Raw genomic sequence first — 113402 nt, 5'->3', positions numbered from 1 at the left:
CCAGAGACGTCACAGATAATCTGGGCGGACAAGGCTTGTTCGGCGTGGAGTTGTTTGTATCGGGCGATCAGGTTTGGTTTTCCGAGGTAAGCCCTCGTCCCCATGACACTGGGCTGGTGACGCTCGTTTCCCAACTGCAAAGTGAATTTGAGCTCCATGCGCGGGCCTTGCTGGGCTTGCCAGTCGATACGTCACTGCGCGCGCCTGCGGCCAGCAGTGTGATTTATGGCGGCGTCGAGGCCAAAGCGGTGCGCTATGAAGGGATAGCCGAGGCGTTGGCGGAGCCCGGAACCGATCTGCGCTTGTTTGGTAAACCCGAGTCCTTCGTGAAGCGGCGCATGGGAGTGGGTCTGGCAACGGACGTCAATATAGACGCCGCCCGCGCCAAGGCAAGACGCGTTTCTGGCGCGGTGCGTGTGAAAGCGGCTTAAACTAGCCGATTGAGTATTCGGACTATCCCCCATGCGGAGCGCTATCCAATGATCATGCCCATCATTCCCACCTATCAGGATCCGCTGGAAATCGTGCGGGGGTTGATCAGGACGATTCCGGATTGGCCCAAACCAGGTGTCATGTTTCGGGATATCACGCCTCTCCTGCAAGATCCAAGAGCTTTCCGGGCACTGATCGACATCTTTGTTTACCGTCACATGCGTCAGCGCATCGATTTAGTGGTCGGCATTGATGCGCGCGGATTCATTTTCGGCAGTGCATTGGCTTATGCCTTGGGTGTTGGGTTTGTGCCTGTTCGCAAAGAGGGAAAACTACCCCATAAAACCGTGGCCCAATCCTATAGCCTCGAGTATGGGGATGCTACGGTCGAGGTGCATCAGGATGCCGTCAAACCCGGTCAGCGCGTGTTGTTAGTCGATGACTTGGTGGCGACAGGCGGCACGATGATTGCGGCAATCAAATTGTTACAACTGCTTGGCGGCAATGTTGTTGAGGCCGCCGCGATTGTGGATTTGCCGGCGTTAGGTGGATCTGGCCGAATTGCCCAGACAGACACACCTTTTTTTAGTGTCTGTCAGTTTGACGGCGACTAACTAAAGAAATAATTTGTAAGCCGGATTGTCTGATTCGTTCCAGTATGGATAACCAACCTCTTCGAGGAAGGATTTAAAGGCCTTTTTGCTACCAGGCGGGACCTGAATCCCGATGAGGATTTGCCCATAGTCCGCACCTTGGTTGCGGTAGTGAAACAGGCTGATGTTCCAGTCTGGTTTCATCGAGTTCAAAAAGCGCATCAGCGCGCCCGGACGCTCGGGAAACTCGAAGCGATACAGCAACTCGTTGTCCGCAAGATTGGAGCGCCCACCCACCATATGTCGCAAGTGGGTTTTTGCCATCTCGTCGTGGGTCAGGTCGAGCGTGTCAAAGCCATGTTTTCGAAAGTTACTTGCGATTCGGTTGGGTTCGTTCAGGCTCGAGACTTGAATGCCGACAAACACGTAGGCCGAGGTGGAGTCAGAAATACGATAGTTGAATTCAGTCACGTTGCGATTACCGACTAGTTCGCAAAAGGCCCTGAAACTTCCTCTTTGTTCAGGTAGCGTGACTGCAAAAATGGCTTCGCGCGCTTCGCCCACCTCGGCGCGCTCGGCGACAAAGCGCAGGCGGTCGAAATTCATATTAGCGCCGCAGGCAATCGCCACAAGCGTCTTGCCTTTAAGTTTATGTTCGCTGGCGTATTGCTTGGCACCCGCAAGGGCCAGGGCGCCGGCAGGTTCGAGCACGCTGCGCGTGTCTTGAAAGACATCTTTGATGGCGGCACAGATGGCGTCCGTATCAACAAGGACATAGTCGTCGACAAGCTCCCTGGTCAAACGAAAGGTCTCGACCCCCACCTGTTTGACAGCCGTACCGTCAGAAAACAAGCCGACGTCTGTCAGGGTCACGCGTCGGCCTGCCTTGACGCTACGAACCATGGCATCGGAATCTATGGTTTGGACACCGATGACTTTGATCTCAGGACGGATTTGTTTGACAAAGGCAGCGATGCCGCTGATGAGGCCTCCACCGCCGATCGCCACAAAAATGGCCTCGATCGGTTCGGCGTGTTGGCGCAGGATTTCCATGCCGATCGTGCCTTGGCCGGCAATCACGTCTGGATCGTCGAAAGGATGCACAAAGGTCAATTGCTGTTTTTTTTCAAGAGCCAGAGCGTGACCATAGGCATCGGTAAAGCTGTCGCCATGCAGCACGACTTCGGCGCCTAGTGCGCGCACGGCATCGATTTTCACTCCTGGCGTGGTGGTGGGCATCACGATCACGGCTTTACAACCCAGTTTTTTAGCCGACAGCGCCACGCCTTGGGCGTGGTTGCCAGCCGAGGCGGCAATCACGCCGCGCGCAAGCGCAGCCTTGGGCAGGTGCGCCATTTTGTTATAGGCGCCACGCAGCTTGAAGCTGAAGACGGATTGTGTGTCCTCACGCTTGAGCAAAACAGTATTGCCAAGGCGTTGTGAAAGCTGAGGGGCGACCTCCAAGGGCGTTTCGACTGCAACGTCATACACTTTGGAGGTAAGAATCCGTCTGAGATAATCCGTGGTCATGATGTTCCTGATTTAACTGCGTCCTGATCCGCCATTATCCCATGCGGGCTATTGCAGGGAAGCAGGCTATGCAGGGCCAGCCTGGGCCCGTTTCGAGGGAGTGTATTCTGGACGCATTCATACAAGATTTGTTGACATGGCTCGCTTCGCCGGGTGTGGGATTGCCCGCTGTTTTCCTCATGAGCCTGTTGGCTGCGACAATCTTGCCTATCGGTTCAGAGCCTGTTTTGCTTGGCTATCTGGCGGCGGTACCTGAGATGTTTTGGTGGGCGATTGGCGTCGCCACACTAGGAAATACTTTAGGTGGGGTTGTGAGTTACGCAATGGGAGCGGGTGTGCACGGGTTGTTTGGCCGGTGGCGCGCGCAGCGGCGCGCCAGTCAAGCCCCGTCTCTTTCTGGTACCCCGGCTCAGGTTGCCCTCACACCGGAGCGGGCCCGCGCCGAGAAGTGGGTGCACCGGTTTGGCGCGCCCGCACTGTTGTTAGCCTGGCTGCCTATTGTTGGAGATCCACTTTGTGTGGTGGCTGGCTGGTTGCGTTTGCCTTTCTGGCAATGTGTGCTTTACATGGCGATCGGCAAGTGCGGGCGTTACTTGACCTTCGCCTGGGCGCTCGGTTGGGTGATTGCCCCTACTTAAGGCATGGGTGACCTCTTGATTGAAAGGTTATTGGTTGCGCTGCGAGCCGATGACTTAAAATGTACCTTTAAGGGCAACTAGACGAATCCGGACCCATGAACGCCCCGTTTCCAAGCCATCTTTTGAATGCAGAGCCTTTTCAGGACGCGCAGTCGCGCCTACGCGAAATTCCCTATAACTACACCTCCTTTTCAGATCGGGAAGTCGTCTGTCGCTTGCTCGGTGATGATGCCTGGGCTTTGCTCTCGGACTTGCGAGGCGAACGCAAGACGGGACGTTCCGCGCGCATGCTCTACGAGGTGCTGGGAGATATCTGGGTCGTTCGACGCAATCCCTATCTGCAGGATGATTTGCTGGACAATCCCAAGCGACGCAAACTCCTCATCGAGGCGCTCGAACATCGTCTGACTGAAATTGACCGTCGCCGAATGAACGATGATGCGGATCGAGACGAAAAAGTCGCAAGTCTGCTGGAGCGCGCCCGCTCGGCCGTGCACGCTTTTGAGGATGAGTTCGACCGAACGTCCCGCTTGCGTCGCCAAGTCCAAAAAGTGCTGGGCAAGATTACTGCCAAGGACAACATCAAGTTCGATGGTCTGTCGCGTGTTTCGCACGTCACCGATGCGACGGACTGGCGCGTCGAATATCCTTTCGTGGTGCTGACCCCCGATGATGAGCAGGAAATTGCCGCATTGGTTCGAGGTTGTATTGAACTGGGTCTGACCATCGTGCCGCGTGGCGGCGGCACCGGTTACACGGGCGGTGCGATTCCCCTGACATGGCGCTCTGCTGTGATCAATACTGAAAAGCTCGACACCTTGGGTTCAGTTGAAATGGGAGCCTTGCCAGGCGTCGCCGCACAGGTTGCGACTGTACGCGCCGGTGCCGGCGTGGTGACAAAGCGTGTGTCGGAGGCGGCCGAAGCCGCTGGATTTGTCTTTGCTGTGGATCCGACCTCTGCGGATGCATCATGTGTGGGCGGTAACGTCGCAATGAATGCAGGCGGAAAAAAAGCCGTCTTGTGGGGGACTGCGCTCGACAATCTGGCCTGGTGGCGGATGGTCGATCCCAATGGCAATTGGCTCGATGTCACGCGTCTTGAGCACAACCTCGGCAAAATTCACGAGGCAGGGCGAGTCCGCTTCGAGCTCAAGTGGTCTGACGGCCGTGCGCCGGCGGGCGAGAAAGTCTTGCGCACGGAAATTCTTGAAATCGATGGCGCGCGTTTTCGTAAAGTCGGTTTGGGCAAGGACGTCACGGACAAGTTTTTGTCTGGTTTGCCAGGCGTTCAAAAGGAAGGCTGTGATGGCTTGATAACGGCCGCCCGCTGGGTGCTGCATCGCATGCCTAGTCACACGCGCACGGTTTGTCTGGAGTTTTTTGGCCAGGCACGCGATGCGATTCCATCGATTGTCGAAATTAAAAATTATCTCGATGTGCAGGGCCGCGCGCGTGGCGCTCTGCTAGCGGGTCTTGAGCATTTGGATGAGCGCTATTTGCGTGCCGTCGGCTACGCTACCAAAAGTAAGCGTGGCGTATTACCCAAGATGGTGTTGATTGGCGATATTGTGGGCGACGACGAAGCGGCTGTCGCCTCGGCCACGAGCGAAGTCGTTCGCCTGGCCAACACACGCCACGGCGAAGGCTTTATTGCGGTGAGCGCCGAGTCGCGCAAAAAGTTCTGGCTGGATCGTTCGCGCACAGCCGCGATTGCTCGTCATACCAATGCGTTCAAAATCAACGAAGACGTTGTGATCCCGCTCGAGCGCATGGGTGAGTACACCGATCATATCGAGCGTATCAATATCGAGTTATCCACACACAACAAGCTCAAGTTGCTTGACGCCCTGCAAGCCGCGCTTGAAGGCGAATTGCCCATTGCGAAACTCGATCGCGGCAGCGAGGAAGGTGCCTTGCTCGAAGAGTCGCTTGATGAGCGTCGTCGTCGGGCCATTGAGAGTTTGGAGCGTGTGCGCGCGCGCTGGCAGTGGGTGCTTGGGCACCTCGATTTGTCGCTTGCAGAGGCTTTGCCAGGCTTGTCTGTCCATGGCCTAGGTGCTCTCGAGCCTGTTTTGAAAGAGCGTGCGCGCCAGCAGGCAGACGCGCGCCTGTTCGATGTGGTGCAAGACCGTACGCTGCGTATTTCCTGGAAAGATGAGGTGCGCTGCGATTTGGCTGGTATCTTTGGCGGCACGGACTTTGCGCCGGTCATGGCTGAGATGCAGGCTATTCACGACCGCTTGCTGAAAAGTCGCGTCTTCGTCGCCTTGCATATGCATGCTGGCGATGGGAATGTGCATACGAACATACCGGTCAATTCCGACGATTACGAGATGTTGCGCGAGGCCAATGAGGCCGTCGTGCGCATCATGCAGATTGCTCGCGACCTCAATGGCGTGATTTCCGGCGAGCATGGTATTGGCTTGACGAAGTATGAGTTTTTAACCGAGGCCGAGCTTGCACCGTTTCAGGATTACAAGCGACGCATCGATCCAAACGACCATTTCAATGCGGGCAAACTCATGCCGGGCGCGGATCTGCGCAACGCCTGGACACCGAGCTTTGGGCTGATGGGGCACGAGTCCCTGATCATGCAGCAAAGCGAAATCGGTGCGATCAGCAACTCGATCAAGGATTGTCTGCGTTGTGGCAAGTGCAAGCCGGTATGTGCGACGCATGTGCCACGCGCAAACTTGTTGTATTCGCCACGCAATAAGATTTTGGCGACTTCTCTTCTCATCGAGGCTTTTCTTTACGAAGAGCAAACGCGCAGGGGCATAAGCCTGAAGCATTGGGAGGAATTCGAGGACGTGGCGGATCATTGCACGGTCTGTCATAAGTGTTACAACCCGTGTCCCGTGGATATTGATTTTGGCGACGTGTCCATGAATATGCGTGCGTTGTTACGAAGCATGGGTCGCAAGTCCTTTAATCCCGGCACCTCGGCTGCCATGTTCTTTTTGAACGCAAAGGATCCGGCAACGATCAATGCCACCCGCGCAGCAATGGTGGGCATAGGTTACAAAATGCAGCGCATGGCGAGCGACCTGCTTTCCAAGTTCGCGCGCAAGCAGACAGCCAAACCTCCGGCAACGGTTGGCAAGGCACCCTTGCGCGAGCAGGTCGTGCACTTTATCAACAAGAAAATGCCAGGCGGTTTGCCCAAGCAGACCGCTCGCAAACTGTTGGATATTGAAGATGCGGATTACGTGCCGATCATTCGTCCGCCACAAGTGCCGGCGGATACCGAGGCTGTGTTTTATTTCCCCGGTTGTGGCTCGGAGCGTTTGTTTTCCCAGGTTGGCTTAGCGACCCAGGCGATGCTCTGGCATGCGGGTGTGCAAACCGTGTTGCCGCCGGGTTACCTGTGCTGCGGTTATCCGCAGCGTGGCAACGGCATGAATGACAAGGCTGAGAAGATCATCACGGATAACCGCGTGTTGTTCCATCGCGTGGCCAACACACTGAACTACCTTGATATCAAGACCGTAGTGGTGAGCTGCGGGACATGTTATGACCAGTTGGCTGGGTACGAGTTTGAAAAGATTTTTCCGGGTTGCCGTTTGATTGATATCCACGAGTATCTGCTCGAAAAGGATATCAAGCTCGAAGGCATACAAGGCACGCGTTACATGTATCACGACCCATGCCATACGCCCATGAAGTTACAAGATCCAATGAAAACTGTGCGCTCACTGGTGGGCGATACGGCTATCAAAACGGATCGCTGTTGCGGCGAATCGGGCACGTTGGCCGTGACCCGTCCGGACATCTCGACTCAAATCCGGTTCCGCAAGGAAGAGGAGCTTGCCAAGAATGACGCGAGCTTGCGTCAGGATGGTTTCGAGGGCGACATTAAAGTCTTGACCTCCTGCCCTTCGTGTTTGCAGGGCTTGTCACGCTTCGAAGCAGACACGGGCGCCAAGGCTGACTACATCGTTGTCGAAATGGCCAAGCACATTCTGGGCGAGAACTGGCTGGAGGACTACGTCAAGAAAGCCAATGATGGTGGCATTGAACGCGTCCTCGTTTGATGAGGACGCCGCTGGCTTGCTTTTTAAATGTTAAACGCCGACTGCAATGCCTTCGGCCTGCAGTGCTTCACGGATGGCCTTGGCAAAGGTGACTGCGCCAGGCTGATCGCCGTGTATACAGAGCGTGTCCGCACGCACTTTAACAATAGTGCCGTCGTTAGCCGTCAGCGTGCTGGTCTTGACCATTTGCAACACCTGTTTGATGGATTGCTTCACATCGGTGATCATTGCATTGGGCTGATTGCGCGGACTAAGTGTCCCGTCAGGGGAGTAGTTGCGATCACCAAAGACCTCGCTGGCCACACGCAACCCGATTGATTCGGCGATGGGGATCATTTGGCTGCCAGCCAAGGCAAAAAATACCAGATCCTTGTCAACATCATAGGTTGCTTGAGCAAGCGCGCGCGTGAGGCCTTCATTTTTGACAGCCATGTTGTAGAGTTGGCCGTGCGCTTTAACGTGACGAAGACGTGTGCCTTGCGAGGCTGCGACGCCAGCGAGCGCGCCGATTTGGACGACCATCATGTCGTAGGCTTCCTGGTCCGTAATCGCCATGTTGCGACGGCCAAAACCTTGTAAGTCAGGCAGACCCGGGTGCGCACCAATCGAGACGCCGTGCTTGATGGCAGCCGCGACGGTTTTACGCATGGTGGCAGGATCACCACCGTGAAAACCGCAGGCGATATTGGCCGACGAAACATAAGGCAGGATCTCTTCATCGTTCCCCATTTTCCATGCGCCAAAGCTTTCACCCATGTCGCAATTCAAATCAATACGCAATGCCATGATTGTGGTCCTTAGTAATTAAGCAATAAAGTTCGTACGGGTGCGAGTGTTTGCACCAGATTGCGCATTGCACGGGTCCTGGCAGTGTCCAGTGCCTGTGCAGCCTCAAGCGTCACCAATTCAAATTGCACGACATCGCCTGGCCCCATTTGTGCAAGCAAAGGCAAATCAACAGACGCCACATAGGCGATCTTTGGGTAGCCACCCGTTGTCTGCCTATCAGCCATCAAGACGATGGGTTGACCGCCAGCGGGCACTTGTATTGTGCCAAAAGTTGTGGCTTCAGAGATCATTTGCCTGGGCTCGGTCATGAGAATATTTGGACCCTGGAGCCGATATCCCATGCGCTCGGAGTCCGGACTGATGCGAAATGGCTGGGTTAATAGTGCTTCGCGGCTGTCGGGTGTGAACTCTTCCCATTGCACACTCTTGATTAAACGTATGCGTGCGCGCGTCGAGTCTGCAATCGCTCCAGGCAGATAGAGCTTGATATCCCAAAGAGCTTTGGCCAATGCATCAAGTCCGCGTCCGTCTTGCCCGATTTCTTTTAAAGGACGCTTCAATGGGATTTCATCTCCGCGCTTGAGCGCACGGCCATGCCAGCCACCGAAGTGACTTCTCAGATAGGTGCTTTGACTACCCAGGACCTCCGGGATCTCGAAGCCGCCGTGCACCGCCAGATAGGCGCGTGTGCCGTGTCGCCGCGTCCCAAAGCGCAGTTCGTCTTTTGGGCGCACGATCAAGGGGCGATTCATGGCGACTGCTTTGCCATTGATACTGGGACTCAGATCTGCGCCACAGATAGCGATGCAACAGGCTTGCGTGAACAGCAAGGACGGACCTGTCAAGGTGATCTCAAGTGTGGCGGTGTCGTCGAGATTACCGACAAGCGTGTTGGCAAGTTGATGGGCGCGTTGATCCATTGCTCCGACAACAGAGACGCCGAGTGGCTGGTGACCGATACGGCCTTGATCTTGAAAGCTCGAGAGCATGCCGGGTTTAAGGACGCGCATGATCATGCCTCCTGCCCGGCAAGCTCAGAGGCCAGTCGGTCATATTCTTGCTCCGAGATCGGGGTGAAGCGGATTTGATCGCCTGGCAGCAGCAAAGAAGGTTGCACGCGTGTGAGATCAAATAATTTCAGCGGTGTTGCCCCAAGGATATGCCATCCACCCGGCAAGAGCGTCGGATAAATGGTCGACTGACGATTGGCGATGGCAACGGAGCCGGCCGGCACAGCGGTGCGAGGGACGTCGCGGCGGGGTAAAGCGAATAATGGATCATGCACGCCGATGTATGGGTGTCCTGGCGAGAAGCCAAGTCCAAACACCATGGCACCGGGGCGGGTGTGCAGGTCGATGACTTCTTGTTCGGAGATGCCGATTTTTTGAGCCACGTCCTTTAAATCGGGTCCGTGTTTGCCACCGTAGCAAACGGGGATCTCGACTTGGCGTGCAGAGGTTGTGGCTTGAACGAGTTCTTGGCTGAGTAGGTCTTTGACTTGTTCACAGAGTGTTGAAAAGTCTGTGCCACCTAAATCGACCCCGGGCTGATAGAACAGCGCTACGGCGGTGTAGGATGGGACGATATCGGTGACCCCCTGGAGGCGGGCTTGTTCGAGGGTGGCCGCGGCTGACAGGCATAGTTTGCCAGTCTCCAGGCTAATGGAGTCGCCAAAGTCGATACTCAGGCAGCGATCGCCTTGTGGTCTTAACGTGAATCTTATCGGGGACATGCGCAGGGATGTGTTCGAATGCTGTATGAAGCCTTGCGGCAAAGAATTTGCAGTTTATGCCTTTTCTCTGGAAATGGCTGCCGAGAGATTAAACTGAGTATCGGTTTGATTTGAGTAATTAATTATGTCCCAAGAAAAGACGCACTTTGGTTTCCAGACAGTCGAGGAATCGGAAAAAGCCGGCAAGGTTGCCCAGGTTTTTCACTCGGTCGCGTCCCGTTACGATGTGATGAATGATCTCATGTCCGCGGGCTTGCACCGCGTGTGGAAATCTTTCACGATCGGTCGGGCCGCAGTCCGTCCCGGAATGAAAGTGCTGGATATCGCTGGCGGAACAGGCGATCTCGCGCGGGCCTTCGCTAAAAAAGCCGGGCCGCAGGGTGAGGTCTGGTTAACGGATATCAATGATTCCATGTTAAGAGTGGGTCGGGATCGCTTGCTCGACGATGGGGTCGTTCTTCCTTGCGCAGTGTGCGATGCCGAGCATTTACCTTTTCCGGATCATTATTTTGATCGGGTGACCGTGGCATTTGGTTTGCGTAATATGACGCACAAGGATCGCGCCCTGGCGGAAATGACGCGTGTATTAAAGCCTGGCGGCAAGCTGCTTGTTCTGGAGTTTTCGCGTATCGCCAAGCCTCTCGCCCCCGCTTACGACTGGTACTCATTTAATGTCTTGCCTTGGCTCGGCAGCAAAGTCGCGGGTGATGCCGACAGCTATCGTTATTTGGCAGAGTCTATTCGGATGCACCCCGACCAAGAAACGCTTAAAGGCATGCTTGAGCAGGCTGGGTTGTCTCGCGTGCAGTATTTCAATTTGTCGGCGGGACTAACGGCCTTGCATGAAGGCATCAAGATGGGTTGAGTGAAGAGGGGCTGAATGCGTAAATTGAACTTCTTGATGAACAGTCAGTCAATGTTTTGACCAATTTGTTCAGCTTTTAGTAAGATTCAGGTATTATTCAGTTTAAATTCAGTCCGTGTTCATTTTCGTTTTGTTTTTTGACTAACAGGCGTCATCCGCCCAGGAGCATTCAATGTCTCGTCCTCTAATTCGTTTTTTTGCTGCAGCCCTTGTTGCAGTGAGTGGACTTGCCCTCACTGCTGTGACGTTCGATGCTGAGGCTGCCCGAGTGGGCAAAGGCAGCAACGCCGGACGTCAATCCACCAATGTCACGAGCCAAAAGGCTGCCCAGCCTGCTGCGACCAGCAACACCACACAGCGTAGCGCTGCCGCGGCACCCGCTGCGGGCGCTGCGGGTACTGCTGCCGCTTCAGGTGCGTCACGCTGGCTTGGCCCCTTGGCAGGTATCGCTGCCGGCTTGGGTATTGCCGCGTTGTTGTCGCATTTAGGTTTGGGTGGCGCTCTCGCTGACTTCCTCGTTCTGGCTCTGATCGCTGGCGTGGTGGTATTTGGCGTGATGTTCATCCTGCGCAGAATGCGTGGCCCTCAGCCTGCTGCACAGGGCGCGGGAATGGGTACGCGTGCGGACGGGATGTCAGGTAATAACAACGATATGTTCCGCCAGAGCAATGAACCTGTTGCGCAGGCACCTGTTTCTCTGCCAGCTTCGGCCACAGGTTCGATGTCGGCTGCAGGGTTTGGCTCGGATGCGCCCGCTCCTGATCAAAACTGGTTTATCCCAGCCGATTTCGATACGCAACGTTTTCTTTCCGAAGCCAAAAAGCAGTTTGTTTCCATTCAAAAAGTCTGGGACAGCGGCAATATCGCTGAAATGCGCAATTTCCTGACCGATGACCTGATGAAAGAGTTGCAGGCCCAGCTCAACGATCGCGTTGAAGAGAACCACACCGAAGTGGTCTTGCTCAATGCGGAGTTGCTTGGTATTGAAAAAGTCAGCGATGGTCACTTGGCGAGCGTGCGTTTCTCTGGCATGTTGAGAGAGCAAGCGGGTGCTGAGGCGTTCCGTTTCGAAGAAGTTTGGAACCTGTTCAAGCCAGAGCAAGGCGGTTGGTTGCTTGCTGGCATTCAACAAGTGCCAGTCAGTCAAGCGAGCTGATCCCCTCGTTGTATCAGGTGATTCAGTTAAAACGCCCGCCTTTGCGGGCGTTTTACTTGGGCTCAGGCGTGACACCCGCTAAAATGGCAGATTAGGTCAAGAATCCTGATCCTCGAGGCAAAAAGTCTCCTAGTGGTGCCTTGACTCGTCTTACTAAGGTGATTCGTATTTCCACCACTCTTTTCGGTTTTTCACCCGTGCATCCGGTTCAGGTGATGGCACTGGCGCTTAATAGGCTCACTCGTCAGCAGGCATGGGCGGCGCAGCGCTTGGCCCAGCATGCCGGAAAGACTGTGCGTATCGTGGTGACGGGCTTGGAGTTGAACTGGCGCATCGATCATGAAGGTCAACTGACGCACGCGACGGACGATACGACACCGGATGTCACCCTCGAGATTCTTGTTGAAAAGTTCAACCCCCTCTCTTTGTTGGACCGATCTCGGCGTGTTGATATGGCACAATACGTTCATGTCTCTGGCCAGGCGGCTCTGGCGCAATTAATGTCCGATTTGGCGCGTGATTTACGTCCTGACCCTGAGGATGCCCTTTCACAGTGGATAGGCGATATTCCCGCACGTCGCGCGGTGCTTGGCGCAAAACAGGCTTTCTCCGCTTTTCAATCGCTTGGCGCAAGCTTTACCCAGAATATCGCGGAATATTTATCTGAAGAGACGGATGCACTGGCTGCCAAGCCTGCGGTGATGACCCTGGAAAGCTCTCAGTCTCAGTTGCTTGCGGCGTTGGATCATCTTGAGCGTCGGCAAACCCATTTGCAGCACAGACTCCAGAAGCTTGAGCGTTCAATGGGAGAACGGACGTGATGTCTGTGCCGCGTTTGACGCGAATAATTGTTGTGGCGCTTCGTTACCGGCTGGATGAGCTGGTTTTGTCGGGAATCAGTCACCCCATTGCTGTCCGTTTGTTATGGCTCGTGAGACTGGGCTCTCGCCCAAAGATGCCGCGGGGGCTCAGACTTCGCCTGGCGCTTGAGTCGTTGGGGCCGATTTTCGTCAAGTTTGGCCAAGTGCTCTCGACCCGACGCGATTTGATCCCAGCGGATATTGCGGACGAGCTCACGCTTCTACAGGACCGTGTCGCACCTTTTCCGTCTGAGCAAGCGGCGGCGATGATTGAGGCTGCGTTGGGCGCACCCACTTCCAAGTTGTTTGCTCAGTTTGAAAAAGACCCGGTGGCCTCTGCCTCGATTGCGCAGGTTCACTTTGCGGTGCTTCACGATGGCCGGCATGTTGCCGTCAAAGTGTTGAGGCCGGGCATGCTGGAGGTGATCGATAAAGATCTGTCGCTGATGCGCGTGCTCGCAGGACTGATCGAACGACTCGCCCCAGATGGGCGCCGCCTCAAGCCACGCGAGGTCGTCGCAGAGTTTGACAAGCATTTGCATGACGAGCTGGACTTGCTGCGCGAAGCCTCCAACTGCAGCCAGTTACGCAGGAACTTCTCGAATGACGGTCCGAGACCCAATCTATTGTGGGTTCCGGAGGTCATGTGGGACTATTGCGCCACCAATGTTTTCACCATGGAACGCATGTATGGCGTGCCAGTCAGTCAGATTGATCGCTTGCGCGCACTGGGCGTGGATATTCCAAAGCTGGCGCAAGCTGGCGTTGAGATCTTTTTTACGCAAGTGTTCGATGACGGGTTTTTTCACGCGGACATGCATCCCGGCAATATTTATGTCTCCGATCGGCCTGAGACCCTCGGGCGTTACATCGCGCTTGATTTTGGCATCGTAGGTTCATTGTCTGAGTTCGATAAAAATTATCTTGCCCAGAATTTTCTTGCTTTCTTTCAGCGTGATTACCGTAGGGTGGCTCGCTTGCATATCGAGTCGGGTTGGGTGCCGCCCACTACGCGGGAAGAAGAGTTGGAGGGTGCTGTGCGCGCAGTCTGCGAGCCTTATTTTGACCGTCCATTGGCAGAAATTTCCTTAGGACAAGTGCTGTTGCGACTGTTTCAGACCTCGAGGCGTTTCAATGTCGAAATTCAGCCGCAACTGGTCTTGTTGCAAAAGACCCTCTTGAATGTCGAGGGACTCGGTCGACAACTTGATCCCCAGTTAGACTTATGGAAAACAGCTAAACCTTATTTAGAGCGCTGGATGCATGAGCGAGTCGGGTTTAAAGGCATCAAAAAGAAAGTGACCCAGGAAGCTGCGCAATGGTCACAATGGTTGCCTGAGTTTCCGAGATTGTTGTATGCGCAGCTCAACCGTCCGGATACCACTTCGGAGCTATTGGCGGAGTTGCGCCGTTCTCGCAAAGCACGGGAGCAAAGCAACCGAGTGCTGGTTGCGTTAACGGGTGTAGCAGCCCTGGCATTGGGTGTGGCGCTATGGGCGCTCATTCGATGAGTTTGTTAGTTAAACCTTTAGCGGTAGCCCCACTTCAAAATGGATACGGGTCTGCGCTGAATTTTTAAGGCAGTGAATCATGCTTTACACAGAATTATTCAAGTCCATGGAGTCGGTGCGCTGGAATATGGCCACAGATATTCCCTGGCATGATTTCGACCGCAGCAAGCTCACAGATGAGCAGGCGCAAACGATCAAGATGAATGCCATCACGGAATGGGCTGCGTTGCCTGCTACGGAAATGTTTTTGCGCGATAACCGCGACGATAGCGACTTTTCCGCCTTCATGTCCGTCTGGTTTTTCGAGGAGCAAAAGCATTCGCTTGTCTTGATCGAATATCTGCGTAGATTTGCTCCGGATCTTGTGCCGACTGAAGAGGAACTTCATCGGGTGCGTTTTGAGTTTGACCCCGCACCGCCTCTCGAGACACTGATGTTGCATTTTTGCGGCGAAGTACGTTTGAACCACTGGTATCGACGTGCCTCTGACTGGCATACAGAACCTGTCATCAAGGCGATTTACAACGTGATCGCCCAGGACGAGGCACGCCATGCCGGTGCATACTTACGCTACATGAAGCGTGCGCTCACGCAACGCGGCGGAGATATCGCCGCACAGGCACGCATTGCCTTTTCAAAGATTGGCGTACTGATGGCCTCGGCACATCGTACCCCCCAAGCTTTGCATCCAACTAATCTGCATGTCAACAAAGACATGTTCCCCAACGACACGGTGCAGTCCAAGCTGCCTGAACCTGGTTGGCTCGAGCGCTGGCTTGATAATCAGATTCACTTTGATAAAGATTGGGAAGGCAAGGTGAGCACCCGGATCTTGCACAATATGTCGTTGTTAATGGATAGCTCGTTCAAAACGGTCCAAGACTTGAATCGATATCGCAAAGAGTTGCTGCGTGCCGTCCCGCTAGCGGTGCCAGGCATTGCGCCCTCTGCTGTGTAACGTCAGGACTGTAGCGAGATGGCTGCGCGATTTGAGAGCAAGATCCTGTCCGCCGAGGTGTGTGCGCAACGCATTGCTTCCGGCGCGTGGGCGCGTCCAGTGGTGTTTACCAATGGTGTGTTCGATATTTTGCATCGTGGACATGTGACCTATCTGGATCAGGCGGCTCAACTGGGTGGAACCTTGGTTGTCGCGATCAACACTGACGCTTCGGCGCGCAGATTGGGCAAGGGCCCTGATCGGCCGCTGAATAATGCCGAGGACCGTGCCGCCTTGCTCGCTTCGCTCGCGTGCGTGACGGCAGTGACGTTTTTTGAGGAAGACACCCCAAGCGAGCTGATTGGCTTGTTACGACCTGACATCATCGTCAAGGGCGGGGATTACGACATGCGTACTTTGCCAGAGACCAGACTCGTTGAGTCCTGGGGCGGGAAAGCGGTGGCGATTCCCTTTGAGTTTGCGCGCTCAACGACTGCGCTTGTCACCAAGATCAGACAAAGCTAAGCCCGCGCCAACAGCGTGTTGGCGCGGACATGTTTAAAACTTGAACTTGGAGGGGCAGAAGCCGCTCAAAGGTTTGATGACGGTTTCGAATAAAGGCGTTGTTTCAAAACTCGCAGCAGTCGTGCGCGTGATGCGATAAGCGGTCATGGCAGGTGCTTGGCCGACGACCACTACCATGCGTCCACCCTCGCAGAGCTGGTATTTGAGTGCGTCCGGGATCGAGGGAAGAGCGCCCGTGACTAAAATCGCATCGTATTCGGTGGTCCCCCAACCATTGCTTGCGTCGCCCGTTTCAACAGTCACGTTGTGAACGCCAGCTTGCTGGAGATTGAGCTGGGCAAACGCTGTTAGCCGGGGATCGATTTCAATCGACATGACGCCGCGCGCCAAGTGCGCGAGCAGGGCTGCCTGATAACCTGAACCTGTGCCAACCTCAAGAACGCAGTCATCTTCTTTGAGCTGAAGGAGCTGGGCGAACTTGGCCTCGAGCTTGGGGGCAAGCATCGTCTGATGCGTTTCCCCGGCAGAGATTGTCAGGGGAATTTCGAGGTCAGAAAAAGCAAGTGAGCGATAGGTCGACGGAACAAAGAGCTCGCGTCTGACGCTAAACAGCGCCTCAAGCACCTTGCTATCAGAAACATCCCAGGGACGAATCTGTTGTTCGATCATGTTAAAGCGAGCGCGTTCGATATCAGGCAAAGTATTAGCTTTCATAAAATCAACGGGGCGACAAGTCAGCCGCTCAACAATGTCACATGGCGGAAAACCCTTATTGTAAGGGTTTTCCTGACCAGAGTAGATGAAAATGGTGCACAGGGCCGTGACCTTGCCCAACCTGCAGGGCCTCGGCGTGCAAAATCGCTTGTACCAAGTAATTTTTTGCCATCTTGGTCGCCTCGGGCACACTGGTCGTCTGTGGCAAGAGTGCGGCGATGGCGGAGGACAGTGTGCAGCCTGTGCCATGCGTGTTGCGTGTCGGGATCCGATGGCCGGGAAGCTCGATCATCTGGTCGCCATCGTGCAGGATGTCGATGGTGTCATTGCCCGGCAGATGACCGCCTTTGACGAGCACCCAGCGGTGACCGCCATGCGTCATCAGGTTGCGCAGGCGTTCGGCCACACGACGCATCTCGCGTACGGTCTCGACGTTGCGCATTTCCAGTAGCACGCCCGCCTCGGGGAGGTTCGGGGTGATGATCGTTGCCAGGGGCAGCAATTGTTCCCTCAACGCACCAACTGCTTTTTGCTCAAGTAGCAAGTCTCCGCTTTTGGCTACCATGACTGGATCGAGCACGACATGTTCAGGTTTGAAATGCCCCAGTCGATCCGCCACAACCTCGATGACACCCGTTTGTCCGAGCATACCGATTTTGACGGCATGAATGTTGACGTCGGCAAAAAGCGTGTCAATCTGTGCACGGACAAAAGCCGGATTGACAGGTGAAATGTCAGTCACGGCTTGCGTATTTTGGGCCGTCAGTGCGGCCACAACAGCGCAGGCATAGGCGCCGAGGGCGCTCATGGCTTTGACGTCAGCGAGGATGCCTGCGCCCCCTGAGGGATCCATGCCGGCGATGGTCAAGGTGTTGGGTATCGGGCGTGTCGTGGCAGCTTGGTTCATATGCCGCTCTTGGGTGTGATCAGACCTGTGGTTGGTGAGCTGGGAGCGGCTTGATAGGTCTTGCGGGGAACGCGGCCCGCGAGAAAGGCTTCCCGACCAGCTTCGACGCCTTTTTTCATGGCGCTGGCCATCAGTACGGGTTGTTGCGCACCCGCGATCGCAGTGTTCATCAGGACGCCGTCGCAGCCAAGTTCCATGGCGATGGTTGCGTCGGAAGCGGTTCCAACGCCTGCATCGACCAGAACAGGGACACGGGCCTGATCAATGATCAGGCGCAAGTTCCAAGGGTTGAGAATACCCATACCCGAGCCGATTAGCGAGGCGAGCGGCATGACGGCCACACATCCGATGTCCTCGAGCATGCGGCACTGAACCGGATCATCGGTGCAATAGACCATCACGTCAAAACCGTCCGCAACGAGCGTCTTGGCTGCAGCCAGTGTCTCGGGCATATTGGGAAAGAGGGTCTGGGGGTCACCGAGGACCTCGAGTTTGACCAGTCGGTGTCCATCGAGTAGCTCGCGTGCCAGACGTAACGTACGGACGGCATCCTCGGCGCTGTAACAACCGGCGGTATTGGGGAGAAGCGTGAACTGACCGGGAGGCAAATACTCGAGCAAGCTGGGCGCATTGGCATGCTGGCCGATATTGGTGCGACGGATTGCCACCGTGATGATTTCAGCGCCGCTGGCATCGATTGCCTGGCGTGTCTGTTCGAAATCCTGGTATTTGCCGGTGCCGACGAGTAGTCGAGATTGATAGGCCTTGCCTGCGATTATCAGCGGGTCGTGGGGGGAGTTCTTCATAAGCCTTCTCGGTTGAGTGACATCACCCGCTATTTTCGGGCTTGTTGGATCATGCTGCAAATCGCTTCGGCTGCCTCGATCAATCGCGGGCCGGGACGATAGAGTACATCCGAATCCATCACAAAGACCTGCTTGGCTTGCGCGGCGGGCAAATTCAATCGTAGCCAGTACTTTTGCGTTTCCTGATCGGGTGTCGGTTGAGCCGATGCACCGACACGTCCGAGCAGAATCAGGTCTGGACGCTGGGCCAACACCCCTTCCGCACTGATTTTAGGCGCGATCGCATTGGCACCGGCAAAGACATTCGTGCCCCCGCAAGCCTCGATGATTTGTGAAAGCAGATGCGTGCGATTGAGCGAAAATTCCGGCGGCTCGCCAACTTGTAAGAATACACGCACACGAGGTTGTGATTGAGTATGTTGCTTCAGGCGCTCGAGTGATTGTCTGAGCGAGGCCGCGCGTGGTTGGGCGACCTCGGATGTCCCCAAAAGCGTACCGAGTTTTTCGATTGTGTCTGGAATGTCCGATAGCACCACAGGTGCGCTTAAAAATGTAGGAATGTTCAGGCTGGCAAGATTTGCGAACTGTGAAACTTGCCAGCCAATGATTAAATCAGGTCGCCAGCGTAACAAACGTTCCGGCTCCGGTATCAAACCATCACCGATCCGAGGAAGGTCGCGGGCGGCTTTAGGAAAGTCGCTGGCTTGGACGGTGGCTGCGATTTGGGAGCCACCACCTGCGGCAAACACAAGTTCCGTCGCGTGTGGAGAGAGTGTAATGATGCGTCGGGGCGGGTCTGTCAGGCGAAGAATTTGACCGCGATCATCGGAGATCTCTGCCGCGTTCTTCTGTGAAAAATTTGTTGAATGTTCACCCATCATGGCGCTTGCGCTGGCAAACCACACGAGCATCCCTGCGCAGGCCATGATGGGTTTTTTCAACATAAAAAATCGGCCCTACATTTTGAGTGCAAGGTTGACAAAAACATTCGAGCCAGGAGTCGCGTAACCTTGGACGAGTGTGTATTGCTTGGCAAATACGTTGTTCCACCGCACTTGGATTTCGGCATGATCGGTGACGGGATAACTCGCCACCAAGTTAAACAGACTGTATCCGCCCAACATCTCGCTGGTCAACGCATCGCGGCGCTGGCTGGTGATGAATAGCTCACCGCCTAGCCGGGCACGTCCCAAGGTCTGATCGACAACCATTTTGTATATGCGTTGCGCCCGCTGTGGCAAAAGCTCTCCTGTACTGGCATTGCGGGGGTTGGACCAGTCAAAGCTACCTTTGATTAGGGTGTTTCGTCCAAGCTTTTGTGAACCGGTGAGTGTGATGCCTGTGATGAGTGCGCGATCGATATTCATCGGCGTGTAGGGTGAGAACACATCCGTGGGGATGGTCGGCACGTTCAGGATCAGATTATCAATATCATTGCGATAAAGCGTCAGACCAAGCTGGGTTTTGTCTGTGGTGTATTGAAGGCTGGCTTCAATGTTTTGGGAGCGCTCAGGCTTGAGTGTGGGATTACCCAGAAAAAAGGGCGTCACTGGCCAATATAACTCGTTGAAATTAGGCGCTCTAAAACCAGTGTTGGCGCCAATGCTTGCTTTCCATTGCGGGGTCAGTGCGAGCCCATAGGTCAGGCTCCCCGTTGTGACGTTACCAAACTGAGAGTTGTCATCATTACGCACGCTTGCTTGCACGGACTGCGGGCCCCAAGACCCACGATAAATAGCCAGCAAGGAGTTTGTAAAGCGGGAGGTTTGCTGGTAGTTCACCACACCGGGGGAGATGTTATCAACCAGTGCTCCATCGACATTTTGCTCAAGCCTTTCATACGCAAGGCTGACGATTTGGGTCGGTGAAAAAGTCAGGTCGTTTTGCCAGACATATTGGTTCTGGTTTGTTTTGAAGTGCTGTTTGCCATCGGGTGTGTTGAAAAAATTCTGCGAAGCGTCAACATTAATGGTCTTGTAGGTATCGGTTGTGAAACCTGCGCGTAGCGTGCTGGTCCAAAAAGAGGAAATCACGTTTCGGCTGGTAAAAATGTTGTTACTAAGCGTCTGAATACCCCGGTCACCAAAGTATGGGGCCCCTGCGTCGTAACTGCCATTCACCTTGGACTGATAGGTTTGAAATGACAAGGTTTGGCCGGGTTGCCAGGTGTAGCCTAGAGAGCCGCCGAGGTTGCTGCGGTAATAAGAGTCGCCGTCCGGGTTTTGGTTGTAGTTTGAGGGGGTGGTGGCGTTAAAACCAGCGCTCTGGCCGTAACCTCCAAACAAACTGTAACTCCAGCCATCCTTGGCGCCCGAGAAACCCGCATCATATTGCGTGGTGGAATAGGTTCCGACCCCGGCGTTTGCGTAGGCAGAGAAGGGGCGTTCAGTGTCGCTACGCGTGATGATGTTCACGACGCCTCCAATCGCATCTGCACCATACAGGCTGCTGCTGGTCCCGCGAACGATTTCAATGCGTTCAACGCTATTGAGCGGAATGGCATTAAGCGGAGGCAAGCCGTTGGTCGCATTATTGACCCGCACACCATCGATCAGCACCAGAGACTGGTTGCTGTTAGTCCCGCGAATATTGATTGTGCTGACCGTTTGCGGGCCTCCCAGATTCACGGCTTCGATACTGTGCTCTCGAACGAGGGCGTCGGACAGCGTCCCGTTCGGCAGGGTATCAAGCGTTTCCCGTGAAATGACACTGTTGTCACCGAGGGCTTTGGACAGTTGTTCAGGCGTGCGGGCAGGCGTCACGACAATCGTGGCAAGTTGCGGAACTGGGGTGCTTGAATTGCTTGTGTTGGCCTGTGGCGAGGAAGCGCTTGATAGAGCGGGTGTTTGCACCGGCTGAGCCTGGGTGCGGGTAAAAGGGAGTACGGTCAGGGCGATACCGGTTGCAAAAGCAGTGGATATTGCAACGGATATAGGCGAGCGACCGGGATGAGCCCGGTTGAGAGTGTGATGCATGTGAGACCTCGTAGTGATGTGCGTCCCCGCACATCCTGAACGTTCAAAAGGATTGGCTAAAAGCAACAATCCCACTCAAACTGGCCGGTATCGGGCTGGCGTCGGGCGGGCTTCATTGTTGAAGGACCAGACGTTGACCGTTGCGGGGGCAGCACAGGCACGAGGATCCGCATGGATCACCCTCCCTGTTTCCCGTTTAACTTTCCCAATGCAAGGTTATGCTTGTGACAAGACCTTTTCTGCATCGAAAGCACCAATTCTGGTATCACTGTATCACAGGGTCTCTTTTGTTAAACTGACAAGTTGTTTGCTGCGCCTTGTGCAAAGGCTTTTGCTTATCGGCCGAGCCCCTTTGGCAATCGAGTCCGCGATCCATGGACTTCACGTTTTATCTGACTCATCATGACTTATCCAAAATTGCCTTATCCCATCGAGCGCTACACCAGAGGCGCGGCATTTGCCCGTCTGTTGGGAGAGCGCATCATGATTCTCGATGGTGCGATGGGGACAATGATTCAGACCTACAAATTGTCCGAGGCGGATTTTCGTGGTGCGCGTTTTGCCGAGCATGGCAAAGACGTGAAAGGCAACAATGAGTTGTTGTCACTTGTACGTCCAGACATCATTCAGGCGATTCATGAAGCGTATTTTGAGGCAGGCGCTGATGTCGTGGAGACCAACACTTTTGGCGCGACCTCGATCGCCCAGGGTGACTACGACTTGCCCGAGCTTGCCTACGAGTTGAATCTGGAGTCCGCGCGACTGGCGCGTGCCGCATGCGACAAGTTCAGCACGCCCGAGCGTCCGCGTTTTGTCGCAGGCGCCCTGGGTCCCCAGCCTAAGACCGCTTCTATCTCTCCGGATGTGAACGATCCCGGTGCCCGCAATGTGACCTTCGAAGAATTGCGTGTCGCCTATACCGAGCAGCTCAACGGTTTGCTCGATGGTGGGGTGGATCTAATTTTGATCGAAACCATTTTTGATACGCTGAACGCCAAGGCCGCGATTTTCGCGGTGGAAGAGGTTTTCGAGGCCCGTGGTGAAAGATTGCCTGTCATGGTGTCCGGAACGGTGACAGATGCCTCGGGTCGTATCTTGTCGGGGCAAACGGTCGAAGGCTTTTGGAATTCGGTGCGTCACGCCCGTCCAATCACAATCGGTCTGAACTGCGCGCTGGGTGCCGCCTTAATGCGCCCCTACATCGCTGAGTTGTCCAAGATTTGCGACACCTACGTGTGCGTATATCCGAACGCCGGCCTGCCCAATCCGATGAGTGAGACGGGGTTTGACGAGACGCCTGCCGACACCTCCGCATTGCTTGAGGAGTTTGCCCGTTCGGGATTGGTGAACGTCGCGGGTGGGTGTTGCGGCACGACACCCGAGCATATCAAGGCGATCGCGGACAAGGTCAGCAGCCTGCCGATTCGCGTCGTCCCAGAGATTGCTGTCAAGACGCGTCTGTCGGGACTCGAGGCGCTGAATATCGACGGTGAAACCTTGTTTGTGAACGTGGGTGAGCGCACCAACGTCACGGGCAGCAAAATGTTCGCGCGTCTGATCCGCGAGGAAAAGTATGATGAGGCTGTCGCTGTTGCGCGTCAGCAGGTCGAGAACGGCGCACAGATTATCGATATCAACATGGACGAAGCCATGTTGGATTCGGCAGCCTGTATGCACCGGTTTTTGAATTTGATCGCCTCCGAGCCCGATATCGCTCGCGTGCCGATCATGATCGATAGCTCCAAGTGGTCCGTGATCGAGACGGGACTGAAGTGCGTGCAGGGCAAGTCTATCGTCAACTCGATTTCTCTCAAAGAGGGCGAAGAACCTTTCCTGAAGCAAGCGCATCTGTGCCGTCGTTATGGCGCCGCTGCGGTCGTGATGGCCTTTGATGAAAAAGGTCAGGCCGATACGCTCGAGCGCCGCAAGGAAATTTGCACGCGCGCCTACAACCTGCTGGTCAACGAGGTGGGTTTCCCGCCGGAAGACATCATTTTTGATCCCAATGTCTTTGCGATCGCGACCGGAATTGAGGAACATAACCATTATGCAGTCGACTTTATCGAGTCGACTAAATGGATTCGCTCCGCCCTGCCTCACGCTCGGATTTCTGGTGGCATTTCCAACGTGAGCTTCTCCTTCCGTGGCAATGAGCCCATGCGTGAAGCGATCCATACAGTCTTCCTTTATTACGCCATCCGCGAAGGCTTGACCATGGGTATCGTCAATGCCGGTCAGCTAGGCGTCTATGCAGAGCTTTCGCCCATGTTGCGCGATCTCGTCGAGGATGTGGTGCTGGATCGCCAGACACCCGTCGGGCTCACGGAGGCGGACGATACACGCACGCCTACTGAACGCCTGGTGTCATTCGCCGACTCGGTCAAGGGTAGTGGGGCCAAGCGCGAGGAAGACCTGAGCTGGCGCGAACAGTCAGTTGAAAAACGTCTGGCTCATGCCATGGTCCATGGAATCACGCAGTTCATCATCGAGGATACCGAGGAAATTCGCCAGCAGATCGCTGATCGTGGCGGGCGTCCGATCGAGGTTATTGAGGGCCCATTGATGGACGGGATGAACATCGTTGGAGATTTGTTCGGCGAGGGCAAGATGTTTTTGCCTCAGGTTGTGAAATCCGCTCGCGTGATGAAGCAGGCCGTCGGACATCTCGTACCGTTCATCGAAGAGGAAAAAAAGCTCATTGCTGCCGCGGGTGGCGATGTTCGCGCCAAAGGCAAGATTCTGATTGCGACCGTCAAAGGCGATGTGCACGACATCGGTAAAAACATTGTCACCGTGGTGCTGCAATGTAATAACTTCGAAGTCATCAATATGGGCGTGATGGTTCCCGCAGCTGAAATACTGGGGCGCGCCAAAGCGGAAAATGTCGATATCGTTGGTTTGTCCGGCCTAATCACGCCAAGCCTCGAAGAAATGGCGTATGTCGCCAGTGAAATGCAGCGCGACGAGTATTTCCGCAGCCGCAAGATTCCTCTGATGATTGGTGGGGCGACGACGAGCCGCGTCCATACCGCAGTCAAGATTGCGCCGCACTATGAAGGTCCGGTGATCTATGTGCCGGACGCTAGCCGCTCGGTGGGTGTGGCACAAAATCTAGTCTCTGAAACCGCCAACACTTATCTTCAAGAGCTGGCGGTCGAATACGAGGACGTCCGTCGCCGTCACGCAAATCGTCAGACAGCACCTCTCATGTCTATTGTTGACGCACGTGCGGCCAAACCGAAATTTGACTGGTCTGCCTATCAACCCCCTCGCCCTAAATTCATTGGTCGTCGCACCTTTAAAAACTTCGATCTCTCCGAGCTCGCCCGCTTCATCGACTGGACGCCTTTCTTTCAAACGTGGAGTTTGTTTGGCCAGTACCCGGCGATTCTTGATGACAAGGTCGTTGGTGAACAGGCGCGCAAGGTTCATGCGGATGGACTTGCGATGGTCAAGCGCATCATTGATGGTCGGTGGTTGACGGCAAATGGTGTGGTGGCTTTTTATCCCGCCAATACGGTCAATGATGACGATATCGAGGTGTATCAGGACGAGACGCGCGAAAAAGTATTGTTCACCTGGCGAGGATTGCGCCAACAAGGCATCAAGCGCGAAGGCGTCGAAAACAAATGCCTGGCGGACTTTATCGCACCAAAATCTTCGGGCGTGATGGACTACATCGGTATGTTTGCGGTCACAGCGGGTATTGGTATCGATAAAAAGGAAAAAGAGTTTGAACAAGCGAGTGACGATTACTCATCAATCATGTTGAAGTCTTTGGCGGACAGGTTGGCAGAGGCCTTTGCCGAAGCTTTGCATGCCCGCGTGCGGACAGATTTGTGGGGCTATGTGCCCGACGAGTCGCTGACCAATGAGCAGATGATCAAAGAGGCTTACGTGGGGATTCGACCCGCACCGGGATACCCCGCTTGCCCAGAACATGTTGTCAAGCGAGAAATGTTCGAGGTGCTTGATGGCGCGGATATCGGGATGATGTTGACCGATAGTTATGCCATGCATCCCGCTGCGAGCGTTTCAGGTTTTTACTTTAGTCATCCGCAGTCACAATATTTTAGCGTCGGACCGATTGGCGAGGATCAGGTGGAGGATTACGTCAAGCGTTCAGGTCGAAGTGCTGCGGACGTCAAACGAACCCTAGCGCCAAATCTTGGCTAGTCATCCGATGCTGGCGCATCATTTCGTGTACGACTCGATCGCCAGCGTAGCGAATACGCCCGAGATCAGCAAGGCAGTCGTGATGTTGATACCAAACACGCCGGGACGGGACTCTACATAACGGTAGAGTAACGCTCCCCCAGCGATCGATACGCTCAACGCAACGAAGATGCCGATGGCATTGATGATGAGCCCGCTTGGAAACAATACGCTCCAGATCGCATTGACGCCGATACACAAGCCATAGTGGATTAAGAAAATAGAATAGGAACGCTCGCCCAGCCAGTGCAGACTAGCTGACTGGGGCCATCGTTCCAGCCAGCCGCGCGTGCTGGCAATCGTCAAGATGAGTGCGCTCAATGTCGCCGTCGCGACGGACTTGCGAAACTCGATCCCCAGTGCCACCAGGCCAAGCAGGGCGATGAGGGCGACAAACCAGCCTTTTGCGGGAGTGCGCGCCGCCCAGTAGGCGAGCATGCCGAGCCCGTAATACCCAAAGAAATATGGCGCTGCGATTTCATATTGCGCGTATCGATTGAGATGCCACAAAGACCAGGCGGTGAGCGCGACAATCACGATGGGAAGCAGCATGTGCCAACGCGTGGGCAGCATGTGAATCAAGGCGATCAGTACTGTGACCAGGGCAAAGAGCTGAAAATCCACAGCCACATACCAAACACCTGCGGACAAAGCCTCAAGACCAATCAAGTCATAGAGAAGAAACAGATGGGCGATCAGTTGCGCGATGGTCGGCGCGCCCGATAAAGACTCGTGTTGAAACCAGGGTCTTACCAGCGCGGTGATGAGGGCAGCGAGGGTGACTGCGAATAAAAAGGGGGTGATTAAACGCTTGTAGCGTTTCCAGACGAGGGGACCCGGTATAACAGGCGTAGTTAAGCCATTAGGCGCGAATTGCGAGGCGACAAAATACCCTGCGATCACGAAAAATAGTTGAACAGCCAAACGACCATACACGACGACCGCATCGATGAGTTGCGGGTAAACAGCGCCGATGACTTCCGACATCGGGCCGTATACCGCGAGGTGATGGACGACGATGACTAAGCAGGCGATGCCTTTGACTGCATCGATAAAGGGAAGCTTGCTAGCCATATGCACGCGTGTGCAGAGATTGGCGGGGATGGACGATGATTTGCACAATCAGGTCTTGTGATAAATCTCAGCCCCTTTCTTGACAAACTCAACCGCTTTTTCCTGCATACCTGCCTTGAGTGCGGCATCGTTTTCGACACCTAACTTTTGCGCATAGTCACGCACATCCTGAGTGATTTTCATGCTGCAGAAATGCGGGCCGCACATCGAACAGAAGTGTGCCACTTTCATGGAGTCCTTGGGCAAGGTCTCGTCATGAAAGTCTTTAGCTGTATCGGGATCCAAGCCGAGATTGAACTGATCTTCCCAGCGGAACTCGAAACGTGCTTTGGATAGTGCATTGTCACGAATCGCCGCGCCAGGATGGCCTTTGGCAAGATCCGCGGCGTGGGCGGCGATCTTATAGGTGATGATGCCGTCTTTGACGTCTTTCTTGTTGGGCAGGCCGAGATGCTCTTTAGGCGTGACATAGCAGAGCATCGCGGTGCCGTACCAGCCGATCAGGGCCGCACCAATCCCGGAAGTGATGTGGTCGTAGCCGGGGGCGATATCAGTCGTCAGCGGTCCGAGCGTGTAGAAGGGCGCTTCATCGCAATGCTTGAGCTGCATCTCCATGTTTTCTTTGATGAGCTGCATGGGAACATGCCCGGGACCTTCAATCATGACCTGAACATCATGCTTCCAGGCGACTTTGGTAAGTTCGCCGAGTGTTTTGAGCTCAGCAAATTGTGCTTCGTCATTGGCATCGAAGCCCGAGCCGGGACGCAGGCCATCGCCAAGCGAGAAGCTGACATCGTAGGCCTTCATGATTTCGCAGATTTCTTCGAAACGTTCGTACAGGAAGCTTTCCTTGTGGTGAGCCAGACACCACTTCGCCATGATTGAGCCGCCGCGCGAGACGATGCCCGTCATGCGGTCCGCGGTCATGGGAATAAAGGGCAGACGAACGCCGGCATGAATGGTGAAGTAGTCCACACCTTGTTCGGCTTGTTCGATGAGCGTATCGCGGAAAATCTCCCAAGTCAGGTCTTCGGCTTTACCGTCGACTTTTTCCAGCGCCTGGTAAATAGGCACCGTACCGATTGGCACGGGTGAGTTGCGGACAATCCATTCGCGAGTTTCGTGGATGTGCTTGCCAGTGGATAAATCCATCACGGTGTCCCCGCCCCAACGGATCGACCAAGTCATTTTTTCAACTTCTTCGGCAATCCCCGAACTGACAGCCGAGTTGCCGATATTCGCGTTGATTTTGACCAGGAAATTACGGCCAATCGCCATGGGTTCGACTTCAGGGTGATTGATGTTGGCGGGGATAATCGCGCGTCCGCGGGCAATTTCATCGCGAACGAACTCAGGGGTAATCAAATGAGGAATAGAGGCGCCAAAGGATTCGCCTGCATGTTGTCGCAACATGCGTTTAACCATTTTTTCGCCCTCTGGTCCCGTGGCGCGCAGACTTTCAATGTATTGTTCGCGCCGCAAGTTTTCGCGAATCGCGACAAACTCCATCTCCGGTGTGATGATGCCGCGACGCGCATAGTGCATTTGAGAAACGTTGGCACCCGCCTTGGCGCGTCGGGGGTGACGGCGCAAATCAAAGCGCATGGCAGTGAGTTTGGGATCCGCCAGACGCTCTTGACCGTAAGTGCTGCTTGGACCGCTGAGTAACTCAGTGTCACCGCGCTCTTCGATCCACGCGCGACGCAGTTCAGGTAAACCGCGGCGGATGTCGATCTTGACATCGGGGTCTGTGTAGGGACCGCTTGTGTCATAAACCGTCAAGGGTGGATTTTTTTCGCCACCAAAGGAAGTCGCGGTATCTTCTTGTTCGATTTCGCGAAAGGGTACGCGAATGTCAGGTCTCGAACCGATCTCGTAGACTTTGCGCGATTTTGGCAGGGGGGCGACAGCAGCGGCATCCACTTCGGCGGTCGCTGCAAGGAATTTAGGATTGGCGTTCATGAAAAAGCTCCAAAAATCGATTGGAGCCGAATCGGGATGGATCCCGGAGCAACCCAGGATGCGCTCCCAGCATCGGCATTATCCGTACTGGTACGAAGGGACTCTCTCAACCTGGCGAATTGCCAAGTACCCCCGCATTCAAGTGCCAAGTATAGGACAGGAAAGGGTGGTTTGGCAGGGGTGCCCCCAACACGCTCAAAGAATGATGAGGTTGTCTCGATGGACGAGCTCGGATTCGGTCATAGAGCCAAGGATGTCGGCGATTTTGCTGGAGGGTTGGCCCATGATGCGTCGGGCATCGGAGGACGAGTAATTGATCAGTCCGCGAGCGCACTCTTTGCCGTCGAGATCCAGGCAAGCCACAACATCCCCGGGTTCAAAGTCACCTTCGATGCGACGTACTCCGACGGGGAGCAGGCTTTTGCCTTCGACCAGAAGTGCTTGGACAGCCCCGGCATCGAGAGAGAGTTTGCCACGCAATCTCAAATGATCGGCCATCCACTGTTTACGTGCGGACAATACGGGTAGTTCGGCACGCAATTCTGAACCGATGCACTCGCCGTTCGCCAGGCGGATCATCACGTTTTCTTCGCGACCGGAGGCGATCACGGTGTGCGCGCCGCTGCGAGCCGCGCGTTTGGCCGCCAAAATCTTGGTGAGCATGCCGCCTTTGCCTATGCCGCTACCCGAACCACCAGCCATGGCTTCAAGCGCCAGGTCGCCGGCTTTACCGTGGGAAACAAAGCGCGCATTCGGATTTTTTCTGGGGTCTGCTTCGTAGAGGCCGCGTTGATCGGTCAGGATGATCAGCGCATCGGCTTCGATCAGGTTGGTGACCAGTGCACCAAGCGTGTCGTTGTCACCCACGGCGATTTCATCGGTCGCAACCGTATCATTTTCGTTCACGATGGGCACCACACCGAGTCGCAAAAGCGCGAAAAGCGTGGAGCGGGCATTCAGGTAGCGCTGGCGATCCGCGAGATCCTCATGTGTCAGGAGAATTTGCGCGGTGCGCAGACTGTGTTTGGAAAAAGCGACTTCGTAGGCTTGTGCCAGCCCCATTTGGCCGACCGCGGCCGCGGCCTGAAGCTCATGCATGGAGGTCGGTCGTTTCGCCCAGCCCAAGCGCGCCATCCCCTCGGCGATCGCACCACTTGAGACCAGTACAACCTGTTTGTCTTGGGCGCGCAGGGCGGCGATTTGGCTCGCCCAGTGCGCAACGGCCTGCCGGTCCAGACCTTGTCCGTCGTTGGTGACTAGCGAGGAGCCGACTTTCGCGACGATGCGCGAAGCGGAAGCGATCACGGAGATGGGCGAAGCAGTGGCAGTCATGGGAATCGAAACGGTTTAGGCGTCGTTAGTCTTTTGTTGGTGGGGTGTCTGCCGCGCTGCGTGTCTCGTCAAAGCGAGGGTCTTCGGCGACATAGGTACCATCGGCTTTATCTTCGGCAAGATTATCTACTTGACGGTAGGCATCGATCGCGTTTTGCAGATCCCAGATCAGCTGTTGGGTACCGTCGCCTGAAAGTGCTGAGATCGCGTAAACAGGCCCAGTCCAGCCATACTCCTTGCAGAAGCGTTTTTTGACATCTTCGGGATGGGGGACAACATCGAGCTTGTTCAGAACGAGCCAGCGAGGCTTGTTATAGAGGGTTTCGTCGTAGAGACGAAGTTCTTCGACGATTGCGCGCGCTTCACCAACCGCGCGCGCCACTGAATCCTCATCGGGGTCGTGAGAGGAGACATCAACGATATGTAGCAAAATGCGCGTGCGGGTCAGATGGCGCAGAAACAAGTGACCGAGTCCAGCGCCTTCGGATGCGCCCTCGATGAGACCAGGGATATCCGCCACAACAAAGCTGCGTGACTCAGAGGTCCGCACAACGCCAAGATTGGGATGCAATGTCGTGAAGGGGTAATCGGCAATCTTTGGACGGGCATTCGAAATCCGGCTGATGAGGGTGGACTTACCTGCATTAGGCATCCCCAAAAGACCGACATCAGCCAATACTTTGAGCTCCATGCGTAATCTGCGCTGCTCGCCGTCTTTGCCAGGCGTCCATTGCTTGGGTGCCCGGTTGACGCTGGATTTGAAGTGCACGTTACCTAGACCACCTTCGCCACCAGCAGCCAAAATAACCTGTTGGTCGTGGCGGTTCATGTCAAAGAGTTCTTCACCGGTGTCTGCGTCATAAATGATCGTTCCAACCGGGACCCGCAACGTGATGTTAGGTGCAGCGGCACCATACATGTCCGATCCGCGACCATTTTCGCCATTGCGCGCGACATGCTTGCGCGCATAACGAAAGTCAATCAGTGTATTGATGTTGCGATCGGCGATAGCAAATACGCTGCCGCCTCGTCCGCCATCACCACCATCAGGCCCACCCTTGGGGATGAATTTTTCACGGCGAAAGCTGTGTGCGCCGTTGCCGCCTTTGCCGGCAATGACTTCGATAGTGGCTTCGTCGACGAATTTCATGAGTGAATGGTACCGTGAAAATAAAAAGCCCTGCCGCTTGCGACAGGGCTTTTTGGGATAACAGGCAAATTACTCAGCCGAGATGATTGAAACTGTCGACTTGTTGAGCTTGCCGCGAACAGAGAACTTAACGTGTCCGTCGGTCAATGCGTAGAGCGTATGGTCTTTGCCAATGCCCACGTTTGTACCGGGGTGGAACGTTGTACCGCGCTGACGCACGATAATCGAACCGGCCGGGATCAGCTCGCCGCCGTAGGCTTTAACGCCTAGACGTTTCGATTCTGAGTCGCGACCGTTGCGGGTAGAGCCCCCGCCTTTTTTCTGTGCCATTTTTTACTCCTGGTGCTTTCCGTGATTCCGTTTATATGGTGAGCTGAGCGCGACAATTAAGCCGTGATCTCACCAATCAGAATCTCGGTGTAGTTTTGACGGTGGCCTTGACGCTTCTGATAGTGCTTGCGACGACGCATCTTGAAGATCTTGACCTTATCGTGGCGTCCTTGCGCAAGAACCGTTGCTTTAACCACTGCGCCTGCCACAAGCGGGGTGCCAATTTTCAATTGGTCGCCTTCGCCTACGGATAACACCTGGTCTAGCGTAATTTCTTGCCCAATGTTTGCCGGTATCTGTTCTATTTTAAGTTTTTCACCAGAAGCAATGCGATACTGCTTGCCACCAGTTTTTACGACCGCGTACATGGGTTAACCTCTTGTTTTAGTGCAAATGGGATCTCGGCTAAGATGCCGAGCCAGACATATTAGCGCCTAACCACTTGAAAGTCAAAAGAAAGTCTCTTGGATAAGCTTGCAAACCTCTTAGCCCCTGTGGCAAAAGACATGGAAATAGTTGATGCCGTGATCCGGTCCCGGCTCAATTCCGATGTCGTCTTGATCCGAACGATCGGCGAATACATCATCAGCGCTGGTGGAAAACGCATGCGTCCCGTCCTCCTGTTGCTTGTGGCCCAAGCGCTTGGTTACAGGGGGAGTCATCATCATTTAATGGCTGCGGCGGTGGAGTTTATCCACACCGCAACCCTGTTGCACGACGATGTCGTCGATGAGTCAGATCTCAGGCGCGGCCGCGGAACGGCTAACGCCGTGTTTGGCAATGCAGCCAGCGTTCTTGTCGGGGACTATCTGTATTCCAGGGCATTCGAGATGATGGTGGACGTTGACAGCATGCGGATTATGCAGATCATGTCCGGGGCCACCACCGTGATTGCCGAAGGAGAGGTCTTACAGCTGCTCAATGTCCACGATCCGGACGTCTCCGAGGCCCGTTATTTGCAGGTTGTGCGTTTTAAAACCGCCAAACTTTTCGAGGCAGCGGCTGAGGCCGGCGCAGTGCTGGCGGGTGCCTCTGCGGACCAGCAGGCGGCTGCGGCAGCCTATGGCCGGCATATTGGCACCGCCTTCCAGCTGGTGGATGACGTCCTGGACTATAACGGTGATGTGGATGCCTTGGGTAAGAATGTTGGCGATGATTTGCGCGAGGGCAAGCCGACTTTGCCCCTGATACGGGTACTGGAAGTCGGTACGCCCGTTCAAAAACAGCTTGTTCGGGAAGCAATTGAAAAAGGCGAGGCCGACTTTGATGCTGTGGCTCGCGCGATTCACGAGACAGGCGCGCTAGAGCATGCGAGCCGTTGCGCAGTCGCTGAAGCTGCACTGGCGCGTCAAGCCATTGAACGTTTGCCAAGTTCGCCCGCCCGGCAAGCGCTGATCGATTTCTGTGCCTTTGCGATTGAGCGCGACCGTTAAGTACTAGTCGACCAATCTATCATTCGGGTTAACACTAGTGCTTTGGTGCTTGTGCGAGTGAGGGACACAGCGTTTAATGACTGAAAGACTGACAAAAGAACTTAAAACTAAAAAAGAAGTTTGAAACGTCGGCTGGGATGATGCGCAGCGTTTATCGACTTTAAGGAGTTGAGGATGTCTATTCATTCTTCAAGAAGAAAGTTTTTCTCTACGGCAGCAGTTGGTTCGGCTGCGGTGTTGGGGGTGCCAGTCGTTGCAAAGGCGCAAAACGCACCTATTACCTTGCGTTTCCAAAGTACCTGGCCCGCTAAAGACATCTTTCATGAGTTTGCGCTTGATTACGCAAAAAAAGTCAACGATATGGCCGAAGGGCAACTCAAGATTGAGGTGCTCCCTGCAGGTGCGGTCGTTCCCGCTTTTAATTTGCTGGATGCGGTCTCTGCAGGCACATTGGACGGCGGTCATGGCGTTGTAGCCTACTGGTACGGAAAAAACACTGCCGTTGCGCTCTGGGGTTCGGGTCCGTCATTCGGTATGGATGCCAACATGTTGCTGTCTTGGCACGAATATGGCGGTGGCAAAGAGTTGCTTGTCGAAATCCAGAAAGCAATGGGTGTCAATGTAGTGTCCCTCATGTATGGTCCGATGCCGACGCAGCCATTTGGCTGGTTCAAAAAGCCGATTTCCAAGGTCGAGGACGTCAAAGGCGTCAAGTTCAGAACAGTTGGTCTGGCAATCGACATGTACACGGCCATGGGTGCGGCGGTCAATGCCTTGCCAGGCGGAGAGATTGTTCCAGCCTTGGATCGGGGCTTGCTGGATGGCGCTGAATTCAACAACGCATCCTCGGATTTGATTCTTGGTTTTCCTGATGTGTCCAAGGTTTGCATGCTTCAGAGCTTCCACCAGAGTGCTGAGCAGTTTGAAATCTTGTTTAACAAGGCGAAGTACGATTCATTGCCTAAGCACCTCAAGAGCGTGCTGGCCGTGGCGTCCCAGGCAGCGAGTGCGGATATGTCCTGGAAGGCGATTGATCGTTATTCCAAGGATTATGAAGTCTTGCAAAAGGACAAGGGGGTGAAGTTCTACAAGACCCCGGATGCGATTTTGCAAAGACAGCTGCAAATTTGGGACCAAATGATCGCCAAGCGTTCGGCTGAAAATCCATTGTTCAAAAAAGTCCTGGATTCTCAAAAAGCTTTTGCCGAGCGTGCGGGTAAGTGGTCAGGCGACACCAACGTGAACTTCCGTATGGCATATAACCATTTCTTCGCTCAGAAGAAGCAAGGCTAGGTCGCGGTTGGTTGACAGGCAAGCAGGGTGGTATTCATTTGGATGCCACCCTTTTCATTGGTTCGAGGACTTGCCACGTATCGGGATTGATTGATGAATAAATGGCTTTGGCGTGTAGACCAGCTCTCCACCTTCGTAGGCAAAACGTTTGCTTGGCTGATTGTGATCTTAACTTTGCACGTTTCGTGGGAGGTTGTGGCCAGATATCTTTTTAATCAACCAAGCTCCTGGGCCTTTGATCTTCAAATCATGTACTACGGGACCATGTTCATGATGGCGGGTGCTTATACCCTTGCAAAAAATGGTCATGTGCGTGGAGACATCTTGTACGGCTACTTGCCGCCTAGGGGGCAGGCTGGGATTGACCTTGTGTTGTACATACTTTTCTTTGTGCCCGGCGTGGTGGCTTTGGTATGGGCAGGCTGGACGTTTGCGGAAACCTCAATTTCCATTAATGAGCACTCTTCGCTCATGGCGAACGGACCACCAATTTATCCCTTCAAGTCGGTGATTCCTGTGGCGGGATTTTTTTTGTTGATTCAGGGTTTCGCTGAGATTGCCCGGTGTGTGCTGTGCTTGCGTGACGGTCAATGGCCTGAGCGCGAGAGCGATGTGCAGGAAGTGGATGTTGAAAAGCTCAAAGAACTTGTCCACGTAAAAGACGAGGATATTCGCTCTCTTGATCAATATGTCGTGAGCAAGGAGCACGTCAAATGAAGCTTCCCAAGGCCATCTGGTTTGGATTCAGTTGTATCGCAATCGTCGTCATGCTGATTGTTTTTTTAACCCCTTGGGGGGCGCTGCAGACCGGTCATGTAGGCTTGATTATGCTGGCACTGATCGTGGTGGCCATCATGCTTGGATTTCCGACCGCTTTCACGCTGATGGGCATGGGGGTGATTTTTACCTTTCTGGCCTACATCATTCAGTCGCCTGATATGTCTGGTAAAGCGCTTAATCAGACCTTGACGTTGATGGTCCAGCGAACCTACGCGACGATGACCAATGATGCGCTGATTTCGATCCCTCTTTTTGTATTCATGGGTTACTTGGTTGAGCGTGCAAACCTGATTGAAAAGCTTTTCAAGGCGCTACACCTCGCACTCGCGCGTTTGCCCGGTTCACTGGCGATTGCAACCTTGATTACTTGTGCAATCTTCGCCACAGCGACAGGTATCGTTGGGGCTGTTGTCACGTTAATGGGACTGTTGGCGATGCCCGCCATGTTAAAGGCGGGTTATAGCGTCCGTTTAACTGCGGGTGTGATCACAGCAGGAGGTTGTTTAGGTATTTTGATTCCGCCGTCTGTGATGCTGATCGTGTACGGTGCAACGACTGGGACCTCGGTCGTCAAACTCTATGCAGGCGCTTTATTGCCAGGAATCGGATTGGCGGTTTTATATGCTGCCTATGTGATGCTGGTTGCAAAGATTTGGCCGGATATGGCGCCGGCACTTCCAGAAAAAGACCGTCAGATTCCCTTGCCTCCGGGCTCAGAGGCGATTAAATCCCAAGGCTACATGCTTGCGGCGACGGGTTTGCTGGCAAATTTTTTCAAGACACCAAAGGGGCAACCGGTATCGCGACAATACATGAATCGCAACGCGTTGGCGGTCATGTTGCCGCTATTGGTTGCTTTGTTTTTGTCGCTGGTGATTTATCGCGTTGCGACTGAACCCAAGGTGGAGTATGAAGTACCTGCCGAATTGCAGTTGTCCAGTAATCAATCCGGCTCGGGCTCCGGACTGGCAGAGCCCCCTTCCGGTTTGGCAGAGCCGCCCTCATCTGATGCGCCAGTATCGTCTTCTGCTACTTCGTCCAATTTATCGACGCTTCCGGAGTCGTCACCCAGCGAAGGTGCGGAGGCGCAGCGCTTGCCCGCTCCGAATGGTTTCTGGATTTATCTCGGCATCGCAGCCTTGATCATGCTGGTGTTTTACGTCACGCTGACTTGGGCGCGTCTCGAAGTCTTCAAAATGCTGATGGGATCTTTCTTTCCGTTATCCGTTTTGATCGGTGCGGTTCTGGGTTCAATCGGTTTTGGACTCGCCACGCCCAGTGAGGCAGCAGCTATGGGAGCACTAGGGGGCGCGTTGCTCGCCCTGGCTTACGGGCGGCTGAACATGGAGGTGCTAAAGGAATCCACTTTCCTGACAGCGAAGACGAGTGCCATGGTGTGTTGGTTGTTCGTGGGTTCGTCTATTTTTTCAGCAGCGTTTGCGTTACTGGGCGGTCAGAAAATCATCGAGGACTGGGTATTGTCACTGGGGTTGACATCTTTGGAGTTCATGCTGCTTGCGCAGATATTGATTTTTATTTTGGGATGGCCACTTGAGTGGACAGAGATCATTGTGATTTTCATGCCCATCTTTGTGCCTTTGCTGGCTCAGTTCAACATTGATCCTTTGTTTTTTGGTCTTTTAGTCGCCCTGAATCTGCAGACCGCATTTTTGTCTCCTCCAGTCGCAATGGCGGCGTTCTATTTGAAGGGTGTTTCGCCGCCCCATGTGAGCTTGAACCAGATCTTTCTGGGCATGTTGCCCTTTATGGGAATTCAAATCGTTGCGATCGTGTTGCTTTATACATTTCCCGCTATCGGACTCTGGTTACCTGAGGTTCTATACAAATAAATATGTCACAGCTCATTGAGGTAATTTACGGCGCACGTGTCGCCGTGATCTGGTTGAATCGTCCGGAAGTACATCACGCACTAAATGAAGAGATGGTCCGGGAGTTGACGCAAGCGCTCCTGGAGGCGAATCAGAACGAAAAGGTGAGCGCGATCGTTCTGGCGTCACGAGGCGACTCATTTTGTTCTGGCACTGACTTGTCATGGTATCAGCGCTGCTGGAAGCAGGGGGGGAGTCCGGCCGATGCACCCGAGGCGTTGCTCACTAAAATGCTCAAGGCGATTGATGCGTCTTCCGTGCCTGTTATCGCCCGTGTCAACGGGCATTGTATTGGTTCGGGTATCGGGTTGGTGGCGGCTGCCGACATTGTTGTTGCCAGCCATGATGCAGAGTTCACTCAGTCAGAAACGAGTTTGGGTCTGACGCCCAGACTCGTCGCACCGTATCTCAGCCGAGCGATCGGTGTGCGCACCGCCGGCAGATGGTTGATGACGGGCGAAACGTTCAGCGCGGCAGAGGCGTGGCGCCTGGGGCTCGTGCATGAAATTTGCGAGGCCTCCGAGCTTGATGCGCGTATCAACAGTATCCTGGGTCATTTAATCACCGCGGAGCCGGGCGCGGTCCAGTCCACGCGAAAGATTGTGCAAGCTTTGCACGCAGGTAGCGAATTGGGGATCGAAGCGCTCAAGGAATGTACGGAGCCTTCAGTAAACACTGAAGGCGCGCTTGCTCAAGAAGGTGTCGCGGCTTTTCTTGAAAAACGCTGGCCTTCATGGGCACCAGAGGAACTGAGGTCTTAGTTCAGACAGTGTGCGTCTAGAGCCTCAAAATACGTATGCCTCCCAGGAGCACGACCAACCCGATGATTATCCCGATGATCCAGTCCGGATATGGGCTGGAGAGCCATGCCACTAGAAATCCCGCGATAATGACACCCAGACTCGTGATGACATCGTTGGCAGAAAAAATATAGCTGGCTCGCATGTGTACACCGTCATTACGATGTTTGGAAACCAGATATAGACAAACGATGTTAACGACCAGTGCCAGGAATGAAAAGCCTATCATCGAGTCGGCTTCGGGCATCACATCACTCGATATTTGATAAGCGACGCGACCAAAGATTCCTGCTGCCAGCGCGATCTGAATCAAGCCCGCGAGTTTGGCTGCCTTGAGTTTGTAGGCGGCTGCTTTGCCAACGACGAAAAGAGAGACGCCATAGACCGCCGCGTCAGAAAACATGTCGATCCCGTCGGCAATCAGACCTGCAGAATGAGCCAACCAGCCGGCTGTGACCTCTATAAAGAACATCGCGCCATTGAGCGTCAATAGCCAAATCAGCACGCGTGTTTGTGAGGCTTCGTCCGCAGGGCTTTCAGCACTGACGGGGACTTGTTCGCTGGAGCTCATCACCGCACCGAGCCCCAAAGGCTGTAATTTGCTCAGAATATCCTCAGGACGGATACGATGACGAACGGTGAGTTTTTTTTGATTCAGATCGAAAAAAAGCGCATTGATTTCCAGGGAGGCAAGGGCCATGCGAATGAGCTGCTCCTCCGATGGACAGTCCATACCAGGAATATGAAAAACAGTGGAACTTTCTGTGGACGCGTCGGTCGGAATCATAGTTTATTCTCGTCAAAAGTTTGCCAACCCATCATATTCCTAATGTCAGTGCGTCTAAATACCTTTAAATAAACACTTGCCTTGAAAATTTTTGACCAGATTCGCTCTAAATTGTTCATGATTGGTCGTAAACTAAGTGTTAACGATAGTCTGCAAGTCTTGCGGAAATCGTTTTGATCTGATTGGAACCCTCCAAGGAGTCGATGATGAAGAAGTCCATCACACTGGCGATTGCTGCCGCCGCACTGACTGTTTCGGCGTTCGCGCCTGCACACGCAGGGCCAAACAAGTACCGCCATGGACACTATCATGGCTATAAGCAAAATAACTTTAATGCTTGGAATGCGGCGGCATTAGGTGCCGCAGTGGGCGTCGTGATCGGTGTCGGTAGTCAATACAACCGATACGCCCCGCCACCCGTTTATCCTCAGGTCGTGAACGTTTACCCTCCAGCAGTCGTGCCGCCGTATGGGCAGTTTTATTCGCTTCCGGTGCCTTGCCGTATCGCACAGGTGCCTGTTTATGATCAGTATGGTCGACTGGTTCAATATCAACAGACCTGTGTGAACTAAAACAATATAAAGCTATAAAAAACAGGAAGAGGCAATGCAAGCAGCTTGGTATGAGAAAAATGGCGAGGCACGGGATGTTTTATTTGTAGGCGAATTGCCTACCCCCGAGGCGGGGCCCGGTGAGGTGCGCGTCAAGATCCACTCTTCTGGCGTGAACCCCTCAGACGTCAAGTCGCGTCGCAATCGGCCGATCAACGATCCGCGTATCGTGCCCCATAGCGATGCGGGTGGTGTGATCGATCAGGTCGGACCCGGTGTTTCAAAAGATCGTGTTGGTGAGCGAGTCTGGCTTTGGAATGCGCAGTATCAGCGACCTTTCGGCACAGCCGCTCAGTATGTTGCCCTGCCCCAGGCCCAAGCGGTTGTTCTGCCTGACCATGTCGATTTTGATGGCGCTGCCTGCATGGGTATTCCCGGCCTGACAGCTTTTGAGGCTGTCAGACGCTGTGGAGATATAGCCGGTAAAACGGTTCTAGTGATCGGCGCAGCCTCAGCGGTTGGTCATTACGCCGCTCAAATGGCTGTCTTAAAAGGTGCCCGCGTAATTGGCACGGTCAGTTCCGAGGCCAAGGCGGCCCATGCGCGTGCAGCAGGCGTCAAAGAAACAATCAACTATAAAACCGAAGCAGTAGCCCAACGCGTCAAAGAGCTTACCGGTGGTCGTGGTGCCGATGCGATTATCGACATGGATTTTTCCACGACAACGGATTTGGTGCGTGATGGTGCACTCGCTCCACACGGGACCGTGGCGTGTTTTGGCTCGAATCGCGTCGAACCGCCGCTGATTCCTTTTCGACTTTGTTTGACGACAAGTTTAAGTCTGCAGTTTTTCTTGATTTACGACCTGACTCCCGCAGAGCGTGAAGTCGCGCTCAAAGGATTAAGCGAAATCCTGGCTTCTGGCAAACTCAAGCATGCGATCGGTGCGCGTTTCGCTCTGTCGGACATTGTTGCCGCACATGAGGCTGTTGAGCAGGGCAAGGTGTTGGGCAACGTCGTCATTGATTTATTGAGTGTTTAATTCAACGTTTAAAACACCAGTCAGCCACCGTCTCAGCGGCCAGGGCGTTGCACGAGAAATCGACTATCCAGTTTGTCGAATTGACCACAGCCAATCTGCGTCAGGATCATATCGATTTCTTTGTGCATGATGGCTAAAACCTGGTCTGCGCCTTCTTGTCCCAGCGCCGAAACAGCATAGAGTGTCGGACGGCCAAAGAAGCAGCTTTTAGCGCCCAGGCATTTCGCAATCACTACATCCGAGCCGCGTCGAACGCCACTATCAACCATCAAGCTTACCTGCTCACCGACTGCCGCTTTTATCTCGGCAAGCATGGTGAGAGGTGAGGGTGCGGAGTCTAGTTGCCGTGCGCCGTGATTCGAGACAATGATACCTTGCGCTCCGATCGCGACGGCTTGTGCCGCATCTTCCGGGTGGAGCAGTCCTTTAATCACCAAAGGCCCCGACCATTGCTGCCTGATTGAGGCAACAGTATCCCAGTCTGTCATTGCCGCGGGAGTCAGTGTCCCGTACATGTCCGCAACTTCATCGGCAGATGCGCCGGGTTTGGCATAAGGCTGCCAGTTGCTCATCATCGGCATGCCGCCCGCTTTCAAATACTCAATCACCCATCCCGGTTTGGTCAACGCATCCAGCATGATGGCAGGCGTCATTCTGAATGGGCGTGTAAAACCATTGCGACGATTGCGCTCACGGTTGGAGTTCACCGGTACATCAACCGTGATGACGAGTACGCCAACGTTGGCATCGCGAGCCCTTTTAACGAGATCGTGGTTGATGCGAGGATCGCTCGTAGCGTACATTTGAAACCATACATTGTCAGGGGCGATTTTTGCCGCGTCTTCGATGCTGAGATTGCTGGCGCTTGAAAGTAGAAAAGGCACATTCGCTTTTTTTGCGGCTGCTGCAAGCATCGCGTCCGCACCGGTTCGAAACAAGCCAGCCATTCCGGTAGGAGAGATGCCGATCGGGCTGGCATATTTTCGACCAAAGAGTTCGACTGATTGATCTCGATTTGTGATGTCGATTAAGTATCGGGGAAGAAGTTGATACTGAGAAAATGCTTCGCGGTTGCGAAGCATGCCGCGCTCGTCGTCGGCACCGCCGTCGATAAAATCGAATGCAATTTTAGGGAGTCTGCGTTGGGCAAGTGCTCTGTAATCGTGGAGATTGATCGGCTTTGGCATGGGAGTTCCGTTGATTTGCGAGGCGATGGAGCTTGCTGAGATTGCGGACGTAGCAAAATTTACTACAGACCTCCTGCTTTGAGGTGATGATTGATGGACGCACGATAATTGCTGCAAAGCAACAAGGTCTTGGGCTGGACTTTTGTAGTACAAATAGATCGCGCTTGCTTAGACACTCTTTAATCGGATGCTTTTATGAAAATTACCGCCTCTGCTGCCAGTCCTTATGTTCGCAAAGTTATGGCTTGTGCCATTGCGCGTGGAATCGACAACCAACTTGAAAAGTGGACGATTGCCACGACCGATCCGGTTCTGTCGAATTCGAATCCGCTTGGCAAAGTCCCCACGCTCATTACCGATGAGGGCGTTGCGCTGTTTGATAGTCCAGTGATTTGCGAGTTTCTTGACAGTATTGGAACCGCTCAACCGTTATTTCCCGCTGCAGGTCCCGCGCGCTGGACAGCCTTGCGACTCCAGGCAATTGGCGATGGTATTTTGGATGCAAGTCAGCCACGTCGCCGTGAGTTGGCTTTGCCACAAGACGAGGGACGTGTCGGGTATATCGATTTGCAACGAGGCAAAGTTGCGCGTGCGGTAGATGTCCTGGAAAAAGAAGCCGCCACGCTCGGACCACTCAAGACAATTGGCGATATCGCTGTCGCGTGCGCGTTGGGTTATTTGGATTTCCGCTTTGCGCACGAACCATGGCGCCCTGGCCACCCAAAGCTGGCAGCTTGGTATGCGAGCATTGAAAGCTTGCCACCCATCGCCAAAACTGTGCCGACTGCTTAATGTTTCAGGGTCGCAATGCGACACCCATGACGTTTAAGCTCGCTCATCTCACGCTTGAGAGAAATCGACGCACTGTCCTGCGTGATGTGTCCCTGACTCTCGATGCGGGTGAAATCGTTGGTGTGCTGGGACCCAATGGTGCGGGAAAGTCGACATTGATGGCTGCGATGGCTGGAGAGCTCGCTTACAAAACCGGCGAGTTGGTATTGGGTTCGACGCGTCTCGAGCGACTGACTGAATTAGAGCAAGCGCAGCGACGTGCCGTCGTGACGCAACAGCCCAGTCTGAGCTTTGATTTGTGTGTGGACGAAGTCGTCAGGATGGGTACTTATCCATATCCTGACGCAAGACCGGAGCAGAGTGATGAGTGGGTCCGTCGTGCGCTCACGCTGACAGAGTTGTTGCCGTTGGAAAAAAAGCTCTATACAGCGCTATCTGGCGGAGAGCAGCAACGGGTGCAGCTCGCCCGAGCTCTTGCTCAGGGCTTGGCGATTAGGCAGCATCGCGATGCGGCATATTTGCTATTGGACGAGCCTTTGGCCAGCCTTGATCCCAAACATCAACTACAGTTTATGCAGGTCTTGACTCAGCTTGTTCAAAGCGAGCAATGGGGCGCATTGATTGTGATGCACGATCTCAATGTGGCGGCGCGTTTTTGTGACAAACTTGTTTTGATGCGTGAAGGGCAAGTGATTGCAACCGGCCTGCCCGGTCACGTCCTTACACAAGCGTCACTTAAGCACGCCTTCGGCGTCGATTGGTCTGTCATTGCGCACCCTGAGGATGCAAATCGCTTGCTGGTGCTGTCATAACCGTATTATTGTGATCGAGGCCTGAAAACTGACTTGATACGGCGTGATAGCAAAACAAACAAGAATATGGTGAAGAGGGGCATATGAAGATCGCAATTGTGGGCTCGGGATTGGTAGGGCAGGCTTGGGCTATTGTCTTTGCGCGCGGTGGACACAACGTAAAAATGTGGGATGGAGATCCAAGCGCTGTGGGACGCGCTTGCGCGCTGATAGAAAAACAAGTCGCAGACTTGCAGGCTGCGTGCCTTATTGACGATCCTGTCGCCTTGTTATCGCGCATCAGCGGATGTGTGACGCTCGAAGAGGTGATGGCCGGCGCCGACTATGTGCAAGAAAGTTTGCCAGAGCGCCTTGAGATGAAAAAGGAAATCTTTGCGAAGATGGATGCCTTGGCTCCGCCTTCGACAATACTTGCGAGTTCGACCTCAAGTATCCCTGCGTCGGCTTTTACAGAGTCACTGCCCGGTCGCGCGCGCTGTCTGATTGCCCATCCAGTCAATCCGCCGTATCTTGTGCCTGTCGTTGAAATATGCGGCGCGCCCTGGACAGATTCACAGGTAGTGCAACGCACTTGGGATGTGATGCAAGGTGTTGGGCAAAAGCCAGTCAAGATTCATCGTGAGCTTAAGGGTTTTGTGCTGAATCGTTTACAAGGCGCCTTGTTGCGCGAAGCTTTCAGATTGGTCGAGCAAGGCTACGTTGATGCCGAAGGACTGGATGTGACTGTCAGAGAGGGGCTGGGCTTACGGTGGTCTTTTATGGGACCCTTTGAAACCATTGATCTGAATGCTCCTGAGGGTTTGGCAGATTACGCCAGGCGTTTCAATGAAATGTATCAAGCCATTGCCATGGAACAGACATCGACAGAGCCTTGGTCTGAAGCTGTGATTGAAAAGCTTGAAGCTCAACGGCGCGCGCAGTTACCAAAAGATCAATTGCTTGAGAGAAGGTTGTGGCGCGACCGCAGGCTGATGGACTTGGCTGCTCACAAAAAGTTATCTGAGTAAACACTGAGTCCAATCATCAACACGACCAATCAGATTGATCAAAAATTTAAAGGCGGAATCAGAATGGCCAAAGCACGAAAAGTCATCATCACTTGCGCGGCGACAGGCGCGATTCACACCCCGAGCATGTCTAAGCATCTCCCCGTCACCGCGGAAGAAATCGCCAAGTCCGCGATCGATGCAGCGCGTGCAGGTGCGGCGATTTTGCACTTGCATGCGCGTGACCCCAAGGACGGCAAACCCACGCAGGATCCTGAGTTTTTCCGGCCCTTTTTAAAAGAAATCAAAGCCGCGACCAATGCCGTGATTAACATCACGACCGGGGGAAGCCCCCACATGACAGTTGAAGAACGCATGCGGCCTGCAATGACGTTCCAGCCCGAGGTCGCGTCACTCAATATGGGTTCGATGAATTTCGGGTTGTTTCCCATGCTGGATCGTTTTAAAGAATTCAAGCACGAGTGGGAGCGGCAACATCTTGAAAACAGTCGAGACCTTGTCTTTAAAAACACCTATAAAGACATTGAAACAATTTTGCGACGTGGTTCAGAAAACGGTACCCGATTTGAGTTTGAGTGTTACGACATCAGCCATTTGTACAACCTCTCGCATTTCGCAGAAAAAGGCTTGGTGAAAGGACCGATCTTTATCCAGTCTGTCTTTGGTATTCTTGGCGGGATTGGTCCACATCCCGAGGATTTGATGCATATGCGTCGTACGGCAGACCGTCTGTTTGGTGACCAGTATCAATGGTCGATCCTGGGGGCGGGACGTAATCAGATCCCGCTTGCCACGATGGGTGCCGCGATGGGCTCGCATGTGCGCGTCGGGCTCGAGGATTCTCTGTGGATCGGTCCAGGCAAGATGGCGGCTTCCAACGCTGAGCAAGTGACACGCATGCGTACCGTTCTCGAAGCATTGAACTGTGAGGTCGCAACCCCGGATGAGGCGCGAGAAATTTTGGGCCTTAAGGGCGGCAATAACGTTAACTTTTAATGGAAACAGACTGAATATGAAACTCGTTGATGCATTTGCTGATTACAGCCGCTTTGTCAAAATTCGTCGAGATATCCATGCTCACCCTGAGCTAGGTTTCGACGAACATCGGACCTCTGAAATTGTTGCAACGCTGCTAAAAGAGTGGGGTATCGAAGTGCACCGCGGGATCGCAGGCACGGGTGTGGTGGGTGTGCTCAAAGTCGGCGAGGGTGGTCGCACGCTGAGCTTGCGTGCCGATCTTGATGCCCTGCCTTTGCAGGAGATTAATGAGTTCGAACACAAGTCCACTCATGATGGAAAGATGCACGCTTGTGGTCACGATGGTCACACCACGATGCTGCTTGCGGCGGCATGGCACTTGTCTCAGACGCGCAACTTCAAAGGTACGGTGAATTTTGTGTTTCAGCCTGCCGAGGAAATGGGTAAAGCGGGCGCCAAGAAAATGATCGAAGACGGTTTGTTCGAACGCTTCCCTTGTGAGGCGGTGTTTGGTCTGCACAACTTTTCTATCGGCAACGTGGGCGGCTTTGCGTTGAATAATGGTCCATTTATGGCGTCGAGTAATACTTTCAAAGTGACGATGAAGGGGCAGGGTACGCATGCGTCTTTGCCCCACACGGGTACGGACCCTGTTGCACCCGCCCTGGAGTTTGCCCAGGCGCTTCAAGGCTTGGTCGCCAAGGTGATTCCAAGCACGGAGCGTGCTTTATTGGCTGTGACGCAACTTGAAGGTTCGGTCGCTCCCAACGTCATCCCGGATGTTGCAGCCGTAGGGGGCACGATCCGTACTTTCTCTGTTTCAGCGCTGGATCGACTGGAGGAGCGTTTGCGCACACTCGCAAATCAGATCGCTTTGGCGCATGAGTGCGAAGCGGAAATTTTCTTTAGACGGGCTTCGCCGCCAGTCGTCAATCATGCAAAAGAAGCGCAATTTGCGGCACAGGTCATGAGAGAGATCGTCGGTCCGGAAATGGTCAATGATCAGTTTCCGGGTGTGATGGCGGCAGAAGATTTCGCGCATATGTTGATGGCTAAGCCCGGATGTTACGCATTTATAGGTAACGGGGATGGTCATCACCGTCTGGAAGGGCATGGCGAAGGAGCTTGTGTGGTCCATAACACCTCGTATGACTTTAACGATGCCATTATTCCGGTCGGTGCGAGCTACTTTGTGCGCCTGACCGAGCGCTGGATGGCCGATACGGCCAAATAAGTTGACAAGGGGTGCGCTCAAGGCAGGTTTGACCCCGCGCACACCCTATGTCTCGCTGTTAGGTAAAAACTATCTAAAAGTTAGATAAATTTAATTTCCTTGATAGCCATCAGAGGCTTAAACTAGCACAAGAGTTGAGATTGAGTCGTTTTTCTTCGGCTCGAGTGATCAAAACTCCACTTCTTCTTCTCATCTACATTTGTCAGGAGGCTATATGGCCCAGCTAAAAGGTTCAAAGACCGAACAGTGCCTGAAGGACGCATTCGCAGGCGAATCACAGGCTAACCGCCGCTACTTGTACTTCGCAAACAAGGCTGACATCGAAGGCCAAAACGACGTTGCTGCGTTGTTCCGTTCAACCGCCGAAGGCGAGACCGGCCACGCACACGGCCACCTCGAGTTCCTCGAGGCAGCTGGTGATCCAGCAACAGGTTTGCCAATCGGTTCCAGCCGTGACAACCTGAAAGCTGCTGTTCATGGCGAAACACACGAGTACACCGATATGTATCCCGGCATGGCCAAGATCGCTCGCGACGAAGGCTTTGACGAGATCGCCGACTGGTTCGAGACTTTGGCAAAAGCCGAGCGCTCACATGCCAATCGCTATCAGAAAGCTCTGGATGCCTTAGTTGACTAAGCATCTTTGAGATGTCCGGAGGGTGGGCGTCAGTATGACGCCGCCCCTTCGAACAGTTAGATCTGTGGCCGGCTTTGCTGGTCACATTTGTTTTCGTTGCACCCTCTTACAGGGTGACAAAATTAAGGATCCGCTATGTCAAACCGCGAAGGTAGTCTCGAGGCACCCACCCGTCATCCGTTGGATTGGACCAACCCCGACTTTTATGACGAGGAAAAACTGCACACAGAGATGGAGCGTGTGTTTGATATGTGCCACGGCTGTCGTCGGTGCTTGAGCCTCTGTGGTTCGTTCCCGACACTGTTTGACCTTGTCGATGCGACCGATGACGGCGAAGTGCATGGTGTTGACAAGAAAGATTACGACAAGGTCGTAGATGAATGTTTCCTTTGTGATGTGTGCTATGTCACAAAGTGTCCTTATGTGCCACCACATCCCTGGAATCTTGACTTCCCTCACTTGATGCTGCGCGCTAAAGCCGTCAAGTTCAAGAAAGGCGATGTCAAAATGCGCGACAAGCTGTTGGCCTCGACTGACAAGTTGGGTATGTTTGCCGGTATCCCAATCGTGACGGAGTCTGTCAACGCATTGAATCGCACAGGGATTATGCGCTCAGCTATGGAGTCCACACTCGGCGTAGATAAAAAAGCCTGGATACCTGAGTACGCGCCTAAGACCTTTCCTCAACTGGCGACGGCTTCGACCGCTTGGCCTGTGAAAGATGGCGCCAAGACTCCAGGCAAGGTTGCAATTTATGCAACGTGCTACATAAATTACAACGAGCCAGGTATTGGACAGGATCTGATTAAGATTCTTGAGCATAACCAGATTCCTTATGAGCTGGTTGATAAAGAGGCTTGCTGTGGCATGCCCAAGCTCGAGCTTGGTGATCTTGAGTCTGTTGCTGCAAACAAAGACAAAAATATTCCCAAGCTCGCGAAACTCGCGCGCGAGGGCTATGCGATTGTCACACCGATTCCCTCCTGCACTCTTATGTTTAAACAAGAGCTTCCTTTGATGTTCCCTGAGGAAGAGGATGTTCAACTGGTCAAAGAGGCGATGTGGGATCCGTTTGAGTACTTCATTGAGCGAAACAGAGACGGTTTGCTTAAGACGGACTTTAAACAAGAACTCGGTCATGTGAGCTATCACATCCCTTGCCACTCACGGGTGCAAAACGTTGGCAAAAAGACGGCAGAGACATTGAAGCTCGTTCCAGGTACGGAGGTCAATGTGGTTGAGCGTTGCTCCGGACATTCCGGAACCTGGGGCGTCAAGAAAGAGTTTCATGCCCAGGCGATGAAGATCGGGAAACCTGTTTTTAAAGCAATGGCGAACAACACGCCCGATTACATCAGCTCGGATTGCCAGCTTGCTGGCCATCACATCGAGCAAGGTATGGAAGAAAACGGCTTGGCGAAAGCTGAGATGGCTCACCCTCTCACCTTGATCGCTAAAGCATACGGTCTGTAAAGGAAATGGAAATGAGCAAAATTACGCGTGAAAGTTTGATGACCCTTGAGGCCTATCATAAAGCCCGTCCGGAAATGCGTAAGCAGGCGATCGAAGAGCGCCGCAAGCGTAGCGTTCGATTGGGCGAACACCTGAATCTGTTGTTTGAAAGCGAGTTATTGATGCGCTATCAGATCCAGGAAATGTTGCGCGTCGAGAAGATTTTCGACGAAGAGGGCATTCAGGACGAGTTGGGTGCATACAATCCGCTTGTGCCAGATGGTTCGAATTTCAAAGCAACCATGATGTTGGAATACCCTAACGAAGCGGAGCGTCGTCTGGCCTTGGCGAAGTTATTGGGCATCGAACACAAGATGTTTATTCAGGTTGAAGGGCAGCCTCGCGTGTATGCGATTGCAAACGAAGATTTGGACCGTACAACCGCGGACAAAACATCTTCAGTTCACTTCATGCGTTTTGAACTGACACCAGAAATGAAAAAGTCGCTCAAGGCTGGTGCGCAAATGATGGTGGGTTGCGATCATAAAGAGTATCCCATGCATGTCGAGACCTTGCCCGATGATACGCTTGCCTCATTGGTGAATGATTTGACTTGATGCGCGCATAGTATTTCGCGAGCAGTATTGTTTTTGGCCCGAGCAGCAATGTTCGGGCCAGTTTTTTTACTGTGCTGGCGATCAGCGAGAGTGAAATTTCACCAGATGGACGCATAATTTGATGTTCGACGCGTAAGCTTTTAAAAAGACTTTTGCTCCGACTGAGCCTCGCGGGTATTATGGCTTTAAGGACAACAACAAGCACAAGGGACATCATGTTCAGGTTAGATGGCAAGATTGCACTCGTCACTGGTTGCGGCACACTGGGCGAGGGTTGGGGTAATGGCAAGGCGATCGCAGTGGCACTGGCCCGACAAGGCGCCAGCATTTTCGGATCGGATCTCAATCTTGAAGCTGCGCGCGAAACCCAACGGATCATCAACGAGGAGGGCGGGCAAGCGCATGTCATGGTGGCAGACGCAACACAAGCCGATGACGTGAAAAAACTCGTGGATGCCTGTCTTGCACAATACGGACGAATAGATATTTTGGTCAACAACGTTGGACGTTCTGAGCCGGGCGATCCTGTTTCAATGAGTGAAGAGACCTGGGACGATCAAATGGATGTCAATGTCAAAGGAGCCTTTCTTGCTTGCAAGTATGTGCTTCCTACCATGGCGGCTCAGGGTGGCGGATCCATCATCAGCATCTCTTCTGTTGCGGCACACCGTTACATCGGTAAACCACAAGTTGGCTATGCCGCCGGCAAAGCAGCACTCGAGCAATTGATGAAGACAACCGGTGTGATTTATGCCGATCGTGGCGTGCGTCTCAATAGCGTCGCGCCGGGGCTCATGTTCACGCCACTGGTCAAGCGTCTGGCTGACAAATATGCAAAAGGTGATTTCGAGGCATTTGTCGCGCATCGTCACAAGCAAGTTCCAGCAGGCTACATGGGCGAGTCGTGGGATGTCGCGCACGCAGTCGTCTTTTTAGCCAGTGATGAGGCGCGCTACATCACCGGACAGACTATTGTCGTGGACGGGGGCATTATCTCAGCTACACGTTGAACGCATTCCACCTATCTGAACAGGAAGTTAAATGATGAAAGCAGTCGTCGTGACAAAGAGTGGTTTTGAAATCGCTGAGGTTGACAAGCCTACTGTTGGCCCCGAACAAGTATTGGTTAAAGTCAGAGCATGCGGACTGAATCGCGCCGACCTGGGTGTGTTGGCTGGGGGCGCACACGGAAATGTCGGTGGAGTCGGTGCGATCCCTGGTATCGAATGGTCTGGAGAAGTTGCAGAAGTGGGTGCGCGAGTGCGCGGCTTTAAGCCAGGCGACCGTGTCATGTGTTCTGGGACCTCTGGATATGCCGAGTATGCTGTGGCCGATTGGGGTCGCGTGATAGATATTCCAAATGCTTCAATGTCCTTTGCCCAAGCCGTCACATTGCCCATCGCAATCAAGACGATGCACAATGCCATCGTCACGGTCGGTGAGTTGCGTAAAGGTGAGTCCGTGCTGGTACAGGGCGCTTCTTCAGGCGTTGGACTCATGGCCATGCAAATCGCAAAAGTCATGGGTGCCAAGACAGTCATCGGTACGTCCACCACAGCTGAGCGACGCGCACAATTGACAAACTACGGTGCTGATTTTGCAGTTGATAATAGTGACCCGCAATGGCCCCAGCGCGTCATCGAAGCCAATGGTGGAAAGGGCGTTGACTTGGTCATCGATCAACTTTCCGGACCTTTCGCGACACAAAATCTCGAAGCGTGCGCAATATTGGGTCGCATTGTGAACGTTGGTCGCATGGCCGGACGTTTTGCCGAGTTTGATTTTGATTTGCACGCGCTCAAGCGGATCAAATACACAGGTGTGACGTTCAGAACAAGAAGCGTGGAGGAAGTGCGCAGCATCACTTCGCTCGCCCTCGGTGATTTGGGCGCTTTTATAGAGTCCGGAAAGCTGTCTCTTCCAATCGACAGTACCTACGCGTTTGCAGACATCGCACAGGCTTTCGAACGCATGCGCACAAACAAACATTTTGGAAAAATTGTTGCGACGTTAGACTGATGCCATGAGAATTCAAACACTCGAACAATTACGAACGCTTTATGCCGCGCCCAAAGAGCGTGCTGTTAAAAAGCAACTCGCGGCACTGGATAGGCATTGCAAGCACTACATCAGCCTGTCTCCTTTTGTCGTCTTGTCGAGTGTGGGCGCCGATGAGGTGTTGGATGCTTCGCCGCGGGGCGGCGCACCCGGTTTCGTCAAGGTTCTTGATGCGAAGACCTTACTGATACCGGATTCGCCCGGCAATAATCGACTCGATACCTTGGAAAATATTATCCATACTGGTCGTCTTGGTTTGTTGTTTTTCATCCCTGGTGTAGATGAAACGCTGCGCGTGAACGGCACGGCAGCACTGAGTATCGATCCCGAGGAGATTGGCGTGTGTACGACAGAGGTTCGTGCGCCCAAGCTTGTTATCCGCGTCGGTGTCGAGCAAGCGTATCTGCACTGCGCCAAAGCGTTTATGCGCTCAAGGTTGTGGGATGGCGCCAGTCAGATCGATCGCAGTTGCTTGCCGACAATGGTTGATATGATTAATGAACAGGCGGCTGTAGAGGGTGTGTTTGAAACCCATGAAGAAATCATGTTGCGATATCAAAAAGAATTATAAAACTTGGGAAATATGGACGAGACAAATATGACAGCACCACTTGCAGGCATCAAGGTTGTTGAAATCAGTGTGGCGATGGCCGGTCCTTTTTGTGGCATGTTGCTCGGAGACTATGGCGCGGATGTTATCAAGATCGAGCGCACGGGGGTTGGCGATGATAGCCGTGCCTGGTCACCATATTTTCATGGATCCATGGGCTATTACTACGCCGCCGCAAACCGCAATAAGAGAGGCATGGCGCTTGATCTCAAAACTGAAGAGGGCATCAAGATTGCGCGCGAGTTGATCGAGCAGGCCGATGTTCTTGTTCATAATTATCGGGTAGGCGCTTTGGAGCGACTCGGCCTGGATTACGAAAGTTTGTCCCGCGTCAACCCTCGTTTGATTTACTGTGCCATCAGTGGGTTTGGAGCGACGGGCCCATTAAGCAAAGAGCCAGCCAACGATTTATTTATGCAGGCCTACGCAGGTTCAATGAGTATCACGGGTGATCCCGAAGGAAGCCCTGCAAAAATGGGCATGTCTGTTGCGGATGTGGGAGGTGGGATGTTCGGCGCCATCGGTGTGATGATGGCGCTTGAGACCCGTCACCGCACAGGGCGTGGACAGCGTGTGGATACGTCTTTGCTTGAGGGGCACATGTCTATGCTGGCTCAATTCTTCACGCGTTATTTTTCAAGTGGAGAGGTTCCCGGTCCGAGTGGAAGCGGTGCGTTGACGAGCCCGACTTATCGCGCCTATCAAGCGAGCGATCAGTGGATTGTCATTTCTGCTTTTAATCAGCGGATGTGGAAAGGATTATGCGCGGCACTTGATCAGCCAAGTTGGCTTGAAGATCCTCGCTTTATTGATCCCCAGATGCGTTCTTTGAATCGACCATTGCTGATCCAACTGATCGGCGCAGAGATTATCAAGCAGCCTTTGGCTTATTGGGAAAAACGTCTGAAAGAAAATGATGTGCCCTGTTCTCCTGTCAACACAATTGACAAGGTGATTGAACAACCTCAGGTTCATGCACGCGACATGGTTCAGGAAATTGAGCTCGAAGGCTTGGGGATGATGTCCATGGCGGGTTTGCCGATCAAGTTTAGTGACTCGCCCGGGTCAATCCGCCTGCCCCCTCCGCGCCTGGGTCAGCACACCGCTGAGATACTGACTGAAATGGGCTACCCAGAGACGCGCATCCAGACCTTGGCGGCTCAAGGTGCGATTGGTTTGGATCCAGGCTGGATTAAGGTCGAGACTACTCAGAGCTCTCAGGGATAAGTTTTTTGACTTTAACGCCAAAGATTTTTCCGTAAAGAGCTCGTAGAGGCTCGAGAAGTAAAACGAGGATGACGACAGACCAGATCCCGATTGCGATCGGGCTGGTATAAAAAACCGATACATCTCCCAGGCTCATAAACAAGCCTTCACGCAAATGCTTTTCTATCAGTGGACCGAGCACGACTCCCACAACCAGAGGAGCGAGCTGAAACTCCAACTTGCGTAAGACATATCCAATCATCGCGATCATCCACAGCATGTATACATCCACCATACTGTTGCGCACACTGTAGCAACCAACAGTAGCGACCATCAAGATGATGGGAAGAAAAACATGATTGGGTACTCTCAAGAGGCTCACCCAGAGACCAATCAGAGGAATATTCAAAATCACCAGCATGGCATTGCCAACCAGCATGGAGGCGATCACACCCCAGAATACTTCTGGATGCGCACTCATCATCATCGGACCGGGCTGAACACCATGGACCATCATGGCGGCAAGCATCAGGGCCGTGACTGAACCAAACGGTATGCCTAAAGCGAGCAAGGGGACCATTGATGAAGTTGCTGCCGCATTGTTGGCGGTTTCGGGGCCTGCAACGCCTTCGATCGCGCCTTCGCCAAGCTGTTCTTTATATTTAGACACTCCTTTTTCCAAGCGATAGGAGGCAAAGCTCGCCATTGTGGCCGATGGCCCTGGCAGTAAACCAAGGACAAATCCTATCGCTGTGCCACGGCCGTAAGGCCCCCAAGAGCGTCGCCATTCTTGACGCGAGGGCAGCATTTCTTTGAGTCTGACTGGAATAGGTTTGCCTTGTTTACGTAAAGATTCAACCACCGACATGATTTCAGTCACGCCATAGAGTCCGACCACCAGCGCAACGAGCTCAACTCCAAGCGTCAAGTCCTGCACGCCAAAGGTGAAGCGATCAGCGCCAGTGACCATTTCCTGGCCAACCGTACTGAGCATGAGACCAATGGCCATTGGAAAGATCCCAGCGGCAAGCGTGCCTCCGGAAATTCGCGAGAACAAGAGCAAACCGCCTGCGGTTAAGGCAAAAAACTCTGCGGGACCAAACAGTACGCCGAGATTTGCGAGCGCAGGGGCAAATAGCATCACGCCAAGGACAGATAATCCTCCGCCGACAAAAGAGCCGATCGCTACGATCGTGAGTACTGCACCAGCGCGTCCTTTTTTGGTGAGTTTGTAGCCATCGATACAGGTAATGACGGAGGCCGATTCGCCAGGCATATTGACTAGAATCGCAGTGGTTGAGCCTCCGTACATCGCTCCGTAATACATGCCGGCCATCATGATCAACCCGCTTGTTGGATCCAGCGCGTAGCTCAAAGGCAGGATCATCGCGATGCCGGCGGTGGGACCAAGGCCTGGTAAAACGCCGATGAGTGTGCCTGCGAGTGCTCCGACAAGCGCTGCGAGCAGGTTGTTGAAGGTAAAGGCGACACCTAGCCCATATAGCAGACCATTGACTGCTTCCATGTCAGCTCCTGAATAGTTCGACAAGGATGCCGGCAGGCATTGGAACCTTGAGTATTGTGATGAAGATCAAATAGACCACCGCGGTCATGATCACTGCGTATGCTGCACATCGTTGCCACGACAGAGCGGAAAGCAGACGAATCAGCAGGATACAAAACAAAACGCTGCTTAAAGCGAATCCTAACCAAGGAATTGCGACAAAGTAGCTAATGAGAAGCGCAACAAGTTTAACTAGACGTACTCCATCTTCACCTTTGGGAAGATCAAGCGCCTCAGTATGCGCACGATTTTTCCAGCCCTCCCATAGCGCAGAGATACTTGCTAAGAAAAGGATGCCTGCGATCAACAAAGGAAAGACGCCAGCACCTGGCTGATCCATCTCGCCCATTGGTAGTTCGAGGGTTTTATGCAGGTAACCAGCAGACAATAATATGCCTAGAATACCCGCACCCATGTAGCCCTGACTTCGACTGATTGATTGCATCGCGCGCGTTCCTTAGAGACTACGGTAGTCTTGATCGACAGCGACTAATGTTTTTAATTTCAACATTGACTCGGTATCCATCGTGCCTGACAAACCAGGATTGGTCGGTAAATCAGACACCACATTAGATGCTTTAAGCGCAGCAATTTGGGAGGGGGTTTTCCCCAGAATATCTCTGAGAATGTTGTCGTTATCTTCTCCAAAGCGGGGGCCTGGCTTTTTGATACGAGCGTCTCGAAAGCGTAACTTGTAGGGCCGACCGATGAGGGGTCGTTCTCCAATCGGTTCAGGGTGTTGAACCGACTCATAAAACTGTCGGTGTTTCAGGTGAGGATTCTTTAGCAAATCCCGACTATTTAACACGCGGCCAGCGGCAATTCCACGGGCTTGAAGTTGTTCAAAGAGCGCTTCACCATCGAGAGTGCGACACCAGGTTGCGACCAGATCGTTGACGACATCCCGATGGATCCTTCGACTCACAGCTGAACTGAATCGAGGATCATGCGCCAGTGAAGGGTGTTGCATGAGCTCGGCCAGAGCCGCCCATTGTTTGTCTGTTTGTACAGTGAGCGCAAGCCATTGATCATCGCCTTGAGTTTGATACAGATTGCTAGGCACATGCTCTGCGTGTTCGTTACCAATCCGGTCGGGTTCAGTGCCATCCAGTTGCTTTTGAAGTAAAGGTTCCGGAATCAGGGCAACGCCGAGCTGATACATGCCAACGTCAATCCATTGGCCTTTGCCTGTCTTGTTTCTGTGCGCAATCGCAGCCCATAAACCGTTCAAGCCAGACCAGCAGGCGATAAAGTCAGGATATGACTGACCGACTTTCCATGGTTTATCGCCTCGATAGCCTGTGTAAAAAGTAATCCCCATGGTAGCTTCGAGTGTCGTACCTTGGCTGGGAAAGGATGCCCACGGTCCAGTGGAGCCATAGCCAGTATTGGAGAGCATGATCAGAGCAGGATTGATGTTTTTAAGAGAGTCGTAATTCAAGCCCCATTTGGGAAGAACGCGAGGCGTAAAGTTATCAAGCACGATATCGCTTTTGGCAACAAGCTCTCGAAATATTTCTTGACCCTCGGAGCGACTGAGATCAATTGCCAGAGATTTTTTACCGCGATTGACGACATAAAAAATACCGGATCGATTCCAAGGGTCTTGGGCGGGATCATTGTCCAGATATGGACCAAAGGCTCTTCCCCGCGTTTGATCCAGTTTGTGAGGCGCTTCAATTTTGATGACCTCTGCACCGAGATCGCTGAGTAGTCCTGCCATATAAGGCACCGCGAATACATACGAGAGATCGAGGACACGAACACCGCTTAAGGGGAGAGTAGTTTTTTTCATCCCGCGCTCCTTATCCAGGCGAGTATCTCGTTACGATGTTCGTCGAGTAAGGGAGCGCGCCGCCGAACCGATGTCGGTGTTAGAGAAAGTTTGGCGAGCTCTGCTGGAAAGCGCATATTGGTTTGCGCAGCAGGGTGATCGAGTTCGATGAAAGCCTGACGCTCTTTGAGATGCTCGCATGACAGTAGGTCCTCTGCATTTTGGACAACCCCCAGCAACAATCGTTTCTGGGCTCCAGCCAGAAATACCTCCTTTGCATCGCGATCAGCGACACATTCTTCGAGGAGTGCTTTGACTTCAGGCACCCGCTTTTCTCGCTCAGGCGGACTCGAAAATTTTTTCTCAAGAAATTCAGGTCGATCAAAAAGTTCAGCAAAGGTTTCAAAGGGTGCGCCGCCACCGGTTTGAAAAGCAAGATAGCCCTTTCGCGTTGGAATCGGTTCCCCGGCAAAAGGATCTTGCACAACAGCCCGGCGACCTTGTACCGCACCTAAAAAAGCATAATAAGATTCGTTGAGTACAAGTTCGGAGGCGAGGCATTCGTGGATGGATACATCGACATGCTCTCCAAACTGGTCTGCTTGCGCAGCGGTATAGGCCATGATTGACGCATAGGCAGCGGTCAGTCCAGCACAGTAGAATGACTGCGATAACCCGTGTTTAAGTGGCTCCCGATCCACTCGACCGCTGATTTGCATGATGCCGCTTAATGCTTGGAGAGTCAGATCGCTCGCCGCATACTGTGCGTAAGGGCCTGTTTGACCGAAATTTGTAATCGAAGTGACGACAAGAGTCGGTTTCCAGTCCAGGAGCTGATCCACGCCGAGTCCCCATGCATCGAGACGGCCGGGTCGAAAACTCTCGATCACGATATCGCTTTGTTCAACGAGACGTCGCAATAAAGGTTTGTTTTCCGGCAGACGTAGATCCAGAGCAAGACTCCTCTTGTTCCAGTTTAGATATTGAAACAATAAACTTTGCTCTGGAAACGGTGCGTCGTGTTTGAGAGGGGCCAAGGTGCGGGCAAAGTCACCACAGACAGGTCGCTCGATTTTGATGACGTCGGCACCATGGTCTCCGAGGAGACGAGCTGCAAAGGGCCCGGCAATGCCGTGCGTCAAATCAAGAACTTTCAGCCCGGTCAAGGCGCCGTCAGGATGGCGATTTTCCATTCAAGCTGCCTCTATTTGCATATTGACTAGAGCTTGGGCGCTACAAATGGATATGGCAGCGGTTTTCCATTTTTATAAGGAAGTGCAACAGTTGCCGTTCCGGGTGTCGATTCTTTTCCGGCATCATTGATGATTCCGAGTTCGATATCAATCAGGCCAAAATCAGGGCCCTCGCGTTTGCCCGTTACGCGACCCCACACGCGAACCGTTTCCTCGACAAGGTTCATCGCACGAAACTGGAATCCTGCTTTCCAGGCCCAGCCATTTGGTCCCGCCCAGTCCGCAAGCATCTGCATCACGAATTGTTGTTTGAGTGATCCGTTGATCAACAAACCAGGCAGCTTGTCATGCTCCATCGCAAAAGGCTTGTCATAGTGGATCTTGTGCCAGTTTTCCATTGCGGCAGACCAGCGCATGAGATGTGCTGTTGTGAGAGGACCTTTTTCAAGGCCTGGAATGTCGGCGCCAATCACGACATCTTCAAAGTAAGGTGTTGTGCCAAGTGCCATTATTTTCTCCTGATCTGCGTGCGACGTGTGCGAATGAGGAGTTCGCCTTCAGTGTTGCGATACTCTGATTCAGTCACCACCAATACGATTGGGCCTTTGCTTGTTTCTTTTTCAGTAATGTCTGCGTAACGTGAGGTCAGTTTGACGGTTTCACCATGACGCGCGTAACGAAAGAACTCTATTTCCGACCCACCGTTTAATAGTGCGTAGCCTGCCAAAGGTTCGATAGCGGGAAGTCCTTGCGAGCTTGTCGCTGCCACAATGCCATCGAAGTCAGCGTTATGGGCGTTTTCCTGAATGGGATCCGGTGCACCAAATGGACGACGAAACATATGCGTCGGGAAAAGCGGGGGAGCGACTGGGCCACCGTAGCGCGAATTATTAGGGCAAGTCGTATTAAAAATCGGATCTTCATACATGATGGCTTGAGCGTAGCGTCGGACAGCGCCACGTTCGACTTGATCGCATGCAATCTCGGTTTCAGATTGCATGCCGATGTATTTCTTGAGCGAATCGGTAAGAGCAGACATGCTGAGCCTCTTGGTTTGGAATAAACGATGTTCGGTCTTGATTGAATGCAGTATCGAAAAGTTATTTCAATGTTACGTTGCCGTCGGTCACGATTTTCCGCCATCTTTCAATATCGATCTTGACGAACTCAGCGAATTCTTTGGGCGGTAGCGGACGATCGAGCACAGGGTTGCCGGCGCTGATTAACTGTTCTTTGACTGCAGGTGTTGTGACAACTTTTGTAATGGCTTCGTTTAGTTTAGCCAAAACTGCCGGTGGCGTTCCGGCCGGCGCACAAAGGCCATTGAATCCGGTAATTAAAAAGCCTGGCAAGGTTTCGCCGATCGTTGGCACATCAGGCAGCTGGGAAGCCCGTTCCGACATCACGACACCCAGCGCGCGCAGTTTGCCTGATTTAATAAGCGGCAAGGCTGGTTGCAATACGGCAAAGGACATCGATGCTGTACCCGACACCACATCAGCGATGGAAGGGGAGCTGCCTTTGTATGGGATGTGCAGCATGTCGACGCCGGCCATTTGCTTGAAAAGCTCTCCTGAGAGATGTCCAGGTCCACCCGCACCGTAAGAAGCGTAGGTGAGTTTTCCTGGCTGTGCTTTCGCAAGCGCGATCAGTTCGCGCACATTCGTCGCGGGAATATTTGGATTGACAACAAGCACCAGAGCGGCACCAAGATACATCGTCACGGGGTCGAAGTCTTTCACTGTGTCGAAAGGTAGCTTATACATACTGGGGTTAGTGGCGAAAGCCGTTGTGCACACCAGCAATGTGTAGCCATCCGGTGCGGACTTTGCGACATACTCGGTGCCGATAATGGTGTTGGCACCTCCCCTGTTTTCGACAACAACCGGCTGCCCCAGGTAATCTGTCATGCCCTTTGCGATCACGCGCGCGACGCTATCAGAGCCTCCGCCCGGCACAAAAGGCACGACGATCTTGATTGGTTTATTAGGAAAATTTTGTGTTTGTGCCGATGCATTCGAGCAGATCGTGGCAAGCGTCATCAAAGAAGCGATTGCAATCGATGCAAAAGTATTCTGTATACCTAACATATGTATGCCCCCTTATCGCACGCCGTGATGGCGTACGCTTTCATTCAGCGTTTGTCTCGTAATCGTTTTATCTATTGCTCTTAAATGAGCAGCCACCGAGCCGATTCTGTTGTCGAGCTTCTTAGCGACTGAAATTTATCCTAGCATAAACACAGAGGCGAATCTAAACGTTTTTCATGGGCGAGAGTAATTAGCTGATATTCTCAAAATATGGACGTTCAAAGAACCCGCTTCAGTGCTTCAATGACGGAACAATATAAAACTTAAACGTGCTCCGGAGACTCATACATGAAAATACTTTTTTTCGATGACTTTAAGCTCGGTATCCTGAACGGCGACCGGGTCATCGATATTTCGGCTGTTGTCCATGATATTCCTCATATAGGACCTCATGATTGGATCAATGGGCTGATCGAGCATTTTGACGTCTATCGCCCCAAGATCGAGTCGTTTGTTAAAGGTCAGGCTGGGATCCCCGTTTCGTCTGTGCGGATTCGCCCACCTTTGCCAAAGCCAGGCCATATAGACTGCATGGCGGTGAACTACATGGAGGATGGTACGCGCACAGCGCCTGCACCGATTAACGCCTTTCAAAAAGCCCCGGGCAGCATCATTGGCGATGGAGATGTCATGGTGTTGCCTGATGTACCGGCAAATATTTTTGAGGGCGAGGCTGAACTTGCACTCGTTATTGGTAAAAAAGCCAAGAACATTTCGGCAAAAGATGCGATGTCTTATATTTTTGGCTATGTAAATTTTGTTGATGGCTCTGCTCGGGGACTCGGTCCGGAAGGAAATGTTTTCTTCCAGATGAAGTCACGCGATACCTTTGCGCCGATCGGACCCTACATCGTGACGGCGGATGAAATTCCGGATCCACAGAAGTTGCAAATCCGGTTGTGGAACAACGGTCAGCTCATGCAGGATTTCAACACGGATGATATGGCGCACAATATTCCGCGTTGCATTGAATGGGTCACCTCTATTCATACTCTCGAGCCGGGCGATATTTTGGCAACCGGAACCAATCACCGTGGACTGAATCCTTTCATGGATGGTGATTTGATTGAGATTGAAACGGAGGGTTTGGGACGCTTGACATTCAAGGTGCGGGATGACTTGAAACGAACGTGGGCGCGACAGACACGTTTGCAGCGCGAACAAGCAAAAGAGCCCGGTGTGCATACGCCGCAACTGAGCGGTAAATATGCACCCGGCAAATAGTAATCAATAGTCAAGTTGTGAAGTGATCCCCATCAGCAGCCGGGGATCACATTGAGCGATCTCAGGACCAGGCTGTATCCGCCACAGCATTGCGTGCTGCGATGCGACCGAAGGCGAAACATTCTCCAATGTTGCCAGTGCCCTGATACAGATAACTAAAGATCGAACCCAACTCACCTGCGCTGTAAAGGCGAGGAATAGGCGTGCCATCAGGTCGTACGATCTGGGCACGTGCGTTGCGACGGGGTCCACCTTGCGTATTGAGCATGGATGGAGAGAGTTCGATCGCATAGTAAGGGCCAGAGCCAAAAGGCTGCACCATTTTGTCGCGTCCGAAGTCCTCATCTTTACCTGACGCACAGTGCTCATTCCAGCGTTTGACTGTGCCTTCAAGGCTGCCAGCGGGCAGGCCGAGCTTTTGATTGAGCTCCCCGAGGGTCGGAGCTGTTTTGATCCAACCTTTCGCCAACTCGGCTTTATTGTCCTTGCTCCAGGTGTAGCCGCTCATGATTTGCGTCCAGCCGTGAGTGGGTTTGCCGTCGTAGAGCGGACCATCATCGAACATGGCTTGATCGAAAATCATGTGCATAGGACAAGGTGTGCGCATGGCATACCATTTTCCATTTTGCTCGACTTTGCCATGGCGGGTTTTATATTTTTCATCTGTAAAGCGTTTGCCGTCCGGGCCGACAACAACCATGCCACCCTTGGGTTCATGGGAAAAGTGCAGCGCAACCATTGAGAACGTAGTTGGATATTCTGGGACCTTGAGAGCCATGGAGGGGCCGGCAAAATTGTTCATATGCCAGAGGTCCGCACCGATTTCCATTGCCATACGCACGCCATCACCCTCGTTATAAGGGCTGCCCGAGGTGTAGCAGTAAGGCACGCCAGTCAGGTAGTTGCGGATCATTTCCTGATTGTTTTCGAAGCCGCCACAGGTGAGGACAACACCTTTTTTGGCTTTGATATTTAAAGTCTTGCCTTTGTGAAGCGCGACAACGCCCAATACTTCTTGAGACAAAGGATCTTGAATCAGCTTTTGTCCGGGGCATTCATAGCGAATGTCGACAGGACGGGATTTCACGGCCTCGGCAAGCATTTCCCAGGTCTTTGAATAACCAAGAATGTCTCCATGGTGAAATTTATGCACGCAGTCCGAACCGGGCAGTTCGGGGAATTCAATGCCGGTCCCATGCGTGCCGTGCTGATGTTCTTGGGGGTCGCCACCAATCGAAGAGAGCCACTCGTTGTTCAGGCACATTTCCTTTGCCCAGACTTCAATCATGTCGTCTGGTACGGTGTAGGGACCGCACAGAGCTTTCAGATACGTCGCCGCTCCCTCAGGCGATGATGTATTGAGATAGCCCTGTGCCGCTACACGCGTATTGCCGCCTTCTTGTCCCTCGGGTGCTTTGTCCAGCAAGATCACCGAAGCGCCGGCTTCGACTGCAGTGATGGCGGTTGCTGCGCCCGCGCCACCAAAACCCACGACAACCAGATCAGCTTCGGCATCCCAGTCGATCTGCCGGGCATTTTTTTGAATCATTTGCTTATCCATTGGTTAAAGATTTATTTCATCACGCCAGCTTCTTGAAAGTACTTTTTGTACCATTCAATTTCAGCAGGGAATTTCGACTGCACGGACTTGCCGTCTTCGTAAGCGTACTCAAGATTATACTTTTCCAAAAGTTTCTTAAACTCCGGTGTTTCTGAAACAGTCTTAAAGGCTGCGGTCAGTTTTTGGGCAATATCATCGGGCAGCCCCGCAGGCGCGACAACGATCATGCCGTTCGGCGGATTGGTCGGTGGGCAGCCGATATCTTTCATGACAGGAATATCCGGACGCTTTGGATCGCGGGCATCAACGTGGAACGTGACAAGCTCTCTAAACGCACCTTGCTCAACGAGAGGAATATGTGAGCCTGATCCTGCAATGAAATCAACATGCTTACCTAGCAAAGCTGTATTCGCAGCCGAACCGCCTTTGGTTGGCACATGTTTGAATGTCAATCCTTTGCAGCGGGCAAAGGATTCCACGCCAATTTGCTGCTGTGTATTCGGACCGCTGGAGGCATAGGTCATTCCGGGGTTTTTCTTGGCATGCGCGACAAACTCATCGACTGTTTTCCAAGGGGAGTCTGCGGGCACTACCAGACCGCCGATGTAAAAAGAATATTGCATCAGGACTTGAAAATCCTGAGGCTTGTATGCAAGCTTCATTAGCAGTGGTCGCACAGTGATGGAGCCCGTCGAAGTCACGAGCAGGGTGTAACCATCAGGTTTTTTGCTGGCCAGCAGGCCGTTGGCGACGGTTGCGCCACCACCTGCTTTATTCTCGACCGCAATCGGCACACCAAGTATTTTCTCCACGCCTTGCGCGAGCGCGCGAGCGGTGAGATCAGTCGTCGCACCGGCTGCGAAAGCCACATACATCGTGATGGGTTTGTCAGGGTATTTTGCAAAAGCCGTGCTGTGCATCAGCATGCTTGTTGTCATGGCGGCGGCAAACGTCGCAAAACGAAATTTATTTTTAAAGTTCATGGCTGTCTCCTGAGTGAATGAGCATGCTTAGGCGTTGTCATCTGCTGTCGCGGCCAAAGCGCTGCGTTTTTTACGGATGCTGGGGATCACCGCAGTGATGAGTAAAACAAGCGATACAAACAAAAACCCTGCCGAAATGGGGCGCGTCACAAAAATACTCATGCTCCCTCCAGAGATGATGAGAGATTGACGCAGTGAGTCCTCAAGAATGTGTGTCAACACATAAGCGAGAATGAGAGGTGCTGGCTCGTAGTCGAACTTGCGCATTAGATAACCGATCACGCCGAACAGCAACATGAGATAGAGGTCCATGTCACTGCCGTTGATGACATAAGCACCGATCAGTGCGATGAATAAAATAAGCGGAAACAGGACAGCATAGCGCACGCGCAAAAGCTTGACCCAAAGTCCAATGAGCGGAAGATTGAGGACCAGCAGCATGACGTTACCCACATACATGCTGGTGACGGTTCCCCAAAAAAGTTCAGGATTTTTTTCAATCATCATGGGGCCGGGCGAGATGCCATGAATCATCAGTGCGCCCAACAAAATACCCATTACCGCGTTCGCCGGTACGCCCAAAGTCAGGAGCGGAATAAATGCCGCCTGCGCAGCGGCATTGTTCGCCGCTTCCGGCCCGGCCACTCCGGCAATCGCGCCGTGACCAAATTTCTCGGGTGTCTTTGAGATACGCTTTTCAACACCATAGGAAATAAATGAGGCAAGCACTGCGCCGCCTCCCGGCAAAATCCCAAGGAAAAATCCCGTGATTGATCCGCGCGCAATAGGTAGAGCAGATTCCTGCCAGTCCTTTTTGCTAGGCATCAGATTTTTAACTTTGCTGACCACGACGCCCTGTTTAATTACGCGTTCCACGTTTAACAAGATTTCGGATACGCCGAATAATCCCATCGCAAGAGGAGCGATGCCGACACCATCGAGTAAGTCCGGCACATCGAAGGTAAAGCGAGGCATGCCCGTCATCGTATCCATGCCGACCATGCCAATCAGCACACCAACACCTGCCATCATTAAGGATTTCACCATGGACTTTTGCGCAAGATATGTCAGGATCACAAGGCCCATGATCATGAGCGCAAAGTACTCGGGAGGCCCAAACTTGAGTGCGACTTTTGCCAAAGGAGGCGCGAGTAGCATCAGGCCGATGATGCCGATCGTTCCCGCGATAAATGAACCAAACGCTGCGATGCCCAGAGCAGGCCCGGCGCGACCTTGCAGTGCCATCTTGTGTCCATCGAGCATCGTGACAACGGATGCCGCTTCGCCCGGAATTCCAACAAGAATCGAAGTGGTCGATCCTCCGTATTGCGCGCCGTAATAAATACCCGACAACATGATGATGGCTGTAACGGGTGAGATGCCGAAAGTGATTGGTAACAAAATGGACATGGCGCCAACCGGACCGAGTCCGGGTAGTACGCCGATGAGCGTGCCGATTAATACCCCGAGAAAGCAGAAAAATAAGTTGTGGGGTTGAAACGCGACTGAAAGGCCAAATAGTAGGTTGTCTGCGATATCCATGATCTCTGCGGTCCCCTCAGAATCCGAAAATTCCCGCAGGGAGCGAGATGTTCATCATTGTTTTAAACACGACGTAAGTGCTGACTGTCGCGATGGATGGCACCAGCAGACACATTTTCCATTCGAGCCCTTCAAGCCATCGCATGATGATGACGAGTAGTAAAAAACTACAGACAAAAAAACCAAGCGTTTCAAATGAAAAAATAAACAACAAGATCAATCCCGTGATGGCCAATGCGCGCCACCACATCACACCTTTCCATAGATCGCTGACTCGCGTTTGCGTAGCAGGGTCTGCCCTGTAGGATTGCACGACAATAATCAGCGCCATTAGCGCGACAAAGCTGCCTGCCACGAAGGTGAGGAAACCGGATCCTGGCTCCTGCATGGTCCCAAGTTCCAGCCCCAGTCCGCCATATGCCGCAGCGCAACCAAATAACAACCAGAAGAGCCCGCCTATACGCTCAGCATTCATGAGTGTGTCCTCCCTTGAAGAGCAAGAATTCCATTAGGTGGACTCGTCTTGATGTCGGCAAAGTATTCTCTTGGCCCAGTCGAGGCGATTTTTATATTCAAATCAAAGGTGCTGCGATTTTTTAGAGTGCGGCGTGGCATCTAGGTCTCCCGTCATTTTGCATCGCTGGACCATTCTGTGGGCCCAGGCGTACTCAGTGCTGACGTCATCCTAGGTTGTGGCGATATGCTTGTCAATCATGCAGAGTGTGCGCCTAATTGAGTGACGTTGACATCGGATTCATGCTGGTATTACTCTCAATGCATAGTGTATCGAGCGACCATTCAACTTATTTATAGTTTAAAAAAACACAGGAGCAGACATGTCAGACTTACCCAAGCGCGTACGGATTCTTGAAGAAGGCCCTCGTGAAGGCATGCAAATTGAGAAGGGTCCGATTCCGACATCCCGCAAAATCGAGTTGATTGATAGCTTGTCTGAAACGGGGCTCGAACAGATTCAAGTCACCTCTTTCGTCAGCCCGAAAGCTGTGCCTCAGATGGCGGATGCACCAGAGATTGTCGCCGGATTCAAGCGCAAACCTGGCGTGCGCTATACAGCGCTTTGGTTAAACGACAAAGGATTAGAGCGTGCGATTGCGACAGAGAAGCTCGATATTCGTGGTTCTCTTTCACTGACTGCCTCAGAAAAGTTTTTATTGAGAAATCAAAAGCGCACGCTTGAGCAAAACATCGAAGCGGTTCGCTCCATGATTGGCATGTTTAAGCATTACAACGTACCGATCAATCGGGCCAGCATCATGGCGGTATTTGGTTGTAATTTTGAAGGCGACATCCCGATATCTCGCATATTGGACATGATTCAAACGTTTTATGATTTGTCAGAAGAGCATGATTTCAAGCTGGAGGTTTTGTCGCTTGCCGATACGATGGCTTGGGCCACTCCCGGCTCGATTCGCAAGGTGGTTGGAGCTGTGCGAAATAAATATCCCGACTTGCAGTTGTCTTTGCACCTCCATGACACGCGTGGAATGGGGATCGCCAATGCCTATGCTGGGATGGAAATGGGGGTCGCGATCTTTGACGCGGCCGTGGCTGGATTGGGTGGATGTCCCTTTGCTTCCCATTCCGGAGCATCGGGCAATGTATGCACTGAAGACTTGGTGTTCATGTGTCAAGAAATGGGGATCGAGACAGGGATCGATCTGGAGAAACTCATCGAGTCCGCTTTATTGGCCGAGCAAGTCGTCGGTCATCCGCTACCTGGTTCCGTCATGAAAGGAGGCTCGCTTGATCGTCTGCGTCAGAAGGTGAAAGAGTCAATGGCTGCTAGCGCTTAAGGAGTTCTGATATGACAGACATTACTCGGGATCTTGGGGAGTTTGCTGCGAACCTCAAGTATGAACAGATTCCTGCCGCAGCGATTGAGGTCATTCATACCGGTTTCGCGGATTGTGTAGGCGTCATGCTCGCGGGCCGCCAGGAGCCGCCGACGCAAATTCTGACGCAGGTACTCTCGCCGCCGCCTGGACCCGCAACCTTGGTGTTTGGTTCGAGAACGGCGAGTGCAATGGATGCCGCATGGATCAACGGTGTCGCTGCACATGCATTGGACTTTGATGATGTCGCCATCAAAGGCCATCCCAGCACGGTGCTGGTACCTGCTATTTTGGCGGAGGCGCAAGCGCTTGGTTCAACGGGCAAAGAAATGATGGTTGCCTACGCCGTCGGGTATGAGGTCTGGGCTGAACTCGCAAGGCGCGATCCAGATCATTACCATACCAAAGGTTGGCATCCGACAGGTATTCTAGGTGCGATTGGCGCTGCTGCGGCTTGTGCTTCATTAAACAAGCTCAATGCAGAACAATGTGCAATGGCTATCTCGCTCGGTGCCTCTCAGAGTGCCGGCATCATGGCTAACTTTGGCACGATGACCAAGCCTTTTCATGCCGGGCGTTCTGCTCAGTCTGGCGTGTTGGCAGCGCGTCTTGCAAAGGCGGGATTCACTGCATCGCTTGATGCGCTTGAGCATCCTCAGGGCTTTTTGTCTGCAGTGTCGCCAAGCGCACGTTTTGATGTCTCCTCACCTGTTGAGGCTGGTAATAAATGGAAGCTGACAGTCAGTAAGTTATCCGTCAAGAAATACCCACTTTGTTTTTGCACGCATCGCGCGCTCGATGGAATGCTTGATCTTGTCGCGGAGCAATCCTTTCAGCCAGAGGAAATTGAAAGCATCAGCGCACGTACCAGTTTGCGAAACACCAAAGTGCTGCGCAATCACAATCCTCAGACAGGTCTTGAAGCCAAGTTCAGTATGGAGTTCGCAATGGCCTCGTGCGTGGTGGCTCAGCGTGCGGGTTTGACAGAACTGGTGGATGATTTTGTTCAACGCAAGGATATACAGGACTTGATGAAAAAGGTATCGGTCGAGGCCGATGAAACCGAACATCCTGATTTACCGGGCTACTCTCCTTTCGATCAGATCACAGTCAAACTTAAAAATGGACAAGTGATTAAGAGTCGGGAGGTGGTGGCGGTGCGAGGCGGTCCTGACTTACCGCTGAGCCGTGAGCACTTGTGGACCAAGTTTGAGGATTGCGCGCGTGTCGGGAATGCAGAGTTTTCAGCCCTGAGTTTGTTTGATGCGCTCATGTCTCTTGAAACAGTTGCCAAGGTCTCCGATCTGCCAGGCTTGGCTTCCGGGAAAAAGTAATGTGCTTGATGCTTACTGTCAGGTGTTTTTATTTTCAATAACAAACAGGGCGAATGCTTCACGCATTCACCCTGTTTTGTTCTGCGCAGTATCTGATCAGCCGACGTATTTTCTAATCATGCCAAGTGTGCGCTCACGCGCAAGTTTGGCGGATTCAGCATGATAGGAGCCGCGGTGATCGCAGTTAAATCCGTGATCGGCAGGGTAGAAAAAAGCCTGTTCATTTGGATACGCGGCCACAACTGCTTTAGCTTTTTCCATGGGAATCGACTGGTCCGTCTCGCCAAAGTGGAACATGACTGGGCATAGTGGCTTTTCAGTTAAGAAGTTGGGGATGCCGCCACCGTAGTAAGGCGCAGAGCAGCTAAAGCCGGGTACGCGGCTCGCCGCAAGCCATGCGACAACGCCTCCCCAGCAATAGCCGACGATTGCAGCTTTACCAGCGGATTTGCCAAATTCGAGAACGGCAGCCACATCGAGCATGGCGTGATCAAAGCTCATTTTTTTCATGACTTCGACGCCGGCCATGATTTCTGACTGTGAGTAGCCGGTGTCGTACTTTCGCTGGACGCGATCGAATAAAGCGGGAGCGACAGTCAGATAACCATCGGCGGCATAGCCATCCGCAACGGATTGAATATGTTTGTTGATGCCGAAGATTTCTGGTGCGATCACCACGAGTCCGCGCGGTTTGCCGGCGGGCTCTGCAACGTAAGCGTCAAACTCGTGACCATCGGATGCCTTGAGCTGAATTGTTTTACCCATATTGATCTCCTTTTTGAAAACGCTACAAAATTATATGCAATTAACTGCTAGTCTTAGTGTTTGTTTGATACGAATTTGAGACTGGAGAACGCAGTATGACAGATCCCTTGACCCAGATTCTTGTGCCGACCGGAGCGCTGAGAGTCGGACTCTATCCGGGAAGCCCTGGATCGCTCATTGTCGGCGAATCTCCCTCTGACAACAAGGGCTTGGGCTTTGAGCTGGGACGAGCGTTTGCCCAGTTCCTGAGCGTGCCGTTCGAGCCAGTTGTTTTCTCGACAAATGGCGATATATTGGCTCAAGCGAAACTTGAGCATCTCGATTTTGTATTTGTAAATGCTACCCCTGTACGTGCCGAGTATCTCGCTTTTAGTGAGCCCTTGCTTTTTACGGATCAAACCTATTTGGTGGGGCCGCGGTGCCCTATACAGAAGATTGATGAGATTGATATGCAAGGAATCACTGTTGGCGTCTCATCGGGAAGCACGTCTGAGGCGACGCTTCCAACATTGCTTAGACAGGCACGCGTTGTGTCAACGAATAGTCTTGAAGAAGTGATTGGCTTGCTTACCTCAGGTGTGATTGATGCCTTTGCTACAAACAAAGCGATTTTGTCTGAGATTGCAGATCATGTGCATGGTGCACGTATTCTTGAAGGTGCCTGGGGACAAGAGAAAATTGCGATAGGTATCCCAAAACCTAGAGCGCAAGCCTTGCATGTGCTGGAACGGTTTTGTCTGCAAGTGAGACAAAATGGTTTACTCGCTGAGGCTGTGCGTCGCGCGGGCATGCGCGGCGCACACATTTAAAGCTTGATGATCAGAACGTTTTAGTCAGGGAGATGAGCAAGCCGCCTTTGCCGAGATTCTGAAGCTGTGGGTTGACATAGGATCCATCTTTAGCGTTTGTGCCGACATAGGCCATCGAGCCTGAGAATCCACTACCGAAGTCTTTCGTGACACCTAATTTCCAGTCTGTATAAGAAAACAAACTGCTGTTGGAGATGCCGCTTCCAGCTACCTTGCCTGCAACATATTGGTATCCGACATGTGCGTTCAGAGACAAGCCCCACACCCCCGTATCGTAGTTAACTGTCAAGTCGGTATAGTTTGAGCCAACGCTGTTCGCAGTGCCGAAGAGGGTAGAGGCAGCCCAGGAAAATTTAATAAATCCTGTTACTGCGTCGAGCGTAAAGTTTTGTGCGGCATATAACTCAGTTGTATTGGGATTTGCTGCGAATGCTGAAAGATTTGTAGTGGGATAGTAGTATTGCAAGATGCCTACATCCGCCACAAAGCCTTTTGACCATTCATATTTAAATCCACCATAGAAATCCATTTCAATTGGCGCACTGGCATTGTTTCCAGCCAACGATGCGGCGTCGGATATCCAACTGATCGAAGAGTTCCAATTACCAAGATAAAAGCCGCTAGAGTGCGCATAGTCAAAGCCCCCTTGTATAGCGGGCCTGAAGTTTGATTGTGAAATGCCGCGATAGCGATAGTCATTCGTTAAAGAGAGATTGGCTGTAAAAGGGCCGGGTGTGACGATAGAGGCAGGCTCTACAGCTGTGGGACCGCTCTGAGCTGATGCTGAGGGTAGCGCGAGGATGGATGCCGAAATGACCGCAGCGCTGGTGCCCAAAGCGCTTAGTACGCGTGGATGACTCATAGTGCCCCCTGGATTGAAAAGTGGTGTTGAGTCAGACACCAAGCAATATGCATGCCAACCCGGTTGCGTGTGGGCTGTAGATGATTGCTGCTTGAGGGTTAGTTGTATGACCGTTGATGCTGGATGTGGCAGTGCATCAAATAAGGGATGCACATTGCTTCACGCTGGTGCAGGATTGAAAAACGCCCCACCTTTGCAGTCTATATCACTGCAAAAGTGAGGCGAGTGGTTCGGGATGTTTGCTTTAAGATATTAAATTAATCAGCTGTCATCTTTGCGCGGATAATCACGTCTTTCCACTTTGCAGTTTCAGACTTGATAAACGCGGCATACTGCTCAGGGGTGCTGCCGACAACTTCTGTCGCCGTATCGACGATGCGCTTGTTGACATCAGGCATGGCAAGCACTGTCGCAACGTCTTTAGACAGTTTGTCGATAATCGGCTTTGGCGTTCCGGTGGGTGCCATAAAGCCAAACCAAGCGGTGATTTCAAAGTCTTTGACGCCACTCTCGATCATCGTTGGGATCTGAGGCTCTGCTGGCGAGCGCTTGTCGCTCGTGATCGCCAGTGCACGCAACTTTTGCGCACGGATATGTGGCAAGAGCACAGGCGTGTTGTGAATCAGAATTTCGATCTGTCCGCCCAAGCCGTCTGTTGTCATTTGAGCGCTGGATTTGTAGGGAATACCAACGATCTGGATGTTCTCGACCAGATTGAGCAGCTCGCCCGTCAGGTGCTGCGTGGTACCGGGGCCCGCTGTACCGTAACGCAACTTGCCAGGATTTTTTCTGGCTAAGGCAATCAACTCTTGAATATTGTTTGCCGGGACTGAAGGGTGTACGGTAATCCAGTTGGGCGTTTTCGTAGCCAGGCTGACTGCGACCAAATCTTTGCCGGGACTGTAAGGCAGTTTGCCCGGTCCCATCAAACTTTCGGCAACAGCGATCGGTCCGATGGTGTTGTACAGGAAGGTGTAGCCGTCTGGCGCGGATTTAGCCACGCGATCCGTACCGATCGTACCGCCTGCGCCGACAACGTTTTCAACGACAACGGGCTGACCCCACATTTCGGAGAGCTTTTGGCTGATCAGGCGAATCTGACCGTCCGGAGCGCTACCTGGGGGCGCCGGTACGATCATGCGGACTTGTTTTTCAGGCCATTTAGTTTGCGCGTGCGCAACATCTGGGGCGACGAGGCCATAGGCCATCAATGATGCAAGGGCGGCGGTGATACCGCGTTTTAAGGTCAATTTCATTATGTCTCCTGATGTCATTCAAATTTGACGACTTATTCTAAACAACTAAGCGCCTGCAATGTCACATCGGTTTCCCTAGATGGCTCTAAGGAAAAATATGCTAAATGCAATAACAAATTATCTATTTAACAATTATTAAAAATAGTTCTATTTAATGATCTCTGGGTTGTGTTCACCCAATCGGGGAGGACGTCTGCCTGCTTGACCAGGTGTACCTGATAGTTTTATGGGAAGACCGATTCCGCGATAGTCGGATCGTTCGATAATCATTTCCCTGGCATGGGCGTGCGGCTGCTGCATAGCCTCTGCGACATTGAAAACAGGACCTGCGGGTACGCCGACAGACATGAGGGCTTCGCACAGTTCAGAACGTGAGAAGTCTTTGAGCACCTCGGCCAGTGTCTGGCGCAAGGCTAGGCGGTTAGCCATACGCGCGCTGTTTGTATGAAAATCAGGGTGTTCACTGAGATCAGGGCGATTGATTTGTTTGCAGAAGCGAACAAATTGGGCATCGTTGACGATCCCCAAAAACATTTGACCGTCACCTACATCAAAGCGGTCGTAGGTGGGAATGTTTGGATGCGCGCTGCCAAGCAGCCCAGGAATCGTGTCGGATGTCATCCAGTTGACGCCATGCGGTATGAGCATGCTGAGTGCGGTATCGAATAGGGTTGCGTCGACACGTTGTCCGCGTCTGGTTCGTTGCCTGGCTAGAAGCGCCATCAAAATTCCAGAAAAAGCGGTATATCCCGTGACCTGATCTACGATAGGTATACCGATACGCGTGGGACCGGAATTGACGTCGCCGTTGATGCTCATCAGACCGCACATCGCTTGTAAAACCGCATCGTAACCCGGTCGCCCACCCAGAGGACCGGCTTTACCAAAGCCTGAAATGCTGCAGTACACGAGCTGAGGAAATTGCGAGGTCAGTTCGGACTCGTAGCCTAGGCCCCATTTTTCCATCGTACCGGGTAAAAAATTTTCAATCAGTACATCGGCTTCAGCGAGAAGCTCTAGAAGGATGTTTTTGTCTGAAGGTTCGGCTAAATCAAGGCAGATACCGCGTTTGCCGCGATTGAGCGCGTAGAAATAAGCAGCCTGTCCGGGTTCGATAAAAGGAGGGCCGAGACGACGTGTCTCGTCGCCTTGCGCAGATTCGACTTTGATCACATCGGCGCCGTGATCGGCCAGCATTTGAGCGCAAAGCGGGCCGGCCACTACGCGTGACAGATCCAGAACACGAACGCCAGCCAGCGAGCCATTACTTTGCGGCGGGGTCAGCCATGCGTTCTCTGTCAGGTGCTTAGTCATTGGCTCATCCGCGGCTAGGCAGCTCGACAATGCCTGAGCCCAGCACTGAGAGCTCTTGATCTTGGTTGTGAGCCTCTTGAGCGATCTCAACTAAATAGCGATCGCCCTCTTTGTATTTTCTAACGACTTTAGCCTGGATGAAAATCATATCGCCCTCGGGGTTATGACGTCTAATCTTACACTCAGCTTTGCGCAAAAAGCCATCATCACCCATCCAGTTAGTGAGTTGATGCATGAGCCAAGAGCTCCGCTCAGGACCATAATCATAGGCGCCTGGCGCGCCAACCTCCAGTGCGAAGTCTTCTTCCCAGTGCACACGCTCGGGCACATCCGGTATGCCAAAGCGGTTCTTGATGCCGACGCCGGGATGTGCGTCGATCAACTGCCATGCGAGCTTATTGGCGCGAATGTAAAGACCGCCCCAGCCTTGTGCGTAGGCAATAAAACCAGTGACAGTCATTGGGCCCTTGAATAAAACGGGAAGTGCCTCGCCTTCGGTGACGTCTTCCCAATAACGAGTGTTGGCGCCCCGCACTTCTTCATTTGCATAAAGCTTATAAGCTTCCTTGATCTGTTCGTCGGAGTAGGTGACATGTCCTTTTTCCTGGACTGATTTGTACTTGGTACCCTTTTCGCGTGCATGATCACGTTCGGTGCGGAAGCACCATGTATCGGCTTCGGCAAGCTTATCGCCTGTTTGATTGAAAAAATCCACATGATAGATTTGCTGAATTGCTTTGCCAGCAAAGCGGGTCTCATGTTCGATGCAGTCCTTGAGATAGGCTTCGGTACTGATGACATCATTGCGCTTCGCATATTTGTGCCAAGTCCAGTCTGATCCTGACCACATCGCATGTACGCCTGGTAATCCCCCAACGTAACCTGACACAATTCGACTGGTTGAGTATAAAAAACTTGGCAATGCAACAAGACCGCCGTGTTTGGTTTTGGCTGCATAGTCAGGATCGCACCAGAGTGGATTGTCATCGCCAATGCCGTGCGCGTAATGTCTTATGTTGTCTCGTGTCGCTTCGTAACACCAAGGTTCGGCCGTCGCACCGATCTTGACGCCAATCCGTCGACGCAAATCATCGAGACCTTGCTCGGTTATTTTCGGAAAATTTCTTTGACCAATTGGGGAAGATGACATGTGTGACTCCGGGCTCATGAATGTGATGTGGATATTGGTATTAACTTGCGAATTTAAAAAACTGAATGACGAAGGATCCTATGTCCGAGGATGCACAAGTTCAAGTTCGCGCAATTTTTTTCGGTGCACTTTGCCGGCTGGTGTCTTGGGAAGTTCGCTGACAAAGCTAATTTGTCGAGGATATTCATGCTGACTTAGTCGACTGCGAACGAGATGCTGAATTTCTTCGATAAATTGATCATCTCCCGGGCGGCGGGCCACAACAAAAGCTTTGACTGACTGGCCACGCAAGGGGTCGGGTACCCCAATCGCTGCCGCCTCTATTACGTCAGGGTGTTTGAGAATCGCGTCTTCTATTTCTACTGCGCTCATCGTCCAGCCCGCGGAGATAATCACATCGTCCGCACGACCACCGTGATAGAAGTAACCGTCTTCGTCCGTTCGGCCGAGATCTTTAGTCGGGATCCATTGTCCCTTTCTCCAAACCTTCAGTTCACCGGTGACACCGGGAGGGCAGGGCTGTCCATTTGCATCTTGAACCTGCACTTGTGCACCCGGAATGGCTTTGCCCAGTGAGCCGTGTTTAACGGGAAAATCTTTCGCCCCCGGGTAGCTCACCAGTATGACACCTATTTCAGTCGTGCCATACATACTGCAGACTCTCAGGCCAAAGGTCTGGTCGATGAACGCTTCTGTCGCACTATCGATCGGCTCACCAGTGAAAGACATTTTCTCCAGGCAGAAAGTGTAGCGATTGGCCACATCCGCGTTTTTCATCATCCTGTAGTGCGTCGCAGCGGCAGAGATGTTTGTGAATCGATGGTCTTGCAAACTTTTGAGTAGACGTTCGGCATGGAATTTACCGGCGAATGCACCAACAGTCAGGCCTAGCGCCATGGGAGCTAATGTCCCATGCCAAAGCCCATGCCCCCATGCTGGTGAAGAAGGACAGAAAAAGCGGTCACCCGGTCTGAGTCCTGTGCCGTAAAGTGCTGCGACCATCAACGTCACAATTGAGCGATGTTTGTGCTTAACCGCTTCGGGAAGTTCGCGCGTTGTTCCGGAGGTATATTGAAAAATTGCAAAGTCATCTGCGCGTGTTTGCGTCTCGAACTTAGCGGAAAAACGACTGATTCCAGAGATAAAGGTGTCGTCAGCCAAGCAGGTGCGTTTCAGTGTTTCCTGATCAACGATGCCAATTTTTTCGGCGTTGGTGAACAGCATGGCCGGCGCACAGTCTTGAATGCGCAGTTGCAAGCCATCCGGACCAAACAAGGTAAAGAGAGGCACTGCGATGCCCCCCATCTTCATGATTCCGTAGACGCAGGCATAAAAAGCCAATGAGGGCTCCAGCATGACGGCTACCCGATCACCTGCCTTGACATGTTGAGACACTAAAAAGTGCGCAACTTGAGAGGAACGCTCAGCAAGCTCTCGGTAGGAAATGATTTCGTCCGGACCATCTGCCCGGATCACAATCAACGCAGTGTCATCGGTGTGGGCATAGCGATCGACACACTCATGACTAATGTTTAGGTGTTCTTTGTCACCATCAAAAAGCTCCCATAGCTTTTCCGATGAAAAGTGCTTTTGCGCATCCTCATACGAAGTGTATTCGGTCAGCTTTTTCATTGTTTGTCTCGAAATGTTTTTTAAATCTGTGCAAGAACCACTTTAACGAGCGAATATTTTGTTGTCAAATAAAAATAATTATTGTATTAGTACAATAATAAGGTGTAATATTTTCATATGAAAAAACAAACTGAGTCGCCAGCAAAATTGCCGCGTATCCGACCTGTTCCCGCAGTGTCGAGGGCTATCGCCATTTTGCGTCTCTTGGGTAAAGCGCGCGAGCCGATGGGCGTGAATGCGATTGCCCAGGCATTAGCCTTGGTGCCCAGCACCTGTCTGCATATTTTGAGAGCGCTAGTCGAGGAGAGGCTAGTCACCTTTGATCGCTTAACCAAGCACTACAGGTTGGGAGCGGGGATGCTGAGTCTCGCGCGTAGCGCGATTGAATCCAATTCGTTTCCATTGAAGGTTCAGCCGGCATTGGATCGACTATCTACAAAATGGGGAGTGACGGCAATCGGCGTCGATGTGAGCGATCCTGAACAAATGGTAGTGGTTGCGCTTTCACATTCAAACATACCTTTCAGATTGCACGTCGATGTCGGAAGTGTGTTTCCTGCACTGTTGAGTGCGACAGGACGCTTGGTTGCCGCCTTTGGCGAGCAGCCAGCGATGGAGCTTAAAAAACGATTTGCAAAATTACGATGGGATCAGCCCCTTGATTATGAAGATTGGAGTAAAGAGGTCGCTTTTGCGAAAAAAAATCATTACAGCATCGACCGCAACACCTATATCGCTGGTGTTTCGATAGCTGCCGTACCTGTCCTAGCGCCAAATGAAAAGATCACGCACACGATTGTTTGTGCGTCTCTCATGGATGCGCTTAATAAAACACAAGTCAAGCAACTGATCAGGGAAATGCAGGCTGAGGCGCGATCGATCGCCGAAGAACTGTTTGTTTAGAGAATAAGTAATAAATATTAAGGAATAGAAATATGACTCAGCCATTTCAGCCAGAAGAGCACGGCTGGAGCTCCGTGCGTACGGCAGGTTTTTTCACTACGATCGGTCCATTGTGGTGTCGCAAAGTGGGTGACAGTTGGGAGTATGGTTTAGTAATAGAAAAGCAACACGAAAATCCGCTTGGAATCTCGCATGGCGGCATGCTGATGACATTGATGGATCAGGCGATGAGTATCGTTGCCTGGCATCAGGCGGAGCGTCAGTCGTGCGCGACGATTCAACTCGATACGCATTTTCTCGCACCATCTAAAGCAGGGGACTTTGTAGTCGCGCGAATAGATGTGACAAGAAAAAGTGCGAGTTTGATATTTTTACGTGGCGTGCTGTCCGTGGATGATCGTGAAATTATGACTGCTCAGGGTTTGATGAAGATTGTGCGTCGCTCAACGGACTGAGACTGATAACTGCCTGAGCAATGTTGCCAGCTTTGCATAGGCATCTTCGCGTGATGCTGGATGCGGCCCGACATGGACACCTTCTCCAGGGTGAACGCCATTCGGGACATCTTTACGCAAACGGACCTTGCCGACAGGGCTATCGAAGCCGTGGTGTGCATCTGGATAGACAAATACGCTTGCACCGATGCGTTCACCCAAAGCGATGCAAGGTTTTGGTGGAGTCCAGTCGTCCTGGCCGCCAATAAAGAGCGTTAAAGGAATGCGCGTGCGAAAGTCACGGGCCAGTTGTTGGGAACAGCCAGGGTAAAAAGCGACAGCCTGATCAATGAAGGCTTCTGCAGGGCTCCGCGACTCGATCGTTTGCAAAACCGTTGTGCCTCCGTTGGACCATCCGAGCAAAACACTTTTAAGTGAGGATGGCGAGGTAGACTTATTTGAATCATTCACCCAGTTTTGTTCTCTCACCCAGCGAGCGGTTGCGAGCGCGTCATTTTTTCGATCTGCTTGTTTGATGGTGCGTTCAGAAAATTTCTGAGTGCATATTTCCCTGCGGCCACGGTTACTGAAACTATCTGGAAACACGGCAATCCAATCAAGATCGTTCGCAAATTTCGCCATTGCTGCGTGTCTTGCTGAGAGTCGATCGCCTTGAGAGGTGTTGGTCGATAGCAATCCGCCACAGCCATGAAGAGCGATAAGTACGCCTTTTGGCGTATTTGGAGGGGTGAAGACATGCAGCGAAATGTCGCCTTGGTTGGGTATTGACAACACTGTGCGATATGCCCGCTCAGCCGCATAAACACTAGTGTTTTGAGCAAAAAAAATAAGAATGACACTAAAGAAAATATATTTGAATTTAGGCAATTGTGTTCCAATCACAAAGAGTATCAAGCATTATAAAAAATACGTTCAATAGTTATATCCGATCATCGGAGATCAATAATGAAATTTACGCTAAAAAAGAGCGCCTTAGCCCTTGCGATGGCTGCGGGTGCGCTAATGTCTACTCAGGCCTTAGCTCAAAAAAAACCTAACATTCTGATCCTGTGGGGCGATGATATTGGTCAGTTCAATATCAGTGCGTACAACATGGGCATGATGGGTTACAAAACGCCCAACATCGATAGTATCGCCAAACAAGGCGCACTCTTCACCGACTGGTATGGTCAGCAGAGCAGTACTGCAGGGCGTGCGGCCTTCATCACTGGCCAATCTCCGATTCGAACAGGTTTGACAAAAGTCGGCCTGCCCGGAACACCCGAGGGCATGCGCAAAGAAGATCCTACGTTAGCCACATTGCTCAAAGCACAAGGCTACAAGACAGGCCAGTTCGGCAAGAACCACCTTGGTGATCGTGATGACATGCTGCCGACTGCGCATGGTTTCGACGAGTTTTTTGGCAACCTCTATCACCTCAACGCCGAAGAAGAGCCTGAGAATCCAGACTATCCTAAAGATCCAGAATTTAAAAAGAAGTTTGGTCCACGCGGCGTGATCCATAGCTTTGCAGGCGGTCAGATCAAGGATACTGGGCCACTGACACGTAAGCGTATGGAGACCATCGATGATGAGGTCATGGTCAAGACACTTGATTTTATGGAACGCGCCAAGAAAGAAGACAAGCCATTCTTTATCTGGTGGAACTCCACACGCATGCATATTTTCACGCATTTGAAAGAGTCCTCCAGGGGTAAGACGGGTCTGGGCGTTTACGCGGACGGTATGGTTGAGCATGATGGCCACGTTGGTCAAATCCTTGCCAAGCTCAAAGAGCTCGGCCTGGATGAAAACACCATCATCATGTATTCAACAGATAACGGCGCAGAAACTTTCACGTGGCCTGATGGCGGCACGACGATGTTCCGCGGCGAAAAGAATACAAACTGGGAAGGTGGTTACCGCGTTCCTGCGATGATCAAATGGCCAGGTGTGATCCAGCCTGGCACCATCAACAACAATATCGCTGCACATGAAGACATGCTGCCAACGTTGCTGGCTGCCGCAGGTGATAAAACTGTCAAACAGGATTTGTTGAAAGGTCGCAAGATTGGTGACATGACCTACAAGGTTCACCTTGACGGATATGATCTTGGCCCAGCACTGAAAGGCGAGAAGCAGCCTTGGCCACGTCGTGAATTTATCTACTGGACCGATGATGGCAGCGTTGCTGCTTTGCGCTACGATAACTGGAAGGTTACCTTCCTGCAGCAGGAAGCCGAGGGTCTGGAAGTCTGGCAAAAACCCTTCACAGTACTTCGCGCTCCAGCGCTGACTAACTTGCGCATGGATCCGTTCGAGCGTGCGCAGCAAGAGCATGCGATGGGATATCAGCGCTGGTATCTCGACAGGATGTTTGCGATTGCTCCTGCCGGTGCTTACGTAGGCAGATGGTTACAGAGCTTTAAGGAATTTCCTCCTCGTCAAAAGCCTGGTAGTTTTAACTTGGACCGTGTAATGGAATCGGTCACACGTTCGCAGCAAAACTAAATATCTTTGCATTTTTTGTGAACGATAGAAGTTAAAAAAAACTCCGCCCTCAACCGGCGGAGTTTTTTTATTTACGTTTATGATGACGCAATCAGGAGAGTCCAATGAAGAAATTGATTGCCGGATTGATGTTATTTATCGCGGCCAACGCGTTTGCGCAAGGTCTGTTGCCCTCTTGGAATGAGGGGCCGAGCAAGCAAGCTGTATTAAGCTTCATCGATAAAACGACTACGCCGGATAGCCCTGACTTTGTGCCTGTCGCTGAGCGAATTGCCGTTTTTGACAATGACGGTACCTTATGGAGTGAGCAGCCTATTTATGTTCAGATCGCGTTCACGATTGATCGCATCAAAGCACTTGCTCCGAATCATCCAGAATGGAAGACGACCCAACCCTTTCAGGCTGTACTTGAAAATGACTTGAAAAGTGTATTGGCTTCGGGGCAAAAGGGGTTGTTTGAACTGATTGCCGCCACGCATGCAGGTGTCGATACCGAGACGTTCAGAAACACGGTTGAACAATGGTTGAAAACTGCTCGACATCCTCGCACAGGCCGGCCATACACAGAGATGGTTTATCAACCGATGTTGGAGCTGCTGGCGCATCTTGAGACGCGTGGCTATAAGACTTACATCGTATCGGGAGGGGGCGTTGAGTTCATGAGACCCTGGACTGAAATGGTCTATGGCATTCCACCCGAGCGCGTCATTGGCAGCTCGATCAAAACTAAATTTGAAATCGTCGAGGGGCAACCAAGGTTGATTGGTTTGCCTGAGCTTCAGTTTATCGATGATGGTGAAAATAAACCGATTGGTATACAGCAGCGCATTGGACGCCGTCCGGTGATGGCGTTTGGGAATTCTGATGGTGACCGAGAGATGCTTTTATGGACAACTGCTGGCAAGGGACCGCGCTTCGGTATGTTGATTCACCATACGGATGATGTGCGCGAGGTTGCTTACGATCGCCAGTCCTCGATTGGTCGATTGAATGCAGCACTCGATATGGCACCCGAAAAAGGCTGGATAGTCGTGGACATGAAGCGCGAGTGGAAAGAGATCTTTCCACCCCAAAAATAAACTATGCAGGCAGTCGACCGAGATGCCTGAGAATGCGCACCACATCTGGGCCGATGTGGTCATAAAAATGGTAGAGGCCGGAGCACAGATAATTCAAGCCCGGTTCACCATCTCGAGTCTTGATGAGCCTATTTTTAGGGCATTCACCCCAGCATAGTTTCAAGTAATCACAAGAGCGGCATTGTTTGGGAAGCGTATCGCGCTTATCCATGCCAAACTTTTCCTGCACTGCGGAAAAGGCCATGTCCCCAAGGTGAGTCTCAGCAATGTTGCCAAGCCGATACTCTGGGTAGACAAAGTGATCGCAGGAGTACACCTCGCCATCATGTTCGACGGCAAGACCTTTGCCGCAGAATTCTGCTTGTGTGCAGGTTTGAGCGGGTAGGCCGGCGGCTTGTGCAATTGCAGTTTCAAATAAATTGACGTGAATGCGGCCGTAATCGGTGGCAAGCCACTCGTCCCACACTCCCGCCAAAAATGTGCCATAGTCATCTGGATCGACAGACCAGTCAGTCACGATCGACAAGGGATGGCCAGGCTTGGCGCGACTCGTATCCTGCATTGGCGCGCTTGAAAAGTCCATTTTGCCCGGCGCAGCTTCTTTGAAGGCTCGGGGTTCGACGGCGGGATTGAATTGAACCCGCCAACTACCCACTTCGTCAACAAGGAAACGGTAAACCTCTTTTGGGTGTTTAGCATTGGCGCGATTCACTACACATAGCGCGGCAAAAGAAACCTCTGCCGCGACGAGTTTGCGTGCCGCGCTCATCACCAGATCAAAGGTCGGCTTGTTGTTACGCGTTTTTCTGTAGCGGTCGTGGAGATCCCGCGGCCCATCAATAGACAGGCCAACATGGAAATTGTGTTTTTTCAGGAAGGCAATCCACTCATCATCGAGCGCGATGCCATTTGTTTGTAAATCGTTTTCAATCCGCTGTCCTGGCTTGGCGTATTTGGATTGCAACGCAACGACCCGTTCGTAAAAAGGCAGGCCCATGAGGGTGGGTTCACCACCTTGCCATGAAAAAACGACTTGTTCACCTGTTTGACTTTCGATGTACTGGCGAATGTGCTGCTCAAGTGTTGGTTCGTCCATTCGCGCATGAGGCTTATGGTCGAGCAAGTCGGTCTTATGCAGATAAAAGCAATAGTCACAGTCAATATTGCACTCAGCGCCGGAGGGCTTGTTCATCGCATGAAAGCGATAGTGTCTTCCGGCGGGAAGAGCAGGAAGCTTAAGTTCAGGCTTCAACACAGTGCGCACTTATTTTTCGATTTTGGTGATTTTGTTGCCCTGGATGCCGATGCCAGCCATGAGGCCTTTTTGACCAAATACAAACGCATAAATATCTTTTTGCATCGTGGTTGTCGTGGTCGAGTTGCCCATACCCTGATCGACGACTACGACGCTTGGACCGACGCCGACCTCAAAGCCTTGTGCCACATTCAGTGCGTTGACAGCCTGTTCCGTCATAAAGAACATCGCGTACCCATACTCTTGGGCGCCCGCTTGAAAACCAAAAGAAGCACCACCCGTATTGTAAAAAGCGGAGGCCTTATCGCCGCGCCACAATACACCTTCACCATACTGGCCGCCGATCATGAGGCCAGCTTTTTTGACGCTTGGAAAAACTAAAATCGCAGCAGCCTTGGTGCTGAGTTCTTTTGCAACGGCATTTTGGGCGATCAGGCTGTTGAGCGCGGCACGTGAACTGCGCTCGAGCGCTGCGCGATTTTCGGCGTGAGCGCTTGAAGCGAATAAGGTGGCAACTGAAAGGGAAAAGAGGAATAAAGCCTTGCGAAAGGTCAGAGTCATGATATTTTTAAAAAAGATTAAAAAATAAAAGGATCAGAATACACGCAAGTTAAATGATTGGGTACTATTCTCGATCTCTGAATGGTTCCAAAGCGCGACAGGGTCCCAGAATCGTCATCGTAACAATGGATTCCCGCAACTTGGCGCGTGTGCCAAGATGAGCTTGCCTCGCTAGAGATCTATTTGGCGTACGCTCTTTGGCGTGCGTGAGGGCTAGGTTAACCGCTGATTGAATTCCTGGCGTTGAATGAATCTCTGGCGTTGGAAGAACCGCAGGCGCCACTACAGCTGCCGTCGGGTCTTCAGATAAAGGCTGCGGGAAATTCCACTCTTCAAGATCTGTACCTTGAGTCGGTACCTTTTGAGTCATGGTCTCTTGGTTACCCGACATTTTTTTCAGCTTGATCGGGGACGAGTTGGTTTTGAGCCGGCGCTTTGAGCGCTCGTTGATATAAACGATCAACGCGGCGAGGCCTGCAAAAAGTGCAATGGCCGAAACGAGTTCTCCGTCAAACATCTTTTTTATTTCCGCGGCACAGAAGGTGTTGCATCGTCAGGTGTTCCTGCAATCGTGTCACGCATTTGCGTATCCGCTTGCAGGTTTTTCATGCGGTAGTAATCCATGATGCCCAGATTACCTTCGCGGAAAGCCATCGCCATGGCATGTGGGACTTCGGCTTCTGCCTCAACCACTTTGGCGCGCATCTCTTGTTCGAGAGCGACTGCCATCGCGCGTCGCTCTTCGGCTTTGGCTTGAGCGATTTGTTTGTCAGCATTGGCCTGGTCGATTTGAAGTTTGGCACCAATGTTTGCGCCGACATCGACATCGGCGATATCGATGGAAAGGATTTCATACGCCGTGCCGGCGTCCAAGCCCTTGCTCAAAATATGCTTGGAGATATGATCGGGATTTTCCAGCACGCTTTTGTGATTGAGTGCCGAGCCGATCGTGCTCACCATGCCCTCGCCAACACGCGCGATGATGGTTTCTTCGCCAGCACCACCGACTAGCCTGTCGATATTGGTGCGAACCGTGACGCGTGAAACGACGATCAGTTGGATACCGTCTTTTGCCACGGCAGCGATACGCGGCGTTTCAATGACTTTAGGTAACACCGACATCTGAACGGCCTCAAGTACATCGCGCCCAGCCAGATCAATGGCTGCCGCCCGTTTGAAAGGTAGAGGAATGTTTGCCTTGTCGGCTGAAATCATCGCGTTGACAACACGAACGACATTACCGCCTGCAAGAAAGTGCGCTTCAAGATCATTGACTGAAATTTCCAGACCTGCTTTGACCGCGCTGATGCGAGCGTTGATGATAGTGCCTGGCGGGACTCGACGCAGACGCATGGCGATTAAAGTAAAAATCCCGACATAGGCACCCGAAGCCCATGCTGCAATCCATAACGGAAGCGGCACGAGATAGAGCACCAAAATAATAATGGCGATGAGTGGTATGAGTAATCCAAGAGACCCGATCAGGCCTGTATCAAATGCAAGCATTTCTCGCTCCTTAACTTAAGATGAGGGTCCGACGTCGCGCTGAACCACGATGCGGTTACCGTCTACGTGCATCACGCGAATCGGTGTACCCGCATCGATGAACTCGCCGTCTGAAACGACGTCAATTCGGTGACCTTGGAAATCAGCAATTCCTGCGGGTCGAAGTGCGCTGTGTGCGTGGCCTGTTTTGCCAAGCCACTGGTAGTCAGATGGAGGCGTCGATGAAAAACCATCCGAAGCATCGAGTGCCGTACTCAGGATAAGTTTTCGACCAATTGGTAATTTGGGTAGGAACTTAAGAAAGAGCGCACTGAGAATCACGGCAAGCACCAGAGAAAAACCCATGCGTGCAACGGCCCAAAGAATAAAACCGGAATGACTGCCTGCGCCGAGTGTGCTCATGACCAAAGCGCCAAGAAGGGCCAGAAGTCCCAAAATCCCGACGATACCAAAGCCGGGAATCACGAAGAGCTCAAGTGCAAATAAAAAGATACCAATGACAGCGAGCAGGAGTTCTTCCCAGCCAGCGAGCTGCACGAGCCAGTGTCCCCACATGAATAAAGAAAGGCTAGATAAACCAATCACACCCGGAATGCCAAAACCAGGCGTGCGCAGTTCTAAAAAGATACCGAGCATCGCAACGCTGACTAAAAGCGAGCTCACGACAGGGTGGGTAAGAAAGCGAACAACTTCTTCCGCCCAGTTTGGGGTAAAGGTGCGAATCTCCGGATTCTGGATGTTTAGTTCTTTGAGAAGCGCCTCGATAGAATTAGCTTGCAGGTCGGCCACTTTAAGTTTCAGTGCCTCCTCTGTCGTGAGCGTGAGTAGCTTGCCTTTTTCGCTTATTTCTGGAATCACGACGTCACTGTCGACCATTGCTTCGGCGATAAGAGGCGGCCGTTTGCGGCTTTCGGCTGTGGCCCGAAACTCTTTACGCACATAAGAAACTGTTTTTTCTGAAGTGGGGGCGGTTGTGGTGCCTGAGGGTCCGGCCTGAACAGGTGCCGCTGCCCCGATTGTGCCTCCCGGAGCCATCGCGATGGTTTGTGCCGCCAGACTAATTAACGCGCCTGCGGAAATGGCTCTCTTGTCGATAAAAGCAATTGTTCTTACCGGACTGTTTAAGAGCGCATCACGAATTTGAACGGCAGCATCGACGCGACCCCCGAACGTATTGATATCCAGGATCACGGCAACAGCTTTATTTTTTTGAGCTTCTTCGAGCACACGCTCAACGAAAGGCGCTAGCCCCAGGTCAATGATGCCTTTTATTGGAGCAACATAAACAATGTTGTTCGTGGAGGCCGTCGTTTGGCCATAAAGCGACACGCTCGCGCCAAAGAGACCCAGCGCAAGCAAACTCAAATACAAGAAAGTTTTCTTTACGAAGCTCATAACCTGAGTGTACAGGGGATGAGCAGATCTCTCGAGATTTTTTAGGACTATTGCCAATCGAAGATGGATCTACATTTAGTAAAACGATTGATCTTCAGTGGAAAGAAGAGGGAATGCGCTGAGCGCGCCCGAGGGTTCGAGCGCCCTTGCGGCATGCAGGTAGCTCGCATCAAGTTCTTTCAGGCTGTTCACACCTAATAGTCCCAGGCAGATATTGACTTCGGCTTCAAGCAACTCAAGTGTGCGGACGAGGCCGGCTGTACCATTTGCCGCCAGCCCAAAACACTGCATACGACCTATGCCCACCATATCTGCGCCGGATGCAATGGCTTTGACAATATCAGTGCCCCGGTTGATGCCTCCATCTACGATGACGGTCGCTTGTTGCTTGACTGCCTGGACGACCTCGGGCAAAACGTCCATTGAGCCTCGACCGTGATCAAGCTGTCGACCGCCATGATTAGATACATAGACCATGTCGACGCCATGGTCGACGGCCATGGCTGCGTCTTCGGCTGTGGCAATGCCTTTGAGGATGAGCGGGATCTTGAGCTTGGATTTCAGGCGATCCACGTCCCGCCACGTTAATCTGGGTTGATGCTCGCGACCGGGAACGGCGCTTCGGCGGATGTTGCGTTTCGCAAGATCTCTTTCACGACGGCTGTAGAGTGCCGTATCAACGGTCAGGCAAAACGCAGCATTACCGTGGGCCTCGGCGCGGGCAGCGATTTCATCGACCCAGGCTGGATCGCCATGAACATAAAGTTGGAAAAGACGTAGAGCATCGGGCGCCGCTTGCTGAACTGCTTCGAGGCCAGGTTCGCATACCGAGCTCAGCATGTGCGCAACACCGAATTCAGCCGCCGCGCGCGCAGCTGCCGCGCCTGCCTCTGGCGCAAAGAGCTCGAGACTTCCTACAGGTGCCAGGATAATCGGGAGTCTGAGCGCACGACCCAGAAAGGATGTACTCCCCGAGACGTGGCTGACGTCGCGCAGTACCCTGGGGCGAAAGGCGAGCGAATCAAGCGCAGCTCTGTTGCGTCTTAATGTGGTTTCTGTTTCAGTGCCGCCGACAATATAGTCCCAGTGATCATGATTCAGTTTCTGACGTGCTTTTTGGATAATTTCGTGGAGCGTTAAAAAAGTCTGTTGTGAGCTTGTCATGTCTGGAAGTTGGCTGCATTTGAAGTTGGATGGTTTACCATGAAGTTAGGCGGCAGATGATCTTTTGTCAACACCGCCCACGCATGCCGCTTCTCAATTTTTTGGTGATCAATATGAGTCAAGACTTCCTTTCACACATTGCCCCGACTGGAACCCTCAGAGCCGGTATTAACCTGAGTAATTTTTTGCTTGTGACGGGCAAGGATGAGGCGGGTCTGCCCACAGGCGTCGCACCCGATATGGCCAGGGCAATCGCGGAGAAACTAGGTGTAGACCTCGAACTGGTCCCCTTCGCGAATCCTGGCGCACTGGCCGATGCCGCGCTTGATGGCGTGTGGGATATCGGTTTGATCGGATCGGAGCCAGCTCGCGCCGAAAAAATAGACTTTACAACGGCTTATGTCGAAATCGAAGCAACCTATCTCGTGCCGGCCGGCTCTACGTTGCGCCATGCCTCTGAGGTCGATCGCCCGGGCAATCGCATCGCGGTCGCCGCGCGGAGTGCTTATGATTTGTGGCTGGTGAGAAATATCAAACATGCCGAACTGATACACGCTGAGGGATTTGATGCAACGCTCGAAATATTTGTCAAACAGAATCTCGAGGCCATGGCGAGTTTGAAGCCCGGATTATTGAGCGATGTCGAAAAGGTACCGGGCTCCAGAATCCTGGAAGGGCAGTTCACCGCGGTACAGCAGTCAATCGGTGTGCCGAAAGGACGTGCGCAAGCCGCTAAATGGTTGCAATCTTTTGTTCAAGAAGCAAAAGTTTCTGGCGTTGTCGCTGAACTCATCGCCAAACATCATGTCAAAGGACTATCCGTTGCACCCTGAGGGCAGATTAATCTGGCTATAACTAATTAAATAGAGACAGAACGACAGAACTTGTATTTAATAAAGACTTGCAGTTTATTGATGGAGAGCGCTATGAAAAATACCAAAGAAACGAGTCAGGATTCCTCCGCTCAGGAAAAGCTGCTTGAGGGCATGAAAGCCGCGCTTGATGAGGCAGAGGGTTTTCTGAGAGAGGCTGCATCTGCCAGCGGCGATCAGGCGCAAGCGCTGCGCGCCAAGGCTGTTGAGTCGTTGCAAGCGACACGCGAGGCCCTTCACGACACTAAGGTTTCAGTTTTGCGCGAAAGTCGCCGCGTCGCGCGCGAGGCTGATGAGTATGTGCATGACAATCCTTGGCAGGCAATTGCTGCGGCTGGCGTGATTGGTCTACTCATCGGCGTACTCATTAGCCGTCGTTAACCAACGATGAGCGTACGTGAAAATCTGAGTGTAGTGGCAGCAGATCTGGTTTCAATGCTGCGCACGCGTATCGAGCTTTTTAGCGCTGAAGTAGGCGAGCAAAAGCATCGTCTGTCAATTCTTGCAGCGATGCTTTTAGCCGCAGGCGTGTTTATGCTGCTGGCCATCGTGATGGTTTCTTTTTTAATCGTCGCCTTTTTCTGGTCGACGGAATATCGCTATTGGGCCGTCGGCTTACTGTCATTGACTTATGCGCTGATCGGTATAGGCTTGGTATGGAACGTTTGTCATCGTTTGAAAACTGAGGCTTCGCCCTTTTCCGCGACGCTTGAAGAGCTTCATCGCGATCTAGTTGTACTGGGAAGCTTGCGTGATTCTTTTGCCCAAGGGGTAAAAGATCCAGACTCGACGGCGAAACCAGTCAGGGGACATCATGAATGATCGGCGCGTGATCCTCCCGGCACGTCAAGCTCGGATTGAGTTTTTACGGACACGGGCTGCGTACGAAAGGGAGGCTTTGTCCTTCCATACCGCACAACTTGGTCGTGAAGTCAGCCCTAAGCGATGGCTTGGCAAGCTGTGGCATTCAGGTCGAGACGATCAGCTTGGTTCGCACTCCGGTATTGCCGGGCTGTTAGGTCAAGGACTTTCATTGGCGAGTCAGTATCCCTATATTGCGGCATCCCTATCTTCTTTGTTGCTTGGTAAACGTTGGCGTTGGGTGAAATGGCTGGGAGCTGGTTTTGCCGTCTGGCAAGCCGTCTCGTCAAGCAGATCAAAAGATCCGGACACGGAAACAGAGCCCTCGGATTCACGTTAAAGTTTTTTATCGCTTGAGATAGGCTCGCCGAGCATGCGCGAGTTTTGATCGGTGCGAAAGACGAGGGGATGTTCAGTGCGGGCTTGCGCATTGACAGTGTGCAGAGATGCTGCTGCATTGATCGCCAGTTTCACAACGTGGTGGTTTGGCGATTTTGAGCAAACAGGATCCGTTGCTGCGGGATCACCCGTGAGTAAAAACGCTTGGCATCGACATCCGCCAAAATCTTTTTCTTTTTCCGGACAGGAGCGACAAGGCTCTTGCATCCAGTCATCGCCTCGAAAGAAATTGAAGGCCTGACTGTCATACCAAATCTCACGAATCGAGTGGTCTTTCACGTTCGGGATATTGAGACCAGGAAGCTCCCTGGCATTGTGGCAAGGTAGTGCGGCCCCATCTGGTGCAATGTCAAGAAAAATCGAGCCCCAACCATTCATGCAGGCCTTGGGGCGCTCTTCAAAGTAGTCCGGTACGACAAACAACAGTTTGCATTGTTTACCAATTTTCTCGCGATACGAATTGACAGTCGCTTCGGCCGTGACGAGCTGTTCGCGGGTAGGTAAAAGCTGTTGTCGATTTTTCATCGCCCAGCCGTAATACTGCGTGTTTGCAAGCTCCAGGTACTCGGCACCCAACTCGAGCGCCATATCGATGATTTTGTCGACATGCGGGATATTGTGACGATGCAAGACAACATTCATGACCATTGGGTAATCGTGTTGTTTGATCAGTGCGGCGACTTTCTTTTTGAGTTCAAAGGTTTTTGTGCTGCTTAGAAAGTCGTTCATCTCTTGAGTCGAGTCTTGAAATGAAAGTTGAATGTGATCAAGCCCTGCTTTTTTCAGCGAGGTAATTCTTTTTTCATTCAGCCCAACGCCTGACGTAATTAGGTTCGTATAAAAGCCAAGCGCTCTTGCTTCAGCGACCAGAATATCAAGATCCTCGCGAAGCAATGGTTCGCCACCTGAGAATCCGAGTTGTGCCGCGCCGAGGGCACGCGCTTCTCGCATGACACGAATCCACTCTTGCGTATCAAGTTCGTTTTTGATGTTTGCGTAATTCACTGGGTTGTAGCAAAAGACGCAGTGCAACGGGCAACGGTATGTGAGTTCGGCAAGTAGCCAGAAAGGCGGATTGATCGCAGGCTGAGTCATAAAGGCGGGGGACCCTATTGGATCCAGTCTTTCTCGAACGCGGCGCGGAGCATGCCTTCGATGGGATCGCGTAAATCCTGTTCTCCAAAGGCCTCTTGAAGCTTCGTGATGATTTCATCAACTGTATGCTGCGCGTCGCAGAGCTTCAGGATTTCAGCAGCACTTTGATTTAATTTGACCATGCCTTCCGGGTATAACAAAACATAGGCCTGCTGGGCTTGCTCCCATTGCAAGCGGAAAAGTTTGTTCAGCCGGGGCCGCTCGGGAAATGAGGCAGGTTGATCGGTTGTCATGTTGGGTAGGCTCGTTCAATCGCATCAAGCATCGACCAGAGAATGTCGAGTTTGAATTGCAAAATATCGAGTGCGCGCTCTTGTTGCGCACGCGTTGTGAAGTGGCTGAGTGTGACTTCGAGACCATGGTCGACATCACGCTGCGCGAGTGGGATGCGCGAACGGAAGTAGTGCAGACCATTCGCCTCAATCCAAGGATAGTGGGTTGGCCAAGTTGCCAGACGGTCTTTGTGGATTTGTGGCGCGAACATTTCAGTCAGGGATGAGCAGATCGCCTCTTGCCAAGGTTGTTGGCGCGCGAAATTCACATAGGCATCACAGGCAAACTTAACCGCGGGCTCAACGTGTTTTAACGACCAGAGCGCGTCGCGCTCCAATCCCACAGCCAAACCCAGCCGCGTCCAGGCCTCGAGTCCACCACATTCGGTGTCGGTCTTGTAATCACCAAAACCATCGTGATCCAGGATTCTAGAAATCCATCTGCGACGCGTTTCGCGATCCTGACAGTTGGACAGGATCGCCGCATCTTTGATCGGTATGATCCACTGATAGTAAAAACGATTCAGCACCCAGCCGCGAATTTGTTCTTTGGAACATTCGCCAGCATTCATTTTGACGTTGAAGGGGTGGTGAATATGATAGCTCTGACCTTTGGCGCGGAGTTGCGCTTCAAACTCTTCGCGAGTCCAGGCAGCTTGAATTGTGGTCATGATCGATTCTCTAAATCTCTATGTGCATACCATCGTAGGCGACTTCGATGCCGAGTGCTTTGAGTTGTAATGCTTCTTCAGAGTCTTCCCGAAGAATGGGATTAGTATTGTTGATGTGGATCAGAATGCGTCGTTTGTTTGAAAAAGGCGTTAAAGCCTCGATCATACCGCCAGGGCCGGATTGAGCGAGGTGCCCCATATCAAGCGCGCGTTTCGTAGACAGACCCGCGCGGATCATTTCATCGTCTGTCCAAAAGGTCCCATCAACCAGCAATACATCCGCCTCTTGCATGGCCTGCGCGACCTGCGGCTCGATCATGCCAAGTCCTGGCGCGTAAAACACTTTTTTGCCAGTCTTCTCGTCGGTCACCAACAAACCGATGTTGTCCCCGGGATGAGGGTCGTGGCGATGGGGTGAATAGGGCGGGGCTTTACTCGACAGCACGATAGGTTTGAAGGTAACGCCTGCTATTTCCGGGATGTTGAAGCTTTCCATATCGGAATGGATCAGCCGTTGATCGACAGTGCAGTAATGCGCGAGTGTTTTGACTAGCGGTAGTCCCGTTGTGAGGTCATCAAATACTTGACGGGTGGCATAGATAGGTAGTGGCGAGTTTCTCTCGCGCAGCATCATGAGACCCGTGACATGGTCAACCTGTGCATCCATCAATACGACCGCTGCGATCCCGCTGTCACGCACTTTTCGTGCAGGCTGTAAGACGGGTGTATTTTTGATCTGGGTCAGGATGTCTGGCGATGCGTTGATCAATGCCCAGTCAGCGGAGCCATTGCCGATAATGATTGAAGATTGGGTGCGGGCGTGAGCTTGAATGCTGCCCTGACGAACGCCCGAGCAGTTCGGGCAGTTGCAATTCCATTGAGGAAAACCTCCGCCAGCCGCGGAGCCTAACACGCGTATTTGCATCAGAACTCAAAAGAAGAAAGGCCGAGAAATCTGTCTCGGCCTTTTGAATAACGATTAACGATTGGCGATGTACATTGTGATTTCAAAACCAAAACGCAGATCGATTGCTGATGGTGTTTCCCATTTCATAGCGGTCTCCTGAAAGTACGATTGACGAAGGGTCTGACAAACGCCTTGATTGGCATTAACCACGAGTATATAGAATCCATAGGATTTCATCTATCAACTTTTAATAATTGTTAACCACATGAAAACTAAGCTATTTCCGGCAGTAGAACCTTTTAAGCAAGGGTGGTTGGCGGTCGGGGGTGGTCATGAAATACATTGGCAAACTAGTGGTAATCCCGAGGGTCGGCCTGTTGTCTGGTTGCATGGTGGGCCCGGCAGCTCAGCGAGTCCATTGCATCGCCGCTTCTTTGATCCGGCTTTATTCTGGGTGATTCAGTTTGATCAGCGCGGCTGTGGACGTAGCCGGCCTAGCGGTGCGATTTTGCAGAATGAGACTGCAGAATTAATCACTGATATAGAGCGTCTGCGTATGCATCTTGGCGTTTCTAGATGGAGCGTGGTGGGTGGCTCTTGGGGAGGCGCGCTTGCTTTGCTCTATGCGCAGACGTATCCCGCGCACGTTGATCGCATGCTGCTGCGCAGCCCCTTTTTGTGTACTTGGGCAGAGATTGAAAATTTTATGGAGCATCCTCCACAGGCATGTCAGGCACGCTGGCATGTCTTGAAAAATCTTGTGCCGACGCATATCAACCTGACGATTTTGGAATATGGTTACCGGGTCTTTTGCCAAGAGCAGGATGTCCAGAGGCAGACGCGATTGGCCCATGCCTGGGCTGCTTATGAGGCAGCGATGAATGTTCATCCTATGCAAGCCCCGCCACTCAGCGCATTTGATGATGCAGCTCTGATTGCGCGTTATCGTGTTCAAAGCCATTACTTATTTCATCATTGCTTTGTGGATCAGGATATTTTGTCCCGATCCCGTGCTTTGGAGCAGATTCCTCTGGTCTTGGTGCATGGTGAGTTGGACGCGCTGTGCCCGGTTGAAAATAGCTTGGCGATTCAGCGTGTGGCACCCCACGCAAAGCTTGTGCAGGTCGCCGGAAGCGGCCATGATTTGACAGATCCCGGGATGTTGGCGGCTACGTTCGAGGAAATCGCGCTGTGGCGCCAAGAATGACCATCTTAACTGCTCGGGCTTTTTGACCCTGTGCAAGTTGAGCATAAAACAATTCCCCAATCATGCATTTGTATGTAATATTCCTGAGTAGTTAAAAAAAGATGAGCTCGTTTAAACATCAAACGTCACGGAGACGACTGTGAACAATTACTTGCGCGCTATTAGCGGCCTGGGTTTGGCCTTGGCTTTTGGAATGTCTGCTCAAGCGCAGACCCCCGCACCTGCTGCATCTGCGGCGCCCGCTGCACCTGCTGCTGCACCGCCACCAGCATGGAAGCAAGGCATGCCAGCATCTATGGCAAATTCAACGCTGGCGCCTCTGCCAGGCAAACTGGTTGCCACCAAAGCGGCCGATGTGCCAATCGACAAGATCAAGCTGCCCCCTGGATTCAAGGTTGAGGTGTGGGCCGACGGCATCCCTGGTGGTCGGGCGATCACGGAAGGTGAGGGCGGCAAGTATTACGTTGGTACTCGAGCCTTGGGTCGTATTTACGAGGTTACCGATAATGGCAAGGAGCGCACTTCGCGCGTGGTGGTCGACAAGCTGAACCAGCCGACAGCCGCTTTTAAAGACGGTGCGTTGTATGTTGTGTCCGTGGACAAGGTTTTACGTTTCGATAACATCGCGAAAAACCCCAACGCAACCCCTGTGGACTTGTCTGCAAAGTTCAACTTCCCTCCGCTCCCACACCACAATTGGAAATACGTAGCGTTTGGGCCGGACGGTAAGTTATATGTTCCATTCGGCGCACCTTGCAATATCTGCGAGCTTCCCACCCCCGAGTATTCACAGATCCGTCGCTACAACGCGGACGGCTCCGGTATGGAAGTCCTGGCAACAGGCATTCGTAACACCGTTGGTTTTGATTGGCACCCTGTGACAAAAGAGCTTTGGTTCAGCAACCACGGTCGTGATTGGATGGGCGATGACACACCAAACGATACGATGCATCGACTCAAGCTCAAGGCTAATTATGGATTTCCATATTGCCATGAAGGCAAGATCGCAGATCCTGACGTGAAAAAAGCTGATGCTTGTGCGGGTGTTGAGCCGCCTGTCGCTCTGATGGGACCTCATGCCGCGACGATGGGTGTCAAGTTCTACACAGGCGACATGTTCCCTGCCGAGTACAAGAACGTCATGTTCAACGCTCGCAAAGGCTCATGGAACCGCACCAAGAAAATTGGTTTTGATGTGGTGACTGTGCGTGCGGATGCTGATGGAAAAAATGCAAAAGTCGAGCCGTTCATGACTGGTTTCATGAATGATGCCGATCAGTCATGGTGGGGTCGTCCCGCTTATTTGCATCAGATGAAGGACGGTTCGCTCTTGGTTTCTGATGAGCAAAACGGCGTCATCTACCGTGTGACATACAGCAAGTAATCTCCATGCAAATGTGGTCTGTTGTACGTGCAGTTGTTTTGATGGGAGCCGCCTGGATGGCAGCTCCCGCCGCATTGGCACAAATCTCCGCACAGCGCCAGGCGCTGTGCGCGAGTTGTCACGGTGCTGATGGAAACTCGCAGTTAAAAGGGATTCCATCTTTGGCGGCGCAACCAAAATTATTTCTTGAAAATCAGCTTGTGCTGATTCGCGAAGGTGTGCGGGACATTCCCTCGATGAAAGGTGTTTTGGACGGAGTATCTGACGCGGAGATCACGCAGCTCGCTCAGTTTTATGCAGATCAGCCGCTGGCACCCGTACCGCCCGATAAAGATGCTGAGGTTTTCGCGCGGGGTGGAAAACTTGCTGAGGGCATGCGTTGCGGCATCTGTCATCTGCCCAGCTATCTTGGGCGCGATCAGATTCCAAGACTCGCCGGTCAGCGCGAAGATTATTTGTTGCTGAGCATGCAGCAATTCAAAAACAATCAGGCTGTGGGTCGAGATTCGAATATGGCAGCCTCGGTTTACGGAGTATCGGATCAAGACTTGCAAGATATTTCTTATTATCTGGCTAGACTCACGCCATAGTTTTTATTTTTTATCACGATAGAATCAAATTTCAGTACTTTCATACCTAATAAATAATCCATTTGAATTATAAAAAACAATAAAAATCTAATAATTCCTTGCAATTATTTTCCATAGCACGCACCATGAATGTGTTTTTTAAAAAGCTGGTGCTTGAAGCCTTGCAATAAGTGCTTTTGGGTGCCGCATCATATGTAGCGCAAGCCCATTCTGTGAGTACCGAAATAGCCAACAATATTAATGATTTGCACGCAGTCGACCAATCCTGGTTCGGCAAGAGGATGAGTGCTTTATGTTCTTCACGCGGCCTGAATATTTCATGTCTCGCGTTGATTGCTCTTGGCTTCATCATCACCGTGCCGTTAATGCAGAGTTTTAACGATGATGATCATCGGATGGCGGATCACAGGGTGACATACATACAGTCAGAGTGGTTGGATGCAAAAAAATCCAACCTGAAGCAAACATCGAATGTTTTAGTGCCAGAAAGCCTGGTAGGTCAAACCGATAATCATCAACAGGAAAAGAACGCCAAACCCTAATTGAATATTACGCGCTTGTTCGTCTGCCAGACTCGGTATGAGTTTGACACGAATCCAGCCGGCTACGAAGGCCCAACCCGCACCCATGATCAATCCCATTAAGAGTGCGATACCGAGCGAAACAGGATCGAGAGTTTGCGCGCGAATGGCCTTATCGAACTGGATGGCAAAGCTCATCAACGAGCAGACGATCCATGTGTTTCTTGTGAGCATGAGTATCTTTTAAGGGTAGTGCAAGAGAGTTTTAAAACGCAAGTCAATATTAAAACACGGAGAATCAGATGAAAAAATTAGTTCTGGCCTTATTCGCATCGCTCTTGATCGTTCCTGCTTACGCACAGACAAGCGCGTCCGGTTGCGAGGCGAAAGCGGTGAGCAAAGACGGTAAGCCACTCGCAGGCGCGGCAAAGACGTCTTTCATGCAGAAGTGTGAACGTGAGTCAGGCGTCTCGTCCAAGGCGGCTGCTTGCGAAGCAAAGGCTCTGAGTAAAGATGGCAAGCCTCTGTATGGCGCTGCGAAAGATGCATCCATCAAAAAATGCGTGGCAGACGCAAAGTAATTTTCTCCGCTAAGAGAATTTGGGACAGCCTCGGCTGTCCTTTTTTTTAATCGTCAACGTATTCAGGTGAGTGCTGGGGTGAGCGCGACACCTTTGATCATTAAGCGATAAAGAAAACGCTTTTGCTCGGGATCATAATCTGCATTCGCCTGATGCATGACAGCCTGATTGTCCCAGATCACCATGTCGCCTTCGCGCCACTTGTGGCGATATTCGTATCGCGCATCGGTCGCATGGTTGTACAGATCTTGAATCAATGCGTAGCCCTCATCAGGGTCCATCCCTTCTATACCTTCCATGCGACCCGTATTGAGATACAGTGCGGGACGATTGTTGCCGGGATGACTGATGACAAGAGGCTGCAAGGCAGTGGGAATCTTTGCCAACTCTTCAGGGCTGAGTTTAGTGAGTTCACGCGGGCTGCGGCTGCTTTGATGAACGTGCAAGGAAAACAGACCCTTCAACTTTTTTTTGATTTCGGCTGGCAGGTCATCATAGGCTTGTCGAACGTCAACAAACTGCGTGTCGCCACCAGTAGGAGGAATTCTCAAGGCATGCAGAGTCGTCGCTTTAGGAGGACAATGTTCGTTGGAGTGATCTGTGTGGTAGTTTTCACCACGCACTTGAAGCTTGCCATTTTTTCTCGGCAAATCATCGGTGGAATTGCAGCCGACCATCGGATAATCAGGCAACACATATTTTTTAAGTTGCTGATCCATCAACTCACCGAAAATTTCAGCTGCGGACATAAACTGAGGTGGTGAAAGTGACTGGTTTCTAAAGACAAGGACGGCGTACTGCGCAAGCAAATCATTCAGTTTTTGTTTGATATCCACAGAGATAGGCATCGATAAATTGATGCCCGATATCTCTGCCCCAAACTCGGGACGGATGGGTTGAACAGTCAAGGGCATGATGATCTCGTTATTGAGCGGTGATACCGGTTGTTTTGGCGATCTCGGCCCAGCGTTTCAATCCGTCGTGGACGAGACTTGTAAAGTCCGCAACACTCATCGGCTTTGTTTTGCCGCCATCCGTTGCTAAAAACTTAATCAACTCTTCCGACTTCAACGCTTGATTGACAGAGGTATTGATGAAGGCTTGGATCTTGGGATCGACGTTGGCGGGTCCGAGCAGTCCCCACCATTGCTGAATCTCGTAATTCTTGATTCCCGCTTCTTGAAAAGTCGGCAGGTCGGGTGCCGCATCAGAACGCTGAGTGCTGGTGACAGCAATGCCACGTAAGGTACCGTTTCTAAGTTGTGGGAGCACTTGGGTCATGCTGCCAATGGAAAACTCGATGTGACCACCCATAGTGTCTGTCATGGCGGGACCTCCGCCCTTGTATTGAACAGCAACCATGTCGTTACCAAGCGCTTGAGACAGCATGACACCGGCAAAGTGCTGAATGCTGCCCACACCTGTCGCACCATAATTCAAACGCGGCGTGCGTTTGAGATATTCAAAATACTCTGTCGCATCCTTGCCAGGCGCATTGGGTTTGGCTGCGAGCACCAAAGGCACCTCGCCTATCATCGCGATCGGCGTGAAGTCTTTGACTGGATCAAAGGGTAGTTTTGAGTTGACAGCGGGCGCCATCGTGAATGTTGAAGACGCGACAAGCAGGGTATAGCCATCGTTTCGCTGTTTAGCCACATAGGCAGCACCAATAGCCGTTCCTGCGCCTGGTTTATTTTCAATGATGACAGGTTGTCCCCATTGTGCCGTGAGCTGCTTGGCAAGTTGCCTGGCAACGATGTCATTTGAACCGCCTGGGGCGAAAGGGACCACCAAGGTGACAGGTTTATCAGGAAAGGCCGCCCATACTAAAGGCGTTGAGAGTAAACATAAGAGGCAAAGCAGTCGTTGGATGATCGATGCGAAAGCCTTCTTCATGTTAGCGCCCCTGAAGTTTACCGAGCAAAGCAGTCAGTTCCTGAACCTTGCGAGCGTCTATTGCGAGAGTCGTATCGAGAATTTCCTTGGTGAGTGATTCGGACTGGGAAGCGGAGTTTTGCTTGAACTTCCTAATGAAATCCTCATCGCTTGCCGGGTTTTCCGGTTCGCCTTTGGAAAGAGGGATTTCGGTTGAAAATTTCTGTCCCGAAGTTGTTCTTAATTCGACGTTTGCACCACGTTCACGTGGATAGGATTCAGCCCAGCGAGTGTTAGCACTGCTTGTCACGCGCGAAGCAAGATTTTTTATTTCTTGATTCTGTACGGTATCTACTGAATATCGCTCCTCTCCGGCATCTCCGTAGAAAGCTGCCATCGCGCAGGATGAGGCCAGACTAAACTTTGCGGCCTCGGCCGTTTCAGGCAATACGCTGGTTCCGCAAAAGCTGATTGCGACGGGGTATGTGGTGACATTTAAAGCATCAATTTCCTGATAGGAAATATTTTCTTTGCGCATGATGTCGAGCAAGCCGTCGATCGCTGGGTGGATATGACGGCACGCCGCATGAAACTTGATGTACTGACCCATGATGTAAAAGTCTTTACCAAGCCCGTCGAAGAGACCGTCCGTGTTAACGCTGTCCGCCATCGCTTTGAAAAGACCTTTCTCGCCCTCGAGGGCGGTCATTGGTCCTTTAGCGCCTCTCTTGGCGAGCTCAACTGACAGCACGCCGCCCATTGCGGCCTTGCCAGGATGCAGAGGCTTGACCATGGCGCCATCATTCAAAATTTCGAGCAAGCCGGCACTTTGAAGTGCGGCCATGCCAAGTGCGCTGGCCATTTGCTCTTTGTTGAGACCGAAGAGCACGCCGCAGGCTGCAGCTGCGCCAAGCACACCAATAGTCCCCGTCGTATGGAAGCCGCGTCCCAAATGCGACGGGTTCATTGCCTTGGAGATGCGGTTAACGATTTCGTAGCCGCACACGATGGAAAGAATCAGTTTTTTTCCATCCAGGTTAAGTGATTCAGCCACCGCAAGTGCGGCAGGAATGACCGCAACGCCTGCGTGAACGCCCCCATAACGAAATCCATCATCCATGTCGAGTGCGTGACCGGCTACACCATTCCCCAAGGCGGCATGAATGGCGGGGACCTTGCGTGATGCTCCCATGAGTGTTGATTGGGTCACTCCTTCGAGACCCTGGAGATAATCAATTGTCATGCGTGGAAAATCCATTTTCAGGCCGGCAATAGAGACGCCAAGATAGTCCACGATGAGAAGTTTGGTTTTTTCAACCACCTCAGGCGGTAACTGCTCGAACGTTGCGCTTGAAAAGTGTTCCGCAAAGGTTTCTAGTATTGTTTTCATCGTCTTGTCTCCCTTGGTGTCTTGTGGATGGCGTTAGAAAAAATGGGTGGTCATATGACGCCCTCAGACTTGAGAGCCTGTATTTCTTGAGGACTCAAGCCTAATTTCTCGCCGTATATTTCTTCATTATGTTGGCCCAAAGCCGGACTTGCAACTGTTTTGACGCGCGCTGTGCCGTGAATAATGAGCGGACTCGAGGGCAGGACAACGCGACCGAGATCGGGATCGTCAAACCATTCGAGTTGACCGCGCGCGTGCATGTGCGGATCGTGCATGACCTCTATCAAATCACGAACAGGCGCCGCTGGAAAACCAAATTCCTTACTGAGTTTAAATAGCTCGGCTCTCGTGATGGTACGCGTCCATGCTTCAACAAAGTCGTCTGTGCGTTTGATGTTTTCGACACGAACTTTATTTGTCGAAAAGCGCTCATCCTTGATCAAGTCATCGCGACCCATCGATTTCAGAATCTTGACCCAATGGTCTTCAGTGGCGCACACGATCGCAATATGTCCGTCTTTAGCCTCATACACGTTGTAAGGGGCAAGTGCCAGGCCGCCATGGCGGTTACCGACACGTTGAGGGACTTTGCCATTGCTTCGGTAGACCAGTCCAATATTGGAAGCCAAAGTCGGGTAAGCGGTTTCTTGCATGGAGACTTCGACTAGTCTGCCGATACCTGTGCGGGTGCGATCAAACAGGGCGGTAATAATGCCTGCATAAAGATGCACGCCGCTCAAAAAATCAATAAAAGAAGAACCCGAGCGAAGAGGAGGACCTTCCGGATCGCCTGTGACACTCATGACACCTGAGGACGCCTGTATTGTGACATCCATCGCCTGATTGTCTTTATCGGGACCCGACAGTCCGTAACCAGTCCCGGATCCATAAATGAGTTTTGGATTGATTTGATGTAGAACGTTCCAGCCCACACCTAAACGATCCATCACGCCAGGCGTGAAGTTTTCAACAAGGATATCTGCATCAGCGATCAATCTTTTGAAAAGCGCTTTGCCTTTCTCGCTTTTGAGGTTCAGCGTCACGCCTTTTTTATTGACATTAAGCATGGCCATCGGGAGCGAAGCACCCCCACTCACCTTGGCGCGAATCCTGGACGGTTCACCTAAAATAGGTTCGACCTTGATCACTGTCGCGCCTGCTTTGGCCATCAAAAACGTGGCATAAGGACCTTGATAAATTTGCGTCAGGTCTATGACCGTGATGCCTTCAAGGGGCTTGCTGTTCGTGTGGTGAGGGGAAGTGGGAGTCATTCGATTTACTTAACCGTTTTTAAAATTTTCTTGGCAATCGACATGCGATGGACTTCGCTTGGTCCTTCATAGACGCGCATGACACGTGTCTTTTGCGCCATCAAATGGAGAGGAAGCTCCTTGGTGACGCCCATTGCCCCAAAAGTTTGCATCGCATTGTCAAGAACCTCTGAAGCTAATTCAGTAGCGTAAACCTTGATCATTGAGGCTTCGGTCCGGATATCCTGGCCGAGGTCGAGTTTGCGTGCAGCATCGCGCACCATCAAGCGGCAGGCATGCATCTTGGTGGCACCATCGGCGATCCACCATTGAATGGCTTGACGATCCGAGAGTAGCGATCCAAATGTGACGCGTTGCTTCGCGTGCGTACTCATCATTTCAAGCGCCCTGCGGCACATGCCAATGCACCATGCACCCATCTGCAGTCTGCGAATATTCAAGCGCAGCTGCATCGGAGCAAACCCTTCGCCGATCGTACCGAGCAAGTTTTCAGCAGGGATGCGACAGTCTTCGAAGGCGATCTCATATGTTCTGTGACCAGCTAGCATGGGGATTTCACGTAAAACATTGAAACCAGGTGTGCCGCGATCAACGATAAATGCGGTAATACCCTCGTGGCGCTTACCTTGGCCGACGCGTGCCATGACAACGGTAAAGTCAGCGCTTTTCATCCGGCTCACCCAGATTTTGCGACCGTTAATCACCCAGGAATCACCGTCTCGCTCTGCGCGCGTGATCATGCCCGATGGGTCGCCTCCCGCGTTTGGCTCCGAGATCGCGATGCCTGATTTGGCTGTGCCAGCAGCGTATGGTTCGAGATATTTGATTTTCTGACTCTCTGTGGCGGTTGCCATCAGCATATGCAAATTCGGTGAGTCGGGTGGAAACGAGAAAGGGGTAACCGTGCGTCCGATTTCCTCGTTCAATGCCATCAGTGTGACGCTTGAGAGACCCGCACCGCCATACTCTTCGGGCGCGTCGAGTGCCCAAAGGCCTAGCTCTTTGCATTTGGCCAGTAAGGGGGCTTCCTCTTCTTTAGTCAGTGCAAGATGCTGGCCCTGGATTTCGCGCTCCAAGATGGCGGATTCAAGAGGCATCAATTCTTGGTCGACAAATTTTGCAACCAAATCCTGAATCATGACTTCATCACTATCGAGTCCATCGGCGCACGCTTGCAGATCCATTTCTTTCTCCAATTATTAATCTGAAAACTTAATTCAATCTATGCTGAATAAAATGAGTGAATAGTTGATTTGTACAATGATGACCTATCATATCAAAAATAGAATGCTTGTCTATTTTGAATTCTGAGGTTTAAGTATGGTCATTAAGAAAAAGGAACCGGGTGTTGCGGCCGTCAATCGGGCGCTCTCCATTCTGCTGGCTTTCGATAAAAGTGTCGAGGGCATGACATTGGCGGAAATTTCGGCGGCGACTGGTCTGTATCACAGCACGATTCTTCGCTTGTGCGAATCTCTCGAACACGCTGGATTTATCAATCGCCTTCCTGACGGTCGCTTCATGTTGGGTGCTACGCCTTTCTATCTGGGCATGCTTTATCAAGAAACATTCCGTATTTGGGATTACGCGGCGCCTGTGTTGAGGACGCTGGTGCGGGATACTAAAGAAACCGCAGCTGTGTATATTCGGGAGGGAAATGACAGGATTTGTTTGCACCGCATGGTTCAGCCAAGAGCCGTTCGCATGCACGTCAGGGAAGGTGAGCGAGTCGAGTTGGATAAGGGCGCTGCCGGAAAAGTTCTGTTGGCTTTTTCGGGTGAACAGGGAGAGCGTTTCGACATTATTAGGCAGAGCTATTACGCAGTGTCTCTTTCTGAGCGCGGATCCGAGGCCGCCGCGATCGCATGCCCAGTGTTCGGACCGAAGCAAAAGCTGATTTGTTCGATTTCACTGGGCATGCCGGTCTTTCGTTTTGATCGAAAGGTGTTCAAGGAGTTTCTGCCCATGGTGATGAATGCCGCGGCAGCTATCACAAAAAAGTGTGGGGGCGATCCCGCCGTCTTTGAGCCCCCTTATAAGCACACAACTAAAATCAGCTTTGCAAAGAAATAAGACTTCCGCACTCGGTCTTAATCAGTGAGCTTGATGTTCCGTTCTTTGGCGACTTTTTGCCATTTATCCAGTTCCTGATTCATATATTGACCAAAATCCTTGGCCGACATGATGTAGGGTGTTGCGGCTTCTTTGGAAAATATCTCTGCCATTTTTGGTGACTGTGCGACTTCGTTGATCGCTTTGTTTAAACGCTCAACAATTGGCTGTGGTGTGAGAGCGGGTGCTAAAAATCCCCACCAGACATCGACCGAATAACCTGGGATGGCCTGAGCCATTGAAGGCAACTCTGGATAGAAAGGGGATGGGGTCGATGTCGTCACCGCGATGGGTCGAACTTGATTGGCGCGCAGGGCCCCACCCACAGAAGCAGGTGTAGCGATCAGTGCCTCGACGCGCCCACCCACCATATCTGTGAGTGCAGGTGAGATACCTTTGTAAGGAATATGCGTCATTTGGATGCCAGCCATTGAGTTCATCAGCTCGGTACTCAGATGGGCGATCGATCCAATGCCGGCGGTCGCGTAATTGACTTGACTGTTTGAGGCCGAGCGAATCATATCCTCAGTCGTTTTATAAGGAGTGTGATTGGCTACAACAAGCAAAAGCGCACCTTGAGCCACAATCGCAACTGGCGCAAAGGAAGTGCGATGATTAAAAGGTAGGTTGGTATCTACTGCAGCGCGAGTGACAAAAGAGTTTGAGCTAAAAAGCAGAGTGCCCCCGTTGGGCTTGGCGCGTGCTACCTCTGCTGCGCCGACCACACCGCCGGCGCCCGGTTTGTTGTCAACAATAACGGTGACACCGAGCTTGGTGCCGAGCTGTTCGGCGAACGCCCTGGCAAAAATATCATTGCTGCCTCCCGTCGTAAAAGGAACGACGATTTTGATGGTTGATGGAAGTGTCGCTTCAGCAGCTACTGATCCGGTCCCCACTGTGCCAAACATCAAAGCAATGCAAGCTTGTGCCAATCGAGCTAAAGCTTTTTTCAATCTTGTCTCCTCATTGATGGAATGCATGTTTTAAATGATTATGCAGCATTTTCAGATGAGGAGACAGTCTTGGTGACTGCGTCTTGATCACTGGGCTTTAATACCCGCTGCTTGGATGACGCCACCCCACTTATCAAGCTCCGCACTCAGATGACTGGCTAATTGTTGAGAAGTGCCACCGAGTGGTGTGGCGCCAATCGCGGCAAGTTTTTTCTGAAATTCAGTATCTTTCAAAATCTGATTAATCTCGCTGTTCATCTTCTCGACAATCGCGGCAGGTGTGCCCTTTGGAGCAAGAAGGGCAAACCAGGTCGAGGACTGCAACTTTGGAAAGCCAAGCTCTTTGGTAGTGGGGACATCTGGCAAAGCCGGGGAGCGCGTGTCAGACAAAATCGCCAGAGCCTTCACTTTGCCGGCTTTGACCTGTCCTGCGATACCAGGTACTAGCTGGAACATCAATTGAATGTCATTCGCGATCATATTGGTTGTGGCTGTGCCAGGCGCGTTATAAGGAATGTGAACCATTTTTGCGCCTGTCTGCGTCATGAATAGTTCGCCCGCCAAATGCATGGAGCTCCCGATTCCTGTCGATCCAAAGTTCAGTTTGCCTGGATTGTTTTTTGCGAAGTTGACGAACTCCTGCAGTGTATTAACCGGTTGACCATTATTGACCACAAGAATATTTGGCACATCACAGATCAATGCGACGGGATCAAAATCTTTTTGTGAATCAAAACCCGGTGTGGTGTAGAGCTTTGGACTCACGGCGAGCGTGCCTGCCCAGGAAAATAGAAAGCGATAACCATCAGGCGCGTATTTTGCGACAGCTGCGGCGCCGATATTGCCATTGGCACCGGGTTTGTTTTCAATAATGACATTGGTCTTGAGTCGCGCGGCAAGTTGCTCGGCCAGCATCCGTGCAATCGTGTCGCCTGTGCCGCCTCCACCTGGAGCAGGCACCGTGATTTGAATGGGTTTGCCTGCTTCTGGCCAGGTTTGTGCAGAGGCGGATGTGGTCAATGCGGCCGCAAAGAGCAGGGCGGCTGACAGTTTTTGGATACCTGATTGCATGGATGTCTCCTGATGGTGGACGTCAAGCGGATGGAAATACAGGCTCGCCTAAATTGAGCATCAAGCGATTTGCCCAAGCAAAAATGGCGACCGAGTGAATAAGATCGAGGATTTCAGATTCAGACAAACCCACGTCTTTAAGTGTTTGAATGCTCTGGGCGCAAATTTTGTCCGGCTGTTCAGTCAACGCGATACTGAATTGAACAATCGCTTGTTCACGCGCAGTCGTACCGGCTGTGCGTGGGTCTTCAAAGACTTGCTTGATTGCGTCTGTGCGCTTGGCAAGTTGCTCAAAGCGTTGCGCGTGGACGGATGCACAATACACACATCCATTGATACGCGACACGACCGCGGTGGATAGTTCGCGTTCGGCGCGTGGCATGCCGCCTGGGGCATACATGATCGCATTAAAGGCCGCCGAACGCTGCCGAAGTATTTCTGGCTGGTGCGCAAGAAATAAGTAGTAGTCGGACACCTTGGCTTTTGGATGACTCTCTTCCAGGATTTCAATTTGCTCTGGCGTGGCTTGATTGATGTCCACTACATCCAACCAGGCTTTCCAGTCGAGCGTTTCGTTTGTAAAACCCTTGATACGAATCACTTCACTCATGATTGCGCTCCGAATGTTTTAAGTGCTTTCAGGCCGGCTGAAACTCTGACTTGATAGGATACAAAGGCAATTAATTGTGCGAGCGCGGTGATTTGCGGTGTGGTCAGACCTGATGCCTGGAGTGTCAGCAAGGCTTGCTTATCAGCTTTGATCGGCTCTGTTATCAGCGTATTGGTGAAAGATAATATTTGCTTGAGTCGAGTATCTTGAATCTGCTCGATCATGCCTTGAGAGACAGACTCAATCAGTGACGCCGGAACATTCAATGCATGTAATCGACGCGCATATTCAGCACTGAGTTCCGGAGAAGGCGTGAGGGCGCAGGCAAGCAAAGCAACCAGCAAGCGATCGCTCATAGGCAGGCCTTCGATTGGAGCACCGAGTAAAAGATCTTCACTAGCTTGCGTGGCATCCACCACTTTTGCGCGCTGGTGGCGCGTCTCAAAAGCAAGGGACCCTGGCGTGAGACCAAGGATACGATCCAGTGTGTCTTGTTGCGGGGCAGAAGCGGGAGGGTTTGTCATACATTTTCCTGCAAGGTTAGTGGTGGTGCCGGCGACCATTCATCACCCAAAATTTCAGGTTCGGCAAAGTTTTTGATATTTTCAAAATGCGTTTCAACGTCTTCTCTATAGAAAAGACTGGCCAAGCCGTGAGCCAGTTTTTTTGCGCCATCGCTAATGGCGGGAATGTCGCCCGAAACAGTTCCATGAGAAAGCGCGGCCGGATAACAAAAAACATGTATGCGGTCCAGCCCCGGGCAACTCCCGGAAATTTTTTCCTGCAATTCAAAGTTTGGACCAAGATCTGGTGAGTCTGAAAGTTCTCGGTCTTCTTGACCTGGAGGAGGCGTGTAACGATCGCCCCATGCGCGAAGATGGGAAGCGAGGACCGCATATTCAGGTCTTGCGAGCCAGTCAATTTTGAAGCCTGTTGCAAAGATTAAAAAATCGAGCTCAAACACCCCTTTTGGCGTTTTTAGGTTGATCGTTCGATCCGTGTCGACCCAGACTTTCTCGATCGGACAGCCTATGTTGAATCTGGCGTTCGCATGTTTGGAGACGCGCAGCGTGCTGCCGCGTGGGGGAGGGACTTGTTGCACATTGATGTAATGGCGTATCCGCCATTTCCACTCGTCAGGTAGTGCGGCGTGTCCATGCGTCAAACCAGGATTGCCGGCTCCTTTTCCTTTGTTGACCCTGGGAATATCAGCGCGTCTGATCAACATGTCCACACTGGCCGCGCCACACTCCAAGGCCGTGGCCGCACTATCCATGGCTGAAGCCCCGGCGCCTATCACCCCAACGCGTTTATTTTTTAGAGTGTGATAATCCAAAGGGTCAGATGAGTGTGCGCGCAACTGAGCGGGTATTTGATAGGTGAAGTCAGGTAAAGAAGGTCCTCCCAGACCATCGCGACCGGAGGCGATGACCACTCTGCGAGCCAAGAGGGTTTCAACGCCGGAGGGACTTTTAACAATCAGCTCCACCAGTTGATCGGCGCGCGGTGTGATTTTCAAAATATCGTGTTCATTACGAATATCGAGTGCATTGACTTTGCGATACCAGCGCAGGTAGTCCATCCATTGCGTGCGTGGAATTTTATCGAGTGCTATCCAGGCCTCTTGACCATATTGAGCTTCGTACCACGCACGGAAAGTCAGTGCGGGCAGGCCAAGTGCGGGTCCTGTCAGTTGTTTGGGGGAGCGCAAGGTCTCCATGCGCGCCGTCGTCACCCAGGGGCCCTCCAGGCCCGCTTTTGCGCGGTCAAACAGAACGGGCTTGATGCCAAGGTGAGTCAGGGCCGTACCAACAGTCAATCCCGCCATCCCGGCGCCAATAACAGCGACCTCAATACAGGGGGTGCCAGCAATGGTTTTGCTAATTACCCATGGTTTTGCTGGAAGCTCTAGCCATGCCAAGTCTTGTTTAAGTCTAGCTTCGAGCGCATCAAGGCCGGTGTGGGGAGGCTTTTGCATTTGTCGATTTACCGAGAGAAAGCGTTTTGTTACTAATTGTGTCTTACCTCTCAATATAAAGGCAAATCTTTCTTCTTTATAAGTAAATGGGTAATGAGATAGATTCAGACGGTCGTTCCAGCTCGATATCGAGCTGGCTTGGTTGCAAGGCAATCAAGGAGCTTTAATCTGAATGATGGCCTCTATTTCAACAGTCATGCCACCAGGCAAGGATCCCATGCCAACGGCGGAGCGTGCATGTTTGCCAGCCTCTCCCAACACCTCCACCAACAGATCGGAGCAACCGTTGATGACTTTGGGATGTTCGCCGAAGTTTGGTTCAGCATTCACCATTCCCAATAGTTTGATGACTGCCTCTACGCGATCAAGTGAACCAACTGCTTGACGTATCGTTGCCAGGATCTGTAAGCCGATTTGTCGTGCATCGGCGTAGCCTTCCTCTACGGAGCGATTCAGCCCAAGTTTGCCAACGACGACGCTGCCATCAGGTTTGCGGGGACCTTGCCCGGAAAGATATAAGAGTGAGCCCGCCCGTCGCCACATGACGAAGTTCGCGATAGGCGTGGCGACTTCAGGTAGTTCCAGACCTAAATGTTTCAAACGTTGTTCGGGTGTCATCTCTCTTTCCTTAAGTTCCTGAAAATTTAAATCACCATTTGCTCGGCAAAATGATCAAGTTCTTCTTTGGTGTATCCGTATTTCATCAATACGTCGTAATTATGTTCGCCTCGATTCGGCGTGGCGTTCTTGATTTGAAATTGGCTGTTTGAAAAAGTAATAGGCTGACCGACTAATTCAATTTCACCTAAAACGGGATGGGATACGGGGTGAGCAATTTTTAAGTGTTTTGTCTGAACATCAGAGAAAACCTCATCCATCCTATAAATGGGACCGCAGGCTACATTCCCATTCGATAGAATTTCTATCCACTCGGCGGATGTTTTTTTTCGTAGCACGTCATTCAAATCTTGCGATAGTGCTTTCCTATTTTTTGAGCGGAGAGGACCCGTTTTATATTCCTCACGACTCAGCAAATACTCGGCATCAATGGCTTTGCATAATCTCTCCCACATTTGCTGCGCGCCGGCTCCGGCAATATTGATATAGCCGTCAGCAGTAGAGAAAACTCCTGTTGGGATGGAAGTGGGGTGATCATTGCCAGCTTGCTCCGGAATTTCTTTTGAAACAAGCCACCGTGCAGCTTGATAATCTGACAAGGCAATGATGGACTCCAGCAGTGAAGTATGAATCCACGCACCTTCACCAGTTCTCTCCCGGTTGAATAAGGCAACCATAATCCCCAAAGCACAATACAGACCCGTCGCCGAGTCTGCGACTGAAAATCCAGCCCTGACGGGACCTTGACCTGGCAGGCCCGTGACCGACATCAAGCCACCCATTCCCTGCACGATTTGATCGTACCCCGGCCGTGTTGAATAGGGACCGTCCTGGCCGTAAGCTGAAACACTTGCATAGATCAGTTTGGGGTTGATTTTCTTTAACGACTCATAATCAATGCCGAGTTTGTGTTTAACGTTAGGACGGAAATTTTCCACCACAACGTCCGCATCCACGACGAGTTTTTTAAATATTTCAATCCCTCTGTGGTCTTTTAAATTGAGTGTGATGCTACGTTTATTCCGGTGTAGGTTTTGAAAGTCAGCACCGAGTCTGGCATCTCCCCACCCATCACTCACGCCCAGGGCCTCAGGAGATTCGATTTTTATGACGTCCGCTCCCCAATCTCCCAGTTGTCTGACAGCAGTTGGACCTGATCGCAATCGTGTCAAATCAAGGACTCGAACGCCTGCCAATAGATCTTTTTTATCATTCATCACAGTCGAAATTCCGGAAGTTGCGAAGATGCTTCTTCTAAACAATCGATAGGCCAGTGTTTAGCAAAGACTTTGCAAGAGATTAGTTTTTCAATTTCGATTTATTTTTTGCAACGTTCTCCCAACGGGAGTAATCACTTGCAATGAGCTTGGCGAATTCAGCAGATGTTCCACCCTCTGGATTGAAGCCTAGTTTGTCCAGACTTAATTTGACGTCTGGCATTTGCAAAATTTTATTAATTTCGGTATTTAATTTTTGAATGATTGCAGGTGGCGTATTGGCAGGTGCGACAAAGCCATACCAACCTGACACATCAAAATCAGCATACCCCGACTCTATTCCTGTTTTGACGTCGGGAAGTGTCGTTATTCTTTTGTTCCCGGTGATTGCCAATGGTTTGAGCTTGTTTGCCTGTACGAGTGGAATGGATGCGGGGAGGCTGGCAAACATGACATCGACTTCACCCCGAGAGGCATCTGTGATGGCGGCACCGGCTCCTTTGTAAGGGATTGAGAGCATGCGCGTACCAGTCAGCATTTGGAACAAGACGCCGATCAGCTCCGTTTGCGAGGAAGTCGATGAAAAAGTGATCTCCTTGTTATTTTTCTTTGCATAATCTGCGAGCTGCTTGAGCGATTGATAGGGAGCGTTCGGGCTTGTGACGACTAAATAAGGCTGCGAAACTCCCAAAATGATGGGCTGGAAGTTTGTGAGTGGATTGTATTTAAGATCGGGATACGTGAAGGGATTGACAGAGAATGTACTCGTGAAGGCTAACAACAACGTATAGCCATCTGGTTCTGCTTTCGCTACAAATTCTGTACCAATATTTCCTTGCGCGCCAGGTTTGTTTTCAATAACAATCGGCTGCCCAAGCGCAATGCTTAATTTTTCTGCAATGATCCGGCTAAAAGTATCTGTTCCTCCACCCGGTCCATTCGGCACAACAATTTTTATCGTTTTGTTTGGGTAGGAATTTGCATAGGTAGGGAGTGAAAACAGCAAAAAACATATACTCAAAAACTTAAGTATTAGATTCCTCATTTTGTCTCCAGCCTTAATTTTTTAAACTAAAAAACTAGCGCGACTTTTTATATAAATTTATTGTCCGATTCAACGTAACAGTCTGATTTCTTCCTGTCAATCATTACTTTTCTTCAAATTCGATCATGATCTTCCGCCAATTTTTGGCGAGTGGTCCTTGTATGTTCAAGCCATGAAGAACGAGAAAGAATGGCGCGCGCAGTTCACAGAAAGTGAAGCGATGGTTTGAGTTTTGAAGGGGGGAGTGCTGTGGGTGATTGTCTCTAATGGAGACAATGATTTGATGGCCGTTGAATACAGACTTAATACGTTGGTGCCCGGGGCCGGACACAAAAGCCGCATGAATAAAGGCTTTGCGCGAGTTTGGGGAAAAAACAATCTTCCCCATGCAAAATTTCACTTCGGTGTCAGCAGGGCGCAACAGGGACAATCTGGAAAAGCAGGTCAGACTGGTCTTGTATGCCCGTTTTTGACATGGTGTCGATTTTGCCGTCACATCAGGGTCTGTTGACGTGGTCGGCCACCGCGCAGTCGACGCTGTGAAAGATGGTCTGTAACCCATTTCTCAATGTCGGTGCGTCTCCACCGTGGGTTGCTACGTTTGCCATCAGTATCCAGTTTGAGACGGATGGCGATTGGAAATCCAGGTGCAAGTGCGATGGTTTCGCGAATGTACCTGGCGGGGTAGCCGAGCATGGCACCCACATCTTCCGCACTTAACAATGCTTCGGGTGACATTCTCGCGGCAATCTGTCGCGCGAGTTCGGCGTAGTTGAGATCGGAGGCAGTCGTTGTCATTCGATTCATCTCTTTGCTACTAGCTGCTCGAAGTGCCCGGAGCATGCTGGCGGCGAGTTGTGAAAGTACAGCGAGCGAAGTGTGGGACAAGCCCTCACCTCGCTGATGCTTCGTTGTGCGGTCTTCTCCCGCTGTCTTCAGCTCGATTACGACGCCATCGGCTGATTACTGGCGCGGCTCTCATCCCTGAGTGCCGACCCCGTGCGCCAATCACCGTACAAAACCTCGCGCAAGAGGTCGGTGGTAAACGCATGGATTTCACCTGTTTTGCTTCTACCCAGGTGCCGTGCAGGTAGTCACGCAATCGCGTGCCACAAAGGGCAGGGCGTGATGTTCATCGATCGTTGATTGTTAAAGAGCGTGAATAAATAGTATCAAATGATACGTTATTCATCAACTATTAATATGATCATTCGGCGCAATTATCACAAATGGCCTGCAAATGAGGGATGCATTGGCAACTCGGCGTAGCCAAAAGTGGAGGTGCGTAAGCGGTGGTGGGTCGTTGAGGCTTGTACTAGCCTAGACTTTTATCGTTTTCTTGGGCTAGGAGCAGGCTGGCTGCGACGATTGATAACAGCGCCGGCGTTGCCCACGAGGGAACTTCCTCATTGGGTTGGCGCAGCACGAGCTCGATAATGCGTTGCGCCGAGGTTGGGGCAACGTGATAGCGACTGGCAACGTCGCTTGGGTTGATTTTAGTGATAGGCAATGGCGCCAGAGGTGGCGGCTGATCGCCTTCGGCTTGGGTGAACCAACCACCCATCCCGGGGATGCTCTCAATATGTCGGATGGTTTTCTCAGAAATGGCGCGGGAGCCACTGAGCATTTGGCGCACGTAAGCCCCATCTTTCATTCCCAGACGTCGGCCAAAGGCAGTACGATCACCCTGCGTTAGGCGGTCAATGGCTTTGACGAGTAATTCGCGACGTTGCGCGGCGATTAGGTCTTCGTTCATGACTCAAACAGTAGCACATGCTCCGTTTGATTGGTGTCTGATTTTTTGAAACTAATCCCCTTTTTTAACTACTGAGCACTGTTTACACATAAATTCCGATAAATACGTCGTTTTGGCGCGACGTGCATTTTGACCTATTCAAGACATGTTTTGCTCTCTTGTATTTTCGACTAGTTATTTGGTGTCCGTGCACAGTTGCCACGTTTGCCTTGGCAAAAGGTTTGACCCTCATTGAGCCTACGCAGCAAACCCGCCATTTGCCCCACCGAGAACGGCAATTGCTGGCAATTGAGCTTGCCAGTTAACCCTGGATGTTGTACATTTGTAAAACAATTGGAGTTAACTATGTTAAACGCTTACCTTCGCAAATCAGGTGGTTCGTTAATTATGACCATCCCACCGTCTTATGCTGAGCAAAATGGCTTGGACGCGGGTTCGTGTGTCTCAGTGGATATTAATGGCGCTGAGTTAAAGGTCAAGCCTGGCCGCAAGCGTAAGACCCTGGCTGAATTGCTCGCAGCTACGCCGTCAGATGCTGGTCGAGTAGAGGGTTGGGATGAAATGCAAGCCGTTGGGGCTGAGCTTTGACGCCTGGCCGTGGGGACATTCTGCACCTGCAGTTTGACCCGGCGACCGGCAAAGAGATGATCGGCAATCACTTTTGCTTGGTGGTGTCACCAAAGTCATTTAACGCGAAGTTCAAGCTTGCCATGGTGTGTCCAATCTCTGGTGGTGCCGCACATGTGGCTAGAGAAGCCGGTTTTCTAGTTTCACTGATGGGACAGGGGTTGCGAACCGATGGCTCAGTTCATGTGCATCAATTGAAAAGTTTGGATTGGGCGGCTCGTAAAGCCAAGTTCGTGGAAAAAGCGCCGGTACCAGTCATGCAAGAGGTTCTGGATTGCCTGGTGGCTGTATTTGAGGATGACTGAGAAACTGACGACCTACGATCCTGCTTTTGCGCTGGTCGATGACGAAGAGATCGCGTTTTTCATGGCTGATGCTTTTGAGACAGGTGACCCGGAATATATTGCTAAGGCACAGGGTGTTGTTGCTCGTGCCAAAGGCATGCCGGAAATCGCTGAAAAACCACGCTTTGCAGTGAACAGCTGAATCGCTCATTAAGCTCGCGCGGGTATCAGACTTCGCATCCTAAGCTTGCGCTAACGCAAGCGCTCGGTATACATGGGACGGCTAAGCTAAGCCGCATGTAGTGACTTGACGAAACCTTTCCGGTTCAATGTTGCTCTGCATCGATCATGCGAGCATCGGGTCAGGATTTCTTATCAAGCCTACGATAATACCTTCGTTGATTGTTATCGGGATCAGTCCAACAGAAACAATCGGCAAGCGCATCCACACTTTGCAGAACACCAAGCATCGCATAGGCGTTAAAAGGTCTGGGGTTGCCAGTTGTGTGGCAGAAGGTCCGCGATCTGGCTGTAAGGCTGCGTGGGTAGCCGAGTCATCACGTCTTTGAGATATGCGAACGGATCATGGCCATTGAGCTTGGCCGACTGGATGAGGCTCATGGCAGCGGCTGCGCGTTGACCTGCTCTGAGTGATCCAGCAAATAGCCAATTGGAGCGTCCGATGGCAATCGGGCGAATCCGGTTTTCCACGTGGTTGTTGTCGATCGGGATCCGACCGTTATCAAGGTAACGTACCAATGCATCCCAGCGCTTGAGCGTGTAGTCGAGTGCTCGGGCAATCGCCGTGCCGTTGGTTGCCTTGCTGCGTTGCAGGGTGAGCCATCCGTGGAACTTCTCCATGATGGGTTTGGCCTTAGCCTGACGTATTCGCCATCGCTCATCTGGCTCGAGTGCTCGGGTCTCTCGCTCAATGTCATAGAGGTGAGCGATGATGACCAGCGCCTGCTGGGCAATCTCGCTGCCGTTGGCCTCATACAGATCATGAAACTTGCGCCGCGCATGTGCCATACAGCCAAGCTCGGTAATGCCTTGGGTAAAGAGTGCGTTGTAACCCGCAAAATGTTGTGCATAACATTTTGCGGGTTATGTTGCGCCGAAATTTATGTTGCGGCGCTAGCCGAACGCAGAGAGGTTCGCTAGTATTCACCGGTTATTGACATGACATAAATTTTGGCGCTTTCTGATCTCCCAACCAACGTTTGGAGATC

The 113402-nt window shown here is 52.1% G+C and carries 113 protein-coding genes, 1 pseudogene and 1 riboswitch (1 of these 115 running past the window's edge); of the genes and pseudogenes, 50 read left to right on the top strand and 64 right to left on the bottom strand.

Features of this window, described 5'->3' with window-relative positions; genetic code table 11:
* Together purT and QWY27_RS06930 are read left to right on the top strand one after the other, a co-directional pair.
* Positions 1–431: the final stretch of a formate-dependent phosphoribosylglycinamide formyltransferase gene (purT, locus tag QWY27_RS06935; protein WP_290196081.1), read on the top strand. 814 nt of this gene lie to the left of the window's left edge; 431 of the gene's 1245 nt are visible here — the last part of the coding sequence; the start codon falls outside the window, past its left edge; its stop codon occupies positions 429–431.
* A gap of 48 nt (positions 432–479) precedes the next feature.
* Positions 480–1046 carry an adenine phosphoribosyltransferase gene (locus QWY27_RS06930; RefSeq protein ID WP_290196079.1) on the top strand — a complete coding sequence of 189 codons (567 nt, stop codon included), beginning with the start codon at positions 480–482 and terminating at the stop codon, positions 1044–1046.
* Here the strand turns inward: QWY27_RS06930 and ilvA are convergent, their stop codons facing one another.
* Positions 1047–2555 carry a threonine ammonia-lyase, biosynthetic gene (gene ilvA / locus QWY27_RS06925; RefSeq protein ID WP_290196077.1) on the bottom strand — a complete coding sequence of 503 codons (1509 nt, stop codon included), beginning with the start codon at positions 2553–2555 and terminating at the stop codon, positions 1047–1049.
* Between the two features lie 68 nt (positions 2556–2623).
* On the opposite strand from ilvA, the gene QWY27_RS06920 reads away from it, so the two are divergent.
* Together QWY27_RS06920 and QWY27_RS06915 are read left to right on the top strand one after the other, a co-directional pair.
* Positions 2624–3193 carry a YqaA family protein gene (locus QWY27_RS06920; protein WP_290196076.1) on the top strand — a complete coding sequence of 190 codons (570 nt, stop codon included), beginning with the start codon at positions 2624–2626 and terminating at the stop codon, positions 3191–3193.
* A 95-nt stretch (positions 3194–3288) separates the two neighbouring features.
* Positions 3289–7227, top strand: a complete 3939-nt coding sequence (locus QWY27_RS06915) for a DUF3683 domain-containing protein (RefSeq protein ID WP_290196073.1) — start codon at positions 3289–3291, stop codon at positions 7225–7227.
* A gap of 30 nt (positions 7228–7257) precedes the next feature.
* Here the strand turns inward: QWY27_RS06915 and QWY27_RS06910 are convergent, their stop codons facing one another.
* Genes QWY27_RS06910 through pxpB form a run of 3 tightly spaced genes read right to left on the bottom strand, consistent with a single transcriptional unit; the run spans position 7258 to position 9748 of the window.
* Positions 7258–8013, bottom strand: a complete 756-nt coding sequence (locus QWY27_RS06910) for a LamB/YcsF family protein (protein WP_290196071.1) — start codon at positions 8011–8013, stop codon at positions 7258–7260.
* An 11-nt stretch (positions 8014–8024) separates the two neighbouring features.
* On the bottom strand, positions 8025–9032 hold the full coding sequence (locus QWY27_RS06905; protein ID WP_435433453.1) for a 5-oxoprolinase subunit C family protein: 1008 nt from the start codon (positions 9030–9032) through the stop codon (positions 8025–8027).
* Positions 9029–9748: a 5-oxoprolinase subunit PxpB gene (gene pxpB / locus QWY27_RS06900; RefSeq protein ID WP_290196068.1), complete on the bottom strand. Its 720-nt coding sequence runs from the start codon at positions 9746–9748 to the stop codon at positions 9029–9031. Before pxpB ends, QWY27_RS06905 begins: the two co-directional genes overlap by 4 nt.
* 124 nt (positions 9749–9872) lie before the next feature.
* Between pxpB and ubiE the strand changes: the two genes are divergently transcribed.
* The 6 genes from ubiE (at position 9873) to rfaE2 (ending at position 15602) form a co-directional block, all read left to right on the top strand.
* Positions 9873–10613, top strand: coding sequence for a bifunctional demethylmenaquinone methyltransferase/2-methoxy-6-polyprenyl-1,4-benzoquinol methylase UbiE (ubiE, locus tag QWY27_RS06895; protein ID WP_290196066.1), 741 nt, complete (start codon positions 9873–9875; stop codon positions 10611–10613).
* A 172-nt stretch (positions 10614–10785) separates the two neighbouring features.
* The gene (locus QWY27_RS06890) at positions 10786–11769 is read left to right on the top strand and encodes a Tim44 domain-containing protein (RefSeq protein ID WP_290196064.1); all 984 of its coding nucleotides are present in this window, start codon (positions 10786–10788) and stop codon (positions 11767–11769) included.
* A gap of 140 nt (positions 11770–11909) precedes the next feature.
* Positions 11910–12590: a ubiquinone biosynthesis accessory factor UbiJ gene (locus tag QWY27_RS06885; RefSeq protein ID WP_290196063.1), complete on the top strand. Its 681-nt coding sequence runs from the start codon at positions 11910–11912 to the stop codon at positions 12588–12590.
* On the top strand, positions 12590–14140 hold the full coding sequence (ubiB, locus tag QWY27_RS06880; RefSeq protein ID WP_290196061.1) for a ubiquinone biosynthesis regulatory protein kinase UbiB: 1551 nt from the start codon (positions 12590–12592) through the stop codon (positions 14138–14140). Before QWY27_RS06885 ends, ubiB begins: the two co-directional genes overlap by 1 nt.
* Positions 14141–14219: 79 nt before the next feature.
* On the top strand, positions 14220–15098 hold the full coding sequence (locus QWY27_RS06875) for a ferritin family protein (RefSeq protein ID WP_290196059.1): 879 nt from the start codon (positions 14220–14222) through the stop codon (positions 15096–15098).
* Between the two features lie 18 nt (positions 15099–15116).
* Positions 15117–15602 (top strand): D-glycero-beta-D-manno-heptose 1-phosphate adenylyltransferase, encoded by a 486-nt coding sequence (gene rfaE2, locus QWY27_RS06870; protein WP_290196057.1) that lies wholly within the window; start codon positions 15117–15119, stop codon positions 15600–15602.
* Between the two features lie 33 nt (positions 15603–15635).
* Here the strand turns inward: rfaE2 and QWY27_RS06865 are convergent, their stop codons facing one another.
* Genes QWY27_RS06865 through QWY27_RS06845 form a run of 5 tightly spaced genes read right to left on the bottom strand, consistent with a single transcriptional unit; the run spans position 15636 to position 21004 of the window.
* Positions 15636–16316: a protein-L-isoaspartate O-methyltransferase family protein gene (locus QWY27_RS06865; protein ID WP_290196055.1), complete on the bottom strand. Its 681-nt coding sequence runs from the start codon at positions 16314–16316 to the stop codon at positions 15636–15638.
* Between the two features lie 55 nt (positions 16317–16371).
* Positions 16372–17223, bottom strand: coding sequence for a bifunctional hydroxymethylpyrimidine kinase/phosphomethylpyrimidine kinase (thiD, locus tag QWY27_RS06860; protein ID WP_290196054.1), 852 nt, complete (start codon positions 17221–17223; stop codon positions 16372–16374).
* On the bottom strand, positions 17220–18029 hold the full coding sequence (locus QWY27_RS06855) for a thiazole synthase (RefSeq protein ID WP_290196052.1): 810 nt from the start codon (positions 18027–18029) through the stop codon (positions 17220–17222). Before QWY27_RS06855 ends, thiD begins: the two co-directional genes overlap by 4 nt.
* A 29-nt stretch (positions 18030–18058) precedes the next feature.
* The gene (locus QWY27_RS06850; RefSeq protein WP_290196050.1) at positions 18059–18973 is read right to left on the bottom strand and encodes a cobalamin-binding protein; all 915 of its coding nucleotides are present in this window, start codon (positions 18971–18973) and stop codon (positions 18059–18061) included.
* A 12-nt stretch (positions 18974–18985) separates the two neighbouring features.
* Positions 18986–21004 (bottom strand): TonB-dependent receptor domain-containing protein, encoded by a 2019-nt coding sequence (locus QWY27_RS06845; protein ID WP_290196049.1) that lies wholly within the window; start codon positions 21002–21004, stop codon positions 18986–18988.
* Positions 21005–21069: 65 nt separating this feature from the next.
* A riboswitch (cobalamin riboswitch) is annotated at positions 21070–21257 on the bottom strand.
* A 149-nt stretch (positions 21258–21406) separates the two neighbouring features.
* Here QWY27_RS06845 and metH point away from each other — a divergent pair.
* Positions 21407–25180 (top strand): methionine synthase, encoded by a 3774-nt coding sequence (metH, locus tag QWY27_RS06840; RefSeq protein WP_290196047.1) that lies wholly within the window; start codon positions 21407–21409, stop codon positions 25178–25180.
* 18 nt (positions 25181–25198) lie between these two features.
* Here the strand turns inward: metH and QWY27_RS06835 are convergent, their stop codons facing one another.
* The 6 genes from QWY27_RS06835 to rplU all read right to left on the bottom strand — a co-directional run bounded on the left by QWY27_RS06835 (position 25199) and on the right by rplU (position 31435).
* Complete coding sequence (locus QWY27_RS06835) at positions 25199–26293, bottom strand: acyltransferase family protein (protein ID WP_290196045.1); 1095 nt, start codon at positions 26291–26293, stop codon at positions 25199–25201.
* A 48-nt stretch (positions 26294–26341) separates the two neighbouring features.
* Positions 26342–28255 carry a phosphomethylpyrimidine synthase ThiC gene (gene thiC / locus QWY27_RS06830; RefSeq protein ID WP_290196043.1) on the bottom strand — a complete coding sequence of 638 codons (1914 nt, stop codon included), beginning with the start codon at positions 28253–28255 and terminating at the stop codon, positions 26342–26344.
* Positions 28256–28450: 195 nt separating this feature from the next.
* The gene (gene proB / locus QWY27_RS06825; RefSeq protein WP_290196041.1) at positions 28451–29587 is read right to left on the bottom strand and encodes a glutamate 5-kinase; all 1137 of its coding nucleotides are present in this window, start codon (positions 29585–29587) and stop codon (positions 28451–28453) included.
* Between the two features lie 25 nt (positions 29588–29612).
* A complete protein-coding gene (gene obgE / locus QWY27_RS06820; RefSeq protein WP_290196040.1) occupies positions 29613–30737 on the bottom strand; it encodes a GTPase ObgE in 1125 nt (374 codons plus the stop codon).
* Positions 30738–30806: 69 nt separating this feature from the next.
* On the bottom strand, positions 30807–31067 hold the full coding sequence (gene rpmA / locus QWY27_RS06815; RefSeq protein WP_290196038.1) for a 50S ribosomal protein L27: 261 nt from the start codon (positions 31065–31067) through the stop codon (positions 30807–30809).
* Positions 31068–31123: 56 nt separating this feature from the next.
* Complete coding sequence (rplU, locus tag QWY27_RS06810) at positions 31124–31435, bottom strand: 50S ribosomal protein L21 (protein WP_290196036.1); 312 nt, start codon at positions 31433–31435, stop codon at positions 31124–31126.
* Positions 31436–31573: 138 nt separating this feature from the next.
* Between rplU and QWY27_RS06805 the strand changes: the two genes are divergently transcribed.
* The 5 genes from QWY27_RS06805 to QWY27_RS06785 all read left to right on the top strand — a co-directional run bounded on the left by QWY27_RS06805 (position 31574) and on the right by QWY27_RS06785 (position 37223).
* Complete coding sequence (locus QWY27_RS06805; RefSeq protein ID WP_290196230.1) at positions 31574–32500, top strand: polyprenyl synthetase family protein; 927 nt, start codon at positions 31574–31576, stop codon at positions 32498–32500.
* A 174-nt stretch (positions 32501–32674) separates the two neighbouring features.
* Positions 32675–33793 carry a TRAP transporter substrate-binding protein gene (locus QWY27_RS06800; RefSeq protein WP_290196034.1) on the top strand — a complete coding sequence of 373 codons (1119 nt, stop codon included), beginning with the start codon at positions 32675–32677 and terminating at the stop codon, positions 33791–33793.
* Between the two features lie 93 nt (positions 33794–33886).
* Positions 33887–34510 (top strand): TRAP transporter small permease subunit, encoded by a 624-nt coding sequence (locus QWY27_RS06795; RefSeq protein WP_290196032.1) that lies wholly within the window; start codon positions 33887–33889, stop codon positions 34508–34510.
* On the top strand, positions 34507–36423 hold the full coding sequence (locus QWY27_RS06790; protein WP_290196030.1) for a TRAP transporter large permease: 1917 nt from the start codon (positions 34507–34509) through the stop codon (positions 36421–36423). The genes QWY27_RS06795 and QWY27_RS06790 overlap by 4 nt, the downstream gene beginning before the upstream one ends.
* 2 nt (positions 36424–36425) lie before the next feature.
* On the top strand, positions 36426–37223 hold the full coding sequence (locus tag QWY27_RS06785) for an enoyl-CoA hydratase-related protein (RefSeq protein ID WP_290196029.1): 798 nt from the start codon (positions 36426–36428) through the stop codon (positions 37221–37223).
* A gap of 16 nt (positions 37224–37239) precedes the next feature.
* Here QWY27_RS06785 and QWY27_RS06780 read toward each other — a convergent pair whose 3' ends face one another.
* On the bottom strand, positions 37240–38049 hold the full coding sequence (locus tag QWY27_RS06780) for a cation efflux transmembrane domain-containing protein (RefSeq protein WP_290196027.1): 810 nt from the start codon (positions 38047–38049) through the stop codon (positions 37240–37242).
* 203 nt (positions 38050–38252) lie between these two features.
* Here QWY27_RS06780 and QWY27_RS06775 point away from each other — a divergent pair, with 203 nt between their 5' ends.
* Positions 38253–38621 carry a hypothetical protein gene (locus tag QWY27_RS06775; protein ID WP_290196025.1) on the top strand — a complete coding sequence of 123 codons (369 nt, stop codon included), beginning with the start codon at positions 38253–38255 and terminating at the stop codon, positions 38619–38621.
* Positions 38622–38655: 34 nt separating this feature from the next.
* A complete protein-coding gene (locus QWY27_RS06770; protein ID WP_290196023.1) occupies positions 38656–39642 on the top strand; it encodes an NADPH:quinone reductase in 987 nt (328 codons plus the stop codon).
* Between the two features lie 32 nt (positions 39643–39674).
* Here QWY27_RS06770 and QWY27_RS06765 read toward each other — a convergent pair whose 3' ends face one another.
* A complete protein-coding gene (locus tag QWY27_RS06765; RefSeq protein WP_290196021.1) occupies positions 39675–40829 on the bottom strand; it encodes an alpha-hydroxy acid oxidase in 1155 nt (384 codons plus the stop codon).
* 195 nt (positions 40830–41024) lie between these two features.
* Between QWY27_RS06765 and QWY27_RS06760 the strand changes: the two genes are divergently transcribed.
* From QWY27_RS06760 to QWY27_RS06705, 12 genes are all read left to right on the top strand, one after another.
* On the top strand, positions 41025–41621 hold the full coding sequence (locus tag QWY27_RS06760) for a glutathione S-transferase C-terminal domain-containing protein (protein WP_290196020.1): 597 nt from the start codon (positions 41025–41027) through the stop codon (positions 41619–41621).
* Between the two features lie 26 nt (positions 41622–41647).
* A complete protein-coding gene (locus tag QWY27_RS06755) occupies positions 41648–42433 on the top strand; it encodes a heme ABC transporter ATP-binding protein (protein ID WP_290196018.1) in 786 nt (261 codons plus the stop codon).
* A gap of 83 nt (positions 42434–42516) precedes the next feature.
* Positions 42517–43440 (top strand): 3-hydroxyacyl-CoA dehydrogenase, encoded by a 924-nt coding sequence (locus QWY27_RS06750; protein WP_290196017.1) that lies wholly within the window; start codon positions 42517–42519, stop codon positions 43438–43440.
* 63 nt (positions 43441–43503) lie between these two features.
* On the top strand, positions 43504–44436 hold the full coding sequence (kce, locus tag QWY27_RS06745) for a 3,5-dioxohexanoate:acetyl-CoA acetone transferase (RefSeq protein ID WP_290196015.1): 933 nt from the start codon (positions 43504–43506) through the stop codon (positions 44434–44436).
* Positions 44437–44452: 16 nt separating this feature from the next.
* Positions 44453–45652 (top strand): M20 aminoacylase family protein, encoded by a 1200-nt coding sequence (locus QWY27_RS06740; RefSeq protein ID WP_290196013.1) that lies wholly within the window; start codon positions 44453–44455, stop codon positions 45650–45652.
* 214 nt (positions 45653–45866) lie between these two features.
* Positions 45867–46289, top strand: a complete 423-nt coding sequence (locus QWY27_RS06735; protein ID WP_290196011.1) for a rubrerythrin family protein — start codon at positions 45867–45869, stop codon at positions 46287–46289.
* 135 nt (positions 46290–46424) lie between these two features.
* On the top strand, positions 46425–47762 hold the full coding sequence (locus QWY27_RS06730; protein WP_290196009.1) for a heterodisulfide reductase-related iron-sulfur binding cluster: 1338 nt from the start codon (positions 46425–46427) through the stop codon (positions 47760–47762).
* 11 nt (positions 47763–47773) lie between these two features.
* Positions 47774–48358, top strand: coding sequence for a DUF3501 family protein (locus QWY27_RS06725; protein WP_435433452.1), 585 nt, complete (start codon positions 47774–47776; stop codon positions 48356–48358).
* Between the two features lie 215 nt (positions 48359–48573).
* A complete protein-coding gene (locus QWY27_RS06720) occupies positions 48574–49368 on the top strand; it encodes an SDR family NAD(P)-dependent oxidoreductase (RefSeq protein WP_290196005.1) in 795 nt (264 codons plus the stop codon).
* Between the two features lie 31 nt (positions 49369–49399).
* Positions 49400–50377 (top strand): quinone oxidoreductase family protein, encoded by a 978-nt coding sequence (locus tag QWY27_RS06715; protein ID WP_290196003.1) that lies wholly within the window; start codon positions 49400–49402, stop codon positions 50375–50377.
* 4 nt (positions 50378–50381) lie between these two features.
* A complete protein-coding gene (locus QWY27_RS06710; RefSeq protein ID WP_290196001.1) occupies positions 50382–50987 on the top strand; it encodes an MSMEG_1061 family FMN-dependent PPOX-type flavoprotein in 606 nt (201 codons plus the stop codon).
* A gap of 27 nt (positions 50988–51014) precedes the next feature.
* The gene (locus QWY27_RS06705; protein WP_290196000.1) at positions 51015–52253 is read left to right on the top strand and encodes a CaiB/BaiF CoA transferase family protein; all 1239 of its coding nucleotides are present in this window, start codon (positions 51015–51017) and stop codon (positions 52251–52253) included.
* Here QWY27_RS06705 and QWY27_RS06700 read toward each other — a convergent pair.
* The 7 genes from QWY27_RS06700 to QWY27_RS06670 form a co-directional block, all read right to left on the bottom strand.
* On the bottom strand, positions 52231–53757 hold the full coding sequence (locus QWY27_RS06700; RefSeq protein ID WP_290195998.1) for a tripartite tricarboxylate transporter permease: 1527 nt from the start codon (positions 53755–53757) through the stop codon (positions 52231–52233). The two genes, QWY27_RS06705 and QWY27_RS06700, sit on opposite strands and share 23 nt — an antisense overlap.
* Position 53758: 1 nt before the next feature.
* Positions 53759–54241 (bottom strand): tripartite tricarboxylate transporter TctB family protein, encoded by a 483-nt coding sequence (locus tag QWY27_RS06695; protein ID WP_290195996.1) that lies wholly within the window; start codon positions 54239–54241, stop codon positions 53759–53761.
* A 12-nt stretch (positions 54242–54253) separates the two neighbouring features.
* Positions 54254–55591, bottom strand: coding sequence for a CaiB/BaiF CoA transferase family protein (locus QWY27_RS06690; protein WP_290195994.1), 1338 nt, complete (start codon positions 55589–55591; stop codon positions 54254–54256).
* Complete coding sequence (locus QWY27_RS06685; protein WP_290195992.1) at positions 55588–56763, bottom strand: CaiB/BaiF CoA transferase family protein; 1176 nt, start codon at positions 56761–56763, stop codon at positions 55588–55590. Before QWY27_RS06685 ends, QWY27_RS06690 begins: the two co-directional genes overlap by 4 nt.
* Before the next feature lie 26 nt (positions 56764–56789).
* Positions 56790–57272: a hotdog family protein gene (locus QWY27_RS06680; RefSeq protein ID WP_290195991.1), complete on the bottom strand. Its 483-nt coding sequence runs from the start codon at positions 57270–57272 to the stop codon at positions 56790–56792.
* Positions 57272–57802: an FAS1-like dehydratase domain-containing protein gene (locus QWY27_RS06675; protein WP_290195988.1), complete on the bottom strand. Its 531-nt coding sequence runs from the start codon at positions 57800–57802 to the stop codon at positions 57272–57274. Before QWY27_RS06675 ends, QWY27_RS06680 begins: the two co-directional genes overlap by 1 nt.
* A 61-nt stretch (positions 57803–57863) precedes the next feature.
* Positions 57864–58853, bottom strand: coding sequence for a Bug family tripartite tricarboxylate transporter substrate binding protein (locus QWY27_RS06670; RefSeq protein ID WP_290195986.1), 990 nt, complete (start codon positions 58851–58853; stop codon positions 57864–57866).
* A 288-nt stretch (positions 58854–59141) separates the two neighbouring features.
* Here QWY27_RS06670 and QWY27_RS06665 point away from each other — a divergent pair, with 288 nt between their 5' ends.
* A complete protein-coding gene (locus QWY27_RS06665) occupies positions 59142–60077 on the top strand; it encodes a fumarylacetoacetate hydrolase family protein (RefSeq protein ID WP_290195984.1) in 936 nt (311 codons plus the stop codon).
* Positions 60078–60138: 61 nt separating this feature from the next.
* Here QWY27_RS06665 and QWY27_RS06660 read toward each other — a convergent pair whose 3' ends face one another.
* Genes QWY27_RS06660 through QWY27_RS06645 form a run of 4 tightly spaced genes read right to left on the bottom strand, consistent with a single transcriptional unit; the run spans position 60139 to position 64638 of the window.
* Positions 60139–61626 carry an FAD-dependent oxidoreductase gene (locus QWY27_RS06660; RefSeq protein WP_290195982.1) on the bottom strand — a complete coding sequence of 496 codons (1488 nt, stop codon included), beginning with the start codon at positions 61624–61626 and terminating at the stop codon, positions 60139–60141.
* 23 nt (positions 61627–61649) lie between these two features.
* Positions 61650–62621 carry a tripartite tricarboxylate transporter substrate binding protein gene (locus tag QWY27_RS06655; RefSeq protein WP_290195981.1) on the bottom strand — a complete coding sequence of 324 codons (972 nt, stop codon included), beginning with the start codon at positions 62619–62621 and terminating at the stop codon, positions 61650–61652.
* Between the two features lie 27 nt (positions 62622–62648).
* A complete protein-coding gene (locus tag QWY27_RS06650) occupies positions 62649–64163 on the bottom strand; it encodes a tripartite tricarboxylate transporter permease (protein WP_290195979.1) in 1515 nt (504 codons plus the stop codon).
* A 16-nt stretch (positions 64164–64179) separates the two neighbouring features.
* Positions 64180–64638 carry a tripartite tricarboxylate transporter TctB family protein gene (locus QWY27_RS06645; RefSeq protein WP_290195977.1) on the bottom strand — a complete coding sequence of 153 codons (459 nt, stop codon included), beginning with the start codon at positions 64636–64638 and terminating at the stop codon, positions 64180–64182.
* A gap of 361 nt (positions 64639–64999) precedes the next feature.
* Here QWY27_RS06645 and QWY27_RS06640 point away from each other — a divergent pair, with 361 nt between their 5' ends.
* On the top strand, positions 65000–65977 hold the full coding sequence (locus QWY27_RS06640; RefSeq protein ID WP_290195975.1) for a hydroxymethylglutaryl-CoA lyase: 978 nt from the start codon (positions 65000–65002) through the stop codon (positions 65975–65977).
* Between the two features lie 11 nt (positions 65978–65988).
* Positions 65989–67350: an MmgE/PrpD family protein gene (locus tag QWY27_RS06635; protein WP_290195974.1), complete on the top strand. Its 1362-nt coding sequence runs from the start codon at positions 65989–65991 to the stop codon at positions 67348–67350.
* A 96-nt stretch (positions 67351–67446) separates the two neighbouring features.
* Here QWY27_RS06635 and QWY27_RS06630 read toward each other — a convergent pair whose 3' ends face one another.
* Positions 67447–68115, bottom strand: a complete 669-nt coding sequence (locus tag QWY27_RS06630; RefSeq protein WP_290195972.1) for a dienelactone hydrolase family protein — start codon at positions 68113–68115, stop codon at positions 67447–67449.
* Positions 68116–68210: 95 nt separating this feature from the next.
* On the opposite strand from QWY27_RS06630, the gene QWY27_RS06625 reads away from it, so the two are divergent.
* Positions 68211–68924 (top strand): type 2 periplasmic-binding domain-containing protein, encoded by a 714-nt coding sequence (locus QWY27_RS06625; RefSeq protein WP_290195970.1) that lies wholly within the window; start codon positions 68211–68213, stop codon positions 68922–68924.
* A gap of 10 nt (positions 68925–68934) precedes the next feature.
* On the opposite strand, the gene QWY27_RS06620 is transcribed toward QWY27_RS06625, so the two are convergent.
* The 5 genes from QWY27_RS06620 to QWY27_RS06600 all read right to left on the bottom strand — a co-directional run bounded on the left by QWY27_RS06620 (position 68935) and on the right by QWY27_RS06600 (position 75138).
* Positions 68935–69786 (bottom strand): TorF family putative porin, encoded by an 852-nt coding sequence (locus QWY27_RS06620; RefSeq protein WP_290195968.1) that lies wholly within the window; start codon positions 69784–69786, stop codon positions 68935–68937.
* A 257-nt stretch (positions 69787–70043) separates the two neighbouring features.
* On the bottom strand, positions 70044–71042 hold the full coding sequence (locus tag QWY27_RS06615) for a Bug family tripartite tricarboxylate transporter substrate binding protein (protein ID WP_290195966.1): 999 nt from the start codon (positions 71040–71042) through the stop codon (positions 70044–70046).
* 147 nt (positions 71043–71189) lie between these two features.
* Entirely contained in the window at positions 71190–72356 is a 1167-nt protein-coding gene (locus tag QWY27_RS06610) for a CaiB/BaiF CoA transferase family protein (protein ID WP_290195965.1), read from the bottom strand.
* A 4-nt stretch (positions 72357–72360) separates the two neighbouring features.
* Positions 72361–73506, bottom strand: coding sequence for an FAS1-like dehydratase domain-containing protein (locus QWY27_RS06605; protein ID WP_290195963.1), 1146 nt, complete (start codon positions 73504–73506; stop codon positions 72361–72363).
* Positions 73507–73584: 78 nt separating this feature from the next.
* Positions 73585–75138, bottom strand: a complete 1554-nt coding sequence (locus QWY27_RS06600) for an acetate--CoA ligase (RefSeq protein WP_290195962.1) — start codon at positions 75136–75138, stop codon at positions 73585–73587.
* Between the two features lie 117 nt (positions 75139–75255).
* On the opposite strand from QWY27_RS06600, the gene QWY27_RS06595 reads away from it, so the two are divergent.
* Both QWY27_RS06595 and QWY27_RS06590 read left to right on the top strand, forming a co-directional pair.
* On the top strand, positions 75256–76041 hold the full coding sequence (locus QWY27_RS06595; RefSeq protein WP_290195960.1) for an IclR family transcriptional regulator: 786 nt from the start codon (positions 75256–75258) through the stop codon (positions 76039–76041).
* A 32-nt stretch (positions 76042–76073) separates the two neighbouring features.
* Positions 76074–76496, top strand: a complete 423-nt coding sequence (locus tag QWY27_RS06590; protein ID WP_290195958.1) for a PaaI family thioesterase — start codon at positions 76074–76076, stop codon at positions 76494–76496.
* Here the strand turns inward: QWY27_RS06590 and QWY27_RS06585 are convergent.
* A complete protein-coding gene (locus tag QWY27_RS06585) occupies positions 76485–77363 on the bottom strand; it encodes a dienelactone hydrolase family protein (protein WP_290195956.1) in 879 nt (292 codons plus the stop codon). The genes QWY27_RS06590 and QWY27_RS06585 overlap by 12 nt on opposite strands.
* 78 nt (positions 77364–77441) lie before the next feature.
* On the opposite strand from QWY27_RS06585, the gene QWY27_RS06580 reads away from it, so the two are divergent.
* Together QWY27_RS06580 and QWY27_RS06575 are read left to right on the top strand one after the other, a co-directional pair.
* A complete protein-coding gene (locus tag QWY27_RS06580; RefSeq protein ID WP_290195955.1) occupies positions 77442–78986 on the top strand; it encodes an arylsulfatase in 1545 nt (514 codons plus the stop codon).
* Positions 78987–79090: 104 nt separating this feature from the next.
* Complete coding sequence (locus QWY27_RS06575; RefSeq protein ID WP_290195953.1) at positions 79091–80065, top strand: HAD family hydrolase; 975 nt, start codon at positions 79091–79093, stop codon at positions 80063–80065.
* Position 80066: 1 nt separating this feature from the next.
* On the opposite strand, the gene QWY27_RS06570 is transcribed toward QWY27_RS06575, so the two are convergent.
* The 6 genes from QWY27_RS06570 to QWY27_RS06545 form a co-directional block, all read right to left on the bottom strand.
* On the bottom strand, positions 80067–81329 hold the full coding sequence (locus tag QWY27_RS06570; protein ID WP_290195951.1) for an anaerobic sulfatase maturase: 1263 nt from the start codon (positions 81327–81329) through the stop codon (positions 80067–80069).
* Positions 81330–81881 carry a lipid-binding SYLF domain-containing protein gene (locus QWY27_RS06565; RefSeq protein WP_290195950.1) on the bottom strand — a complete coding sequence of 184 codons (552 nt, stop codon included), beginning with the start codon at positions 81879–81881 and terminating at the stop codon, positions 81330–81332.
* A gap of 64 nt (positions 81882–81945) precedes the next feature.
* The gene (locus QWY27_RS06560; RefSeq protein ID WP_290195948.1) at positions 81946–82398 is read right to left on the bottom strand and encodes a hypothetical protein; all 453 of its coding nucleotides are present in this window, start codon (positions 82396–82398) and stop codon (positions 81946–81948) included.
* A gap of 5 nt (positions 82399–82403) precedes the next feature.
* The gene (gene floA, locus QWY27_RS06555; protein WP_290195946.1) at positions 82404–83387 is read right to left on the bottom strand and encodes a flotillin-like protein FloA; all 984 of its coding nucleotides are present in this window, start codon (positions 83385–83387) and stop codon (positions 82404–82406) included.
* Between the two features lie 15 nt (positions 83388–83402).
* Complete coding sequence (locus QWY27_RS06550) at positions 83403–84758, bottom strand: NfeD family protein (RefSeq protein WP_290195944.1); 1356 nt, start codon at positions 84756–84758, stop codon at positions 83403–83405.
* 99 nt (positions 84759–84857) lie between these two features.
* A complete protein-coding gene (locus QWY27_RS06545) occupies positions 84858–85946 on the bottom strand; it encodes an alpha-hydroxy acid oxidase (RefSeq protein WP_290195942.1) in 1089 nt (362 codons plus the stop codon).
* A 113-nt stretch (positions 85947–86059) separates the two neighbouring features.
* Here QWY27_RS06545 and QWY27_RS06540 point away from each other — a divergent pair, with 113 nt between their 5' ends.
* From QWY27_RS06540 to QWY27_RS06525, 4 genes are all read left to right on the top strand, one after another.
* Complete coding sequence (locus QWY27_RS06540; RefSeq protein ID WP_290195940.1) at positions 86060–86779, top strand: ABC transporter substrate-binding protein; 720 nt, start codon at positions 86060–86062, stop codon at positions 86777–86779.
* A 93-nt stretch (positions 86780–86872) separates the two neighbouring features.
* Positions 86873–87199, top strand: coding sequence for an ElaB/YgaM/YqjD family protein (locus QWY27_RS06535; protein WP_290195938.1), 327 nt, complete (start codon positions 86873–86875; stop codon positions 87197–87199).
* A 6-nt stretch (positions 87200–87205) separates the two neighbouring features.
* The gene (locus tag QWY27_RS06530; RefSeq protein ID WP_290195935.1) at positions 87206–87640 is read left to right on the top strand and encodes a phage holin family protein; all 435 of its coding nucleotides are present in this window, start codon (positions 87206–87208) and stop codon (positions 87638–87640) included.
* Entirely contained in the window at positions 87633–88019 is a 387-nt protein-coding gene (locus tag QWY27_RS06525) for a hypothetical protein (protein WP_290195933.1), read from the top strand. The genes QWY27_RS06530 and QWY27_RS06525 overlap by 8 nt, the downstream gene beginning before the upstream one ends.
* Here the strand turns inward: QWY27_RS06525 and pqqE are convergent.
* The 5 genes from pqqE to pqqA are packed head-to-tail and all read right to left on the bottom strand — an operon-like array spanning position 88016 to position 91230.
* Complete coding sequence (pqqE, locus tag QWY27_RS06520) at positions 88016–89173, bottom strand: pyrroloquinoline quinone biosynthesis protein PqqE (protein WP_290195931.1); 1158 nt, start codon at positions 89171–89173, stop codon at positions 88016–88018. The genes QWY27_RS06525 and pqqE overlap by 4 nt on opposite strands.
* A 14-nt stretch (positions 89174–89187) precedes the next feature.
* A complete protein-coding gene (pqqD, locus tag QWY27_RS06515; RefSeq protein WP_290195929.1) occupies positions 89188–89466 on the bottom strand; it encodes a pyrroloquinoline quinone biosynthesis peptide chaperone PqqD in 279 nt (92 codons plus the stop codon).
* Positions 89463–90176, bottom strand: a complete 714-nt coding sequence (pqqC, locus tag QWY27_RS06510) for a pyrroloquinoline-quinone synthase PqqC (protein ID WP_290195927.1) — start codon at positions 90174–90176, stop codon at positions 89463–89465. Before pqqC ends, pqqD begins: the two co-directional genes overlap by 4 nt.
* Before the next feature lie 10 nt (positions 90177–90186).
* Positions 90187–91101, bottom strand: a complete 915-nt coding sequence (pqqB, locus tag QWY27_RS06505) for a pyrroloquinoline quinone biosynthesis protein PqqB (protein WP_290195925.1) — start codon at positions 91099–91101, stop codon at positions 90187–90189.
* Positions 91102–91155: 54 nt separating this feature from the next.
* Complete coding sequence (gene pqqA, locus QWY27_RS06500) at positions 91156–91230, bottom strand: pyrroloquinoline quinone precursor peptide PqqA (protein WP_259660981.1); 75 nt, start codon at positions 91228–91230, stop codon at positions 91156–91158.
* A gap of 118 nt (positions 91231–91348) precedes the next feature.
* On the opposite strand from pqqA, the gene QWY27_RS06495 reads away from it, so the two are divergent.
* From QWY27_RS06495 to QWY27_RS06485, 3 genes are all read left to right on the top strand, one after another.
* Positions 91349–92290, top strand: a complete 942-nt coding sequence (locus QWY27_RS06495; protein ID WP_290195923.1) for an alpha/beta fold hydrolase — start codon at positions 91349–91351, stop codon at positions 92288–92290.
* A gap of 139 nt (positions 92291–92429) precedes the next feature.
* A complete protein-coding gene (locus tag QWY27_RS06490; RefSeq protein ID WP_290195921.1) occupies positions 92430–93674 on the top strand; it encodes a PQQ-dependent sugar dehydrogenase in 1245 nt (414 codons plus the stop codon).
* Positions 93675–93730: 56 nt separating this feature from the next.
* On the top strand, positions 93731–94264 hold the full coding sequence (locus QWY27_RS06485; RefSeq protein ID WP_290195920.1) for a c-type cytochrome: 534 nt from the start codon (positions 93731–93733) through the stop codon (positions 94262–94264).
* Between the two features lie 476 nt (positions 94265–94740).
* Here the strand turns inward: QWY27_RS06485 and QWY27_RS06480 are convergent, their stop codons facing one another.
* On the bottom strand, positions 94741–95019 hold the full coding sequence (locus QWY27_RS06480; RefSeq protein WP_290195918.1) for a hypothetical protein: 279 nt from the start codon (positions 95017–95019) through the stop codon (positions 94741–94743).
* A gap of 68 nt (positions 95020–95087) precedes the next feature.
* Here QWY27_RS06480 and QWY27_RS06475 point away from each other — a divergent pair, with 68 nt between their 5' ends.
* A complete protein-coding gene (locus tag QWY27_RS06475; protein ID WP_290195917.1) occupies positions 95088–95366 on the top strand; it encodes a hypothetical protein in 279 nt (92 codons plus the stop codon).
* Positions 95367–95428: 62 nt separating this feature from the next.
* Here the strand turns inward: QWY27_RS06475 and QWY27_RS06470 are convergent, their stop codons facing one another.
* From QWY27_RS06470 to QWY27_RS06450, 5 genes are read right to left on the bottom strand one after another with little or no spacing between them, the layout of a single operon-like run.
* Positions 95429–96280, bottom strand: a complete 852-nt coding sequence (locus tag QWY27_RS06470; RefSeq protein WP_290195915.1) for a TauD/TfdA dioxygenase family protein — start codon at positions 96278–96280, stop codon at positions 95429–95431.
* A 10-nt stretch (positions 96281–96290) separates the two neighbouring features.
* A complete protein-coding gene (locus QWY27_RS06465) occupies positions 96291–97262 on the bottom strand; it encodes a Bug family tripartite tricarboxylate transporter substrate binding protein (protein WP_290195913.1) in 972 nt (323 codons plus the stop codon).
* 1 nt (position 97263) lies between these two features.
* The gene (locus QWY27_RS06460; protein ID WP_290195912.1) at positions 97264–98631 is read right to left on the bottom strand and encodes an MmgE/PrpD family protein; all 1368 of its coding nucleotides are present in this window, start codon (positions 98629–98631) and stop codon (positions 97264–97266) included.
* 50 nt (positions 98632–98681) lie between these two features.
* Positions 98682–99902: a CaiB/BaiF CoA transferase family protein gene (locus QWY27_RS06455; protein ID WP_290195910.1), complete on the bottom strand. Its 1221-nt coding sequence runs from the start codon at positions 99900–99902 to the stop codon at positions 98682–98684.
* 5 nt (positions 99903–99907) lie between these two features.
* Positions 99908–101086, bottom strand: coding sequence for an acyl-CoA dehydrogenase family protein (locus QWY27_RS06450; protein WP_290195908.1), 1179 nt, complete (start codon positions 101084–101086; stop codon positions 99908–99910).
* Between the two features lie 136 nt (positions 101087–101222).
* Between QWY27_RS06450 and QWY27_RS06445 the strand changes: the two genes are divergently transcribed.
* On the top strand, positions 101223–101975 hold the full coding sequence (locus QWY27_RS06445) for an IclR family transcriptional regulator (RefSeq protein WP_290195906.1): 753 nt from the start codon (positions 101223–101225) through the stop codon (positions 101973–101975).
* 17 nt (positions 101976–101992) lie between these two features.
* On the opposite strand, the gene QWY27_RS06440 is transcribed toward QWY27_RS06445, so the two are convergent.
* From QWY27_RS06440 to QWY27_RS06390, 11 genes are all read right to left on the bottom strand, one after another.
* Entirely contained in the window at positions 101993–102967 is a 975-nt protein-coding gene (locus QWY27_RS06440; RefSeq protein WP_290195903.1) for a tripartite tricarboxylate transporter substrate-binding protein, read from the bottom strand.
* Between the two features lie 87 nt (positions 102968–103054).
* Positions 103055–104038 carry a Bug family tripartite tricarboxylate transporter substrate binding protein gene (locus QWY27_RS06435; RefSeq protein ID WP_290195901.1) on the bottom strand — a complete coding sequence of 328 codons (984 nt, stop codon included), beginning with the start codon at positions 104036–104038 and terminating at the stop codon, positions 103055–103057.
* A gap of 22 nt (positions 104039–104060) precedes the next feature.
* The gene (locus tag QWY27_RS06430) at positions 104061–104648 is read right to left on the bottom strand and encodes a peroxidase-related enzyme (RefSeq protein ID WP_290195899.1); all 588 of its coding nucleotides are present in this window, start codon (positions 104646–104648) and stop codon (positions 104061–104063) included.
* On the bottom strand, positions 104645–105172 hold the full coding sequence (locus QWY27_RS06425) for a CMD domain-containing protein (protein WP_290195898.1): 528 nt from the start codon (positions 105170–105172) through the stop codon (positions 104645–104647). The genes QWY27_RS06430 and QWY27_RS06425 overlap by 4 nt, the downstream gene beginning before the upstream one ends.
* Positions 105169–106626, bottom strand: a complete 1458-nt coding sequence (locus QWY27_RS06420; RefSeq protein ID WP_290195896.1) for an NAD(P)-binding domain-containing protein — start codon at positions 106624–106626, stop codon at positions 105169–105171. The genes QWY27_RS06425 and QWY27_RS06420 overlap by 4 nt, the downstream gene beginning before the upstream one ends.
* Positions 106627–106779: 153 nt before the next feature.
* Positions 106780–107244 carry a RidA family protein gene (locus QWY27_RS06415; protein WP_290195893.1) on the bottom strand — a complete coding sequence of 155 codons (465 nt, stop codon included), beginning with the start codon at positions 107242–107244 and terminating at the stop codon, positions 106780–106782.
* 26 nt (positions 107245–107270) lie between these two features.
* Positions 107271–108461: a CaiB/BaiF CoA transferase family protein gene (locus QWY27_RS06410; protein WP_290195891.1), complete on the bottom strand. Its 1191-nt coding sequence runs from the start codon at positions 108459–108461 to the stop codon at positions 107271–107273.
* A gap of 82 nt (positions 108462–108543) precedes the next feature.
* A complete protein-coding gene (locus QWY27_RS06405; RefSeq protein WP_290195889.1) occupies positions 108544–109467 on the bottom strand; it encodes a Bug family tripartite tricarboxylate transporter substrate binding protein in 924 nt (307 codons plus the stop codon).
* A gap of 142 nt (positions 109468–109609) precedes the next feature.
* A complete protein-coding gene (locus QWY27_RS06400; protein WP_290195887.1) occupies positions 109610–109927 on the bottom strand; it encodes a hypothetical protein in 318 nt (105 codons plus the stop codon).
* A 71-nt stretch (positions 109928–109998) separates the two neighbouring features.
* On the bottom strand, positions 109999–110394 hold the full coding sequence (locus QWY27_RS06395; RefSeq protein ID WP_290195885.1) for a helix-turn-helix transcriptional regulator: 396 nt from the start codon (positions 110392–110394) through the stop codon (positions 109999–110001).
* A 427-nt stretch (positions 110395–110821) separates the two neighbouring features.
* On the bottom strand, positions 110822–111262 hold the full coding sequence (locus tag QWY27_RS06390; protein ID WP_290195883.1) for a hypothetical protein: 441 nt from the start codon (positions 111260–111262) through the stop codon (positions 110822–110824).
* A gap of 345 nt (positions 111263–111607) precedes the next feature.
* On the opposite strand from QWY27_RS06390, the gene QWY27_RS06385 reads away from it, so the two are divergent.
* The 3 genes from QWY27_RS06385 to QWY27_RS06375 are packed head-to-tail and all read left to right on the top strand — an operon-like array spanning position 111608 to position 112375.
* Entirely contained in the window at positions 111608–111850 is a 243-nt protein-coding gene (locus QWY27_RS06385; RefSeq protein WP_290195881.1) for an AbrB/MazE/SpoVT family DNA-binding domain-containing protein, read from the top strand.
* Positions 111847–112194 carry a type II toxin-antitoxin system PemK/MazF family toxin gene (locus QWY27_RS06380; RefSeq protein WP_290195879.1) on the top strand — a complete coding sequence of 116 codons (348 nt, stop codon included), beginning with the start codon at positions 111847–111849 and terminating at the stop codon, positions 112192–112194. The genes QWY27_RS06385 and QWY27_RS06380 overlap by 4 nt, the downstream gene beginning before the upstream one ends.
* Complete coding sequence (locus QWY27_RS06375) at positions 112187–112375, top strand: addiction module antidote protein (RefSeq protein ID WP_290195877.1); 189 nt, start codon at positions 112187–112189, stop codon at positions 112373–112375. The genes QWY27_RS06380 and QWY27_RS06375 overlap by 8 nt, the downstream gene beginning before the upstream one ends.
* 278 nt (positions 112376–112653) lie before the next feature.
* On the opposite strand, the pseudogene tnpC reads toward QWY27_RS06375, so the two are convergent.
* Positions 112654–113271: pseudogene (gene tnpC / locus QWY27_RS06370) on the bottom strand (IS66 family transposase); the annotation flags it as partial.
* Positions 113272–113402: the final 131 nt, after the last annotated feature.

The sequence above is a fragment of the Zwartia vadi genome (assembly GCF_030410375.1).
In the GTDB taxonomy this organism is placed as follows: domain Bacteria; phylum Pseudomonadota; class Gammaproteobacteria; order Burkholderiales; family Burkholderiaceae_B; genus Zwartia; species Zwartia vadi.
The sequence above is the reverse complement of the archived record's forward strand: the minus strand, read 5'-3'. Positions and strand labels throughout refer to the sequence as shown.

Bases quoted from the DNA above. Each gene is read 5' to 3' on its own strand.
- QWY27_RS06930 (WP_290196079.1), top strand. From the start codon at position 480: ATGATCATGCCCATCATTCCCACCTATCAGGATCCGCTGGAAATCGTG.
- ilvA (WP_290196077.1), bottom strand. From the start codon at position 2,555: ATGACCACGGATTATCTCAGACGGATTCTTACCTCCAAAGTGTATGAC.
- QWY27_RS06920 (WP_290196076.1), top strand. From the start codon at position 2,624: ATGCAGGGCCAGCCTGGGCCCGTTTCGAGGGAGTGTATTCTGGACGCA.
- QWY27_RS06915 (WP_290196073.1), top strand. From the start codon at position 3,289: ATGAACGCCCCGTTTCCAAGCCATCTTTTGAATGCAGAGCCTTTTCAG.
- QWY27_RS06910 (WP_290196071.1), bottom strand. From the start codon at position 8,013: ATGGCATTGCGTATTGATTTGAATTGCGACATGGGTGAAAGCTTTGGC.
- QWY27_RS06905 (WP_435433453.1), bottom strand. From the start codon at position 9,032: ATGATCATGCGCGTCCTTAAACCCGGCATGCTCTCGAGCTTTCAAGAT.
- pxpB (WP_290196068.1), bottom strand. From the start codon at position 9,748: ATGTCCCCGATAAGATTCACGTTAAGACCACAAGGCGATCGCTGCCTG.
- ubiE (WP_290196066.1), top strand. From the start codon at position 9,873: ATGTCCCAAGAAAAGACGCACTTTGGTTTCCAGACAGTCGAGGAATCG.
- QWY27_RS06890 (WP_290196064.1), top strand. From the start codon at position 10,786: ATGTCTCGTCCTCTAATTCGTTTTTTTGCTGCAGCCCTTGTTGCAGTG.
- ubiB (WP_290196061.1), top strand. From the start codon at position 12,590: ATGTCTGTGCCGCGTTTGACGCGAATAATTGTTGTGGCGCTTCGTTAC.
- QWY27_RS06875 (WP_290196059.1), top strand. From the start codon at position 14,220: ATGCTTTACACAGAATTATTCAAGTCCATGGAGTCGGTGCGCTGGAAT.
- rfaE2 (WP_290196057.1), top strand. From the start codon at position 15,117: ATGGCTGCGCGATTTGAGAGCAAGATCCTGTCCGCCGAGGTGTGTGCG.
- QWY27_RS06865 (WP_290196055.1), bottom strand. From the start codon at position 16,316: ATGAAAGCTAATACTTTGCCTGATATCGAACGCGCTCGCTTTAACATG.
- thiD (WP_290196054.1), bottom strand. From the start codon at position 17,223: ATGAACCAAGCTGCCACGACACGCCCGATACCCAACACCTTGACCATC.
- QWY27_RS06855 (WP_290196052.1), bottom strand. From the start codon at position 18,029: ATGAAGAACTCCCCCCACGACCCGCTGATAATCGCAGGCAAGGCCTAT.
- QWY27_RS06850 (WP_290196050.1), bottom strand. From the start codon at position 18,973: ATGTTGAAAAAACCCATCATGGCCTGCGCAGGGATGCTCGTGTGGTTT.
- QWY27_RS06845 (WP_290196049.1), bottom strand. From the start codon at position 21,004: ATGCATCACACTCTCAACCGGGCTCATCCCGGTCGCTCGCCTATATCC.
- metH (WP_290196047.1), top strand. From the start codon at position 21,407: ATGACTTATCCAAAATTGCCTTATCCCATCGAGCGCTACACCAGAGGC.
- QWY27_RS06835 (WP_290196045.1), bottom strand. From the start codon at position 26,293: ATGGCTAGCAAGCTTCCCTTTATCGATGCAGTCAAAGGCATCGCCTGC.
- thiC (WP_290196043.1), bottom strand. From the start codon at position 28,255: ATGAACGCCAATCCTAAATTCCTTGCAGCGACCGCCGAAGTGGATGCC.
- proB (WP_290196041.1), bottom strand. From the start codon at position 29,587: ATGACTGCCACTGCTTCGCCCATCTCCGTGATCGCTTCCGCTTCGCGC.
- obgE (WP_290196040.1), bottom strand. From the start codon at position 30,737: ATGAAATTCGTCGACGAAGCCACTATCGAAGTCATTGCCGGCAAAGGC.
- rpmA (WP_290196038.1), bottom strand. From the start codon at position 31,067: ATGGCACAGAAAAAAGGCGGGGGCTCTACCCGCAACGGTCGCGACTCA.
- rplU (WP_290196036.1), bottom strand. From the start codon at position 31,435: ATGTACGCGGTCGTAAAAACTGGTGGCAAGCAGTATCGCATTGCTTCT.
- QWY27_RS06805 (WP_290196230.1), top strand. From the start codon at position 31,574: ATGGAAATAGTTGATGCCGTGATCCGGTCCCGGCTCAATTCCGATGTC.
- QWY27_RS06800 (WP_290196034.1), top strand. From the start codon at position 32,675: ATGTCTATTCATTCTTCAAGAAGAAAGTTTTTCTCTACGGCAGCAGTT.
- QWY27_RS06795 (WP_290196032.1), top strand. From the start codon at position 33,887: ATGAATAAATGGCTTTGGCGTGTAGACCAGCTCTCCACCTTCGTAGGC.
- QWY27_RS06790 (WP_290196030.1), top strand. From the start codon at position 34,507: ATGAAGCTTCCCAAGGCCATCTGGTTTGGATTCAGTTGTATCGCAATC.
- QWY27_RS06785 (WP_290196029.1), top strand. From the start codon at position 36,426: ATGTCACAGCTCATTGAGGTAATTTACGGCGCACGTGTCGCCGTGATC.
- QWY27_RS06780 (WP_290196027.1), bottom strand. From the start codon at position 38,049: ATGATTCCGACCGACGCGTCCACAGAAAGTTCCACTGTTTTTCATATT.
- QWY27_RS06775 (WP_290196025.1), top strand. From the start codon at position 38,253: ATGATGAAGAAGTCCATCACACTGGCGATTGCTGCCGCCGCACTGACT.
- QWY27_RS06770 (WP_290196023.1), top strand. From the start codon at position 38,656: ATGCAAGCAGCTTGGTATGAGAAAAATGGCGAGGCACGGGATGTTTTA.
- QWY27_RS06765 (WP_290196021.1), bottom strand. From the start codon at position 40,829: ATGCCAAAGCCGATCAATCTCCACGATTACAGAGCACTTGCCCAACGC.
- QWY27_RS06760 (WP_290196020.1), top strand. From the start codon at position 41,025: ATGAAAATTACCGCCTCTGCTGCCAGTCCTTATGTTCGCAAAGTTATG.
- QWY27_RS06755 (WP_290196018.1), top strand. From the start codon at position 41,648: ATGACGTTTAAGCTCGCTCATCTCACGCTTGAGAGAAATCGACGCACT.
- QWY27_RS06750 (WP_290196017.1), top strand. From the start codon at position 42,517: ATGAAGATCGCAATTGTGGGCTCGGGATTGGTAGGGCAGGCTTGGGCT.
- kce (WP_290196015.1), top strand. From the start codon at position 43,504: ATGGCCAAAGCACGAAAAGTCATCATCACTTGCGCGGCGACAGGCGCG.
- QWY27_RS06740 (WP_290196013.1), top strand. From the start codon at position 44,453: ATGAAACTCGTTGATGCATTTGCTGATTACAGCCGCTTTGTCAAAATT.
- QWY27_RS06735 (WP_290196011.1), top strand. From the start codon at position 45,867: ATGGCCCAGCTAAAAGGTTCAAAGACCGAACAGTGCCTGAAGGACGCA.
- QWY27_RS06730 (WP_290196009.1), top strand. From the start codon at position 46,425: ATGTCAAACCGCGAAGGTAGTCTCGAGGCACCCACCCGTCATCCGTTG.
- QWY27_RS06725 (WP_435433452.1), top strand. From the start codon at position 47,774: ATGAGCAAAATTACGCGTGAAAGTTTGATGACCCTTGAGGCCTATCAT.
- QWY27_RS06720 (WP_290196005.1), top strand. From the start codon at position 48,574: ATGTTCAGGTTAGATGGCAAGATTGCACTCGTCACTGGTTGCGGCACA.
- QWY27_RS06715 (WP_290196003.1), top strand. From the start codon at position 49,400: ATGATGAAAGCAGTCGTCGTGACAAAGAGTGGTTTTGAAATCGCTGAG.
- QWY27_RS06710 (WP_290196001.1), top strand. From the start codon at position 50,382: ATGAGAATTCAAACACTCGAACAATTACGAACGCTTTATGCCGCGCCC.
- QWY27_RS06705 (WP_290196000.1), top strand. From the start codon at position 51,015: ATGACAGCACCACTTGCAGGCATCAAGGTTGTTGAAATCAGTGTGGCG.
- QWY27_RS06700 (WP_290195998.1), bottom strand. From the start codon at position 53,757: ATGGAAGCAGTCAATGGTCTGCTATATGGGCTAGGTGTCGCCTTTACC.
- QWY27_RS06695 (WP_290195996.1), bottom strand. From the start codon at position 54,241: ATGCAATCAATCAGTCGAAGTCAGGGCTACATGGGTGCGGGTATTCTA.
- QWY27_RS06690 (WP_290195994.1), bottom strand. From the start codon at position 55,591: ATGAAAAAAACTACTCTCCCCTTAAGCGGTGTTCGTGTCCTCGATCTC.
- QWY27_RS06685 (WP_290195992.1), bottom strand. From the start codon at position 56,763: ATGGAAAATCGCCATCCTGACGGCGCCTTGACCGGGCTGAAAGTTCTT.
- QWY27_RS06680 (WP_290195991.1), bottom strand. From the start codon at position 57,272: ATGGCACTTGGCACAACACCTTACTTTGAAGATGTCGTGATTGGCGCC.
- QWY27_RS06675 (WP_290195988.1), bottom strand. From the start codon at position 57,802: ATGTCTGCTCTTACCGATTCGCTCAAGAAATACATCGGCATGCAATCT.
- QWY27_RS06670 (WP_290195986.1), bottom strand. From the start codon at position 58,853: ATGTTAGGTATACAGAATACTTTTGCATCGATTGCAATCGCTTCTTTG.
- QWY27_RS06665 (WP_290195984.1), top strand. From the start codon at position 59,142: ATGAAAATACTTTTTTTCGATGACTTTAAGCTCGGTATCCTGAACGGC.
- QWY27_RS06660 (WP_290195982.1), bottom strand. From the start codon at position 61,626: ATGATTCAAAAAAATGCCCGGCAGATCGACTGGGATGCCGAAGCTGAT.
- QWY27_RS06655 (WP_290195981.1), bottom strand. From the start codon at position 62,621: ATGAACTTTAAAAATAAATTTCGTTTTGCGACGTTTGCCGCCGCCATG.
- QWY27_RS06650 (WP_290195979.1), bottom strand. From the start codon at position 64,163: ATGGATATCGCAGACAACCTACTATTTGGCCTTTCAGTCGCGTTTCAA.
- QWY27_RS06645 (WP_290195977.1), bottom strand. From the start codon at position 64,638: ATGAATGCTGAGCGTATAGGCGGGCTCTTCTGGTTGTTATTTGGTTGC.
- QWY27_RS06640 (WP_290195975.1), top strand. From the start codon at position 65,000: ATGTCAGACTTACCCAAGCGCGTACGGATTCTTGAAGAAGGCCCTCGT.
- QWY27_RS06635 (WP_290195974.1), top strand. From the start codon at position 65,989: ATGACAGACATTACTCGGGATCTTGGGGAGTTTGCTGCGAACCTCAAG.
- QWY27_RS06630 (WP_290195972.1), bottom strand. From the start codon at position 68,115: ATGGGTAAAACAATTCAGCTCAAGGCATCCGATGGTCACGAGTTTGAC.
- QWY27_RS06625 (WP_290195970.1), top strand. From the start codon at position 68,211: ATGACAGATCCCTTGACCCAGATTCTTGTGCCGACCGGAGCGCTGAGA.
- QWY27_RS06620 (WP_290195968.1), bottom strand. From the start codon at position 69,786: ATGAGTCATCCACGCGTACTAAGCGCTTTGGGCACCAGCGCTGCGGTC.
- QWY27_RS06615 (WP_290195966.1), bottom strand. From the start codon at position 71,042: ATGAAATTGACCTTAAAACGCGGTATCACCGCCGCCCTTGCATCATTG.
- QWY27_RS06610 (WP_290195965.1), bottom strand. From the start codon at position 72,356: ATGACTAAGCACCTGACAGAGAACGCATGGCTGACCCCGCCGCAAAGT.
- QWY27_RS06605 (WP_290195963.1), bottom strand. From the start codon at position 73,506: ATGTCATCTTCCCCAATTGGTCAAAGAAATTTTCCGAAAATAACCGAG.
- QWY27_RS06600 (WP_290195962.1), bottom strand. From the start codon at position 75,138: ATGAAAAAGCTGACCGAATACACTTCGTATGAGGATGCGCAAAAGCAC.
- QWY27_RS06595 (WP_290195960.1), top strand. From the start codon at position 75,256: ATGAAAAAACAAACTGAGTCGCCAGCAAAATTGCCGCGTATCCGACCT.
- QWY27_RS06590 (WP_290195958.1), top strand. From the start codon at position 76,074: ATGACTCAGCCATTTCAGCCAGAAGAGCACGGCTGGAGCTCCGTGCGT.
- QWY27_RS06580 (WP_290195955.1), top strand. From the start codon at position 77,442: ATGAAATTTACGCTAAAAAAGAGCGCCTTAGCCCTTGCGATGGCTGCG.
- QWY27_RS06575 (WP_290195953.1), top strand. From the start codon at position 79,091: ATGAAGAAATTGATTGCCGGATTGATGTTATTTATCGCGGCCAACGCG.
- QWY27_RS06565 (WP_290195950.1), bottom strand. From the start codon at position 81,881: ATGACTCTGACCTTTCGCAAGGCTTTATTCCTCTTTTCCCTTTCAGTT.
- QWY27_RS06560 (WP_290195948.1), bottom strand. From the start codon at position 82,398: ATGTTTGACGGAGAACTCGTTTCGGCCATTGCACTTTTTGCAGGCCTC.
- floA (WP_290195946.1), bottom strand. From the start codon at position 83,387: ATGCTTGCATTTGATACAGGCCTGATCGGGTCTCTTGGATTACTCATA.
- QWY27_RS06545 (WP_290195942.1), bottom strand. From the start codon at position 85,946: ATGACAAGCTCACAACAGACTTTTTTAACGCTCCACGAAATTATCCAA.
- QWY27_RS06540 (WP_290195940.1), top strand. From the start codon at position 86,060: ATGAGTCAAGACTTCCTTTCACACATTGCCCCGACTGGAACCCTCAGA.
- QWY27_RS06535 (WP_290195938.1), top strand. From the start codon at position 86,873: ATGAAAAATACCAAAGAAACGAGTCAGGATTCCTCCGCTCAGGAAAAG.
- QWY27_RS06530 (WP_290195935.1), top strand. From the start codon at position 87,206: ATGAGCGTACGTGAAAATCTGAGTGTAGTGGCAGCAGATCTGGTTTCA.
- QWY27_RS06525 (WP_290195933.1), top strand. From the start codon at position 87,633: ATGAATGATCGGCGCGTGATCCTCCCGGCACGTCAAGCTCGGATTGAG.
- pqqE (WP_290195931.1), bottom strand. From the start codon at position 89,173: ATGACTCAGCCTGCGATCAATCCGCCTTTCTGGCTACTTGCCGAACTC.
- pqqD (WP_290195929.1), bottom strand. From the start codon at position 89,466: ATGACAACCGATCAACCTGCCTCATTTCCCGAGCGGCCCCGGCTGAAC.
- pqqC (WP_290195927.1), bottom strand. From the start codon at position 90,176: ATGACCACAATTCAAGCTGCCTGGACTCGCGAAGAGTTTGAAGCGCAA.
- pqqB (WP_290195925.1), bottom strand. From the start codon at position 91,101: ATGCAAATACGCGTGTTAGGCTCCGCGGCTGGCGGAGGTTTTCCTCAA.
- QWY27_RS06495 (WP_290195923.1), top strand. From the start codon at position 91,349: ATGAAAACTAAGCTATTTCCGGCAGTAGAACCTTTTAAGCAAGGGTGG.
- QWY27_RS06485 (WP_290195920.1), top strand. From the start codon at position 93,731: ATGGCAGCTCCCGCCGCATTGGCACAAATCTCCGCACAGCGCCAGGCG.
- QWY27_RS06480 (WP_290195918.1), bottom strand. From the start codon at position 95,019: ATGCTCACAAGAAACACATGGATCGTCTGCTCGTTGATGAGCTTTGCC.
- QWY27_RS06475 (WP_290195917.1), top strand. From the start codon at position 95,088: ATGAAAAAATTAGTTCTGGCCTTATTCGCATCGCTCTTGATCGTTCCT.
- QWY27_RS06470 (WP_290195915.1), bottom strand. From the start codon at position 96,280: ATGCCCTTGACTGTTCAACCCATCCGTCCCGAGTTTGGGGCAGAGATA.
- QWY27_RS06465 (WP_290195913.1), bottom strand. From the start codon at position 97,262: ATGAAGAAGGCTTTCGCATCGATCATCCAACGACTGCTTTGCCTCTTA.
- QWY27_RS06460 (WP_290195912.1), bottom strand. From the start codon at position 98,631: ATGAAAACAATACTAGAAACCTTTGCGGAACACTTTTCAAGCGCAACG.
- QWY27_RS06455 (WP_290195910.1), bottom strand. From the start codon at position 99,902: ATGACTCCCACTTCCCCTCACCACACGAACAGCAAGCCCCTTGAAGGC.
- QWY27_RS06450 (WP_290195908.1), bottom strand. From the start codon at position 101,086: ATGGATCTGCAAGCGTGCGCCGATGGACTCGATAGTGATGAAGTCATG.
- QWY27_RS06445 (WP_290195906.1), top strand. From the start codon at position 101,223: ATGGTCATTAAGAAAAAGGAACCGGGTGTTGCGGCCGTCAATCGGGCG.
- QWY27_RS06435 (WP_290195901.1), bottom strand. From the start codon at position 104,038: ATGCAATCAGGTATCCAAAAACTGTCAGCCGCCCTGCTCTTTGCGGCC.
- QWY27_RS06430 (WP_290195899.1), bottom strand. From the start codon at position 104,648: ATGAGTGAAGTGATTCGTATCAAGGGTTTTACAAACGAAACGCTCGAC.
- QWY27_RS06425 (WP_290195898.1), bottom strand. From the start codon at position 105,172: ATGACAAACCCTCCCGCTTCTGCCCCGCAACAAGACACACTGGATCGT.
- QWY27_RS06420 (WP_290195896.1), bottom strand. From the start codon at position 106,626: ATGCAAAAGCCTCCCCACACCGGCCTTGATGCGCTCGAAGCTAGACTT.
- QWY27_RS06415 (WP_290195893.1), bottom strand. From the start codon at position 107,244: ATGACACCCGAACAACGTTTGAAACATTTAGGTCTGGAACTACCTGAA.
- QWY27_RS06410 (WP_290195891.1), bottom strand. From the start codon at position 108,461: ATGAATGATAAAAAAGATCTATTGGCAGGCGTTCGAGTCCTTGATTTG.
- QWY27_RS06390 (WP_290195883.1), bottom strand. From the start codon at position 111,262: ATGAACGAAGACCTAATCGCCGCGCAACGTCGCGAATTACTCGTCAAA.
- QWY27_RS06385 (WP_290195881.1), top strand. From the start codon at position 111,608: ATGTTAAACGCTTACCTTCGCAAATCAGGTGGTTCGTTAATTATGACC.
- QWY27_RS06375 (WP_290195877.1), top strand. From the start codon at position 112,187: ATGACTGAGAAACTGACGACCTACGATCCTGCTTTTGCGCTGGTCGAT.